Origin of the sequence: Terrabacter ginsenosidimutans (assembly GCF_039539425.1) — a bacterium.
In the GTDB taxonomy this organism is placed as follows: domain Bacteria; phylum Actinomycetota; class Actinomycetes; order Actinomycetales; family Dermatophilaceae; genus Terrabacter; species Terrabacter ginsenosidimutans.
Window position 1 is genome coordinate 1,150,709 of sequence record NZ_BAABDC010000001.1, and the last position, 113,342, is coordinate 1,264,050.

Here is a 113,342-nt window from a genome sequence, read left to right on the forward strand (position 1 = left end):
TCGCGCTGGTACGGCAGCGCGACCTTCAACGGCAAGAAGGACGGCGTGGGGGTCCTGCTCGACCTCAGTGCCCCCACGGCCGTCAAGGAGGTCGAGCTCGTCCTCGGCGCCAAGCAGGACGTCACCGTCTACGCCACCGACTCCGGCTCGACCGACTCGCTCGCCGGCGCCCAGGAGATCGGTTCCAAGAAGGGTGCCGACGGCACCGTCGTCATCAAGGCCAAGGGCCAGCTCAAGCCGGCCAGCAAGATCATCGTCTTCGTCACCAAGGCAGCGCCTGCCGAGGCCGCGAACCACAACCGCGCGCAGATCAGCGAAGTGACGGTGCGCTGACCGTGAGCCCGGGGGATGCCGCTCCGGTCGCCGATCTCAGCGACCGGGAGCTGCTGGCACTGCACGTCGACGGTGACGACCATGCCTTCGCCGAGCTCTTCCGACGCCACAAGGACCGGATGTGGGCCGTGGCGCTGCGCACCGTCCGCGACCCGGAGCTGGCTGCCGACTGCGTCCAGGACGGCTTCATCGCCGCGTTCCGCCGGGCCGACTCCTTCCGCGGCGAGGCCGCCGTCACGACCTGGCTGCACCGCATCGTCGTCAACGCGTGCCTCGACCGGCTGCGCCGACGCAAGCCGACTGCTGAGCTGCCCGAGTACGAGCTCGCCGACCGGCACGACCACCACGCCTCGACCGAGGTGCGCCTCGACATCCGTGAGGCCCTCGCCAGGCTCCCGGAGGGCCAGCGTGCGGCGCTCGTCCTCGTCGACATGCACGCGGTGCCCGTCGCCGAGGCGGCCGTGATCCTGGGCGTCGCCGAGGGCACCATCAAGTCCCGCTGCGCGCGCGGTCGTGCAGCCCTGGCCGAGCATCTCGGCCTGACGCCCGGGGTCCGCCCCGTCGAACGGGGCTGACCAACCCTCCACGCTCCCCGACGCGGCCCCGACGATCCGCGCGAGCGGAGCCACGGCCATCCGGACCGCGGTGGGTACGTGGACGGCACCGGCGGCCTCTGCGCGGCCGGACGGGCCGCACGGGACTCCCACCGAACAATGGTTGAATCCGGTGGAACCCGACGGCCACAGGGGGCCGTCGAATCCTCGGCGACCGGCATACCCCTGCCCTGCCCGTACGACCACTGCACTCTGCCCGAAGGACCACATCGGTGGACGAGTCCGCGAACCGCCCTGAGCACGACCGACCCCTCGACGTCCCCGGCCGGCCCGACCCCTCCCACGAGATCGAGGACGACGCTCCCGAGCCCCACCTCGACGCTGACGTCGAGGCCCGGGTGCGGGCGCTGCTCGCCGACGCGCCCGACCCCGGACCGATGCCTGACGCCGTCGCCGAGCGCATCGACCGGGCCCTGCGCGACGTCGCCCGGCTGCGCGTCGACCCCGGCCCGCTCTCCACGGCCCGTTCCGGTGCGGACGGCGGCACCGCTGGTACGGAAGGCGCGGAAGGCACGGCAGGCACGGGCGGCGGTGCGGTCCTGATGATGCCGTCGCGCGCCGAACGACCCAAGCCGATCTACATCGTCGCAGCGGTCGCCGCGGCGGCTGTCGTCGTCGCCGTGGGGGCCTCGGCCCTGCACGTCACCAAGCGGCCGAACGGCGCGGCTGCCGTCGGCGACACGTACGGCTCGGGCGCAGCGTCGCCGTCGCCGTCGCCCACCCCGACCGGTCTGCACATCCAGCTCAGCACGACGGCCTACTCCGCCGGCTCTCTCGCCGCGCAGGCGCGGGCCCTGCTCGACCACCCGGGCCAGCCCATCCGCGACCTCGCTGCCGAGTCTCCGGGCATCGGTCCCATCGCGACCCCCATCGGCCTCGAGGCGTGCCTCGAGGAGATCGGGGCCATCGACGGGGCCAACCCCGCCCCCGAGGCGGTGTCGGCCGACCTGGCGACCTTCGACGGGCGCCCTGCGGTCGTCGTCGTCGTGACCCGCTCCGGCGCGAGCACCGCCTGGGCGGTCGAACGCAGCTGCACCACCGGTGCCCCCGGGCTGCTCAAGGCCGCCACGCCCGTCCCGTAGCGCCGCTGGGGCCGGCCGTGCGCTCCCGGGCGTGGGAACAACGACCACCTAGGATCGGTTGAGGCCTATGCGGCTCGCGGTTCGCGCAGCTCCGGCACCTGCCGGTGCTCGAGAGGGACGCGCGGCCGCGACACGAGAAGCGTCACAAGGAGCAGCCCCCATGTCCCGTCCGGACACCGTCCGCAACGTCATCATCATCGGCTCCGGCCCGGCCGGCTACACCGCGGCCGTCTACGCCGCGCGCGCGAACCTCGCCCCGCTCGTCTTCGAGGGCGCCGTCACCGCCGGTGGTGCCCTGATGAACACCACCGAGGTCGAGAACTTCCCCGGCTTCAAGGACGGCATCATGGGCCCCGACCTCATGGACGGCATGCGCGCCCAGGCCGAGCGCTTCGGCGCCGAGCTCGTCACCGACGACGTCACGGCCGTCGACCTGACCGGCGAGGTCAAGACCGTCACCGACGGTGAGGGCACCGTCCACCGCGCCCGCTCCGTCATCCTCGCGATGGGCTCGGCCTACCGCGAGCTCGGCCTGCCCCGCGAGAAGGAGCTGTCGGGCCACGGTGTGTCGTGGTGCGCGACCTGTGACGGGTTCTTCTTCCGCGACCAGGACATCGCCGTCGTCGGCGGCGGTGACTCCGCCATCGAGGAGGCCACCTTCCTGACGAAGTTCGCCCGGAGCGTGACGATCATCCACCGTCGCGACGCCCTCCGGGCCAGCAAGATCATGGCCGACCGCGCCCACGGCAACGACAAGATCCGCTTCGCCTGGAACTCCGAGGTCGCCGAGATCCACGGCGAAGGGAAGCTGTCCGGGGTGACGCTGCGCGACACCGTGACGGGCGAGACGCGCGAGCTCGCGATCACCGGCCTGTTCGTCGCCATCGGCCACGACCCGCGCAACGAGCTCATCACCGGAGTCGTCGACACCGACGACGCCGGCTACGTCCTCGTCGACGGCCGCTCGACCCGCACCAACGTGCCCGGCGTCTTCGCCTCTGGCGACCTCGTCGACCACACCTACCGTCAGGCCATCACGGCCGCCGGCTCCGGCTGCGCCGCGGCCCTCGACGCCGAGCACTACCTCGCCGCGCTCGAGGACACCTCGTCCCCCGCCGAGGCCGCTGCCGAGGCCGCCGTCATCGACGAGACCGACTCGGGCGAGATCCCCGACCCGCGCGCCACCGTCGGCGCCGACGCCTAGCCTCGAGCCAGACCCTCCGCCGCACCCAGCCAGATCCCGCCGCACCCGCCGCACTTCCGCCGCACTAGACAAGGAGCCTCCATGGCACTGAAGAACACGACCGACGCCACCTTCGCCGACGACGTCCTCATGAGCGACAAGCCCGTGCTCGTCGACTTCTGGGCGACGTGGTGCGGCCCGTGCCGCAAGGTCGCCCCGATCCTCGAGGAGATCAACGAGCAGTACGGCGACAAGATCGAGGTCGTCAAGCTCGACACCGACGCCAACGTCGACACGGCCGCCCGCTACGGCGTGGTCTCCATCCCGACGCTCAACGTCTACGTCAAGGGCGAGGTCGTCAAGACCATCGTCGGCGCGCACCCGAAGCCCAAGCTGCTCCGTGAGCTCGAGGAGTACATCAGCTGACCAGCGCCGTCTGGTCGTTGCGCACGTTGGGGTGGTCCACCGTCACGGTGCCACCCCTTCGGCGTACTACGCTGCTCACGGCGCCCGACCACTCCCGACAGACGCACAGCCCACCGCGACCCGTACGGAGCTCTCCGAGGAAGGAGCCGAGATGACCCCCCAGCAGTCAGTCGTGCTCCGGCGCGGCGACTCCGGCCCCGCCGTGGCCGCCGTGTGTGAGCGCCTCGTGCTGTCCGGCGACCTGCCCGGTGGCTCCGGACACAGCGACCGCTTCGGCGATCCCGTCTACGACGAGCGGGTCGAGCAGGCCGTCAAGTCCTTCCAGCAGCGTCGCGGCCTCATCGTCGACGGCGTCGTCGGACGCTCCACGTATGCCGTCCTCGACGGTGCCCGCTGGGCCCTCGGCGACCGCGTGCTGCGCTACGTCCCCGAGCACTTCGTCGAGGGTGACGACGTCGTGGCCCTGCAGGGCCGCCTCGCCGAGCTCGGCTTCACGCCCGGCAAGGTCGACGGTCTCCACGGGCCGAGCACCGACTCGGCCGTGCGGGCCTTCCAGGCCGCGGTCGGGCTCGTGCCGGACGGCACGGTCGGGCCCGAGACGATGCGTGCCTTCGCCGGCCTGCGGCGCTCCGTCAGCGGCGGCTCGGCCAACGCGCTGCGTGAGCGCGAGCAGATCCGTCGGAGCGGCTACAACCTGAGCGGCCGCACCATCGTCCTCGATCCGGGCCACGGCGGTGGCGACTCGGGGGCCCACGGCCACCGAGGGCTCGTCGAGGCACGGCTCGCCCTCGACCTGGCGCGTCGCATCGAGGGACGCCTGTCCGCCCACGGGGTCAGCGTCGTCTTCACCCGCACCGAGGGCACCGACGGTGGCACCGACGAGGAGCGTGCGGCATTCGCCAACTCGCTCGAGGCCGACCTCGTGCTCTCGCTGCACACCGACCACTCCGAGTCCGGCTCGGCCCACGGCGCCTCGACCTACTTCTACGGTCACCCCGACAGCCCCGCGCACGGCGACTGGTCGGTCATCGGGGAGAGCTTCGCCGACCTGCTGCTGCGTGAGGTCGTCGCCCGCACCCGGCTGACCGACTGCCGGTCGCATGCACGCACCTGGCCGCTGCTGCGTCGCACGCGCATGCCGGCGGTGCGACTCGACTTCGGCTACCTCAGCCACGAGGGGGACGCCGCGTCCCTCGCGAACGCGCAGGTCCTCGACCACGTCGCCGAGGCCGTCGTCGTCGCGCTCCAGCGGGTCTACCTCGGCGAGGCCGACACCTCACGCACCGGCGTGCTCCGGCTCGACGACCTCCGTCGTCACCTGGAGACGATGCGAGCCCAGCACGTGTCCGCCGACCGCACGGTGGGCTGAGCCCGCGCCCGACCCACCGAAGGCCGACGCCGTGTGGGTCGGGCTCGGTCACTCGCGATCGGCGACGTGGGCGTGGCTGTGACCGTTGGGGTGCGTCTCGGGCACGGGCCGCGCCCCCGGCACCCAGGTCAGGGCGCGCGCCAGGGCCGCCGCGGCCTCGTCGCGCAGCGTCACCACGGTCCGCAGGTCGATCCGGAGCCGCGGGTATGCCGGGTGGTCCCGTTCCACCCTGAAGCCGACCTTCTCGAGGAAGGCCACGTCGAGCACGCAGGAGTGCCGAGACACGGCCAGGGGGCGCGCTGCCACCGCCTCGAGCGAGCGCACCCGGTGGTGCAGGGCGTCCTTGGCCGCAGCCTGCACCAACGCCTTGCGCAGTCCGCGGTCGGCGTGCGCAGGATCGGTCACCGCCGTGACGAGCATCAACGTCGAGGGGTCGGACGGGGACGTCGGGAACGCTGCGAGCCGTGGCACGTGCCGCGCCGGCGCGAGGAGGACGTGGCCGGCGGGCACGCCGTCCACGTAGGCGACGTGTCCCGGGGGACCCCAGTCCGCCGACACCGTCTCGACCCAGTCCGCGAGCTGCGCGACGGGCTCACGGGGGTCCGCGTGGCCGTTGCGCGGCACCGTCTGCCAGAACGTGCACGGCGAGCACGCGCCCACCAGGTCCGCCACCCGGTCCGGCGTCAGGGGGCGCAGCTCACGCATCGTGCCTGCTCGCAACCCTCATGCCCCCATTCTGACCTGACGCCCGCCCGGAACACCATGACCCCGGTCGCCGGCGGTGCCGGACGCGGCCTGGACCGCGCGATCGGACTCGGCGCGAGGGCGCCCCGTGGCAACACGGCATACCGAATTAGGGTGGGCGCATGAGCGAGCCGGGAACGTACGTCGAGAAGAGCTTCAAGCGCGACACGAACTACATCACCACCCGCATCACCGCTGACGGCCGCGACGGCTTCCCTGTGGAGTCCGGCCGTTACCGGCTCGTCGTCGCGCGGGCCTGCCCGTGGGCCAACCGCGCCATCATCGTGCGCCGGCTGCTGGGCCTCGAGGACGCCCTGTCGATGGGCATCTGCGGTCCCACGCACGACAAGCGCAGCTGGACGTTCGACCTCGACCCGGGCGGGCTCGACCCGGTGCTGCAGATCCCCCGCATCCAGGATGCCTACTTCAGGCGCGATCCCGAATACCCCCGTGGCATAACGGTTCCCGCGATCGTCGACGTGCCCACCGGTGCCGTCGTCACCAACGACTTCAAGCAGATCACCGTCGACCTCGAGACGCAGTGGCGTGAGTTCCACCGTGAGGGTGCACCCGACCTCTACCCGGCGGCCCTCGCCGACGAGATCGAGGCGGTCAGCGAGCCGATCTACCGTTACGTCAACAACGGTGTCTACCGCTGCGGCTTCGCGGGCACCCAGGACGCCTACGACAAGGCGTACCGCCGGCTCTGGGAGAACCTCGACCTGCTCGAGGAGCGCCTGTCGACCCGCCGCTACCTCGTCGGCGACCACATCACCGAGGCCGACGTGCGCCTCTTCACGACGCTGGTGCGTTTCGACCCCGTCTACCACGGTCACTTCAAGTGCAACCGCAGCAAGCTCATCGAGATGCCGGCGCTGTGGGGCTATGCGCGTGACCTCTTCCAGACGCCCGGCTTCGGCGACACGGTCGACTTCACCCACATCAAGCGGCACTACTACGTCGTGCACACGGACGTGAACCCCACGGGCGTCGTGCCGCTCGGGCCCGCCCTCGAGAACTGGGCGACACCGCACGGGCGCGAGTCGCTCGGCGGCTCACCGTTCGGTGACGGCACTCCTCCGGGACCGCCGCGTGAGGTCGTCCCGCCCGATCACAACCCGGTGCTCGCCCTCCTGGACGCCTGACGCGCGAGATCACGTATGCCGCCGGGTTCCCTTGTGGCGCAAGGGAACCCGACGCGGACGGCTGAGTCAGGAACGGTAGAAGTCGGCAAGGGCCGGCGCGAGCACGTGTGCCGGCACCTGGTGGAACTCACCGTCGAGCTCGGTGGCACGCCCGTCCGGCAGCGCCTCGGCGAGGACTGCGGCCGAGTCGTGCAGCCACGGCATCGCGGTCCCGCTACTGCAGACCGTCAGGAACGGCACGGTGACGCGGCTCAGGGTCTCGGTGGGCAGGCCCTGGTCATCGCCACCGAGGCAGAGACCGTCGTACTTGACGGTGTAGGTCATCGCGAGCATCGGCTCCCAGCTCGGGGTCCCCCTCATGCCCTCGACCATCTCGTCCGGCATGCCGACGACCACGTTGTTGAAGTAGCGCAGGATGCCCTCCCGGTCCCCTGCCTCCTCGAAGCGCTCGAGGGTACCGATGTAGTCATCGGGCGCCGGCGGCCACGCCGCGGTCCGGTACGGGACCTCCAGGGCCGAGCCCTTGGTGACGGGGGCACCGGCGGCGATCGCCTCGACCACGAGCGCACCCCCGGACGAGATGCCGAAAACGTAAGCGGGAGAGTCCTTTTCGCCTGCTGCGCTGATGATCGCCGTGAGGTCCTCGACCTCTCGCGAGACGGCGTAGGGCTGGGTGTCGCCGCTGTCCCCGCGCCCCCGGCGGTCGTACGTCACGCCGGTCAGGCCCTGCTCCCCCAGCGCCTGCGCGAGGTCGCGGAAGGCGCCGCGGTCGCAGAAGGCTCCCCCGACCACCACCGCGACTGGTCCTGTGCCATAGGCCTCGTAGGCGATCGTCGTGCCATCCGCCGACGTGGCCTTCTCGATCTGGCTCATCTCTGACTCCCTGGTGTGTGCGACCCGCCTCTCGGGTCCTCATTCCTGCGTCGAACGGCGAGGACGCACCTCGACAGTTCGAATCTCGAAAGGTCTGTCGTCGTCATCGGCGCCTCACTGGCGTTTGCGTGAGAAGACCTCGCGCTGCTCCTCGTCGGGGACCGTCGCCATGAACTCCATGACGGCATCCGAGAGCGCAGGCCAGGTCTCGTGCTGTTCCAGGGGCACGACGCTGCCGACGACCTGGTCCGCGTGGACCTCGATGAGGTTCCACGACTGGGGACCGTCGACTCCCATGAGCAGCTCCCGTGGGGCGCCGAGGTCGTCGACGTAGCTGACCCCACCGGCGACGAAGACCGGGACGGCACCGATCGTGCCGAAGCTCGTGACGTGGAGGTGGCCGCTGAGAACGGCGCGGACGTCGCTGCCGTCCAGCACGTCGCGCAGCCGGTCGACGGCGTCGAAGTCGAGCAGCTGCATCACCGGAGACCGGTAGGTGATGGGGGCGTGGTGGATGACGAGAATCGTCCCGCGCTCGGAAGGCTGCGCGAGTTCCGTTGCGAGCCAAGCGTATTGGTCATCCGAGAACCCGCCGTGGTGGTAGCCGGGCACCGCGGAGTCCATGGCGATGAGGCGCAGCCCACCGACATCCGTGACGGTGTCCTGCGGGGCATCCGTGTCTGCCCCGTAGAGGGTCCGGGCCATCGGCAGGCGCTCGTCGTGGTTGCCACCTGTGAGCACGAGCGCGCAGCCCAGCCGTTCGACGACCGGCTCGACGATCTCCTTCAGCAGGGCGTAGGCGGCGGGATCGCCGCTGTCCGCGAGGTCGCCCGAGATGACGAGGGCGTCGATCCGCTCCCCCGAGCCCTCCACCCGAGCGAGGGCCTTGCGCAGCTGTGCCTCCGTGTCGATGCGGCCGGCCAGCAGGCCTCCTCCTGCGATGAGGTGGGGGTCGGACAGGTGGGCGATGACGTGGCTCGGCGCCGGCCGTGATCCGCTGAGGGTCATGGCGCCAGCCTAGGCGGGACAGCCCGGGCTCCGGGGCTCGAGATGCCGACCGGGTCCTCGGGTGCGACGCTGGACCCGGAGGTCCCATGCCCCTTCCCGAAGCGGTTGCGCAGCTGAACAAGAAGTACGTCAACAAGGCGCTGGTCCACCTGGCCGGCCACGGATGGTTCGTCGAGCTCGAACACGTCGGCCGCAGGTCCGGGCGCACGTTCAGGGTCCCGATCATGGCGTTCGACGGCGGTGAGGTCGTGACGGTGGCCCTGACGTACGGGCCACGCGTCGACTGGCTCGCCAACCTGCGGGCCGCCGCCGGCGGCCGGATGCACCTGCGCGACGAGCTCCTGGTCCTCGGCGCGCCGGCATCCCTGACTGAGGCCGACGGCCGCGCGCGCATGCCGCAGCCGCCGCGCGCCCTGCTTCCCCTCCTGGGCTGTCACGACTACGTCGAGATCCCGGTGCTTTCCCGCCAGCCGTTCAGCGGCTGGTGAGTCTGACGCTGACGGACCGGGGCGCAGGCTCGGATCAGCGCCTCACCTGGCAGTTGGGGCACCAGTAGAGCCGTCGACCGGCGATCTCCTTCTCCTGCAACGTGTTCAAGCACCTGGGACAAGGTTGACCGGTCCGCTTGTAGACGAGGAAGCGCCGCTCGAACGTGTCGCCGAGCCGTTCGCCGGTGAGTCGGCGGGCGATGACGCGTGCACGTCCCGACCGCGTCGCACGCACGGCATCCTCGACCTGGTCCGGCATGGTGATGATCTGGGAGAAGGTGCGTCCGAGCGGCATCAGGAGCACGAGGTCGTCCCAGATCTCCTGCCAGACCTGCTCGGACAGGTCGACGCCGCGGGTGAGGGGGTCGACGGCGAGGCGGTGCAGCACCTCACAGCGATAGACGTTGCCGACGCCGGCCACCACGGACTGGTCCATGAGCAGCTCCGCCACCGTGCGCCTGCTCCGGTGGACCCGTTCCCAGCCGGCGTCGGGTCGTTGTCGCCGCCGCAGCGGATCCGGACCCAGCGTGGAGACGATCTCACGTCTGCGGGCGGCGTCGACGAGGGTGCAGATCATCGGTCCCCGCAGATCAGCGACGTGCTCGGGGCCGACGAGGCGCAGCCGAACGGCTCCCACGGCCGGAGGCAGCACGCCGTCGACGAGATGTTTCACGGGAAACATGCCGATCAGGCCGAGGTGAACGTGCAGGGTGGCGTCACCGATGTCGACGAAGAGATGCTTCCCCCACGCCTGTGCGCTCTCGAGCACCCGCCCGTCCAGTCGCTCCGCATCCGCAGCGAAACGCCCTTGCGGGCTGGTCGCGGTGACCGTGTGCCCACGGAACGCCCGCTCGAGGCGGTCTGCCAACGCGTGGATCGTGTGCCCCTCGGGCATCGTCGTGCTCGCTCGTCAGTCCCGGGTCGGAGCCGGCACGCCCATCAGGCCGAGAATGCGCCGCAGGTCCTCGACCGACGCGAACTCGACGGTGATCTTGCCCTTGCGCTGACCCAGGGCGATGGCCACACGCGTCTCCAGGTGGTCCGACAGACCCGAGGTGAAGTCGTCGAGCTGCGGGTGACGGCCACCCGCGCGGGGGCGCCGTGCCCGGGGAGCGTCGTTGCCCTCCCCCAGCGCCACGAGCTCCTCGACGTTGCGCACCGACAGTCCCTCGGCGACGATCCGCTGGGCCATCCGCTCCATGGCAGCACCGTCCGCCATGCCGAGGAGTGCCCGTGCGTGTCCGGCGCTCAGGACTCCCGCGGCCAGGCGGCGCTGCACCAGCGGGGGCAGCTTGAGCAGGCGCAGCGTGTTGGAGATCTGCGGCCGGGAGCGACCGATTCGAGTGGCGAGCTGGTCGTGCGAGCAGCCGAAGTCGTCGAGGAGCTGCTGGTAGGCCGCGGCCTCCTCCAGCGGGTTGAGCTGGCTGCGGTGGAGGTTCTCCAGGAGGGCATCGCGCAGCAGGTCGTCGTCGCTCGTCTCCTTGATGATCGCCGGGATGACCCCGAGCTCAGCAGCCTGGGACGCGCGCCAGCGACGCTCACCCATGATGAGCTCGAACGTGCGACCGTCCGCCTCCGCGAGCTGGTCGGCCGGGATGCGACGGACGACGATGGGCTGCAGCACACCGATCTCGCGGATCGAGTGGACGAGCTCGGCCATGTCGTCCTCGTCGAAGACCGTGCGAGGCTGCTTGGGGTTCGGACGAATGGAGTCGATGTCGAGCTCGGCGAACTCAGCACCCGGCACGACCGCGAGACCACTCCCGGCGCGAGGCTCTGCCGGCGCGGCGGTCTCCGGTGTCTCGCTTGCCGCACCTGCGGCGACTGGCACGCCCGCTTCGTCCGTGGCGGCCTGGGTGGGCACCGAACTGTCTACGTCGGCCGCCGAGCCGGTGTCGCCGTCCTTGGCCTCGGGCGAGGGGGCCTCGGGCCGCTTCTGCTCGGTGAAGAAGACGTCGACGGGTCGACCGGCACCCCCGCTGGGTGCGCTCGGGATCAGCGCTCCGAGGCCTCGACCCAGTGCGCGTCGCTTCTCCGCCATCCGACAACCCTTCAACGTCCGTGACGCGTCCATCGCGCCCTGCGTCAGTCTAGGTGCACGCGGCACCCACCTCTCGTACCGCCGGCCCGTGTCCGGCGGTGTCACTGGTCGGCGGAACTCCGTGTCACGACTCGTGTTTCACGTGGAACGCGACACGAGAGAGCCGCAATTGGTCGCCCCACCACTCGTGTTTCACGTGGAACGCCTCGCGGACGAGGCGCCGCCTTCTATCCACGTGCTCGTGTGTTTCACGTGGAACGTGGAACCACCGGGGTTTCACGTGAAACAGGGCCGCCACCACCGGTGACGACCCTGTTCATGGTCTTCGCGAGCCTTGACGAATCTGTGAGGTCAGGTGCGTCCCGCGGCGCCGCGGTCTGCGATCTCCCCCGCCGCCTCGAGATAGGCGAGAGCGCCACTGCTCGCGGGGTCGTACGTCATGACGGTCTCGCCGAAGCTCGGCGCCTCCGAGACACGGACGGACCGAGGCACCGTCGTCCGGAGCACCTCTTCCGGGAAGTGCTCTCGCACCTCGTCTGCGACCTGAGCGGAGAGTCGGGTGCGACCGTCGTACATCGTGAGCAGGATCGTCGAAACGTGAAGCGTGGGGTTGAGGTGCCGCTTGACGAGGTCGATGTTCTTGAGCAGCTGCGACAGACCCTCGAGGGCGTAGTACTCGCACTGGATCGGAATGAAGACCTCGCTCGCAGCGACCATGGCGTTGACGGTGAGCAGACCCAGGCTCGGGGGGCAGTCGATGAGGATGTAGTCGAACTCGTGCCCGGTCTCCGCCGCTGCCGCGATCGCCTTCTGCAGGCGCGACTCGCGCGCCACGAGCGACACGAGCTCGATCTCCGCACCGGCGAGGTCGATGGTGGCGGGAGCGCAGAACAGCTTCTCGATGGTGGTGCACGGCTGTACGACGTCGAGCAGGGGCGTGCCGTCGACGAGGACGTCATAGATCGACGGCACCTCGGCATGGTGGTCGATGCCCAAGGCCGTGCTGGCGTTGCCCTGGGGGTCCAGGTCGATGACGAGGATGGTCAGCCCGGACTGGGCCAGCGCCGCGGCCACGTTCACCGTGGTGGTCGTCTTGCCGACGCCGCCCTTCTGGTTGGCGACGGTGAGCACCCGCTGCGAGACCGGCTTCGGGAACTGGCGCCCTGTCAGCTGGATGCGACGCCTGGCGTTGTCGGCCAGCTCCCTCGCCAACGGGGTGTCGGTGCCAGGGGTGGGAAGGGCTGCTGCCAGAGCCTCACGATCGGCGTGGTCCGCCTTCAGCCGGCTCAGCGCTTCGTCGTCATCCACAAGGTTGTCCCCAGGCCGTGAAAGGGCTGATTCCTGCTCAGTCGGGCGGTGTTCTGCACCGTCGTCCACCGCGTTGTCCACAGGCACTGCAGCGACAGCGGGCGGATCCTGGAGGGACTCGGCCGCGGGCGTCGCCGGCTCGCTCGACGGTGCCGAACCGCTGGCATCCGTCCCAAACTCGCCGGTCCCGCTGCTGCCGTGATCGCCGTGATCGCCATCATCGGTGTCGTTGTCGCTGTCGTCGACGTTGCTTCTGTCGCCGTCGATCACCGTGACACCGGCCTCGTCATCGCCGTCATCGACGTCGTCGACGTCGGTCCCGAGTGACGAGGGGACCTCGTCGACAGCGAGCGGCTCGGCCGTCGAGGCACCGAGGCCGATCTCTGCGGCACGCTGCGGGTCACTCTCTGGGTCGCTCGCTGTGTCGCTGTCGGCATCCGTCTCACGGTCAGCATCAGCCAGGCCGTCGGGCTCGCCGTCAGGCTCACCCATGGGCCCACGCTCGACGGGAGTCGACGGGTGCACCGCGTCCGAGGACGGCGGGCCCGGTACGTCACCCGACCGCGTCTCGATGTCGGCGCCCGCTACCGCCTGCACCCGTGCTGACTCGGCGGAGTCCCCCTCTGGCGTGCTCACGCCCTGGACCGCGGGGGTTTCACGTGAAACGCCCAACATGCGCGCCAGCCAGCCGAGTCGCCGGTGCTCCGGCCCGGGGTCCGGTTCGCTCGGCCAGCCCAGGTTGGTCGACATCGTCACAGGGAGAGCACCTCCGGGGTTGAGGAACGACTCGCGGAGGGGTCCGCAGGAGTGGTCCGTCGAAATGGTCTGGACACGATCATGGCTGATGACGCGGTCGGTCGCCGACTCCCGGCCCGGAGCGTCGCGATGCTCGTGGCCGATCGGCCCGCCGACGCGCCGAACCGGCGCTCGAGGGTTGCCGGGAACGGAACCGACGCCGGTCCACGACCTCGCCGATCGTGCACCGGAGGACCACGGTGGGCTCGTCGAGCACAGACACGCCGAACTCGGCCACTCCGGCATCGACGACACCGAGTCGCGCCAGGGCGGTGCGGCTCTCGTCGAGCTCGGTGGCGGCACGACTCCCCTTCAAGGCCAGCAGGCTGCCACCGGCTTCGAGCAGAGGCAGGGTCCACTCGGCGAGCTGGACGATGCGCGACACCGCGCGAGCCGTGACCCAGGGTGCATGGAGCTGGTCCCACATCGCCTCCGCGCGAGCCGTGTGAACCGTGACATTCGTGAGCCCGAGCTGCGCCACCGTGCCGGTCAGCCATCCCGTACGCCTGGCCAGGGGCTCGACGAGCTCGAGATGGAGGTCCGGCCGGGCGATGGCGAGGGCAAGGCCCGGCAGGCCGGCGCCGGATCCGACGTCGATGACCTGTTGCGGCTGCTCACCGCGCGGGATCGCCTCCTGCACCACGGCGCAGTTGAGGACGTGCCGGTCCCAGAGGCGAGGCGTCTCGCGCGGACCGATGAGACCGTGACTGATCCCGGTGTCGGCCAGGATCGCCACGAACTGCTCGGCGAGCGCGAGTCGGTCTCCGAAGACGTCCGCAGCCACCGGTGGTGTTGCCGGAGGCTCTGTGGCGTCGAGAGCATCGTGGGTCACGCGCTCTCACTCCTCGGGTGGTGCGACTGGCGATGGTGGGTGTGGAGGCCTCTGGAGGCAGCCCGTTTCACGTGAAACGGGCCTCCGTCATTCCGGCAGGATGACGACGTGACGGTGCGGGTCCACGCCCTCCGACTCGGAGACGAGACCGGCGGCCGCGACCTCGTCGTGGACGACCTTGCGCTCGAAGGCCGTCATGGGCTCAAGGGCCTGCTTGGTCCCGGACTCCCGGACCTCCGTGATGGCCACCTGCGCCAGCTCGACGAGTGCGGACCGGCGCTGGGCACGGTGGCCGGCGACGTCGAGCATGAGACGGCTGCGCTCGCCGGTCTCCGCCTGGACGGCGAGACGGGTCAGCTCCTGGAGAGCCTCCAGCACCTTGCCGTCGGTGCCCACGAGACGGCGCGGGACCCGGCCCTCGTCGGAGTCGACGATGGCGATGGCGGCCCGGTCGCCGTCGACGTCGACGTCGATGTCGCCGTCGAGGTCCGCGATGTCGAGGAGCGTCTCGAGGAAGTCCGCCGCCACCTCGCCCTCACGCTCGAGCTGGCGGACGCGCGACTTCTTGTCGCCCTTCTCCGCCTTCTGGGGCTCGTCGGTCGCGTCGGTCGTCGCTGCGACGACCTCGGTCTCGATCGTGTCGGTGCTGTCGGTGCCGGCTGTGTCGTCGCCGGCCTCGGTGGCCTCGGTGGCCTCGCTGGCCTCCGCAGCCTCCGTCGGCTGAGCCTGCTCCTCCACGTCCGGGGAGGTCGGGGTCTCACGGTCGGTGGCCTGGGTGTCGCTCATGGATACTCCTTCATTCACCCGGGCGCTGTGGAGAACTGACGTTTCCGCAGTTCAGAGGCCCGTAGCAGTGTGGACAAGTCTGTGGACGAACCTCAGCGCCGGTTCTTGGTCGGCTGGGTCTTGGCGCGCTTCTTGCCCTTCGGCTGCTGGCGCTGGCCCGCCTTGGGGGCGTCGTCGGGGACCACGTCGCCGGTCTCGAGGCCGGGCACCGTCAGCTCCTGCATGTCCTTGCCCTTGCGCTTCAGCCGCTCGCGGCGAGCGTGCTCGGCCTCGGACCCGGGAGCCGGCATGTTGCGGATGACGTAGAACTGCTGGCCCATGGTCCACAGGTTCGTCGTCAGCCAGTAGATCAGGACGCCGATCGGGAAGTTGATGCCGGAGATCGCGAAGAAGATCGGCATCAGGTAGAGCAGGACCTTCTGCTGCTTCGCGAACGGGTTGTCCAACGCAGCCGCCGGCATGTTCTTTCGCATCAGCTGGTACTGCGTCGTGAAGGTCGTGGCCGACATCAGGACGATGAGGACGGCCGTGAGGATCTTGACGTTGAGGCTGGCGCCGGGCGTCAGGAACGAGTCCGACAGCTTGGCTCCGAAGATCGTCGAGCTCTCGATCTGGGCCGCCACCTCGCGGGTGATCGGGCCGATCGCGTCGTGGCCGGGGACGCCCTCGGCCTGGGCCTTGAGGTTGTTGAGCAGCTGGAAGAGCGCGAAGAAGAAGGGGCTCTGGATGAGGATGGGCAGACAGCTGCTGAACGGGTTGGTCCCGGTGCGCCGGTAGAGATCCATGATCTCGGCCTGCTGCGCCTTCTGGGACTCCGGGTCGCGCTTGCCCTTGTACTTCTTCTGGATCTTCTGCATCTCCGGCTGGATGAGCTGCATCCGGCGGGAGGAGTGGATCTGGCGGACGAAGAGCGGGATGAGCAGGAGGCGCACGACGACCGTGAGGCCGACGATCGACAGCGCCCAGGCCCAGCCGGCCAGGTCACCGTTGAGGCCGATCTTGTCGAAGAGCCAGTGCCAGCCGTACATGACCCAGGCTTCACCGAGCTTGATCGGATAGAGCAGGGTGTTGAAGAAGTCGATCACGTGTTTCCTCTGTGGTCTGGTGGGCCGGCCGGTCCAGCTCGGGTTCGAGGTGTTGGGCCACTCACCACTGATCGGCAACCATATGCCGGTTGGTCAGGTCGTGGGTTCGCGGTGCTTGACTGCGTGCTGGTCGTGCTCGTCCGCCCCTGGTTCGGCCGGGCGGAAGTCCTCGGGGCGCACGTCGTTGCGCGTGGCCCACGTCTTCGGAACGGGGTCGACCCCGCCCGGGTTCCACGGGTTGCAGCGGCCGAGCCGGCGAAGTGCGAGCCAGCCCCCGCGCACTGGACCGAACCGGGTGAGCGCGGTGACGGCATACGCCGAGCAGCTCGGGTAGAAGCGGCAGCTCGGCGGGGAGAGCGGCGAGATGAACCGCTGGTACACCCGAACGGCGAGCAGGAGCGGCGAGGCGAGCACCCGGTTCAGCGTGACGCTCATCGTCGGCACGCCTTGTCGAGCTGACGGGCGACGGCGAGGTCGAGCTCGTCCCAGGTGGCAGCGGCAGCGGCGGGGTTGGCCCGCACGACGACGTCGAGGCCTGCCGGTATGCCGGTCAGCCGGGTCGCGATGCTGGCGCGCAGCCGACGCTTGGTCCGGTTGCGCACCACGGCGTTGCCGACGGCCTTGGACACAACAAAACCGACGCGCGGCGGAAGATCCGCACGCGCATCGGTCCGGTTGGCATGCACGACGATGAGTCGCCCGCCTGCTCTGCTGGCGCCGGGCCCGCGTACTGCCGAGGTGAAGTCCGTCCGCTCACGCAGTCGGTGACGTGCCGGCAGCACGCCGCGGCCTCCGGCGGCTCAGGCCGAGAGCTCGGCGCGGCCCTTGCGACGGCGGCCGGCGAGGATGGCACGGCCGGCGCGGGTCCGCATGCGCAGGCGGAAGCCGTGCGTCTTGGCGCGGCGACGGTTGTTCGGCTGGAAGGTGCGCTTGCTCACGAGGTTCTCCGTAGGTTGCAGGGGCCCGTCCGACGTCACGACGACGTCGGCCCGGCTCCCGTTGTGGGGCTGTCGGTGGCCGATGCGACCGCAATCGGCAAGCCCGTGGAGTGCCGAGATGGTCCGGTTGGACGGGCTCGGGGGCCATGGGCATGCGAAAGAGGTCGCAGACACGCTCGGTCAACGATACGGGAGCCGCGGAACGAGGGTCAAACCGGCGATGCCCCGCCACTCGGCACGGCCAAAACCCACGATCCTTGGAGGTCACGGGACAAATGCAAGGCGACACGCCGCCTAGCCGAAGATCTGTTGGCGGCTCAATTGTCTTCCGCGCCTCCGCGCCTGTAGTTTTCGTGGTTCACGATCCTCGCCACTCCATGCACAGGCTGTGGACAAACGTGTGGACAACAGGGCATCGTTCACCAGGACACGGCCGAGCCGGGACGGTCGACCGAGCATGGTCGAGCTCCCGCTCGAGCCGAGACCAAGGCGACACAGAGCCGGCAATCACAACCGGTGCAACAGCATTGACTTCAGGGGCAGGTGGGATCAGGTGGCCGAGACAGGCGTCGATTACGCGCAGATCTGGCAGCAGACGCTCGGCACCCTCGACTCGGTGGGACTGTCCAACCAGGAGCGCGCGTTCGTCCGGCTGTGCCGCCTCGTCGGCGTGCTCGACCAGACCGCGCTGGTCCGGGCACCCAACACCTTCACCAAGGACTTCCTCGAGCAACGGGTCCGCGAGCAGATCCACGAGGCGCTGGCGAGCCAGCTCGGCCACCCGGTCCAGCTCGCCGTGTCGGTCGACGAGAGCCTCGAGACCGACCTGGGCATGATCAGCGACGAGCCGAGCGGCCAGGCCGCGGTGCACGGCGGCTCGATGCACGGAGCGCCTGCCCACGGCGGAGCCGGCCACAACGCCCAGCACAACGGTCAGCACAACGGCTCCACCGGTTACGGCGCGGGCGCCCACAACCCGCTGCGCGACCTCGCCGAGAGCGCGCCCGCGCTGAACGGCGCCGACCTCGACGAGCCACGCCAGCCGGCCTACCCCGGCGGTCAGACCCGGATGGAGCTCGGCCCCGACCCGCTGAGCGGCGGGGAGAGCGGGCCGCTGCGACTGCAGCAGCGCCCCGAGCCCAGCTCGCCCGGCGACACGCGCCTCAACCCCAAGTACACGTTCGACACCTTCGTCATCGGCGCGAGCAACCGCTTCGCCCACGCGGCGGCGGTCGCGGTCGCCGAGGCGCCGGCCAAGGCGTACAACCCGCTCTTCGTCTACGGCGAGTCCGGGCTGGGCAAGACGCACCTGCTCCACGCGATCGGGCACTACGCCCGCACGATGTTCCCCAACGTGCGCGTGCGCTACGTGAACTCCGAGGAGTTCACCAACGACTTCATCAACAGCATCCGTGACGACAAGGCGAGCGCGTTCCAGAACCGCTACCGCAGCGTCGACGTGCTGCTCATCGACGACATCCAGTTCCTCCAGGGCAAGCTGCAGACCCAGGAGGAGTTCTTCCACACCTTCAACACGCTGCACAACGCGAACAAGCAGATCGTCATCACCAGCGACCTGCCGCCGCGTGAGCTGTCCGGGTTCGAGGACCGGATGCGCACGCGCTTCGAGTCGGGTCTGCTCACCGACGTCCAGCCGCCCGACCTCGAGACCCGCATCGCGATCCTGCGCAAGAAGGCGATCCAGGACCGGATGTCGGTGCCGGACGACGTGCTCGAGTACATCGCGACGAACTTCAGCACCAACATCCGCGAGCTCGAGGGCGCCCTGATCCGCGTCACGGCGTTCAGCAACCTCAACCGCCAGGCCGTCGACCTGCCGCTCGCCGTCATCGTGCTCAAGGACGTGCTCCCCAACGAGACGCCCAACCAGGTCACGGCGGCGACGATCATGGCGGTCACCGCTGCCTACTACGCCGTGACGCTCGAGGACCTCTGCGGCTCGAGCCGCTCGCGCCAGCTCGTAACAGCCCGCCAGATCGCGATGTACCTCTGCCGCGAGATGACCGACCTGTCGCTGCCGAAGATCGGCCAGCACTTCGGCGGCCGTGACCACACGACGGTCATGCACGCGGACCGCAAGATCCGTGAGCTCATGGGTGAGCGCCGCGCCATCTACAACCAGGTCACCGAGCTGACCAACCGGATCCGCCAGCAGTCTCACTGACGCGGGCAGACCCGACCCGATGGCGTATGCCGTGGGGCCGGGTCTGCGTCACGCCGCCGTGTCCGCGTGGGCGTGACTCGCCTCGCGGCGGGCGGCGACGGTCGCCGTGAGGGCCTCCTCCCACGGAGTGGGCGCGAGCCCGAACGTGCGCTGGGTGAGGTCCGAGTCGAGCACGAACGGCCGCTCGAACTGGTGACGGGTCTCGCGGACCTCGCGCATGAAGGGGACGACGAGTCCGGCCGCCGTGCCGAGCGGCCTCGGCAGCACTCGGACCCGGCGTGCCTTGACGCCCGCGAGACGGGCGACGTCGGCGGCGGCCTCGTCGAAGGTGCGGGCGGCCGCCGTCGGGACGTGCCAGGCGCGGCCCCAGCCGTCGTCTCCGCTGGCGACCCGGGCAGCGAGGCGACCGACGTCGGGGACATAGGTCCACGAGTGCGGTGCGTCGGCTCGACCGACGGGCACGAACGGCGGGCGTCCGGCGAGGAGCGCGTCGATGACGATGTCGTTGAGGTAGCTGGTGCGCGGCGTCGTTCCGGGTCCGAAGTAGTCGCTGGAGCGCAGCTCGGTGACGCGCAGGTGCCCGGCCTCGTGGCGGGCGAGGGCCTCGCGCCACATGTCGGCACGGATGCGGCCCTTGTGGCCGGCCGGTCGCATCGGGTCGTCCTCGTGCATGGGCGCCTGGACCTCGCCGTAGCCGTAGAGGTTGCCGATGATGACGAGACCGGCTCCCGTGGACTCGGCGGCGGCGAGCGTGGCCGCGGCGACCGGGGGCCAGTCGGTGTCCCACGTCAGGTAGCTCGGCGGGTTGACGGCGTTGACGATGCTCGCGGCGCCGCGGGCCAGGGTGCTCACGGCGGAGGTGTCCGCGGCATCGACGGACACGACCTCGACGGCGTCGGGGTCCGTTGCCTGCCAGGGTCGCTCGGTGACGCGCCCCGACCGCGAGGCGAGGGTGACGGTGTGGCCGAGCGCGACGAGCTCGGCGGTGGTGGCGCGCCCGACGCCGCCGGCGCCGAGGACGAGGTGGTGGCTCATGGTTGCTCCTGGTTGATCGCGGTTGAGTGTGAGCACTGCTCACATTTCAAGGATGCCCGGGCAGCGCCCACAAATCAAGAGCACTGCTCACTTTTTATGTGAAGCTGTGGCAGGCTCGGTCCATGGAGACCACGTCCCGCCCCGGGCCAGTGCCGGAGCCGTTGGGCAAGCGCGCCGTCAAGCGCCTCGCCGTCGAGGCCGACATCCTCCGGGTGGCCCGCGCGCACCTGGCCACCGACGGGGCGGCGGCCCTCAGCCTGCGCGCGGTCGCACGCGACCTCGGGATGGTCTCGTCGGGCATCTACCGCTATGTCGACAGCCGCGACGAGCTGCTGACCCGGCTCATCGTCGACTCCTACTGGTCGCTCGCCGGCGCGGTGCGTGCTGCGCACGACGTCGTCCCCACCGACGACCTCGACGGGAGATGGGATGCCCTCGGACGGGCGCTCCGAGCGTGGGCGATCCAGCGTCCGCACGACTTCGCGCTCATCTACGGATCACCGGTGCCCGACTACGAAGCGCCGGCCGAACGCACCGAGGAGGCGGGGACGGCCGTGCTCGCCCTGCTCGTCACCCTCCTCGAGGACGTGCGCCGCGCAGGTCGCCTCGCCGACCAGGACCGCCTCGGAGTGATCCCCTGGCGCGCGGAGGCCGGCGTCGGGGGGCTGCTGGAGTCCTCGATGTTCGCCTCGACCCACCTCGACGCCGTCACCCTGACCCAGGGGATCGCGGCCTGGACCCTGCTGCTGGGGGCCGTCACGAGCGAGGTCTTCGCCCAGCTGGGCCCCTTGCCGGACGGTGAGGCGCTCTTCGACTGCCTCCTCGCCGTGTCGCGGCGCTGCGTCATCCGGGCCCCCGGTGGCTAGCCACCGGGAGTCGTACGGTCCCTCCAGACGTCGCCAACGGGCATACGTCCACATTCATCCACAGGGTTATCCACACCTGTGTGCACAGCGTGACCGCGCCGTGACCTGGCCTCGGAGAGCGCCCTTCGCCATGACGAGCCCAAGGTTTTCCACCATCTGTGGACAACTCTGTGGAAGTAGAACATCTCTCCATGCGCAGGTGACTAGTCAGGAACCGAGGCAAAGCGGACATATGCCGACGGCTCTTCCACACGCGGCTGTGGAAACGTGTGGACGACGGTCCCGAACCTGCGGACAACCGCCCCAGAGCCTGTGAGGACGATGTGCACGACCGCGACGCGTCCACAGGAGCCCGTCGCCGCGACGTCGCCCACCCCACACCCCGTACACAGCCCCATCGGCGGCCTGACCAGCCTCGACGCGGGTTGTCCACAGCATCCACAGCACCTATGACTATGACGAGATCCCAGTCAAGGAGGGAAGCCCCGACAACGAGGGTCTCTCCCACGCCCGACGGCCGCGGTGGCGCACTCCGGAAAACCCGGGTGAATCGGTCGGGACCGCCATTCGGGGAGTGTTGTGGTGCCAGTCACCCGCAGGCACTAGTGTCTGAGCCCCAATGACCTACCCCGTCGAAGTGAGTGCACCGTGAAGTTTCGGGTTGAGCGAGACGTCCTGGCCGAGGCCGTGACCTGGGTGGCCCGCGGGCTCCCGGCCCGCCCGCCGGTACCCGTGCTCGCGGGCGTGCTCATCGACGCGAACGAGGACGGCACGCTGACCCTGTCGGCCTTCGACTACGAGGTCTCCGCACGCATCACCGTGCCGGCCGACGTCGCCGAGGCCGGTCAGGTCCTCGTCCTGGGCCGGCTGCTCGCCGACATCTCGCGCAACCTGCCCAACAAGCCGATCGACGTGAGCACCGACGGCACGAAGGTCAACGTGGCGTGCGGCTCCTCGCGCTTCGCGCTCCGGGAGATGCCGGTGGCCGACTACCCGACGCTGCCCGCCTCGCCCGAGACGAGCGGCACCATCGCCGGCGACGTCTTCACCCAGGCGGTCGCGCAGGTGTCGATCGCCGCCGACAAGGGCGACACCCTGCCCATCCTCACCGGCGTACGCATGGAGATCGACGGCGACAAGGTGACCCTCCTCGCCACCGACCGCTACCGCCTCGCGATGCGCGAGCTGACGTGGAGCCCGTCGGTCACCGACGCGAGCCACGTCGCCCTCATCCCCGCCCGACAGCTCTCCGACACGGCGCGTGCGCTCGGTGCGTCCGGCTCCGTGGAGCTCGCGCTCGGTCAGGGCGGCGACGGGCTGATCGGCTTCGAGGCAGGCCAGCGGCGCGCGACGACGCGCCTGCTCGACGGTGAGTACCCCAAGGTCACCTCGATCTTCCCGACCTCGGTCGACACCGAGGCCGTCATCGAGACCGCTGCGCTCGAGGAGGCCGTCAAGCGCGTGGCCCTCGTCGCCGAGCGCAACACCCCCGTCCTGCTGAAGTTCACCGACGGCCAGGTGGCCATCGAGGCCGGCACCGGTGACGACGCCCAGGCCTCCGAAGCCGTCGAGGCCACGCTCAACGGTCCCGAGATCCAGATCGCGTTCAACCCGCAGTTCCTGCTCGACGGCCTGCACGCGGTCGGCACCGCCTGGAGCCGGCTGTCCTTCACGCAGCCGAGCCGGCCGGCGGTCCTGACCGGCCAGGCCGAGGCGGACTCCGAGCCCGACACCAGCTACCGCTACGTGCTGATGCCGGTCCGTTTCGCCAGTTGAGCACCACTGCACGTTCACCCGGCACGTCCAGCCGGCACGTCCAGCCGGCACGTCCAGCCGGCACGTCCAGCCGGCACGTCCAGCCGGCACGTCCAGCCGGCACGTCACGGGCGCACACCCACCCGGCCGGTCGGCTCGGTCCATCGGGTCTGGACGGACCCGATGCCGGGTAGGCGTAGCCTCGAAGCGCTCCACCCGATCCACCCCGCACGCTCCCCCGCAGAAAGGCTCGCGACATGCAGCTCGGTCTCATCGGTCTCGGCAAGATGGGCGGCAACATGCGCGAGCGGTTGCGTCGCGCGGGCCACGAGGTCATCGGCTTCGACCGCAACCCGGACGTCGCCGACGTGGGATCGCTGTCCGACCTGGTCAAGGCCCTCGAGGCGCCCCGCGTCGTGTGGGTCATGGTGCCTGCGGGCGATCCCACCCGCGAGACGGTGGCTGCGCTCGGTGACCTGCTCGAGCCGGGCGACCTCGTCATCGACGGCGGCAACTCCCGCTTCACCGACGACTTCGAGAACGCGAAGCTGCTCGGCGAGAAGCAGGTCGGCTACGTCGACTGCGGCGTCAGCGGCGGGATCTGGGGCATCGACAACGGCTATGGCCTGATGTGCGGCGGCGACGACAAGTGGGTCGAGCGGGCCATGCCGATCTTCGACTCGCTGCGCCCCGAGGGCCCCCGCGAGGAGGGCTTCGTGCACGCCGGCGAGGCCGGCGCCGGGCACTACACGAAGATGGTGCACAACGGCATCGAGTACGGCCTGATGGCCGCCTACGCCGAGGGCTACGAGCTGCTCGAGAAGAAGGACATCGTCAAGGACGTCCCCGGCGCCTTCAAGGCGTGGAGCCGCGGCACGGTCGTGCGCTCCTGGCTGCTCGACCTCATGGTCAAGGCTCTCGAGGACAACCCGCACCTCGACGACGTGTCGGACTACACCAACGACTCCGGCGAGGGCCGGTGGACGGTCGAGGAGGCCATCGCGCTCGGCGTGCCGATGCCGGTCATCTCCGCGTCGCTCTTCGCCCGCTTCGCCTCGCGTCAGCAGAGCTCGCCGACGATGCAGGCCGTCGCCGCCCTGCGTGGCCAGTTCGGTGGCCACCAGGTGATGTCGATCGCCGAGGGCGAGGAGCTGCGTCGCAAGACCGGCGCCGAGGGCTCGACCCACCCGGCCCCTGCCCCCGAGCAGCCGGGCTCGGCGGCCGGCGACGCGGCGAACGCGGGACCCTCGTCGGGCACCGGCTCCACCTCCTGACGTCCGTGGCACGGCCGGGAGCCTTGCGCGGCCAGGCACCTGGCCCTGCCACCTTCGAGAACCAGCACTCCTGACGTGTACGTCCGCCACCTGACCCTCAAGGACTTCCGGAGCTATCCGAGCGCCGAGCTCGCGTTGACGCCGGGTGTCACCACGCTCGTCGGGCTGAACGGCCAGGGCAAGACCAACCTCGTGGAGGCGGTCGGCTACCTGGCGACGCTGGGGTCGCACCGGGTGGCGACGGACCAGCCCCTCGTGCGGTTCGGGGCGGCGCAGGCGATCGTGCGCGGAGCCATCATGCGCGACGACCGCGAGACGATGGTCGAGCTCGAGATCACGCCGGGGCGCGCCAACCGGGCACGCCTCGGGCGCGCCCCCGTCTCGCGGCCGCGAGACGTGCTCGGCACGGTGCGCACGGTGCTCTTCGCCCCTGAGGACCTCGCGCTCGTCAAGGGAGACCCGTCCGAGCGGCGCCGCTTCCTCGACGACCTGCTCGTCCAGCGCCAGCCGCGGTGGTCGGGGGTGCGCTCGGACTACGACAAGATCCTCAAGCAGCGCAACGCCCTGCTGAAGTCGGCGGCGCCGGTGCTGCGCAAGGGGTCCCGCCGCCCGCCGCGTCCGCCCCGCGACGGGGACCTGCCGCTCGACGAGGCGCGCGAGTCGGCGTTGCACACCCTCGACGTGTGGAACGACCACCTGGCCACGGTCGGGGCGCAGTTGCTCTATGCCCGTCTGCGCCTCCTGCGGGACCTCGCGCCGGACCTGTCCGAGTGCTACGACGCGGTGAGCGCGGCGTCGTCCAACGCCCGGGCCATCTACAAGAGCTCGCTCCACGAGGACCTCGCCAAGCGCCTGGCCGGCGGTGACGTGCCCGAGGTCGAGGAGCTGCGGTCGGGGATGCTCGAGACGTTGGAACAGGTGCGGTCCAACGAGATCGAGCGCGGCATCTCACTCGTCGGGCCGCACCGCGACGACCTCGTGCTCTCGCTCGGCGAGCTGCCCGCCAAGGGCTACGCCAGCCACGGCGAGTCGTGGAGCTTCGCGCTGGGACTCAAGCTCGCGGCATACCGCCTCCTGCGTCGCGACCTCGGCGACGACCCGGTGCTCGTGCTCGATGACGTCTTCGCCGAGCTGGACTCGGGGCGCCGCGAGCGGCTGGCGGCGCTCGTCGCCGACTGCGAGCAGGTGCTCATCACGGCGGCCGTCGGGGCGGACGTGCCCGAGGTGCTCCGCCGGAGCGGGACGACGTATGCCGTGGAGCTCGGCCAGGTGCACGCCGCGTCCTCACCCGTCGTCGAGGACGGCGCCGATGAGTGACGAGACCCCCGACTCCCCCGCCTCACCCCAGTCGCTGCCCGAGGACGTCCCCGAGCCGACCGACGAGGACACCCGGATCGCGGACGCGGCTGCCTCGGCCCTCGCCCGGGCCCGCGCCGGCGCGGCCGAGAAGGGACTGCGCCCGGGGATGAAGCCGAAGAAGCGCCGCCGGCCGATCGGCCAGGCCGCGGTGCTGTCCGGTTCGGCTCGGGACGGCCGCGACCCCGCGCTGCTCGGCGACCAGCTCGACCGGCTGCTGCTCGACCGCGGGTGGAAGGTCGACGTCGCGGTCGGTTCGGTGATGGGTCGCTGGCCCGAGATCGTCGGCCCGGACATCGCCGCCCACGTCGAGCCGATGACCTTCGTCGACGGCATCCTTACGGTGCGGGCCGACTCGACGGCATGGGCCACCCAGATGCGGCTGCTTGCGTCGTCGCTGCTGGCCCGCATCGACGAGGAGATCGGCGCGGGTGCGGTCAGCGAGCTCAGGGTCGTCGGCCCCAGCGCCCCGTCGTGGAACCGCGGCATGAGGCGCTCGCCCGACTCGCGAGGGCCCCGGGACACCTACGGCTGAGGCGCGGGTCCCTCAGATGCCGGAGAGCCCGATGACGACCACGGTCGCCGCGAGCAGCACCGTGGCGCCGATGACGATCCACCCGAGGAGCAGCGGGAGGCGCCGCGACCTCCCGGTGGAGGCGTCCACGTCGTCCCCAGCGTCGTCCCCAGCGTCGTCCACGGCGTCGGCCCCCACGCTCGCAAGGACGCGATCGTCGGGGACCGTGAGTGGAGGCGCGCCGGGTGCGGGCAGCGGAGTGGTCGCGGGCGCGGCCGGCCTCAAGGCGTCGGCGATCGACGCGAGCACGCGGGCGACAACGGGGGGAAGTGGGGCGCCGCCGGGGCCGGTCACGACGGTGCGCCGGGTGAGCGACCCGGCCGCCCGGGACAGGTCGAGGGAGTCGAGCCGCCCGTCGGGGCCGGGGTCGACGCCCGCGGCGAGCAGCTGGGCGCGTACCTCCTCGGGCAGCGCGTCCCACGAGTCGTACTCGTGTCCCCCGACGTTGATCCTGATCACGGTGCGAACTGTACGACTGCTCGGAGGGCGGGTGTCGGTGTTCCGTCGCAGACTGATCCCATGACCTCGACGCACACCTCGGCCGCCGGCTCGATCGCGCAGGACCTCATCGCTCAGGGCCTGGTCTCGCACTGCACGATCGTCCCGCCCTACATCCTCGAGGCGCTGGCGACCAGTGGCGAGCCGCGCGTGGCGAGGCACGCCCGCGAGTCGCTGCGCCACGACGAGCAGCTCCGGGCAGCTCGGCGCACGCCGACCGCGCGCCCGACCGGCCGCCGCGCCCCGCGCGGGGAGGACGCCGCCGGCGCGCACGGCACCGGGCCGCACCGCACGATCTTCGACGCCAAGGGCACGCAGGACACGCCCGGCACCCAGGTGCGCGCCGAGGGCGGCGGGCCCACCGGCGATGTCGCGGTCAACGAGGCCTACGACGGACTGGGCGCGACCTGGGACCTGTGGTCGACGGCCTACTCCCGCGACTCGCTCGACGGCAAGGGGATGCCGCTGCTCGCGACCGTGCACTACGGCCGCAACTACGACAACGCCTTCTGGGACGGCTCGCAGATGGTGTTCGGTGACGGTGACGGCGTCATCTTCGAGCGGTTCACCAAGAGCGTCGACGTCATCGGCCACGAGCTTGCGCACGGCGTCACCGAGCACACCGCCGGCCTGCTCTACCAGGGGCAGTCAGGCGCGCTCAACGAGTCGGTCTCCGACGTGTTCGGCGTCCTCGTCAAGCAGAAGGCCCTCGGGCAGAGCGCTGCCGAGGCCGACTGGCTCGTCGGGGCCGACCTGCTCAACGCTTCGGTCAAGGGGCGGGCGCTGCGCGACATGCGCAACCCCGGCACCGCGTACGACGACCCGCGGCTCGGCACCGACCCGCAGCCGGCGGACATGGACCACTACGTCGACACCAAGGACGACAACGGCGGCGTGCACATCAACTCCGGGATCCCCAACCGAGCCTTCGTGCTCGCGGCCGAGGCGATCGGCGGCAATGCCTGGGAGGGCGCGGGCGCGGTCTGGTATGCCGTCCTGTCGGGTGACGGGATCAGGGCGGACTGCGACTTCGCGACCTTCGCGGGCCTGACGGTCGCCGCGGCCGGCAGTGCCCACGGCGACGGCTCGCCCCAGCAGGAGGCGGTCCGCTCGGCCTGGGAGCAGGTCGGGGTGCTCACGGCGGGCGTGCGGCCCCCGAGCGGGGGCTCGGGTGGCACGGCTCCGTCGCCGGCACCGGGTCAGGGAGGCGGGGCGCCGAGCGCTGACGCCCAGGTGCTGCTGCGCCGCACCGGAGGGTTCGCCGGGCAGGTGCGCGAGCGGCGGATGGCCCTGGGTGAGCTGTCCGAGCGCGACGCCAAGGACTGGCAGCACCTGCTCGCGGCGCCCACCCTGGAGCGCATCGCCGCCTCGACCGAGCGCACCCACCCCGACGCGTTCGTCTACTCCGTCGTGTGCGACGAGACGGGTTGTGACGTGACGCTGCAGGAGCCGCACCTGCCCGAGGCGATCCACTCCCTCTTCGAGCGCACGCTGGCCCAAGACGACTGACCCCCTGGCCCGAGCCCTCTCGAGTGAGGCTCAGTTGTCGGAGAGGACGTAGGGGTCCTCCCCCTCGGGGATGTCAACGGTCCGTGGGCTGCCGGGTGCGACGACTTCACAGGTGCCCTCGAGCGTGCACCGCTGGAGGTCCCGGAGGCCTGTCGGTGAGCCGACCTGCACCACGAGTTTCGAGTCGTCACCCATCCGGAACGACACGGGCGAGCCTTCGCCGCTCACACTCCCGGCGCCGCCCTCGAGCACGATCGACCCGTCGCTGGAGCGAACCACGACGAGTCCCCCGTACCGGAACGTCCCGTCCGGGTTCAGCTGCGACTGGTTGACGCCGTCGACGTATCCCGTGGCCAGCAGGTAGAGGCCGTTGGAGGAGAAGCCACGCGGCAGGAGCGGGCCGCAGAGCCTCCATCGGGCCCGTAGCGTGAGCAGATCCCTGAGTTCCAGACAGCTGGTCCGCGGCTCGGCACCGGGCGTGAGGACAGCTGCCGTCTCCGTCGCCGGGTCGACGACCGAGAGACGGAACGGCAGCCGACGCGTTTGCCCGGTCGACACGTCCCATGCCACCGAGCCGTCGAGGTCGCCGCGGTTGGCATACACGGTCGTGTTGACCACCCCAACCGTCTCGTAGCCGATGCCGCCGCTGCCCGAGCAGCCGCACGTCTTCACGTCGAGGGAGGCCACCGGAGCACCGAGATTGTCGTACGTGCGCAGGCTGCCGCGGGCGTCGGACGCGGCAATGAGCAGGCCGGATGCCGACACGCGCGTCGTTCCGGTGATCTCGGTGAGCGGCTGCCCCTGGCCGTCGAGGACGGTGGAGACGAGGGTGTCCGCGTCGGTGACGAGCCAGCCGTCGTTGGACAGGCGCGCCAGCATGCCCCAGCGGCCCTGAGCCCCGACACGGATCGTGCGCGACCTGTCGTGGATGACGTCGCCCACCAGGTAGGGCACCCCGGTCGTGCCGGTCGGCTCGCCGGTGGTGAAACGGAGGGTCACCGGAGCGGGGGCCCCGTCGGCCGTGAGCGTCGGCAGGGTGGTCGGTGTCGGTGCGCTGCTGCCAGTGCCGGTGGGGGTGGTCGTCGACTGGGAGGGCCCGACGGGCAGGGGCCGGACGTCCGTGGGGCGCAGGGCGCCCCAGCCCACCGGCACGGCGACGGCAAGCACGAGGCCGGCCGTGAGGGCAGCGACCCCCAGCTCACGGCGCCTGTTGGCACGGTCGCGGGAGATGGCCCGCTCCGCGAGGTCGGCCACGACGCGTACGCCCTCGGTGTGCTCACCGAGCGCCTGCTTGAGCCGCTGGTCGATGTCGCTCATGCCGTGGCCTCGCTCATCCTCGTGCGCAGCGCGGAGATCGCGCGGCTCGTGTGGCTCTTGACGGTGCCGACCGAGCAGCCGAGCACCTCGGCGGTCTGCGCCTCGGAGAGGTCCTCGTAGTAGCGCAGCACGACGGCCGCCCGCTGCTGCCTGGGCAGGCCCTGGACGTGACGCCAGAGGTCGATCGAGGCGGTGGGGTCCAGGCCCGCGACGCCGGGCGGGTCGAGCACCTCGAGCACGTGGCTGCTCGGTGACTCATGACGTCGGAGCAGGCCCCGCCAGCGGGAGTTGTTCTCGTTGACCATGATCCGGCGGACGTAGGCGTCGGGCAGCTCGGCCGCACGGACGCGGTCCCAGTGCCGGTAGACCTTGGCCAGTGCGTTCTGCAGCAGGTCCTCGGCGGCGTCGCGGTCGCCGGTGAGCAGGTACGCGAGGCGGGCGAGCGACTGCTCACGCGCCCTGACGTATGCCGTGAAGTCGGCTCTCCGCTCGGCGTCGTCCATGCGATGTCCCCTGTTCGGTCCCTGTCCCGACTGGTGCCGGCACCCATCCAGACCACGCCGCCGCCGAGAAGGTTGCCAGCGGGCGCTCCTCTCGTGCGGGCCGCGTCGGTGCGGCTGCCGAACCGGGGGGAAGTCTTTACCGATGCTTTCCGGACGCGGGGGTCGTGTGCGTGGTTGCCTGTGTCGTTGGCCACCACTCCTGCGAAAGGTTCGACATGCGTCGCACGCCTCTCATCGCCACTGCCTCGGTCGTCGCCGCGGTCGGCGCGCTCCTGTCGACGGCCGCCACCGGCTCCGTCGCCGCGCCCCTCCCCACCTCGGGTGCGGCAGCCGGTGCCTCGGTCCCTGCCGACCTCACCCTCGTGCAGGTGCGCCGGAGCCTGCTCGGCTCGCACAGCTGGTACGCCCAGACCTACCGCGGCACCCCCGTGCTCGGCGGCTGGTACGCCGTGCATTCCACGGGCGCGACCGCGTCGGTCGAGGACGGCCGGCGCACGGTCACCGGGCTCGCCTCCGTCGCACCGGGCGTCACCCGCTCGAGCGCTGCCACCGCCGCGAAGGGTCACGGCAACGCCCGGAGCAGCCGGCTCGTCGTCGTTCCCGGCGCTGCCGGCGCCTCGGCGACGCTCGCCTGGGAGGTCAGCACCGACCAGGACAAGCAGGTCCTCGTCGACGCCCGCAGCGGCCGGGTCACGAAGGTCATCGACGAGCGCCGGCTCTCGAGCGGATCGGGCAAGGTCTTCGACCCCAACCCCGTCGTCGCGCTGCAGAACGAGTCGCTCAAGGACGGCAACAACGCCGACACCGCGGTGCCGGCCGCGGCCTACAAGACGGTCACGCTGGCCAACCTCGACGGCTCGGGCTACCTCAAGGGCAGCTGGGCCAACGTCACGAACAGCAGGAAGGGCAAGAACGCGGCTGCCTTCTCGTCGGCGCTCTCCTTCGCGTACACCCGCAGCGACACCCGCTTCGAGCAGGTCAACAGCTACTACGCCGTCGACCGGGTGCAGACCTACATCCAGAGCCTCGGCTTCGCCGACGTCAACCACGAGTCGCAGGACCTCAGCGTCAACACGACGACGCAGGACAACTCCTGGTACACCCCGAGCCAGGACACGATCACGATCGGCACGGGCGGCGTCGACGACGGCGAGGACCAGGAGGTCGTGTGGCACGAGTACGGCCACGCGGTCCAGGACGACCAGGTGCCCGGCTTCGGCAGCGGCTCGGACGCGGGCGCCATCGGCGAGGGCTTCGGCGACTACCTCGCCGGCACGATGTCGCAGGCGAACTCGGCCGACACCGCCACCACCCCGTGGGCGTGCGTCATGGACTGGGACTCGACGTCCTACACCTCGACGACGCCGCACTGCATCCGCCGGCTCGACACCACGAAGACCGTCGCCAACCGCACCGGTGAGGTGCACGACGACGGCGAGATCTGGAGCCACGCGCTCTGGGACGTCAACAAGGCCTTCGGCCGGGACAAGGCGACCCGGATCATCCTCGAGGCGCAGTTCTCCTACGCCCCGTCGACGACGTGGGCGGCCGCCGCACAGAAGACGGTCGACACCGCTGCCGCGCTCTACGGCGCGACCGATGCCGCCACGGTGAAGGCGGCCTTCCAGGCCCGCGGCATCCTCTGACCGCGCTCCGCTGCACGGGGCGAAGGCCCATCGAGGTCGTATGCCGGGAGGCCGGGTTCCGCTGGGACCCGGCCTCACGGCATACCCCTGCGCCCACACCGGTCGGCCGCAGCTGGCGCTGTGGACGACGGTGGTCGTGGGCGTCCGGAGGCGGGAGAATGGGTGGCGACGCCGGTCCCGCGGACGCGGCAGGCGTTCCGGCGAGTGAAGGCGCCTGAAAGGCGCTGGGGCCCCCTCACGTGATCCTCCCCTCGGATCGAGGGGTGAACGGGCCGGAAAGTGGCCGTTTCGCGCGTCTGAGGGCACGGTTTCCAGCGTCGGACCGTTAGACTGGGGAGGTTGCGGCTCGACGTCCACGTCGGGCCGCCCGCATGAGGTCTGACCACCGAGGAGAGACGTGTCCGACGCCGAAGAGCCGATCACCCCCAGCACCGCCCCCAGTTCCACCGGATCCGACTCCGTGGCATCACCCGACACGACGACTCGCGCGACTCCTGCTCCGCCCGCCACCCCGGCCGCTCCCGCGGTCCCCGCCGACGTCCGTCCCAACGGCGTCGACTACGACGCGAGCGCGATCACCGTCCTCGAGGGTCTCGAGGCCGTGCGCAAGCGCCCTGGCATGTACATCGGCTCGACCGGCCCGCGTGGTCTGCACCACCTCGTCTACGAGATCGTCGACAACGCGGTGGACGAGTCGCTCGCCGGCTACGCCGACACCATCGACGTCACCCTCCTCGCCGACGGGGGCGTGCGCGTCAAGGACAACGGCCGCGGCATCCCGACGGACATCCACCCCGTCGAGAAGATCAGCGCCGTCGAGCTGGTCCTCACGCAGCTGCACGCCGGTGGCAAGTTCGGTGGCGGCGGCTACAAGGTCTCCGGCGGCCTGCACGGCGTCGGCAGCTCCGTCGTCAACGCCCTGTCGACCCGCCTCAAGGCCGCGGTCCGCCAGAAGGGCCACGTCTTCCGGATGAGCTTCACCGACGGCGTGCCCGACGGTCCGCTGGAGAAGCAGGAGGCCACCGACGAGACCGGTACGACGATCACCTTCTGGCCCAACGCCGACATCTTCGAGACCGTCGACTACGACTTCGAGACGATCCGTGCTCGCATGCAGCAGATGGCCTTCCTCAACAAGGGCCTGACGATCAACCTCGTCGACGAGCGGGTCGAGCGCCCGGAGGTGAGCGCCGACGACGTCGACCTCGACGACCTCGACGACGAGATCACCGAGGTCGAGCAGGACGACGAGGACGACTCGGTCCCAGCGTCGGACGGGACGACCGACGCTTCCGGCCAGGCGTCGAAGAAGACGGTCACGGCCAAGAAGGTCAGCTACCGCTACGACAACGGTCTCGTCGACTACGTCAACCACATCAACGGCAGCAAGCGCAGTGACCCGGTGCACCCCGAGGTCATCTCGATCGAGGTCGAGGACGCCGATCGTTCGCTCAGCCTCGAGCTCGCGATGCAGTGGACCAACGGTTACAGCGAGTCGGTCCACACCTACGCCAACGCGATCAACACACACGAGGGCGGCACCCACGAGGAGGGCTTCCGCGCGGCGATGACCAAGCTCATCAACGACTTCGCGCGGCGGCAGAACCTGCTCAAGGAGAAGGACGAGAACCTCACGGGCGACGACGTGCGCGAGGGCCTCACCGCCGTCATCTCGGTCAAGCTCGCCGAGCCGCAGTTCGAGGGCCAGACCAAGACCAAGCTCGGCAACTCCGAGGTCAAGGGCTTCGTCCAGCGCGCCATGACCGACGAGTTCGGCCACTGGCTCGGTGCCCACCCCAACGAGGGCAAGGACATCGTGCGCAAGTCGGTCCAGGCCGCAGCCGCCCGCATGGCCGCCCGCAAGGCCCGTGAGGCAACGCGCCGCAAGGGCCTGCTCGAGTCGGGCGGGCTGCCGGGCAAGCTCAAGGACTGCCAGAGCAAGGACCCGCGCATCTCCGAGGTCTTCATCGTCGAGGGCGACAGCGCCGGTGGCTCGGCCACGCAGGCGCGCAACCCGCACACCCAGGCGATCCTCCCGATCCGCGGCAAGATCCTCAACGTCGAGAAGGCGCGCATCGACAAGATCCTCGCCAACAACGAGGTCCAGGCGCTCATCTCGGCGTTCGGCACCGGCATCGGTGAGGACTTCGACATCGACAAGGCTCGCTACCACAAGATCGTGCTGATGGCCGATGCCGACGTCGACGGCATGCACATCCGCACGCTTCTGCTGACGCTGCTCTTCCGCTTCATGCGCCCACTCATCGAGGCCGGCTACGTCTACCTCGCCCAGCCGCCGCTCTACCGGCTGCGCTGGAGCAACGCGCCGCACCAGTTCGCCTACAGCGACCGGGAGCGCGACGGCCTCCAGCAGATCGGCGAGGGCAACGGCTGGCGCCTGCCCAAGGACAACCCGGTCCAGCGCTACAAGGGTCTCGGCGAGATGAACTACGCCGAGCTGGGCGAGACGACGATGGACGTCAAGACGCGCACCCTGCTGCAGGTGACGCTCGAGGACGCCGCGAAGTCCGACGAGGTCTTCGCCGTCCTCATGGGCGAGGACGTCGAGTCACGGCGTTCCTTCATCCAGAAGAACGCGCGCGACGTGCGCTTCCTCGACATCTGACTGTTGGCGTATGCCGTCTGGCGCGTTCCACGTGAAACGTCACCACCCGGCATACCTCCTCTACTGCCTGAATCTGACTGAGAGACAAAGGGATCTGACGTGAGCGACGACCTGCCTCCCAACGACGGAGACGACGTCAACGAGACGCCCGACGAGACGACCGAGACCGGCGACGAAGTCGTCGACACGGCGCACGAGCAGGGCACAGCACCGATCGAGCGCGACGACGACGAGACCGACCGGGTCGAGGCCGTCGACCTCAACAACGAGATGCAGCGCAGCTACATCGAGTACGCCATGTCGGTCATCGTGTCCCGCGCGCTGCCCGACGTGCGCGACGGCCTCAAGCCGGTGCACCGTCGCATCGTCTACGCGATGTACGACGGCGGGTACCGCCCCGACCGTGGCTTCAACAAGTGCGCGCGCGTCGTCGGCGACGTCATGGGTCACTACCACCCGCATGGCGACTCGGCGATCTACGACGCCCTCGTGCGCCTGGTGCAGGACTGGTCGTTGCGCTACCCGCTCGTCGACGGCCAGGGCAACTTCGGCTCACGCGGCAACGACGGCGCGGCCGCCCCGCGATACACCGAGTGCCGGATGGCCCAGATCGCCATGGAGATGGTGCGGGACATCGAGCAGGACACCGTCGACTTCGTCCCGAACTACGACGGCAAGACGCTCCAGCCCTCCGTGCTGCCGAGCCGCTTCCCCAACCTGCTCGTCAACGGCTCGGCGGGCATCGCGGTCGGCATGGCGACGCAGATCCCGCCGCACAACCTGCGCGAGGTCGCGGCCGGCGCCGAGTACTACCTCAAGCACCCCGAGATCGGCCGCGAGGAGCTGCTCGAGCACCTGCTGACGATCATCAAGGGCCCGGACTTCCCGACCGGCGCGCTCATCATGGGCCACCGCGGCATCGAGGACGCCTATCGCACCGGCCGCGGCTCGATCATCATGCGGGCCGTCGTCAACGTCGAGGAAGTCGGCAACCGCCAGGCCCTTGTCGTCACCGAGCTGCCCTACCAGGTCAACCCCGACATGCTCGCGATGAAGATCGCCGACCTCGTCAAGGACGGCAAGATCTCGGGCATCGCCGACATCAACGACGAGACCTCTGGCCGCACCGGCCAGCGCCTCGTCATCACGCTCAAGCGTGACGCCGTCGCCAAGGTCGTGCTCAACAACCTCTACAAGCACACGCAGCTGCAGACCACGTTCGGCGCCAACATGCTCGCGCTCGTCGACGAGGTGCCGCGTACGTTGCCGCTCGATGGCTTCATCCGACACTGGGTCGACCACCAGATCGAGGTCATCGTCCGGCGCACGAAGTTCCGCCTGCGCAAGGCCGAGGCCGACATCCACCTGTTGCGCGGCTACCTCAAGGCCCTCGACATGCTCGACGAGGTCATCGCCCTCATCCGGGCGTCGCGCACCGTCGAGATCGCCCGCGACGGCCTGATCGACCTGCTCGGCATCGACGAGCTGCAGGCCGCCGCGATCCTCAACATGCAGCTGCGGCGCCTCGCCGCGCTCGAGCGCGAGAAGATCCAGCAGGACCACGACGCCCTGCAGGAGATGATCGACGAGTACCGCGCCATCCTCGACTCGCCGCAGCGCCAGCGCGACATCGTCTCGGAAGAGCTGCAGGCGATCGTCGACAAGTACGGCGACGAGCGCCGCACCGAGATCTTCCCGTTCGACGGCGACATGTCGATGGAGGACCTCATCCCCGAGGAGGACGTCGTCGTCACGATCACGCGCGGCGGCTACGCCAAGCGCACGCGGGTGGACCAGTACCGCTCGCAGAAGCGCGGCGGCAAGGGTGTCCGCGGTGCATCCCTGCGCGGCGAGGACGTCGTCGAGCACTTCTTCACGACGACGACCCACCACTGGCTGCTCTTCTTCACCAACCTCGGCCGCGTCTACCGCGCCAAGGCCTACGAGCTGCCCGAGGGCTCGCGCGACAGCAAGGGTCAGCACGTGGCCAACCTGCTCGCCTTCCAGCCCGGCGAGCAGATCGCTCAGGTGCTCGCCGTCCGCGACTATGCCAAGGCCGACTACCTCGTCCTCGCCACCCGCGGGGGCCTGGTCAAGAAGACCCGCCTCGCCGACTACGACTCGAACCGCTCCGGTGGCCTCATCGCGGTCAACCTCCGTGAGGGCGACGAGCTCGTCGGCGCGGGCCTCGCCTCGAACCGCGACGACCTGCTTCTCGTCTCGCGCAAGGGCCAGTCGGTGCGCTTCACCGCCACCGACGAGGCGCTGCGCCCGATGGGCCGCTCGACCTCGGGTGTCACCGGCATGAAGTTCCGCGACGCCGACGACCTGCTCGCGATGTCGGTCGTCGAGGAGGGCGAGAGCCCCGACGTCTTCGTCGTCTTCGAGAACGGCCTCGCCAAGCGGACTCCCGTCTCGGAGTACCGCCTCCAGGGGCGCGGCGGCCTCGGCATCAAGGTGGCCAAGCTCAGCGAGAAGGGCGGCGACCTCGTCGGCGCCCTGACCGTCATCGACACCGACGAGGTCATGGTGGTCATGGAGAAGGGCAAGATCGTGCGCTCGCGGGTCGACGAGGTGCGCCACACCGGCCGTTCGTCGCAGGGCGTGAAGTTCGCGACGCCGGACAAGGGCGACTCGATCGTGGCCGTGGCCCGCAACGCCGAGTCGGCCATCGCGGTAGAGGAGATCGAGGAGGGCGAGCCCGTCGACCAGCCGTCCGGCACGGGAGCGCCGGCTACGGTTCCCGGCCCCGATGGCGTACCGTCGGACCAGACGTCGGGTGACGAGGCGAGCTCGTCGGATGCCGACAACGGAGGTGACGAATGAGCGCGACCAGCCCTGAGGGCTCCGTGAGCAGGACCGGCACGTCCCCCCGGACAGGCAACGGGTCGGGCTCGGACAGCAGCGGCCAGAACGGCTCCTACTACGCCTCGAACGGCGCAGGCGGCAGCACGTCCGGTGCCTCGGGGGCGTCGAGTGCCGACCAGGGCACCGCGCTCTCGCGGGGAGCGGTCACCAACCGCACCGCCCCCACCCAGCGCGTCGGCGCGGGCACGACCACCCAGTCGGGTCAGACGGGCCAAGCCGCCGCGGCGACGGGTGCACGCACCACGACCGCACCACGCAAGCACAAGGGCCCGCGCCGGGTCCGCCTCGCGGTGGCGCGCGTCGACCCGTGGTCGGTCATGAAGATGAGCTTCCTGCTCTCGGTCGCGCTCGGCATCGCCGGCGTCATCCTCACCGCCGTGCTGTGGATGATCCTGTCGACGATGAACGTCTTCACCGACATCGAGGGCGTGCTGCAGTCGCTGCAGACGACGACGTCCGACCCGTTCTCCATCAAGGACTACGTCGGCTTCGGCCGGGTCGTGTCCCTCTCGATCGTCATCGGCGTCATCGACGTCATCCTCATGACGGCCATCGCGACGGTCATGGCCTTCCTCTACAACATCTGCTCGGCGCTCGTCGGCGGCGTGCAGCTGACCCTCACCGACGACTGAGGCTCGACACCGGCCGGGCCCGCAGACTCGGCCACACGGCATACGCAAAGCGGCCCCCACCCCCACAGGCGGGGGCCGTTTTGTAGGTTCGCGAGGGCATCGGGTAACGTTTCCCCTCGCGTCCAGTGCTCACCCCTGACGGGGTGGAACCGGTAGCGCGTAGGTGACGATGGGCCTATAGCTCAGACGGTTAGAGCGCTTCCCTGATAAGGAAGAGGTCGGAGGTTCAAGTCCTCCTAGGCCCACCATCACCGCCACCACGGAGAGGATCCATCGCATGCTGAAGCGTCTCGCCCTCATCGGTGGCGCCGTCGCCGGCATCGTCCTTCTGCGCAAGAAGGCGAAGCAGCAGCAGGCCGAGCAGGATCTGTGGACCCAGGCCACCGACGACGTGCACGCACCCGTGTCGACGCCGGTCCCGGCTCCCGCTCCGGCAGCGGACGACGAGGGCCCCACCTCGGTCTGAGGCCGCTCTCCCCCACCCGGGGCCATGGCGCAATTGGTAGCGCACCTGCTTTGCAAGCAGGGGGTTAGGGGTTCGAGTCCCCTTGGCTCCACCAGCAACGACCTCGTCCGTCAGGACGGGGTCGTCCTGCTTTCAGGGCGAAGGTGTCTGGGGGCCTGCACCTCGTGGGCGGGGTTGCCGCCGTAGCGGCTGCCGGCCGGCACCTCCGAGCCCTTCATGAGGAACGAGTCGGCCTCGAGGTGGGCGCCGTCGGAGATGGTCACCCCGTAGTGGACGAACGCCCCCACCCCCAACGTGACACCGGCCCCGACGCGGACGCCCTCGAGCTTGAAGGCGCCGTCCTCCATCGAGTGGCACTGGATGATGCTGCCCGGGTTGAACGTGCAGCCGTCACCGATCGACACGATGGTCTTCTCCGGGATCGCGAGCCCGTCGTCGAAGACCCGCCGCCCCAGGCGAACCCCCAGCACGCGCCAGACCAGTGGGCGGAAGGGCGTGCCGCTGAGCGAGGGAGGCGGCGCCCCGAGGAACTTCCAGTAGCGTTCGTGCCGCCAGAACCGGCGGTCGTAGATGGAGCAGAAGCGCGGCACGAGTCGACGGAACCCCAGGGCGGTCCACTCCCACAGGATGCCGAGCAGGATGCGCAGCACGCCGTAGCCGAGCAGGGCGGCGAGCAGGACGGCAGCGCTTCCGCTGCCGAGCGCGGGCGCGGCGAAGGAGGCGAAGAGCAGTCCGCACAGGAGGAGGAACCAGCGACTCAGCATGAACAGCGCGATGGTGACTCCGTTGTGCACGTTCTTGCCGTGCAACCTCTCGAGGAACGCCGCGTGGTCCCGCTGGTCGTCGAACACGGCATCCCGCTCGACAGACCGGGGGATCTCGAACGGCGGCGAGCCGAGCAGCCCGACGTTCTCACGCACCGGACCGTCGATCGGCACCATGGTCTTGGTGCCGAAGAGGACGTTCTCACCCGTTCGGCCGGCCGCGGGGTAGGCGACCCCGTTGCCGAAGAAGTTGCGGGGCCCGATCGTGACGGGAGAGATCCGGAACGACGAGCTCGAGTAGTCGGCGTCGACGATCGACAGGCCGTCCGACACCATCGTGCCCGACCCCACCGTGACGGCGAACGGTGTGTCGTGCTTCAGGGCGACCCCGAAGTTGGAGCCCGTCTGCACGAGGCCCGGCTGGCGGTAGCCGAGGACCCGCAGGTAGTGGACGATCAGCGAGCTGTCGCCGGTCAGGTTGAAGAACGTCTTGAGGTTCGTCAGCCGCGTGATCATGCGGTGCAGGCCGTAGTGGAAGCCGTAGAGCGGGTAGATCCGATCCGGCTTGATGAGCCGGTTGAGGAGCCGAGGGACGATCAGCACGGCCAGCAGACCTGTGAGCAGCCCACCGAGATACAGCACGAGGGACACCAGGACCGCGTCACGGTAGAACGTGGGGTTGCCGTGGTCGAGATGCCCGCTCTGGAGATAGGTGGGCAGGAGCGAGGCCAGCAGTGCGATGCCGACCGGAGCGATGATGACGAGACGGTTGAGCAGCACGAGGATGCTGTAGGTGACGCGGCGACGCCGGCCGCAGGCGATCTCGGGCACGGCACGGTAGTCCGCCCCGGCCGGACGCGCGGGCGACCCGTGCCAGACGCTCCCGGCAGGCACCGCCTGGCCTGTCTGCAGCGAGGAGGCGTGGCCCAGCTGGGCGCCGTCCCCCATCGAGGTGCCGATGTCGAGCACCGACATCTCCCCCAGGAGCACGCCTGAGCCGAGCGTCACGGGCCCGGTCTGGATGCGACCGTCGAACGCGCGGTAGCACGCGAAACGGGTGTCCTTGCGGATGGCGGTGCCGGAGCCGATGGTCAGCAGGTCCGTGCACACCGGCACGCTCGTGGCGAAGATCGACACACCGGACCCGATCCGGGCCCCCAACGCCTTCAGGTAGAGGACATAGAGGGGCGTGCCGACGAACAGCCGCAGCGGGTTGGTGTTGACGAGCGAACGCACCAGCCAGAAGCGCAGGTAGGCCACGCTCCACACCGGGAACTCCGTCTCCTTCCACCGCCCGACGAGCACCCACTTCAACAGGATGGGCGCGGTGCTGAGCAGCGTGAACGTCCCCAGCCCGAAGACGACCGAGCGCTCCCAGATCTGCACGAATCCCTCTGCGGCAACAGCCCAGCGATAGCCCACCAGGGTCAGGCAGAGCATGAGGTAGGAGTAGCCGAGGAAGGTCAGCACCTGGAACAGGCCGCACAGCGCCAGCCGGGCGGCGCTCGCCGGTCGCCGGCTCGTCTCCCTCCGGGTCGCGGGGAGGGGCAGCGCGGCCCAGGCCTCGCTGTCCGGGCTCGGACGGTCCTGCGTCACCGTCTCTGCCAGCCCACGGATCGTCGGATGCTGGTACATCTGCTGCATCGCCAGCGGCGGCAGGTCGGTGTCCGTCCGGACCCGCGCCGAGAACTGCGCCAGGAGAAGGGAATTGGCTCCGAGGTCGTCGAAGAAGTGTGCGGTGGCGGAGACCTGCGGCACGCCGAGGACGGTCTCGAGCGCCTGCGCGAGCGCGCGTTCGGTGTCGGTGCGGGGTGGGGAGTGCTCCGCCGACTCGCCCGCGCTGAGCCGGTGGGTCGGCGCGGGGAGGCGCTTGCGGTCGGCCTTGTCGCTCGGCAGCATCGGGATGGCGTCGAGGCGCTCGTAGTAGGAGGGGACCATGTATGCCGGCAGCTGCAGTTTCAGCTGCTCGTGCACGGTGCGGTCGGTGACGTCCACGGCTCCCGGCCGCAGGGTGTAGTAGGCCACGAGCTCCTTGGACGTCCCGCCCGGGGGCTGGTGGACGTCGACGACGGCCTGGGCGACGCCGGGGATCTCCAGCACGACCGACTCGATCTCGGTCAGCTCGATGCGGTAGCCCCTGATCTTGACCTGGGTGTCGATGCGCCCGGCGTACTCGATGAGCCCGTCCGAGGTGAACCGCCCCAGGTCGCCGGTGCGGTAGATCCGGCCTCCCGGGTTGTGGTCTATGCCCAGGAAGTCGGGGATGAAGGCGGCGGCGGTCTGCTCCGGCCGGTTGACGTACTCCTTGGCGAGACCGATGCCCGCGATGCCGATCTCGCCGAGCTCTCCCACGGGCAGGGTCCGAGCCTCCTCGGGGTGGAGGATGACGGCGGCATACGTCGGGAGCGGGACCCCGAGCGTGACGGGCTTGTCGGGGTGCACCACGTCCCAGCTCGCTGTGACCGTGGCCTCGGTCGGGCCGTAGACGTTGAGGAAGCGCAGTCCGGGACGGTGCCAGCGGCTGACCAGGTCCTTCTGGCACGCCTCACCCGAGACGAGGAGGAAGCGCAGGTCGGTCAGCTCGGGGTCGAGCGTCGCCAGGAGGGTGGGGACGCAGCAGAGGGCGCTGACCCGGTGGCGTTCGAGGTAGTCGGCGAGCTCCATGCCGAGCAGGCTGGTCCTGGCAGGCTTGGGCACGAGGGTCGCGCCGGCCGCCCAGGGGACCCACATCTCCTCGACCGAGAAGTCGAACGCCGTCGTCATGCCCTGGTAGACCCGGTCGTCCGGCTGGTAGCCGTAGACCTCCGCGGCGACCCGCACGAAGTTGCAGATGCTGGAGTGCAGGACAGCCACCCCCTTGGGTCGGCCGGTGGAGCCCGAGGTGTAGATGACGTAGGCCAGGTCGTCGGGCGGGTCGGGCTGCGCCAGCCGCGAACCGTCCTGCCGGTCGATCTCCTCGCCGGCGTCGTCCAGGCGCAGGATCGGTACGGCCACCTCTGCGACCGGCTCGAGGATGTGCCCCAACGACAGCACCCACGCGATGCCCGCGTCCTCGACGATGTAGCCGATGCGGTCGGCCGGGAAGGCCGGGTCCATGGGCACGTAGGCGGCACCGAGCTTGAGGACGGCGAGGATGGACGCATAGGAGTGCAACGGGTCATCGAGCACCAGGCCGACCCGGTGACCGGCGGCGACGCCCCGGTCCCGAAGGTGTCGGGCCAGCCGGTTCGCCCGCTGGTCCAGCTCGAGGTAGGTCAGCTGCACGGTTCCGTCGTCGACGGCGAGGTGACCCGGCTCGATCCGGCTCAGGAGATCGCACTGCTGCTCGAAGACGTGCTCCAGCCGATCGCCCGGGCGCCAGCGGGAGCGCTGGTCCGTCGCGGCGAGGACGGGTCCCGGACGCAGCTTCGCGTCCGGCGTCGCTCCGGCGGTAGCTGTCGGGCGAGGGAGCGTCACGAGTGAATACGCCCCTTTCACGGTGAAAGACGTTTTTTGCACCCGGCCATTCGGTCCTCTCTTGGGTGCCTCCCGCCTTTTCACTATGCGCGGCGGCCAATGCGCACGTCCTGCAAATGCCGTACTTCCGATGATCATTCCTGTGCTTTTGCATTGACCTGACGTGACCTTCGGATCGGGTTGGCGTTTTAAGTGAAGCGGGGGCTTCTGAGCCGTGAATGGTGGCGTTGGTCCCGCTTTGTGCTGGCCTCTCGACGTCCGCCCGATGCCGCGTCGAGTGCAGGACCTTCACCTCCACAACATCCCGTGCGGCGGTGTGGATCACGATCCACCAGGGGGCATCGGAGCCGCCCGTACGGGTCCGTGACGGGAGCGGACATGTCCACAGCAGAGACGATGGCGCAGACGAGTGGAGACACCGGAGAGTACGGGACGGGCGACATCTTCCATCGGCAGGAGTCGCAGGTACGCAGCTACTGCAGATCGTTCGACGCCGTCCTGAACAGTGCCCGGGGGAGCATCGTCAGAGATGTTCGCGGGCGCGAGTACATCGACTTCCTCGCCGGCGCCGGGTCGCTCAACTACGGCCACAACGACCCCGACCTGAAACGGGCCCTGCTGGCCTACATCTCGGGGGACGGCATCGCGCACAGCCTGGACCTGCACACCGCGGCCAAGGGGGACTTCCTCGAGGCCCTCGCGGCTCTGGTGCTGGCCCCGCGGGACCTCGAGTACCGCGTGCAGTTCACCGGCCCCACCGGCACGAACGCCGTGGAGGCTGCCCTCAAGCTGGCCCGCAAGGTCACCGGCCGCCGCAACGTCATCGCGTTCACCCACGGCTTCCACGGGGTGTCGCTCGGCGCGCTGGCGGCCACCGCCAACGGCCACCACCGCATGGCGTCCACCACCTCGCTCCCGGACGTGACGCGCATGCCGTACGACGGCTGCTTCGGGGACGACATCGACACGGCCGACCTGCTCGAGCAGTTGCTCGACGACCCGTCCAGCGGTATCGACCCGCCCGCCGCCGTCCTGCTCGAGACGGTCCAGGGGGAAGGAGGCCTGAACGTGGCCTCACCTCGCTGGTTGCGCAGGATCGCCGCCATCGCCAAGCGGCACGGTGCGCTGCTCATCGTCGACGACATCCAGGCGGGATGCGGGCGTACCGGCACCTTCTTCAGCTTCGAGCCCGCGCAGATCGTGCCGGACCTCATCACGATGTCCAAGTCGCTGTCCGGCCTCGGGCTGCCCCTGGCGGTGCTGCTCATCCGACCCGACCTCGACGTCTGGGAGCCGGGCGAGCACAACGGGACCTTCCGTGGCAACAACCACGCCTTCGTGACGGCCCGGGCGGCCCTCGAGAAGTTCTGGGCGGACGACCTGCTCAGCCAGACCGTCGCCGCGCACAGCAGGCGCGTGACCCGTGAGCTCCGGCGGATGTCGGCCTACGTGCCGGGCTCCCGGCTCAAGGGCCGCGGCATGATGCAGGGACTCGACGTGCTCAGCGGCGAGGCGGCGACCGAGATCAGGCGGCAGTGCCTGGCCGACGGTCTCATCATCGAGTCGTCCGGAGCGCACGACGAGGTGCTCAAGGTGTTCGCCCCCCTGACCACCCCTGATGACGTGCTGGCCCAAGGGCTGGGCATCCTCTTCGACGCGGTCGTCGCCTCGTCGTACATGACGGAGGACTTCCCGGCCCCGTCGCAGGGGGTGAAGGCCGCCAATGGGTGAATTCCCTGGACACCTCGTCATTCACGACAGCGCACGTCGGGGGATTCTCGCAAATGACAGAACAGACGTTTCCGATTTATCGTCAATAACGACGAATATCAAGACGGGCTGTTTCAGTGAAGTTCTAGCGGCATTCGCCACGGGGCGCTCCTGACACATGTCTCGCACATGGCAAAGGCCCGGTTCGAGACGAGTCGTTGCGGTGTGCTGCAACCTCCGTCTCGAACCGGGCCCGACCGGGGCGGGTCCCGACTCAGCCGGGCGCGGCCGGCAGGTGAATCGTCACGTGCCGGTCCTCGCCCTCCGCCAGGGTGACCAGGGTGGCGCCGGACTCGGTGGACGCCGAGTCGTACCACGCCTGCTGGCCGGTCTCGGAGTTCTCCAGGTGGATGCGGAACTGCCCGGCCGGGAGGACGACACCATCGAAGGTGTTGCGGCCGTAGACGTCGAAGTCGCCCATGTGTCGTCCTGTCGCGCTCTCGACGAAGCCGATCCATCCGCCGGCGGCGGGTGAACCGTCAGCATTCACCAGCTCGCCGGAGAGGGTGCTGGCCGGTGCGAGCTGGGCCGAGAAGGTCGCCGTCCGGCCCGGCTTGATCGTCAGCGCCGTGGCACCTTCGTAGGTCGTCGAGTTGCCCGACCACTCCGGCGCCCAGGCGTCACCGGAGGCGGCGGAGACGACAGGACGGTAGGTGCCGGCCGCGATCGGGCCGAGTGTGTAGCGACCGTCCGCGTCGGTCGTGGCGCAGTCGAAGCACTCGCCGCTGCGATCCATGAGCAGCCCTCGCGGGTTGACGGTCGCGCCCTCGACGGGGTTGCCGAACGGGTCGGTGATCCGGCCCGTGATCGTCACGGGCGGGTCGATCTTGACGTTGCGGATCGTCCTCGTCGCGCCGGTCTTGACCGTGACGAGGTCGGCGGTCGCCTGCGACGTCGCCTTGAACGCCCAGACATCGCCCGACGGGTAGGGGCCCTGGCCCATCCCCAGGTGCACGGCATACGACCCGGCCGGCAGGCCCGCGATCGTCCACCGACCCGACGCGTCGCTGCACGTCGCGACCTGGCCCTCGACCCGGTCACCGGCGTGCCCCACGTACGCGTCGGGGCAGGCGCCCTCCAGGGGCGTGCCGAGCTTTGCGTCGACGGCGAGACCGGTGATGGTCGAGCCCGCGGCGAGGGCTGCGTCGACGACCGTGGGCCGGCCGCGGGTGACGGTGAACGTGTCGGCGTCGGCCAGGGTGGCGTGGCCGTCGTAGTACTCCTGGACGAAGCGGCCCTCCAGGTCGGAGATGCGCGCCGTGAACGTGCCGCCGCCCTCCCACAGGTCGGCCTCGTAGTGCCCCGACGCGTCGGTGCACGCCTGGCCGACCGTCTCGGGCCAGTCGACGACGGGCATCCGGATGACGTCGACGCAGGCGCCGGCGACGGGGGCGCCGGTCGCGGCGCTCGTGACGCTGCCCTGAACCCGGGCAGCGGCGAGCAGCTGGTCGGAGGCATCGACCGTCTGGCCCTCGCCGACCGAGAAGACCGTCGCCTCCTCCCGAGTCGAGGCGCCGACGGCCCACTGGCTCACCGGGCCGGACGAGAGCTGGACGCGGTAGTCGCCGGGCCTGACGAGCGAGCGCCACGTTCCGTCGGGCTCGATCGAGGCGTACGTGCTGGGCGACCCGTCGTCGGGCTCGATGTCGACGTAGCCGTTGTCGACCGGCTGGCCGTCCGTCCCGCGCAGCGTCCCGGTGAGGGTGGCACCGGTCGCGAGGGCGACGTCGACGGTGGCCGGAGTGACGTACTCGCGTGCCGCGGAGAAGTCCGACGCGTCCTGGGCCCACTCGCCCAGGTGGACACCGTCGTAGGAGGTGAGCTCGAGCTTGTAGGCGACGCCCTCGGGCAGACCGTAGATGGCCCACCGGCCGCGGGTCGTGTCCTGCGAGTCGCTGCAGGCCGAGGCGGCGTAGTCGTAGGTCTCGGCGAGGTAGGCCGTGACGCACCCGTCGACGGGGTCCCCGGTCGAGGCGTCGGTGATGGTGCCCTGGAGCGAGACCGGCTCCTCGATGGTGAGGACGTCGTCGACGACGCTCTCCTGGCTGGTCGACGCCGTGAAGGTCGCAGCCGAGCCGCGGTCGGCCGCCCCGGTCGCCCACTGGTGGAACGGGGCACTGCTGAACTCGACCTGGTAGTCCCCCGGTGCCACGACTGCGGACCACGTGCCGTCGGAGACGTAGGCGTTGGCCGTGGGCGCTGCTGCGTCGACGGGCCAGAGCGCGACGTCGACCGCGTCGGCGGGCGACCCGTCGGCGCGCGTCAGGTGGCCGCTGACGACGGCGCCCCGCGCGACCCGGCTGGTGAGGGAGGCGGGGGCGGTCACCGCTGCGGCGGAGTCGAAGTCCGGCGCGTCGGGTGCCCATCCGGGCAGGTGGAGACCGTCGGTCGGCTGGATCTCCACCTTGTAGGTGCCGCCGGCCTCGGTGTTGGTCGTCGTCCACGTGCCGGTGTCGTCGGTGCATGCCTGGTCGACCCAGCCGTAGCCCGTGTCGTAGACGTTGACGCAGGCCGGGACGGCGCTCCCGTCGACAGCATCGACGACGGTGCCGGTGAGAGCTGCGGGCTCGGCGCTTGCTGGTGCGGCGACGACCGAGGTGGCGAGCAGCCCCCCGGCCAGTGCGACGCCCACGCGCTGCAGTGCTGAACGCATGTGAGTCTTTCTGTGAGTCCCCTGTGCCCTGGCTGCTACCGGGGCGAGCAGAAAACAGCAGCACGAACCGACACGAGTGGGACATCGGGAGGCGCGATCTGGAGGACTCCACCGACGGCGTGCGTGCGTCCAGGGCTGGGTCGAGCGCAGGTCCGGACCAGGGACCGGCCACGAGCAGGCGAGTCGGCGAAGCTGCACAGCCGATCCACGGAAACTTCCTCTGGCGAAACGGTCGCTCTGGTGCCATGCTCGTTGGAGCACCACGGCCGCATCCTCATCGGTGGCCGATTCCACGGGTGCACTGCGTGGAAGGAACCGAACTGACGCGCTTGATGTGATGCAATCTTCATCGAGCCCCTCGCGCAACCAGCCAGACAGGGTCTAGACTGGTGGAAGCGAAGGGTTGGGCACGCACGAACCGCGCCCAGCCCTTCTGCATGTGCTGGCTCGCGCTGTCCCCCTGTCGGTGCGAGCCAGCTCAAGCAGAGAAGGACCCGGATGCCCATGGCATCCGGGTCCTTCTCTGTGTGCGGACCTCGTGTCTGGCGGCGAGGCTCAGCTCGTGCTGTCGCCGTTCTCCTCGGCGAGCTTGGCCTTGGCCGAGCCGCGCGGGGAGGACTTCTTCGAGGCGCCGTTGATGGTGCCGCCCTCGACCGCCTCGGACGTGATCGCGTCCGAGTCCGGTGCCGCGTCGACCGCCGTGACCTCGCCCGCGGACGGGGCGGAGGTGTCGTCGGTCGGGAGGACGTCGGTCGCGTCGTCCACGGCCTCGCCGGAGCGGTCCTTCGCGTCGGCGATCGCGGACTGGCCCTTGGAGGCGAGGTCGCCTGCCTTGTCCTTGGCCGCGTCGGCGAGCTCGGAGCCCTTCTCCTTGGCCTTGGTCGCAGCGTCGGCGACAGCCTCCTTGGCGTGGCCGACCGTCTCGGCAGCCTTGTCCTTGAACGTCGCCGGCTCGGAGCCGACGGCCCCGCCTGCGGCCGCGCGGGAGTCGAGCGGCGTGGCCCACGGGTCGTCGGCCTGCTTCTGCTTGCGGAAGGCGGCCACCGCGGCGACCCCTGCGGCCGTCAGGCCGATGGCGATGAGCCACTTGCCCTTGCCGCCGCGCTTCTTGGCGACCGCGTCGCCCTTGAGCACCGCGTAGGCGTCGTGGGCGCGGTGCCCACCGAAGGCAGCCGTCTCCTTGGCCTGCGCGGCCGCCTGCTCGAGGTGCGGCTGGGCCGCCTCGCGAGCCTGCTCGGCTCCGGCGGCGAGGGCGGCTGCGGCGGTCGCGATGGCGGCGCCGACCTTGGGCAGCACGGTGTCGACGAGCGTCGACTGCGCGGCCTCCACCTTCGGCTTGGCGCGGTCAGCGGCCTCGTGCAGCGCATCACCCGCGGCGTCCTTGGCTGTTGCCGCCGCGTCGTAGAAGCGCTCACGCGCGGCGTCGGCCGCGTCCTGGATAGCCGGGGTGGCGGCCGCCTTCGCGGCATACGCCCGGTCCTTGGCGATCGCGGCAGCGTCGCCGGCGGAGTCGGCGGCGCTCTCACGCAGCGATCCGAGGCGGTCACTGGCGGCGGAGCCGAGATCGGTTGCCGTGGAGCGGGCCTGGTCTACGGCAGCCTCCGTGCGGGACTGCTTGGTTCGGAACATACGTCCTCCTAGGTCCTGTCGTCCTTACCCATCCTGCCAACATCGGCCACGCGCCGCACGAGCACCCGTCGAGAGTGCCCGAAGCCACATCTCGTGTGGATGGCGTATGCCGCGTGGATCGTTCGTTCAGCTCGTGGCCTCGTGCGGCGGCTGGGTCCCCTGCGGGCTCCGCGGCGCCGCGTCGGCGTCCTCGGGGCTCGGGGCGTCGTGATGCCCGGCGTGTCCGCCGGGGGCCGTCGGCGGGTGGTCCAGCCCGAGCACGGTGTCCTCCAGCGTCGTGTCGATGAGCGCCTCGCGCATCGGGACCGGCACGTCGCCGGCGGCCGCGTCGAAACCGCTCTCGTGCACAGGGGCCGGCGGGTCGATCGGCGCCGGCGCGTCGAGGGGGCTCGCCGACACGGGAGCCGGCGGCTCGGGGTCGACGGGGAACGGGTCGCCGCCGGTCACGTCTGTCGCCCCCGCGGCAGCGGCGGCACCCGTGGCGGTCGTGGGGCCGGACGTGTGGCCCTCGGCGACCTTGTCGACGCCTCGGTCGACGTGGTGCTTGACCTTGGCCACCTTGTCGGCGTACTTGCCCTCGGTCTTCTCGTCGATCTTCGTGGTGGCGGTCTCGACGTAGCCGTCGATCTTCTCGCGATTCTGGGCGGCGTAGTCGCCCGCCTTCTCCCGGGCCTGCTTCGCGGCCTGGGCGGCGGTCTCCTGCAGCTGCCTCGCCTTGGTCTCGAGATCGAGCTCCTCGGCCTTCTTCTTCAGCTTGTCCATGAACGACATCGGCACTCCGTCCTGTACCGGCGCACGGCCGGCTGCTCATCGGGTCACGTCCCCAACTGCTGTGGGGATGATCCTTCTCCTAGGCCAACGGTGGGTCCACCCCCGGCGTTCCGCATCTGCTCGTGCATACCCGGCCGGACGGCATACGTGCTCGGTCGTGCGAGGATTGGGCCCATGAAGGCAACCCTGCACACGAACCACGGTGACATCGTCATCGACCTCTTCGAGCACCAGGCACCGAAGACGGTGGAGAACTTCGTCGGTCTCGCCAAGGGCGAGAAGGAGTACAAGGACGACGCCGGGCGCACCAACCCGACCCCGTTCTACGACGGCCTGATCTTCCACCGCATCATCCCGAACTTCATGATCCAGGGCGGCTGCCCGATCGGTCAGGGCTTCGGTGGACCGGGCTACGCGTTCGACGACGAGATCAGCCCCGACAAGGACTTCACCAAGCCCTACATCCTCGCCATGGCCAACGCCGGCAAGCGCATGGGCAAGGGCACCAACGGCTCGCAGTTCTTCATCACGACGGCCGCGACCACGTGGCTGCAGGGCAAGCACACGATCTTCGGTGAGGTCGCCGACCAGGCCTCGCGCGACGTCGTCGACAAGATCGGTGCGGTCCCGACGGGCGCCAACGACAAGCCCCTCGAGGACGTCGTCATCAACTCGGTCACCGTCGAGGACTGACGCTCCGGCTCCACCGCTTCACAGGACCATCGCTTCACCGCACCACCGCACCACCGCCCACGGACGTGACCGGCAGGGGGAACCCCGTTGTCTGACAAACCGCCCAGCGGCCAGCCCGGCCAGCCCCCGCTCGAGCCGGGGGTCCCGCAGCCCGCTGCCGGTCCGTCCGTGTGCCCGCGCCACCCCGACCGCGAGGCCTACGTCCGCTGCCAGCGCTGCGGGCGTCCGGCGTGCCCCGAGTGCCAGCGGCCCGCCGCGGTCGGCATCCAGTGCGTCGACTGCGTCCGCGACGCCGCCCGGACCACCCCCAGCGCGCACACCGTCTTCGGTGGCCGCGCGACCGACGGCACGCCTGTCGTCACCTACACGATCATCGCGGTCTGCGCCGTCGTCTACTTGCTCCAGCGGGCCGACCCGTCGATCACGGACGAGTTCGCCTTCGTGCCAAAGCGCGGCTGGACCGAGCCGTACCGGTTCGTCACCGCGGCCTTCCTCCACTCGCCGGCGATCATCTTCCACATCCTGCTCAACATGTTCGCCCTGTGGAGCCTCGGCCAGTACCTCGAGCCGATGCTCGGTCGGGCGCGCTTTGCCGCCCTTTACCTCATAAGCGGCATTGGCGGACAGGTCGGCGTCGTCCTGCTGGCGGCCACTCCCTCGACCATCGAGGTGCTGACCCACCAACCGTTGGCTTGGAACAACGGTGTTGTCGGCGCATCTGGAGCCATCTTCGGCCTTTTCGGGGCCCTGCTCGTGCTCAATCGGCACCTCGGGCGGTCCTCCGCCGCGATGTACGCGATGATCGCCATCAACGCGGCCTTCGGCTTCCTCTACCCGGGCATCTCGTGGCAGGCCCACCTCGGCGGCTTCGTCACCGGCGTCATCTGCGCCGGCGCCATCGTGGTGTTCCGGCGGCAGGGGGTGCGCCACCTCGTGTGGGCCGCGTTCGGCGCCGTGCTCGTGCTCCTCGTCGTCGTCACGGTGGCCAAGTACCTCACCGTGCCCGAGAACATCCGCGACCTGACCATCTTCGGCTGAGGGCCCCGTGCACCTGGTCTGCATCACCGGGCCACCTGCCGTCGGCAAGATGACGGTCGGCCGGGCGGTGTGCGACCTGACCGGGTTCCGGCTCTTCCACAACCACATGTCGATCGAGCCGCTGCTCGGGGTCTACGACTTCGGCACCCCCTCCTTTCGACGGATCAACGCGATGATCCGGCGTGAGGTCATCGCCGAGTCCGTCGTCGCGGACCTGCCCGGGCTCGTGTTCACCTTCGCCATCGACCTCGACCAACCCGGCGACCTCGAGCAGCTGCACGAGCTCATCGAGCCCGTCGAAGCGGCCGGCGCGCCCGTCGACCTCGTCGAGCTGCACGCAGCGCAGGAGGTGCGCCTCGCGCGCGAGGGCGGTGCGGACCGGATGGACCACAAGCGCAGCAAGCGCGACATCGACTGGGCCCGCTCACACACGCTCGACCTCGAGTCGCGCGCCCGCTTCAACACCGACCCGGCACGCGACGGTGAGCGGCTGCTGCCGGGGCACCGCCACCTCCGACTCGACAACGAGCACGGCGACGCCCGGGCGACGGCGGAGCGGATCGTCACCGAGCTGGCCCTGCCGCGACGCTGAGCGTCAGCCCCACCCACAGGTCGTGGAGGAGTTGTCCACCGGCTGTGGACAACCCTGTGGATGTAGTTACACACGTGTCATTCATCCCCAGCTGGGGACAACTTTGTGGATAACCTCGCGGCTGCGCGCTGGAGGTTGTGCACGGCCGTCATCCACAGCTGTGGACCGAAAAGCACGACGCCGGCCGTCCACAGGTGTGGACAGCCGGCGTCGAGGCGGTTGTGGGCAGAGCGAGCGGTCAGCGCCACCGCATCGTCATGATGAACCCACCCATGAGCAGGACGAACCCCACTCCGAGGTTCCAGACCCCGATGGAGCCGATGGGGTACTTGTACTCGGTCACGTAGTAGACGACGATCCACAGCAGCCCGAGGACGAGCAGCGTGATGAAGACGGGCGCCCACCAGGTGGGGTTGGGCTCGGCGGCCTTGCTCGTGCGGGGCGGGGTGTATGCCGCCGCCTTGTGGTCGCGGCCTTTGGACTCGGGCACTGCGTTCTCCTTGCTCTGAGTTGAGGCAAGGGTAACCAATGACACGCCCGGCGTCCCCGCCCGCGTGGACGCTCGCCCCACCACCGGTCGGTCCACAGGCCGTGACGAGGCACAATGGAGGCGGCGCGGACGGTCCGCGCGAGCGAGGTCACCCGTGAAGCAGGACGCCGAACCGCCCGAGGCGACGGAGCCCCCCGAGCCTTCGGAGCCATCCCAGCCTGAGCAGGCGAAGGTCGAGGACGCCGTCGAGGCCGCTCCCGCGTCGAGTCGATCGCGGCGCCGGCTCACCTGGGGCCTGCTCGTGCCCGTCGTCATGGGCGCCGCGGGCCTGATGTTCGCGATGAGCTTCCAGGCCGCGCAGGGCCGCGACCTCCGGGCCGACCGGGACCTGCCGCAGCTGATCATGGAGGGCGACGCGCGCGTGGCCGAGAAGGCCAGCGCCCTCGACGGGCTGCAGAAGGAGGTCGAGGCCCTCACCCGGACGAACGCCCCGACCGACGACCACCTCTCGAGCCTGACCCGGGCCGCCGACGAGCTCGCCGCCCCGGCCGCGACGACCAAGGTCCGTGGCGCCGCGCTCGAGGTCACCCTCGACGACGCGAAGCGCACCGCCGACTCCCTGCCCGACGGCTTCACGGCCGACGACATCGTCGTGCACCAGCAGGACGTCCAGGGCGTCGTCAACGCCCTGTGGGCCTCGGGCGCCGAGGCGATGATGATCCAGGACCAGCGGGTCATCTCCACCAGCGCCGTCCGCTGCGTCGGCAACACCCTGATCCTGCAGGGTCGGGTCTACGCCCCGCCCTACCGCATCACCGCCATCGGTGACATCGACCGGATGGAGCGCGGCCTCGACGCCGACCCGTCCGTCACCATCTACAAGCAGTACGTCGACGCCGTCGGCCTCGGCTACGGGCTGCACACCATCGGCTCGATCGAGTTCCCCGCCTACTCGGGCTCCGTCGACTTCCAGTACGCCTCACCGATCCGCTGAGCGCGCCACCCACTCCCACAGAGGCCCGCATGACCCGCATCCTCGTCGTCGACAACTACGACAGCTTCGTCTACACGATCGTCGGCTACCTCGAACAGCTCGGTGCCGACTGCACCGTCGTGCGCAACGACGCCGTCGAGGCGTCCGATGCCGGCGCCTACGACGGGGTGCTCGTCTCGCCGGGACCCGGCACCCCCGACCAGGCCGGCGTCTCGATGGAGATCATCCGCGAGTGCGCCCGCCTCGCCAAGCCGATGTTCGGCGTGTGCCTGGGGCACCAGGCGCTGGGCGCCGTGGTGGGCGCCACCGTGGGACGGGCGCCCGAGCTGCTCCACGGCAAGACCTCGCTCGTGCACCACGACGGGACAGGCGTCCTCGAGGGCCTGCCCAGCCCCTTCACCGCGACGCGCTACCACTCCCTCACCATCGACCCGGAGACGCTGCCGGCCGAGCTGGTCGCCACCGGGCACACCGACTCGGGCCTGGTCATGGCGGTGCGTCACCGCGACCTGCCGCTGCACGGCGTCCAGTTCCACCCGGAGAGCGTCCTCACCGAGGGCGGACACCGGATGCTCGCGAACTTCCTCGCCCTGTGCGGCGACGCGCAGGCCGTGGAGCGCTCGGTCGGGCTCAGCCCCCTCGTGACCGCAGCCGTCTGACCCACCCGGCGACACGGCATACGAAAGGGCCCTCCCGCTCGGAAGGGCCCTTTCGTATGCCGTGTGCGTGACCTAGGGGGTCGGCGTCGCGGTCCCCGTGTCGGTCGTCGCCGGCGGGGTCGTCGGTGTCGGCGTGATCGTGACCGTCGACGGGGTCGGGGTGGGCGTGCGGGCCACCTTGACCGTGATCGGGGTGCCGAGCTTGACGACGTCACCCGCCCGGTCGACCGAGAGCACCTCGTCGGGGTTCTTGTCGGAGTCGACGGTCTCCTTGCGCGGCTCGAGGCCGGCCTTCTGGAGGGCCACCGCAGCCAGGGCCCAGTCCTGCCCGACGAGGTTGTCGGGCACCTTGACGTTGCCGGTGGCGTAGAAGATCTTGATCTTCGAGCCCTTGGCGACGACGGCCTGCGCCGCCGGATCCGTCTTCGTCACCTTGTTCTTGTCCTGGTCCGGGGTGTTCTCCTCCTGGAAGCCGGACACGACGAAGCCCTGCTTCTCGAGCTCGGCCCGCGCCGCGTCCTTGTCGAAGCCGGTGACGTCGGGGACGGTGAGGTTCTCGGGACCGGTCGACACGACGTACTTGACGATCGACTGCTCGGCGATCCTCGTGCCCGACTTCGGGTCCTGGCTGATCACCTCGCCCTCGCTGACCGAGGTGCTCGCCGCGGTCGACTTCTCGCCCCGCAGGTTGTTGGTGGCCAGGGTCCGGGCGGCGACGTCCTCCTTCATCCCCTCGATGGTGGGCACCGAGACCAGGGTGACCGACGGCGTCTGGTTGCCGAACCACGTCACGGCGCCCCAGCCGACGAGAGCCAGCACGGCAATGACGAGCCCGGTGATGAGAACCGCCTTGCCCTTGCTGCCGTTCCGGTCGTCGCCGTCGCCCTCGTCGTGGCCGACGGCGGGCAGGCCGGCAGTGTTGTCGTAGCGCTCGCGGCCCGCGGCGACAGGCGCCTGCACGGCGGTCGGGGTTCCTGCGACGGCATACGCCTGCGGGAGGGTCTGCGTGGCCGCGGCGCCGACGGCGGCCGCCGTGCCGAGCGCGGCCGCACTGATCTGGCGGCCGAGCCGGACGTTCTCGAGGTCGGCCCGGAAGGCCGTGGCGTTCTGGTAGCGCGCCTCGCGGTCCTTGGCGAGGGCGTGCAGGGTGACGGCGTCGAGGTCGCCGCCGACCGCGTCGTTGAAGACGCTCGGCGGCTGCGGCAGCTCGCCGACGTGCTGGTAGGCGATGGCGACGGGCGAGTCGCCCGTGAACGGCGGACGCCCGGCGAGCAGCTCGAACAGCAGGCAGCCGGTCGAGTAGAGGTCGGAGCGCTCGTCGACCGTCTGGCCCTGGGCCTGCTCCGGAGAGAGGTACTGCGCCGTGCCCACGACCGACTGGGTCTGGGTCATGGTGGCCGCGGTGTCGGCGATGGCACGCGCGATGCCGAAGTCCATCACCTTGACGTGCCCGCTGCTCGTGATCATGACGTTGGCCGGCTTGATGTCACGGTGGACGATGCCCATCCGGTGGCTGTAGGCGAGGGCGTCGAGGATGCCCTCCGTCACGCGGATCGCCTCGGCCGGATCGAACTGCTCGTGCTCGGTCAGCTGCTGGCGCAGGGTCTCGCCGTCGACGTACTCCATGACGATGTAGGGCAGCGTCGTTCGGGTGCCGTTGGGTCCCTCGACGGCGCTGTCGTCCTCGCCGGAGTCGAAGATGGCGACGATCGCCGGGTGGTTGAGGCCCGCTGCGGACTGTGCCTCACGACGGAAGCGCATGAGGAAGTTCGCGTCCCGTGCGAGGTCCGAGCGCAGCATCTTGATGGCGACCTGGCGCCCGAGACGGGTGTCGTGGCCGAGGTGCACGTCGGCCATGCCGCCACGGCCGATCAGCTCGCCGACCTCGTAGCGTCCGCCGAGGACACGGGGTGCGGTGCTCACGTCGTTGGCCTCTGCTCGTTCGGGTGCTGGGTCATCCTGGTCCGCTCGTCGTGCGCCTGCGTCGCGCTGGTCGGGCTGGTCGGGCTGGTCGAGCCGGTCGGTCATGTCACTTCGCCTTGCCCTTCCCCTTGCCCTTGCCGGGGTGGGCGGGGGGCTGCTTGGAGGTCGTGGCGGTCTTCGTCGTCGCGGCGGTGCGGGTGGCCGTCTGCTTCGGGGCGGTCGTGGTCGGTCGGGAGGTGCTCGGGGTGGCGCTGGGCGTGGCGCTCGGCATGTTGGCCGCGGGCGCGGTCGAGGACGGTTGCTGCGCCGCGGGGCTGGTGGCCGGCCCTCGCACCACCCCACCGATGGCGAACGCGCCCCACACGACGAGGGCTGCGGCCGGCGCGGCCAGCCACGCCAGCCGGCGCCGGTCGGTGCCGCGCCCGGAGGGCGGCCGCATCGGAGACAGCGTCAGAGGAAGTGCACGGGTCGCGGACGGCGATGCCTCCCCGGGCGAGATGACGGCAGTCCTCTCGGGGCTGCTCGACACGGTGCTCACGAGGGTGCCGCCGGCCGATGGCAGCTCGGTGGTGACCGGCAGCGGCGTGACGCCCGGGAGTGAGCCCAGCGGCACCCCGGCCGCCTCCGCGACGGTGCGGGCGTCCGCCGGCCGGTCCGAGGCCGACTTGGCCAGGCAGGCGTCGACGACCTCGCGCAGGTCGAGGGGCACCGTGCCGGGCAGCTCGGGGGGCGGGTCGTTGACCTGGGCGATCGCCGTCGCGACTGGCGTGCCCATGTCGAACGGCTTGCGGCCGGTGATCATCTCGTGCGCCACGACCCCGAGGGAGTAGAGGTCGCTCGAGGCGGTGGCCGGCTCGCCGAGCGCCTGCTCCGGACTGATGTAGTCCGGCGTGCCGAGCACCTCCCCGGTGAGGGTGTGCCCCGACCCGTCACCGAGCCGGGCGATACCGAAGTCGGTGAGCTTCGCCTGGCCCTCGGGCGTCACGATGATGTTGGCCGGCTTGACGTCACGGTGCACGACGCCGGCCCGGTGGGCCGCCGACAGCGCCAGGGCCGCCTGGCCGAGCACCGAGCGCACCTCGTCGGTGGGCATGCCGCCGTCGCTGTCGCGGATGATGTCGCCCAGGGTGCGCCCCGGCACGAGCTCCATGACGAGGTAGGCCGTGCCGTCCTCCTCGCCGTAGTCGAAGACCGTTGCGATGTTGGGGTGGTGCAGCGACGCACTGCCGCGGGCCTCGTCACGGAAGCGCTCGATGAACGAGTCGTCGTCCGTTGCCTGCGGGCGCATGATCTTGAGGGCGACGGGACGCTGGAGCACGTCGTCGGTGGCCTCCCACACGTCGCCCATGCCGCCCGAGGCGATGGCTGCGCCGAGCGTGTAGCGACCCCCGAGGGTCGCGCCGGTCTCGAGGGTCATCGGCTCAGCACCGCCTCCATGACGGCGCGGGCGATCGGCGCCGCGACACGGCCTCCGCCGATCTCGCTGCCCGTCACGCCACCGTCCTCGACGACGACGGCCACGGCCACCTTGGGGTTGACGGCGGGCGCGAACGAGATGAACCACGCGTGTGGGGGCTTGCCGGGGTCGTGCTGCGCCGTGCCGGTCTTGCCCGCGACGTCGACGCCGGGGATCCGGGCGCGGGCGCCGCTGCCGTTGTCGACGACGGAGACCATCATCTTGGTCAGCGTGCTGGCCGTCTGCTCCGAGACGGCCTGCGACAGCTCGACCGGGTCGGGGGCCGACTCGATGATGTCGAGGTTGGCGCTGCGCACCGACTGGATGAGGTAGGGCGTCATGACGCTGCCCTTGTTGCCGATGCCCGCCGCGACCATCGCCATCTGCAACGGCGTCGCGCGCACGTCGTACTGGCCGATCGCGGCCTGGGCGGCCTGGGGGGCGTTGAGGTCGGCCGGGACCGAGCTCACCGAGACGCGCATGGGGATCTGGAGGGCGTCGCCGAAGCCGAACTTCGCGGCCTGCGCCCGCAGCTTCTCGCCACCGAGGTCGAGGCCGAGCGAGCCGAACGTGGTGTTGCACGAGATCTCGAGCGCGTGGATGAGCGTGGTCTCGTTGTTGGGTCCGCAGGCGCGGCCGTCCTCGTTGGGCAGGTTGGTGCTCGTCAGCGGCAGGTCGAGCGAGGCCGGGCCGGGGACGGTGGAGTTCTCGTCGCTGACGACGCCGTTCTCGAGGGCGGCCGCGGCCGTGACCACCTTGAAGGTCGACCCGGGCGGGTAGACGCCGTTGATGGTGCGGTTGAGGTAGGCCTTGTCCTTGTCGTTGGACAGGACCTGCCACGCCTTGGACGCCTTGTTGAGGTCGTGGCTGGAGAGTGGGTTGGGGTCGTAGCTCGGGTGGCTGACCATGGCGAGGATCGCGCCGGTCTTCGGGTCGAGGGCCACGACGGCGCCCTTGCTGTCGCCGAGCGCCTTGTCGGCGGCGGCCTGCGCCTTGGGGTCGATCGTCAGCTCGATCGTCGCGCCGGAGGTCTTGCGGCCGGTGATGAGGTCGGTGACGCGCCGGACGAAGAGGGTGTCGGCGTCGCCGGAGAGCAGGTCGTCGGCAGCGTGCTCGAGACCGTAGGGCGCCCCGACGGCGTAGGAGTAGAAGCCGGTCATCTGGGCGTAGAGCTTGTCCTGGGGGTAGGTGCGCAGGAAGCGGTACTGGTCCTCGACCGACACGGACTTCGCGATGGCCTGGCCACCGACGATGATCGACCCGCGCTCGCGGGCGTAGTTGTCGAGCAGGGTGCGCTTGTTGCTCGCCATCGCGTTCAGCGACTTGGCCTGCGTGACCTGCACGATCGTCGCGGCGACCAGCAGTGTGATGAACAGCGCCGCGATGAGGACCGAGAGGCGGCGGATCGGGGTGTTCACGGGAGCCTCACCACCTGGGTCACCTCGGCCGGCGAGGGGTCGTCGGCGGCGACGCCCACGGGGATCTCGGGCATCGGCCGACGGGCCTGGTCGGAGATCCGGAGCAGCAGCGCCATGATGACCCAGTTCGCGAGCAGGGACGAGCCACCGAGCGACATGAAGGGCGTCGTGAGGCCGGTCAGCGGGATGACCCGCGTGACGCCGCCGATGACGATGAAGAGCTGGAAGGCGACCGAGAACGACAGGCCGATCGCGAGCAGCTTGCCGAAGCCGTCACGCACGCCGAGGGCGGTCCTGATGCCGCGCTCGCAGAAGATGAGGTAGAGCACGATGATCGCGACGGACCCGAAGAGGCCGAGCTCCTCGCCGAGGCTCGGGAAGATGAAGTCGCTCTCGGCGAACGACGTCAGGTAGGGCCGCCCGGCCCCGAGGCCGGTGCCCGTGAGACCTCCGGAGGCCATGCCCCACAGGCCGTTGGCCAGCTGGTTGGACCGCTCGAGGTTGTCTTGCGAGAACGGGTCGAGCCAGAGGTCGACGCGCTTCTGGAAGTGCGTGAACGCCGACAGTGCGAAGGCCACGGCCACCCCGAAGAGCAGCAGGCCGATGGCGATCCACGACGTGCGCTCGGTCGCGACGTAGAGCATCGCGACGAAGAGGCCGAAGAAGAGCAGCGCCGAGCCGAGGTCCTTCTGGAAGACGAGGACGAGCAGCGCCAGCACCCAGGCCACGAGGATCGGGCCGAGGTCTCGCCCGCGCGGGAAGGTGAAGCCGAGGACCTTCTTGCCCGCGAGCGAGAGCACGTCGCGGGTCTGGACGAGGTAGCCGGCGAAGAAGATCGCGAGGGCGATCTTGGCGAACTCGCCGGGCTGGAAGTTGAGCGGTCCGACGGAGATCCAGATCTGCGAGCCGTTGATGTTGCGACCGATGCCCGGGACGAGCGGTAGCACCAGGAGCACGAAGCCGACGGCCATCGTCACGAAGGTGTAGCGGCGCAGCAGGCGGTGGTCGCGCAGCGCGATCAGCACGGCGATCGCCAGGACGACGGCCAGGGTGGTCCAGATGAGCTGGCGGTAGGCGTCGCCGTCGGCGCCGAGCTTGCCCCGCGCGAGGTCGAGCCGGTGGATCATCACCAGGCCCAGCCCGTTGAGCACGGTGGTGATGGGCAGCAGCACGGGGTCGGCGTAGGCCGCCTTCCAGCGCAGCACGAGGTGCACCGCGAGCACGAGGACCGTGAAGCCGCCCGCGACGGGGACGATGTTGGCCGGCACCGTGCCGTTGCGGTTGAGGTCGGTGGTGACCCATGCCAGCAGCACGATGGCGATGGCGAAGACCAGCAGCAGCAGCTCGGCGCCGCGGCGGGTGCGTGGGGTGAGGGGCTCGACGGTCGTCGTCATGCGACCGCCCCTGCGTGCCGGTCGGGCCCGAGCGCGGCGCTCGCTGTCGGCGTCGACGTGCTCGCCCGCGGCGTCGGCGACGTGGGGGCCGGCGAGGTGGGCGACGTCGGCCCGGTCGTCGGCGGGGTGGTCGGGAGGGGCGTCGGGGCCGGGCTCGTGCCGCACGGCGTGCCGGTCGAGGCGAGGTGCTGGCAGCGCAGGGCCTCGCCGCGCAGGGCGGAGACCTTGACCTGGGCGTCGGCGAGGTCACGGGCGGGGATCGTGTTGCCGACCGAGGCCTGGACGTCGGTCGGCAGGTCGGAGACGAGCACGTCGGACGGGGACTCCACGTGGGAGAGCCGGATCGGGCCGAGGTCCTGCGAGACCCCGCGGAAGATGGCGACGTGCCCGGCGTCGGCCGCGACGTAGAACTGCTTCTGCGACCACGCCCACGCGGCATACCCGCCGCCACCGAGCAGCGCGGTGACGACGAGGATGCCGATGGTGCGCAGCAGGATCTTCGACCGGCGCGACCGGGTGCGGTCCTCGGCGAGCTCGAGCGCGTCGTCGTCGGGCTCGGCGCGGCCGGTCGCCTCGCGCGAGAGGGCAGCGGCCTTCTCGGCGGGACTCGTCGGGATCGCGCGGGTGCGGCCCCGCATGCGCTTGCCGGCAGCGCCGACGACCTGCGGCACGGTGGTGGGCAGGTCGTCGCCGTCTGCGTCGACGACCTCGGCGACGATGACGGTCACGTTGTCGCGGGTGCTCGCCTTGAGGGCGATCTCGATGCAGCGGTCGGCGGCCTCGGCGGGGGTGCGCGCCTCGCGGAGGATCTCCTCGATGACGTCGGCTCCGACGAAGTCGGACAGGCCGTCGGAGCACAGCAGGAAGCGGTCGCCGATCTTCGCCTCGCGCAGCGAGGTGTCGGGCTCGTCGTCGGGCTGGCCGGTCATGACCCGAGTGACGACGGAGCGCTGCGGGTGGTGGCCGGCGTCCTCCTTGGAGATGCGGCCCTCGTCGATGAGCTGCTGGACGAAGGAGTGGTCCTTCGTGATCTGCGAGAACGTGTCGCCGCGCAGCATGAACGCCCGGGAGTCGCCGATGTGCGCCATGGCGAGCTTGTTGCCGGTGCGCAGCATGACGATCGTCGTGCTGCCCATGCCGGCGAGCTCGGAGTTCTCCCGCATGGCCTTGGTCAGCTTGGCGTTCGCGGAGTGCAGCGCCTCCTCGAGGAGCGGGATCGCCTGGTCGGCGGTGACGTCCTCCTCGTCGAGCGGCGCGAGCTCTCCGACGATCATCGAGCTCGCGACGTCACCCGCGGCGTGACCACCCATCCCGTCGGCGAGGACGAGCAGGTTGGGCCCGGCATACCCCGAGTCCTCGTTGCGGGACTTCGGTCCCAGGCCGAGGTCGGAGCGCGCGGCATAGCGCAAGGCGATGGCCATCCGGTCAGCCTCGCAGTTCGAGGACGGTCTTGCCGATCCTCAGGGTGGTGCCGACCTCGACCGGTCGCGAGCCGGTCAGGCGGTCGCGACCGATGAAGGTGCCGTTGGTGGACTGTAGGTCCTCGACGGCCCAGCCGTCGCGGCCCGAGGGGTCGGGATAGATCCGGCAGTGCCGGCCCGAGGCGTAGTCGTCGTCGAGGACGAGCGCGCACTCGGGGTTGCGGCCGATGAGGATGCCGCCGCTGCGCAGCGGCAGCGAGGTGCCGGCGAGGGGGCCCTCGGTGACCACGAGGGTCGTCGGGGTGCCCTTGCCGCGGCCCTTGCGTCCGGGGACCCCGCGCCCGGGGGCCGGGGACGGGGCAGCGGCGCCCGCGGCACCGCCCGCTCCGGCGGCCACGGGCGCCGGGGTGCGCGGCGCGCTGCGCTGGCGGTCCTGCTTCTGGGCCTCCTTGAGCGCCTTGCGCTTGCCGCGCCGGCTCACGGCCGTGCCGTAGATGTCGGTGCGCAGCACTCCGACGACGCTGAAGATGAAGATCCACAGCAGCGCCAGCAGACCCAGCCGCAGCAGGGTCAGGGTGAGTTCACTCATGCGTCACCACATGTCGTCGCCGGAAGGACGTGCGTGGGGTTCATCGGGCTCACCGGCGCCCCACGCGGAACGTGGCCGACGTGCGGCCGATGGTCAGGCGGTCGCCGTCCTGCAGCCGCTGGCTCGAGACCCGGTCACCGTTGACGAACGTGCCGTTGGTGGAGTTGAGGTCGCGGATCGAGGTGACGAGGTGCGGGCCGTCCGTCGTGACCCGGATCTCGCTGTGTCGGCGCGAGACCCCCGGGTCGTCGATCACGATGTCGGCGGTCTCGTCGCGGCCGAGCGTCGTGATGCTGCCCAGCAGGGGGTAACGGTCGCCGGCGATGTCGAGCCACGGGCGGGCCGAGGGGTTCGAGCGCGGGGCGGGGCGGTGGACCGGGGCCTCGTCGACGGCCGTGCCCGTGCTCGCCTGGGGCCGTGGTGCGGCCGGTGCCTGCTCGCGGGCGGCGGGCTCGCGCCCGGCCTGCTTCGCGGTGGCGGGACGCACGCGGAAGACGCCGGTCTCGAGGCCTTCGCCCTCGACGAGCTGGACCTCCAGCGGACCGCCCGGCTGGTAGCCCTGCGAGTCGGCGTGCTCCTGCGCCGCGGCGACGAGGTCGTCGGAGAGGTCCTCCTCGTAGTCGCCGAGCCGGTCGTAGTCGGTCTGGCTGAGCTCGATCGTGTAGAGGTTGGGGACCATCGCGCGTCCGTGGCCGAGCAGGGCGGCGCGGTCGTCCATGGCGCGGCGGATCGCCGAGGCGATCTCGACGGGCTGCACTTCCGACTTGAACGCCTTGGCGAAGGCGCCGTGGACAGCCTTGGCGAGACCGTGCTCGACACGGTTGATGATTCCCACGCCGTCGCCTCCTCCGTGTTGAGCGCTCATGCTGGGCGCTTCATCGTAACCGGGTCACCCCCCGCAGCCCCCAACCGACAGTCGGTGGGGGGCTGCCCAAAACGCCCGTTTCGCCCCCAGGGGAGGTGGTCAGCGGGTTTGATGTGTGGCGCAGTCGTGGGACGATCACACGGATCCCGCGGCGGGTTTCCGCACATGGTCCCGCACATGGTCCCGCCGCGTCAGGCCAGCAAGGAGTGCTCGATGAGCAAGGACGAGACCGGTAGCACCGAGAGCCAGGGCATCCCCGGCTACTCGGCCAACAACAGCATCCCGGGTGGCTTCGCTCTTCCCATCCCCACTGCGGGCGCCGGCGCGAGCGAGCCCGAGCAGCCCCCGGCCGACCCGTGGAGCTCCACGTGGGACGACACCTCGTGGCAGACGGGCGAGACCGGCGAGACCGCCACCTATGACCTGTCCGAGCTCAACGGGCACGACCTCAACGGCGCCGACCACGGCTCGGCCGCCTCCGGCTCGACGAGTGCCTCGACCAACACGTGGACCGACTGGGAGCCCTCCGACCCGGGCACCGCCGACTGGTCGGCGACCACCGACGACGCCCCGGCGCAGTCCTACGCCGAGCCGACGTACACCGAGCCGTCCTATGCCGAGCAGCCCTACTCCGGCTGGACGCCCGCCGGCTCCACCGCGGACGAGCACTCGTCGGGCAGTGCCGCCGGCACGCCGTCCTCGGTGACGACCGACCACACCGCTGCACAGCAGGCGTATGCCGCCCGGCCGGCCGTCGACCCCGACGTGGCCGCCGCGGCCGCCGAGGGGGGCTACGAGCCCGAGACGTACGACCTGACCCCCGCGCCGCGCCCCGGCAACTCCGACCGCCCGAGCGCCGAGGACCTCATCAGCGCCCGCTCCAAGGGTGAGCGCCAGAAGACCAAGGCCAACTCCGGCCTGCGCAAGGCCTTCGGCATGGGCCCCAGCGTCAAGGAGATGCTCGAGCGCGACCGCATCGACCGCATCGCCCGACCCCTGGGCGGCCGCAAGACGATCATGGTCATCAACACCAAGGGCGGTGGCGGCAAGACGCTCGTGACGCTCATGCTCGCCAGCTACCTCGGCCGCTACCGGTCGGGGTCCGTCCTCGCGTGGGACAACAACGAGACCGAGGGCACGCTCGGCATGCGCGCGCCGTCGCAGAGCCACCACCGCACGGTCGTCGACCTGCTCGGGGCGCTCCCGACGATCGCGGGGGACCCCAACGCCGGCACGTCCGAGCTCGAGCACTGGGTGCGTGAGCAGCGGGGCCTCAGCTTCGACGTGCTCGCCTCGGCCGACGACGACGAGGCCATGCGCATCATCGGCGAGCAGGAGTTCGAGGACCTGCACACGCAGCTCTCGCGCTTCTACCGGATGATCGTCGTCGACACGGGCAACAACCGCCTGTCGCCGAACTGGCTCGCGGCCGCCGCCCGCGCCGACATGCTCGTCTTCGCGACCTCGCTCAAGGACGACACGTCGGTCGTGGCTGCCAAGAACCTCGACGCGCTCGTCGCGATGGGCCGCGGCGACCTCGTGCGCAACGCGGTCTGCGTCATCTCGCACACGTCGGCCAAGGGCAACGACATCGGTGCCGGCGTGCACACGCGCGAGCACTTCGAGCAGTGGGTGCGCGCGGTGGTCGACATCCCCTACGACCCGATGCTCGCCCCGGGCCTGCACCTCGACCCGCTCAAGATCAGCCGCAAGACGCACGAGTCGTGCATGGAGATGGCTGCCGTCGTCGTCGACGGTCTCTGATTCCCGGACCACAGGACGGCCCGGCCCGAGGGGGTGTGCCGCAGCCATGGCCCTCATCGCGCTGACCGGCGCCTCCGGTCGCATCGCCACGGCGTTGCGTCCGCGCCTGCGGGCAGCCGGCCACCGGCTCGTGCTGTGCGACGCTCCCGGCGTGGCGGTGCCTGACGTCGACCCGGCGACCGAACGTGCGGTCGAGAGCGACCTGCGGGACGTCGACGCCCAGGCCGAGGCCTTCGCCGGGGCCGACCTCGTGGTCCACCTCGGCGCCTTCTCCGACGAGCGTCCGTGGCCCGAGATCCTGGCCGTCAACATCGACGGCACCCGCGCCGTGTGCGAGGCGGCGCGTCTGGCCGGTGTCGGCCGGCTGCTGCTCGCGAGCTCGGTGCACGCGGCCGGCTACGTGCCGGTGGACGCGCCGCTCGTGCGCGACGGTATGCCACTCCCGGCGCCCGACACGTACTACGGCGTGAGCAAGGCGGCGCTCGAGGCGCTCGGGGGGTTGTATGCCGGCCGCTTCGCGATGACGGTCGTCAGCGCCCGCATCATGACCTTCGACGACCGGCCGGGCGGGCCGCGCTCGCTGCAGTCGTGGCTCTCCGGCGACGACATGGCGCGCCTCGTGCTCGCCACCCTGACGACGAGGGCGACCGGGCACCACGTGGTGTGGGGCGTGTCGCGCAACACCCGCCGGGTCGTCGACCTCGCGCCGGGACTGGCCATCGGCTTCGACCCGCAGGACGACGCGGAGGCGCACGCCTCGGACGCCGAGCGCCGTGGACCCAGCCGCCCACCCGGGCTGCTCGGCGGCGGCTTCGCCGATGCGGCATACGTCCTCGGTGAACCGCACGGCGGCACCCGGACCGGCTCCTGAGGGGAGCCCGCGCGTCACGTCAGCCGTCGTCGGTGGCGAAGCGGTGGTAGGCCTCGGTCGCGGCCTGCAGGTAGCGGTGGATCGCCTCCCGCTCCCCCTCGGTGAACTCCTCGGTCAGGGCGTCGAGCCGGTCGAGCAGGCCGCGCAGCTGCCCGCGCACCTCGGTCGCGGCCGACTCGGTGGGCACGAGGCGGACCCGGCGCCGGTCGCCGGTGTCGCGCTCGCGCAGCAGGTGGCCGGCGGCCTCGAGCCGGTCGACGACGTCGGTCATGGCGGCAGGCGTGATGCCGAGCCTGGAGCTCAGCTCGCGCGGGCCCAGACGACCGTCCGACGCGGCGATGTGGCTCATCGCGGACAGGTCGGTCGGGTGCATCCGCATCCGCCGGGCCAGGGCCCCGGACGCCTCGGCGGACGCGGCGCCGAGCGCCCTCAGCGCCCAGGTCTCGGGCTGGTGCACCCGTCTCGGGGTGCCCTGCGGGGGTGGGATTGCCATGGGCCGATGATACTGCTTCCATATGTTTAGAAGATCTAAACATATGGAGGGGACATGACGCAGGAGGCGGCCGCGGCCCGCGGCGGAGACCGGCGACGGTGGCTGGGCCTCGTCGCGATCAGCATCGCGGTGGCGCTGATCATCGTCGACTCGACGATCGTCAACGTCGCCGTGCCCTACATCGTCGACGACCTCGGGCTGAGCTCGTCGCAGGTGCAGTGGGTGCAGGAGTCCTACACGCTCGTCTTCGCAGCCACCCTGCTCATCTGGGGCACCGTCGCCGACCGCATCGGGCGACGCCGCATGCTCCTGATCGGCGTCGTCGTGTTCGTCGCGGCCTCGGTGCTCGCCGCCGTCTCCGGCTCGGGCGAAGCGCTCATCGGCGCCCGCATCATCCAGGGCTTCGGCGGCGCGATGATCCTGCCGACGACCCTCTCGCTCATCAACGCCGGCTTCACCGGTCGCGAGCGCGGCATCGCCTTCGCCGTCTGGGGCTCGACGATCGGCGGGATGGTCGCCGTCGGTCCGCTCCTCGGCGGCTGGCTCACGACCTCGTTCTCGTGGCGCTGGGCCTTCGGGATCAACCTGCCCATCGGGCTGCTCATCGTCGCGGGCGTCCTGCTCTTCGTCGACGAGTCCCGGTCGCCCCGCCGCGAGCGCGTCGACGTCGTGGGGGCGCTGCTGTCGGCCGTCACCTTCGCCACCCTGGCGTTCGGGCTCATCGAGGGCCGCACCTACGGCTGGTGGACGATCACGAAACCCTTCCAGCTCGGCCCGTGGACGTGGTCGAGCGGCCTGTCCCCCGTCGCCGTCGCCTTCGCCGTGACCCTCCTGGCCGGGACGGTCTTCGTCGTGCGGACGCTGCGTCGCACCGCGGCCGGCCGACCGACCCTCTTCCGCTTCGACCTCTTCGGCATCCGGTCGTTCCGCAACGGGAACATCGCCGCGATGATCGTCAGCCTCGGCGAGTTCGGCATCGTGCTGTCCCTGCCGCTCTGGCTGCAGAACGTGCTCGGCTACACCGCCTTCCAGACGGGCGTGGTCCTGCTGGCGCTCGCCATCGGCTCGTTCACGGCCAGTGGCCTCGTCACGGTGCTCAGCGCGCGCCTCACGGCCGCCGCGATCGTCCGGATCGGCATCGTCGCCGAGATCCTCGGCATCGCCGGCCTCGGGCTCGTCATCGGCCCGTCGACGTCGTGGGCCGCCATCGCGCCGTGCCTCTTCGTCTACGGCTTCGGCGTCGGGCTCGCGACGGCGCAGCTGACCGGCGTCGTCCTCGTCGACGTGCCGGTAGAGCGCAGCGGCGAGGGCTCCGGCCTGCAGTCGACGGCGCGCCAGGTCGGCTCGGCCCTCGGCATCGCGATCCTCGGCACCGTCCTGTTCACCACCGCCGGCGCCCGCCTCGACGCGGGACTGACCGACCTCGGCGTGCCCGAGAGCGCACGCGCCGGCATCGTCAATGCCGTCGTCGAGAGTGCGGGCGGCGCCATCCCTGCCCTCGCCGAGGACCCCCGCACCGCGGCGGCCGCACCGGTCGCCGAGCAGGCCTTCTCGGACGCGACGAGGTATGCGGCGTTCACCGCCGCCGGCTTCCTCGTCCTCGGCCTGCTCGCCACGTTGTCGCTCGGCGACCCGCGCCAGGGCCGGCAGGGGGGCCGACACCGCGAGGGGTATGCCGGCAGCCGTGGTGCGTCGGACGGCCGACCGGAGCCGGTGCCTGAGGACGTCCCCGAGGCGGACGCGCCCGTGGTCCCGTAGCGCGCCACCCGGCATACGCCGTCGGTGGACCGCACGTGCGGCGCTCGCGACCGGCCATGAAGTGCGCGATGGTGCTGCATCCGGTGGGGTGATCACCCCACCGGATGCAGCACCATCCGACGCATCATCCGCCCGGTGCTGGCCTCAGGGCGCGCCCGGTTTGGCGATAGCGGGGCTGATACAGCACACTGTCTGCTTGTCACGCGCGAGTGGCGGAATGGCAGACGCGCTGGCTTCAGGTGCCAGTGTCCGAAAGGGCGTGGGGGTTCAAATCCCCCCTCGCGCACAGAATGTGGGGAAGTTTCCCCGAACGGGAGCGGCGGCCCTGGTCTTCGGACCGGGGCCGCCGCTTCTGCGTTCCCAGACAGCTTCCATCCCGTTGGTCTGGCCCCGTTCGGCTGGCGTCGGCGGCCGGCAGCAGTGCGGCACCTGCGGGCGCGACCCGATGCCAACATGGCGGGCCCTTCGGCCCTACCCGCACTTGCCGGCACGGTGCGACGGTGACGAGACGCCGAGGCATCCGTCTCATGAAGTCCAACGGAGGACGCTATGACAATCCGACTCGACCGGACCGGACTGGTGGCAGGGCACAGGAACCCGGAAGCCGCCACCTGGGCTGCAGAGATGTCCACGTACTTGACCGAGAAACTGGGCATGTCCACCACATGGGGCGTGGAGGTCGGCGGTCCTGTGGGGACGATGCACTGGTACACCGACTTCGCCGACATGGCGGAGCTCGAGGCTGGTCTGGGGAAGTCGATGACTGACGCCGGTTACATCGAGCTCATCGCGAGGGCCGCGGACCTGTTCATCGAGGGACGCACCGAGGACTCGATCATCTACATCATGTGAAGTTCACCTTCGCGCCACGTCGAGTCGCTCCCCGATGGGTGGGCCAGAATCCCCCTCGCGCACGCGATGACGAAGGGCCCCGGTTCATGGAACCGGGGCCCTTCCGCGTGGAGCGACCGTCGACGCCATGCCGCGGGGAAGGAACGCCCCGGCGACGAGGCCGACGAGCCCGATGGCGGCCAGCGTGACCAGCGCCGCCGCCTCGGCGCTCTCGGTGAGGCCCGCGACGAGGATGGTGCCCGCGATGGCCGTACCCAGTGAGGAGCCGAGGTTGGAGACGCTGCGGGACAGTCCCGAGATCTCGCCCTGCCGTTCGTCGCCGAAGCTGGACTGCACGACGTTGACCGAGGGCGTCAGCATCCCGCCTAGCCCGAACCCGACCAGGAAGAGTCCCGGCGCGAACGCCCAGGGACTCGACGAGCGGCCGACCATCGCCAGCAGCACGCCGACGCCGCAGATGGTGATGACGAAGCCGAGCATGATCAGGGTCCGCTGAGCACGCCGTTTCGCGAAGCGTTCCGCCCCCAGGGACGACAGGAGCAGCCCGAGGGTGGCCGCCGTGAAGATGATGCCGGTCTGGATCGCGTCATAGCCGCGCACCGTCTGGAGGTACGCCGCGACCACGAACGAGATGCCGAGCAGCATCAGCCACTGGATGTTCTGGGTCACGAGGCCGAGGTTGGACGTGCGGCTGTGGAACAGGCTGATGGACAGCAGCGGTTCTCCGCCGGAGCGCGCCTTGGCCCGGATCCACAGGAAGAACGAGAGCAGCACCACGGCGCCGGCCACGAGCAGGGCCAGCATCAGCCAGCCGCTGTTGTCGGCTGCCAGGATGCCGAGCACGACGAGGACCAGGCCGAGCGCCGACAGGACCGCTCCCGTCGTGTCGAAGTGCTTCGTGGGGTCCGGCGGCAGCGGGTCGGCGATGCGGCGGGCCAGAAGCACGATCACGGCGATCACCAGGGCCTGGAAGACGAACGCGGCTCGCCAGCTGATGGCCGAGGTGATGAGGCCGCCGATCAGGGGCCCTGCTGCGGCGCCGACCCCTCCCATCGCGCTGATCGCGCCGAAGGCGCGGGCGCGGGAGGCGACCTGGGTGAAGAGCAGCGTCGTGAGGATGTAGACGGGCGGGATCAGCAGTGCCGTGCCGATGCCCTCGAGGATGGAGTTGCCGATGATGAGGACTCCGAGGCCGGGGGACACCGCGCTCAGCAACGCGCCGACCCCGTACACGGTGAGACCGACCATGAAGCAGCGCTGGCGGCCGTAGCGGTCGGTGAGCTTGCCCCCGGGGATCATCAGCGCCGCCATCACGAGCAGGAAGAGGGTGATCGCGACCTGGACGCCCTGGACCGTCGTGTCGAGGTCCTTGCTGATGTCGTTGATCATCACGTTCATGTTCGAGCCGGCGAAGCTGCAGATGAACTGTGCGAGAGCAAGAGGGACCAGCACCCTTCGCAGGGTGCTCGCGTGCTGTGCGGACACGTCACTCTCGGCCACGAGGCACCCGCTTTCGGTCCGAGTCGGTACGTCGCCCATCGGGGCACGTCGCCCACCGGGCGTGACCTCGAGGGTGCCGCCGGCGCGGGCCGGGGCACATCATCCCCCGGGGATGATGCCCGCTCGTTCGCGAGACCGGCAGCCTGACGTTCAGGCGTCCGCCGCCCAGGGAGCGCATCCGCCTGGAGCTCCCCCGGAAAGGTTCTCGAGCATGTCCGACTACCCCCTCATCGCCGACCACGGGCTCATCGGTGACCTCCAGACCTGCGCACTGGTGGCGACGGACGGCTCGATCGACTGGTTCTGCGCCCCGCGTTTCGACTCCCCGAGCGTCTTCGGGGCCCTGCTCGACCACGAGCGGGGAGGCCACTTCAGGGTCCGACCGACGGCCGAGACGTTCACCGGCAAGCAGCTCTACTTCCCCGACACGGCGGTCCTGGTCACGCGCTTCATGACCCAGGCGGGCGTGGGCGAGGTGACCGACTTCATGCCCGTCGCGGGGGCGGTCGCGACCGATCGGCACCGGATCGTGCGGATGGTTCGGTGTGTGCGCGGGGAGATGACGTTCGCCGTCGACATCGCTCCCCGGTTCGACTACGGCCGTGAGCCGCACGAGACACACCTGACGGAGGCCGGTGCCGTCTTCGAGGGAGAGCGGACGGCGATGGCGGTCAGTCTCATCCTCGAGCCCGAGGAGCAGCGGCTCGCCCACCCGCAGGTCGACGCCCACGGCGACGTCCACGCCGAGCTCACCCTTCGGGCAGGCCAGATGAGAGGGGTGGTGGTCGAGACGGGACCCGCCCGTCCGGCACACCCGGTGCCCGTCGCGGAGGCGTGGCGGCTCTTCGACGAGACGGTCGACTTCTGGGAGACCTGGCTGGGTCAGTCGACGTACGCGGGGCGGTGGCGCGAGGCGCTGAACCGTTCGGCGATCACCCTCAAGCTGATGACGTACGCGCCGACCGGAGGCATCGTCGCAGCGCCCACGATGGGGCTGCCCGAGCAGATCGGTGGAGAGCGGAACTGGGACTACCGCTACACGTGGATCCGGGACGCCTCCTTCTCGATCTACTCCCTGCTCGGGATGGGGTTCACGACCGAGGCAGCCGCCCTGGGGCGCTGGCTCAAGGACCGCGTCGACGAGCAGGTGGGGGGAAACGGAACCGGGCCGTTGAACATCATGTACCGCGTCGACGGGTCCAGTGACCTCAGCGAGGAGGTCCTGCCGCACTGGGAGGGATATCGCGGCTCGACCCCGGTCCGCGTCGGCAACGCAGCAGCGGACCAGCTCCAGCTCGACATCTACGGCGAGGCGATCGACAGCATCTACTTCGCCGACCAGCGGGGCATCACCACCGGCCACCAAGGGTGGCAGCGGCTCTGCGACCTGCTCAACTGGGTCACGGACAACTGGGACCAGCCCGAGGAGGGCATCTGGGAGACCCGCGGAGGAAGGCAGGCCTTCACCTACGGCAGGCTCATGAACTGGGTCGCGCTCGATCGCGGGATCCGGCTGGCGACCAAGCACGGACGCCCGGCCCCGCTCGAGCGGTGGCGCGCGGAGCGAGACGCGATCTACAACCAGATCATGGAGCGTGGCTGGAGCCCGACGCGCAAGGCGTTCCGGCAGCACTACGACACCGACGTCCTCGACGCCGCCCTCCTGCGCATGTCCACCGTCGGCTTCATCACCCCCACCGACCCGATGTGGATCTCCACCCTGGAGGCGATGGACGCCGAGCTGGTCACCGACAGCCTCGTCTACCGGTACGACCCCGAGGCCTCGCCAGACGGGCTCCGAGGCTCCGAGGGCACCTTCTCGCTCTGCACGTTCTCCTACGTCGCGTCACTGGCCCGGGCGGGCCAGCTGAGCAAGGCTCGAGAGACGTTCGAGAAGATGCTGACGTATGCCAACCACGTCGGCCTGTACTCCGAGGAGATCGCGCTGACGGGCGAGCAGATCGGCAACTTCCCGCAGGCCTTCACCCACCTGGCCCTCATCGACGCCGCGATCATCCTCGACCGGCAGCTCGACCAGAACCGGCCCGTCACCTCCACACGATCGCTGCGAAACCCACCGTCCGACACCGCACGATCTGAGAGGAAGTGACCCGTGACCACGAAGAGCGAGTTCACCGACGAGGAATGGCTGCGCATCATGCGCGCCCCGATGGTCGCCGGGCTGGCGATCTCCCTGGCCGACCCGGGCGGTCCGATCGAGGCCGCCAAGGAGTCCATGCAGACGGTCAAGAGCGCCACCAACCCGCCCACCCGCGAGCAGCTGCTGGCCGAGGTGGCCCTGGAGATCCAGGCGTCCGTCCAGGAACGGCACAACCCCCTCAAGGGCTACCGGCCGGCGGCCGGTGCACCGCCCGGCGAGCAGGTGCTCGAGGAGCTGCGGGGCGTTCAGGAGATCGTCGCGGCGAAGGCCACCGCCGAGGAGGCCGCGGCGTTCGCACGATGGTTGGTCGCCGCGGCCCAGGCGGCCGCCGACGCCGCCAAGGAGGGCGGTTTCCTCGGATTCGGCGCGCAGCAGGTCAGCGATCGCGAGCGGGTGATGGTGGACCGGGTGCGCGAGACCGTCGGCGCGTGATCGCCACCGACCGGCCCCCTCGCCGTCCGGGCATCAGCGTCTGGGCATCAGCGACCTGGCATCACGGTCCGGGCATCACGGTCCGGGCATCAGCGACCTAGCATCACGGTCCGGGCATCAGCGACCTGGTAGCGCCACCTACCTGTCAGTGCAGGGCGACCTTCATGGCTGCGACCAGCATCCCGATCCCTGCACCCACCGCGGCGCTCGCGACGCATCCCCGCCTGCTGAGGCCGCTGCGCACGCCGGCGAGATAGCTGTAGCCGCTCAGCAGGCCGATGGTGGCGATGAGCGCTGTCCAGGCTGCCGTGCGCAGTGACGCGCCTGCCAGCTCGGCGAGGAGCAGGATGAGGATCGGCAGGAGAGAGGCGCCCGCTATGGGCCACGTCTCCAGCAGGGCCGCGCGCAGAGCGACCCGTGGGTGGAGACCATGCTTGACCGAGGCACCCAGGGTGCTGGCGTGCAGGTGGGCGAGCCAGTAGACGAGCACGGTGCCGAAGATGGCGATGCTCAGCTGGGCGCTCGAGTCGAGGTGCCCGGCGCCGTAGGCGATGGCGGCCGCACAGACCACCGTGCCCGTGAAGACCCCCTCGCCACCACTGATGAGGCCGAACGGGTCGGCCTTGCGTCGAGCATCCGCAGCCTCGTCGTCCGGGCCGTCATCGCCCGCGCCGCCCGTCTCCCCGTCGTGCACATGAACCACCCCGATGGGTTGGTGGGATGGCGGAGGGTCCCCGCGACCCAGGGGCCCCGCCGCGTCAGGAGCGGGACGGGATCTCCCTGCCGTGGGCGGCGACGGCATAGATGACGAGGATGTCGACGACGATGATCGTCAGGGCCCAGAGCGGGAACGCCGGGATGAACGCGAAGTTCACGATCGCGCTGAGTCCGGCCACCATGATCGCCAGCACCCGCGCCCACATGGCGCCGGTGAACAGTCCGAAACCGGCCACCAGGGCGACCACACCGACGATCAGGTGCACCCACCCCCAGACCGTGTAGTCGACGTGGACCACCAGGCCGCTGGAGCTCACCAGGTAGTAGCTCTTGTTGAACAGGGCCACGAGCCCGGCGATCCCCTGGAAGCAGCCGAGCAGGATCATCATCGTCGACGAGAAGATCACCCAGCCGCTCCATGGGTCGGGCAGCCCGGGGGCTCCGTGCCCGTCGTGTTGCGGTGCTCCGGTCGTTCGTGCCGCCGGCGCCTGTCTGCGCACATCACTCATGGTGTCTCCTCCGATCACACCAGCTGTCGTGTTCCTCCACGCTTGCGACCGGCACCGGCGGCGTCATCACTCGGCGAGAGTGATCCTGCAGCCCGCCCGTCGATCCCCACGCAGATGCGTGGCAACCCGGGTCGGTCACCCCCCGAGCAGAGGCCCGGTCGAGGGGGGTTCCCTTCGCCCCGAAGAGGGCGAATCGCCTGTTCGAGGCGCCGTGGGGAGGGGTATGTAGGCGGGAGCCGTGCGACCGGGGGCGGTTCAGCAGAGACCAGAACCGTGGATTCTCAATGTCCACGGCCTCCCGTACCATGACCGCTGACGAAGGCCCCTTGAGATGTCAACTGACGCGCACCTTCAGTCCGAAAGCCGTAGGTGCCCCTGACATGAACCGACTGCAGGAAGGGTTCGTGCTCGGCGAGCGCTACCACCTGGACCACCGCATCGCCTCCGGCGGGATGGCGGACGTCTGGGCCGGCACCGACTCGGTGCTCCAGCGCGAGGTCGCCGTCAAGGTCATGCGTCCCGACGCCGACCACGAGCGCCTGTTCGCGCTCCGCTTCCGCGACGAGGCCGTGCACTCCGCGGCCCTGATGCACACCAACATCGCCACGGTCTTCGACTACGGCGAGGACCAGGGCCTCGCCTTCCTCGTCATGGAGCTCGTCTCCGGCGAGCCGCTCTCGGCGGTCCTCCGGAAGCGTGGACCGCTCCCGGCGAGCGAGGTCCGTTCGATCATGGGGCAGGCCGCCCTCGCGCTCGGCGTGGCCCACGAGGCCAGAGTCGTGCACCGTGACATCAAGCCGGCCAACATCATGGTTCGCGAGGACGGCCTCGTGAAGCTCACCGACTTCGGCATCGCGCGGGCCCTCGACGCCTCGGGTCACACGCAGCACGGCGAGATGCTCGGCACCCCGAACTACATCAGCCCCGAGCAGGCGCTCGGCCACGCGGCGACGGGCGCGAGCGACCTCTACGCCCTCGGCGTCGTCGGTCACGAGATGCTCGTCGGGCAACGCCCCTTCGATCGGGGCACGCCCATCGCGACGGCGCTCAGCCACGTCAACGAGCCGCCGCCACCGCTGCCCGACGACATCCCGGAGGACCTGCGAGACCTCATCGCCGAGTGCCTCGAGAAGGACCCCGAGAAGCGACCGCTCAACGCCGCTGCCGTCGCGGTGCGGCTCGGTCTCGGCGACCAGGAGCTGCGCGGCCTGGCGCTCGGCCTCGCGACCGCCATCAACGGCTCACCGGCCGAGATGCTCGACGACATCGAGGAGCTCCACGGTGAGGTCCGCGACGTCTCGTCGACGGGTTCGCGACGCGCGGTCGACCCCGAAGAGCTCGGTGCGACACAGGCGATGCCGTCCGCGGTCCCGGACTGAGCCAGCCGTGACGCAGTCAGGGTTCGACAGCGTCCCTGTCGCCGCGCCCGATCCGACCTAGTCTGGACGTATGGCGATCCTGCCGCTCTTCCCGCTCGGCACCGTGCTCATGCCCGGTGGGAGGTTGCCGTTGCAGATCTTCGAGCCGCGCTACGTCCAGCTCCTCAGGGACCTGCTCGACGGCCAGGACGAGCGCTCGCCGGTCTTCGGGGTCGTCGCGATCCGTGAGGGTTTCGAGGTGGGGGACGACGGTGTCCGTGCCCTGCACCCGGTGGGGTGCGGCGCGTTGCTGACGCAGGCGGCCGCCCTCGAGGGCGAGCGTTTCCTCGTGGTCTCGGAGGGCACCGACCGCTTCCGCCTCGATGCCATCGACGAGTCGGCCGGCACGCCCTACACGACGGCTCGCATCACCTGGCTGACCGAGCCCGACGGGGACCCCACGACCGTCGTCGATCTCGCTGCCCGGCTGCGTTCCGAGCTGGGCGCGTTCGCCGCCGCCACCGGGTCCGAGCCCGAGATCCCCGTCGACGACCGCCTGCTGGCGTATGCCGTGCCGGAGACCGTGAGCCTGGACGTGGCCGATCGCCAGCGCCTCCTGGCCAGCAGCGACACCGAGTCCCGCCTGCGCCTGGCTCTCCAGCTCGTCCGGCGCGAGCGAGAGTTCGCGGACGCTCTCGGCGCGGTGGGCAGCGCCCCGCTGCCGCCCTTCAGCCCCAACTGACCTCGCTGGGTCAGGCCCGGACGCCGGCACGACCAGCCCGACGGCACGCCTTTGTGATCTCCCCTGCACGCCGTCGGGCCGTGCCATGGTCGGCACGCGCCAACCGCAGCATCCCTCGAGGGTTGTGTCGGGAGACTCCCCCAATCCGTCACCCGATGGACGCTTACCCAGCCGGCGGCGATCCGGTCACCGTTCGCGCCCCTGAGCCGCCGTCGGGTCGCCGGACGACCCGGCATACGACCGCTGGCCGTCAGCGCAGGGTGTGCACGACCTCGGCGCCGACCACCCACGTCGCCAGCGCGCACACGACGACGAACGAGAGGTTCCACAGCGCGCGGGGCAGCGGCGTCAGCGAGGCGAGGACGCCCGGGTCGCTGCCGCGGCTGCGGTCGCGGAGCACCGCGGACAGGTGGCGCCACGCCCCGACGAGCAGCACGACCCCGAGACCGATGAGCACCTGCGTCTGCAAAGCGTCGTCCCGCCACCACCACAGTGCTGCCGAGCCGGCGATAGCGACGACCATGACAACGACCGTCAGCGCGGACCGGACCCGGACCAGGGCGAAGAGCAGCACGGCCAGTCCGGCCGTGATCAGCGGGGCCGCCCAGCCGCGCCCGGCCGCCCACACCATGGCGGCGCCGAGCAGGGCCGGCATCGGGTAGCCCGACCACGTCGAGGCGACGCGGCCGGGGCCGCGCACCGGGCCGCGGGTCACGGCATGGCCCGACATGTCGCCGCGCAGCACGAACCCGGTGAACTGGCGCCCGACGAGGACGCCGACGACGGCGTGGCCGAGCTCGTGCACGAGGGTGACGGCGAGGCGGACGACCCGCCAGAGCGGTTCGACGGCGACGAGGACGAGGGCGACGCCCAGGACGATCAGCAGGCGGGGCGCCGTCAGCGCGACGTCGCCGGTCGCCGGGACGACCCGGTCGCGTACCGCCTCGAACCACTCCACGGTCGCTGAACCTAGCGGACCTCCTTGTGGGCGCTGCACGTGACGGGTGCAGGCCGGGTACGTCACAGCTGGTCCCGCAGGAGGCGATGGCCTCGATGCGACAGGACGGGCGGTTCACGGCACCATGCAGGACATGCGTCAGGGGTTCCTCGTTCGCGTACCCGGCCGGCACCGGGCAGTGGGACCAGCCGGGTCGTTCTGGTCACGTGCGGGCCTTCCGCTCCGCCAGGGCGCAGCGGTCCTGGCCCTGGTCGCCGTGGCGGTCTCCGTCTGGCTGTGGGAGGTCAGGCCCTTCGACTCGAGGCACGGGCTCGGGGTCGACGCCCCGTCCGCGGGCATCGGTGCGGCTCACGCCCCTCTCGGCGCGCCCCCGTCGATGCCGGGCGGACACGGTGGCTACACGTTCATGCGGATGCAGGGCAACGGCGCCGACCCGGTTGCCTACGACCCGTGCCGCCCGATCCACTTCACGACGAGCACGGTCGGGCTGCCACCCGGCGGTGACGCCCTCGTGCGTGAGGCGGTCGCGACGATGTCGCAGGCCAGCGGGCTTCAGTTCGTCGACGACGGGCTGACCGACGAGCCGCCGGTGCCCGAGCGCGACCCCTACCAGCCGGACCGCTACGGCGACCGGTGGGCGCCGGTCTACATCGCCTTCGCGACTCCGGGTCAGATCCCGCGGCTCGCGGGCAGCACCGTCGGGCTCGGTGGCAGCACCCCGCGCGCGGCCGACGACGGGGTCCTCGTCTACGTCACCGGGTCGGTCTGGCTCGACGCCGCCGCGATGGACGACCTGCTCGCCGCGGGCCGCCGGGACTCCGCCCGGGCCGTGGTCGAGCACGAGATCGGGCACGTGCTCGGCCTCGACCACGTGTCCGACGCGACGCAGCTGATGTCCGAGACGGGCGGCACGGGTGCCGGTCCCTCCGACGGCGACCGGCGCGGGCTGGCGGTCCTCGGCCGCGGGGTGTGCCGCCCCGACCTGTGACCGCAGGCGGCCGTCGGTGCCCGCCGGACGCATACGCCGTCGGGCCTGACGCGGTCAGCCCAGCAGGGCTCTCGGGTGACGCGCGGTGAGCACCTCGAGCAGGAGCCGGTGCAGCGGCACGTCCACCCCCGACTCGCCGGCGAGACGCACGACGGCGCCCGTCCACGCGTCGAGCTCCGACGGCCTGTCCTCGAGCAGGTCCCGCTGCAAGGTGGTCGTCCCGTCGGCGGGCTGGTCGTCGACGTAGGCCAGCGTGCCCGCGACGACGCGATCAGGCAGGCGTATGCCGCGTGCCCGGGCCAGTGCCTCCACCTCGCGCATCGCGTCCTCGAGCAGGGCACGGCGGGGCGGCTGCGTGCGCAGCTCGCCGATCGTGGCGTCGAGGGCCGCGCCCAGGCTGCCGAACGGCACGACGAAGAGCATCTTCGACCACAGCTCGGCCCAGATGTCCTCGGGCACCGGGGACGCGGCGCCGGAGCCGACGATCGCCTCGCGCAACCGGGTGACCCGCTCGGAGGGCGCCCCCGGCGTGGCGGACCACTCGTCGACGGTGAGGGACCCGGGGCCACCCGCGTGGGTGATGCAGCCAGGCCCGTCGATGTGGACGAAGAGCTTGGCGATGCCAGGGAGCACGGCACCGCGCCCGACGGCGGCGGCGACCTGGTGGGGTGCCTCGACGCCGTTCTGCGTCGTGACGACCGCCGTGCCGGGGCCGACGAGGGTCGGCAGCGCCGCCAGCACCGGCGGCAGCTGCCACGTCTTGACGGCGAGCAGCACGACGTCGACCGGGCCGATCGAGGCGATGTCGTCGGTGGCCTGCGCCGGCTGCACGGTGAAGTCGCCGGCGACACTCGTGACGGCGAGACCGCGGTCGCGGATCGCCTCGAGGTGCGCGCCCCGCGCCAGGAAGGTGACGTCGTGGCCCGCCATTGCGAGCCGCCCGCCGAAGTAGCCGCCGACTCCGCCCGTTCCGAGCACCGCGATCCGCATGACCGTGCCTCCTCGTCGGGTCCGGCGACCGGACCCCTCGACACCATCATCGCGCTGGGGCCGCTGCACAGGTAGCGTCGGTGAGCATCGTCTCGTCCTGAGGCAATGGCGGCTGCAGGAGGCTTCATGGAGCTCACCACCACGGTCAACGACGAGGCGCGGGTCGTCGAGGTCGACGGCACCGAGTCGGCGGTCGACGTCGTGCGTGACGGTCTCGGCCTGACCGGCACGAAGCTCGTCTGCGGCAGTGGCGTCTGCGGCGCCTGCACGATGCTCGTGGACGGCGAGCCGGTGCTCGGCTGCCTGACGCCGGTGACGCGGCTGCGAGACGCGGCCGTCACGACCGTCGAGGGGATCGCGGACGGGGACGAGCTCCATCCCGTGCAGCGCGCCTTCGCGCACCACGATGCGCTCCAGTGTGGCTACTGCACGCCGGGATTCGTCGTCGACGCCGTCGCCTTCCACGACCGGTGGCGCGCCGACCACGGCACCACGGAGCCCGGTCGTCAGGCCATCGCCGAGGCGCTCGCCGGCCACCTGTGCCGGTGCGGCTCCTACGAGGGCGTCTATCGCGCGGTGGCGGCCGCGTGCCGTGGCGAGCACGACGTCGACGGGGGCACCGTCGAGCGGGTCGAGCGGGTCGAGGCGCCGGCCAAAGTGACGGGCGCCGCGGTCTACACGACCGACGTCGCGCTGCCCGGGATGCTGCACGCCGTCATCCGCCGGTCCGACCTGGCGGCGGGGGTCGTCGGGCCGATCAGCTTCCCCCATGCCGTCCTCGGCATCGAGGTGCTGGACGAGGACCGGCGGGTGCGCTGGGCCGGCCAGCCGATCGCCGTCGTCGCCGCCGAGTCCCTGGCCGAGGCCCGCCGCGAAGCGCGCGAGCTGACCGTGCCGTTCACGGCGCAGCGGTTCGTCCTCGACCCCGCCAAGGCCGTCCGCCCGGGTGCCCCGCTCGTCTACGCGACCCGGGCCGACCGCAAGGAGGCGCCGACCGCCGGCGAGGGCAGCGCCATGCCGGCGCCGTGGGACGGCAACAGCCACGGCCCGTCGCGCGCCCCGTTCCTCGGCACCGTCGCCAAACGGCGCATCCGCGCGGCCCGGTCCGAGGGGCGACGGGGCCTCGTCGACCTCGAGTTCCACACGGCGGCGCAGCTGCACACCGCCTTCGAGCCGCATGCCTGCGTCGCCGACTGGAGCGACCCGCAGTACCTCCGGGTGTGGCTCAGCACGCAGGGCGTCGGGGCGATGCGCCTCGAGATCGCCGACCACTTCGACCTCGACCCGACCCACGTCGAGGTCGTCGCCGAGCACGTCGGTGGCGGGTTCGGCGCGAAGCTCGGCCTGACGACGGAGGCCATCGGCGCGATCGAGCTCAGCCGCCTCAGCCGCCGTCCGGTGCGACTCGTCCTCGACCGGCACGAGGAGCTGACCGGCACCGGCAACCGTCCCGGGAGCCGCTCGCGCGTCTCCCTGCTCGTCGACGACGACACGCAGGCGATCCGGGCGCTCACCGTCGACACCGACAGCCACGCCGGCATCGCCGTCGGCAACAGCGTCGCGGCGCTCGCGATGCTCGTCTACGACCGCACCCCGCGCCTGGCCCGTGACGTCGACGTCGTCACCAACGCCCCGCCCGGCGCGCCGTTCCGCGGCCCGGGCGGACCGACGATCGCGTGGGCCCTCGAGCAGACCGTCGACGAGGCCGCCCACCGTTTCGGCCGGGACCCGATCGACCTGCGCGCGCAGTGGGACGGCAACCCGAAGCGCCAGGCGCTCTACCGCTGGGCGTCGGCGCTGCCCACGTGGCAGGGTCGCCCGGCGACCGGGAGCCAGACCGGGCGCTACCGCCGCGGCGTCGGGGTCGCGGCCGCCAACTGGATGTACTTCGTCGACCCCGACTGCGAGGTGATCGTCCGCGTCGAGGCCGGGCGCCTCGTCGTCTCGACCGCCGTCCAGGACATGGGGACCGGCAGCCGCACCGTCCTGGCGCGCGCCGTCGCCGGTGTCTTCGGGGTCGACCCGACCGCGGTGGACGTCCGTCTCGGGCGTGCGCACAGCGGCGCGACCCACGGACCGGCCTCCGGTGGCAGCCGCACGACGGTGTCGCTGTGGTCGACGGCGGTCGAGGCGGCCACGAGCCTGCGCGCCCGCATCGGCATCGACCTCGGCGGCGCCCCCGACGGCGCGTCCGCCAGCGCGAAACGGGGCGGCGACCGCGGCCTGCGCGCCGTCCCCGTCACCATGGGCGGCATCCAGGTCGGCCGGGGCTTCTCGGCGGCCGTGCACGTCAGCGAGGTCGAGGTCGACACCCGCACCGGCAGGACCCGCGTGCTCCGCGTCCACGGCGGCATCGCCGTCGGCCGCATCCACGCCCCGGTCCTCGCCCGGAGCCAGTGCGAGGGCTCGGTGATCCAGGGCATCGGGCTCGCGCTCTACGAGAACCAGGTGCTCGACCCGCACACCGGCCTCACCCTGACCGCCAACCTCGAGGACTACCGCATCCCCCAGCTCGGCGACACCCCCGAGATCGACATCCACTTCCACGAGGAGGGCTGGGACCGCGTGCCCGGCGGCGGGGTCGGCCTCGGCGAGGTCGCGACGATCAGCCCCGCCGCGTCGGTCGGCAACGCCATCTTCAACGCGACCGGCTGGCGACCGCTCACCCTGCCGGTGCGGCCCGACCGCGTCCTCGAGGGCCTGCGCACGGAGGTGGCCCGATGAGCGTCACGATCCTCACGGCATACGACGAAAGGCCTGAAGGGACAGGCGATATCGTCTACCGCGCAGGTGGCACCGACCTTCAGGAACGGCTGCGCACGACGGGCGCCACGCCGCACGTGCTCGACCTCACCGGCATCCCCGGCTTCGCGAGCGTCGAGCGCACCGACACCGGCACGACCCTCGGCGCCGGTGTCACCGTCGCCACCGTGGCGCGGGACCTGGCCGAGGACTACCCGGCGCTCGCCCTGACCGCGGCCGGCCTCGCGACGCCGCAGGTGCGGACCGCAGCGACGATCGGCGGCAACCTGCTCCAGCGCACCCGCTGCTGGTACTTCCGCCACCCGCACACGTCGTGCTTCAAGTCCGGCGGTGACACCTGCCCCGCACGCGACGGCCGCCACCTCTACGGCAACGTCTTCGACACGGCGCCGTGCGTCCACCCGCACCCGTCGTCCCTCGCGATGGCGCTGCTGACGTATGCCGCGACGATCGACACGACGCACCGTGACGGTCTCGCAGTGGGTGACGTCCTCGGCGACGGGTCCGACCCGAGCCGCGACCACCTGCTCGCCGACGACGAGGTGCTGAAGCGGGTCGTCCTGCCGCCGCCGGTCGCGGGCGAGCGGGCAGCGTACTTCCGCTCGATCAGCCGGTTCGAGGCGGAGTGGCCGCTCGTCGAGGCCGTCTGCCGGGTCGTGCGCGACGGCGACGGCCGCGTCACGGAGTGTGGGGTGGCGATCGGCGGTATCGCGCCGACTCCCCTGCGGCTCAGTGCGGTCGAGGCCCTGATCACGGGAACGCAGCTCGACGACGACGCGATCACCGCGGCCGCGGCCGCCGCGACGGAGGGCGCCAGCCCGCTGCCGGAGACGGGCTACAAGGTGCAGCTCGTCGCGGCCACGGTCCGCGAGGTCCTCGAGCGCGTGCGGTCGTGAGGGCGCTCGTCCTGTCGGACACGCACGCGCCGCGGCACTGGAAGGCCTGCCCACCGGCGTTGCTGCCCCACCTCGACGCGGCCGACGTCATCCTGCACGCCGGCGACGTCTGCACGCCCGACGTGCTCGACCTGCTGGCCGGCTTCGCGCCGGTGCACGTGGTGATGGGCAACAACGACGTGCCCGAGGTCGCGGACTGGGGTGCGCCCGAGACGCTGGAGATCGAGCTCGAGGGGGTGCGCGTCGGGATGATCCACGACAGCGGGCCCAAGCAGGGCCGGACGGCCAGGATGCGGCGACGGTTCCCGACGGCCGACCTCGTCGTCTTCGGGCACTCGCACATCGCGCTCGACGAGACCGGCGACGGGCTCCGCATCCTCAACCCCGGGTCGCCCACCGACCGCCGGCGTCAGCCGTCCGGCACCGTCGCGACGCTCGACCTGCGCGACGGCGCGGTCGTCGGTGCCCGGATCGAGCCCCTGCCGACCTGAGCGCACGCCTGCGTCGATCAGCGACTCAGCGACCCCCGAAGGTCTCCAGCAGGATCTGGCGCTCGCCGTCCGTGAGGTTGGTGGCGACGAGCTTGCTGTGCATCCCGCGGAAACGTTCGCCGACCCGGTCGAGGTCGCCCTCCTCGGTGACGACGAAGAGCGCCGACGTCCCCGGGGTCACCTCGGTGCGGATGGTCTCCAGCTGCTCCCTGGTGATCCCGGCGTCCTCCGTCATCTTGCTGATGGCTGCGATGGCCCCACCGACGACGCCGCCCACCACGGGCACGAAGAAGAGCGCGCCGACGAGCACTCCCCACAACGCGCCCCAGCCCGTGGCACGCCACTTCTCGTCGTTGGTGTGGCTCGTGCTCGGATGCGAGTCCCCCGCCGGCCAGGTGACGACCGCGTGGTCGACGACCTTGAGGAACCCCTCCCTCTGGCAGTCCTCGAGGATGGACTCGGCGTGGTCGGCGCCGCCGAGGTCATCGAACTTCCAAACCGTGAAGGCAGCCATGTCGTGCTCCTTTGGGCGGCGCCGCTGGCCCGTCGGCCACCGGGCGGTGGTTGCGAGTGGTCCCGCCGGGCCGCGCGTGCCTCTCAGACGCGACGGTCCGACGAGTCCCACCCTGCCGTCCGCGGCTGCCGTGGTCCTCCCTCTCTCGGAGTGAGGTGTGGCCGGTCACCAGCCCCAGGAACCCGGGATGCCCTTGAAGGGACCGACGACACGGTCGGTCACCCATCCGCCGTAGAAGCCGCCCTCCTGCGCCCGCACCCGCTCGCCGTCGACGTAGCAGGCGTCCACGAGCCCGGGCATGACGGCGACGTGACCGGCCAGGACGGCATACGTCGGCACGGGCTCGGGGTAGGTCCACGCGGCGCGAGCGGCGCGGCGCCCCCCGCCGAGGAGGTCGAAGTAGGCGGCCCGGCCCTTCCACTCGCAGACCGTGCTGCCCTCGACGGGCAGGAGGGCACCGTCGACGAACGCGTCGAGTGGCAGGTAGTAGGTCGGTGGGTGGCTCGTCTCGAGGACGCGGAGCGAGGAGCGCGTGCGGGCCACGACCTCTCCGCCGAGGTGGACCTCGACGAGCTCGCTGCTCGGGTCGACGGCCGGCGGGCGGGGGTAGTCCCACACCGACTCCTGGCCGGGTCCCGGGGACAGCGGCACCGGGCGGCTCATCGCCGCGCCCCGCAGATCTCCTCGAGGCCGGTCGCGAGACGGTCGATGTCGTCGGCGTTCGTGTAGGGCGCGAGGCCCATCCGCAGGCCGCCGGTCGCGCCGAGCCCGAGGTGGTGACTGCACTCCCACGCGTAGAAGTTGCCGGCGGGCGCGTTGACGCCGCGCTCGGCGAGGGCCGCGCGCAGGTCCTGCGGGTCGTGTCCTTCGACGGTGACGAGCAGCGTCGGGGTGCGCCGTCTGGCGTTGCTGTATGCCGTGAGCCCGGGGATCGCACGCAGCCGCTCCTCCAGCGCGGCGAGGAGGGTGTCCTCGTGCTCCTCGAGCGCCGCGAAGGACGTCACGAGCCGGGCGCGGCGCGAGAGCGAGGGGTCGGTGAGGGCGAGGTCGGCGAGGAAGTCGACGGCGGCCGTCGTGCCGGCGAGCAGCTCGTAGGGCAGCGTGCCGAGCTCGAAGCGCTCGGGCACGGCGTCGGACGACGGGAGCAGCTTGGCCGGGTGCAGCGTCTCGAGCAGCTCGGGGGCTGCGGCGAGCACGCCCAGGTGCGGGCCGAGGAACTTGTAGGGCGAGCAGACCCAGAAGTCGGCGCCGGTCGCCGGCACGTCGGTGAGCACGTGCGCGGTGGCGTGCACGCCGTCGACCCAGAGCAGCGCCCCGACGGCGTGGGCGATCTCGGCGATGGCCGGCAGGTCGGGCCGCGTGCCGATCAGGTTCGACGCGGCCGTCACGGCGACGAGCCGGGTGCGGTCCGTGACGACGGCCCCGACGGCCTCCGGGGGCAGCTCGCCCGTGGCGGGGTCGAAGTCGGCCCAGCGGACGGTGGCGCCGACAGTCTCGGCGGCGAGCACCCAGGGGCGGATGTTGGCGTCGTGGTCGAGGCGGCTGACGACGACCTCGTCATCCGGGCCCCAGCCCGAGGAGAGCGTGCGGGCCAGGTGGAAGGTCAGCTCGGTCGCGGACCGGCCGAAGACGATGCCGCCGGGGTCGACCGCGAGGAGGTCACCCATCGCAGCGCGGGCCTCGACGACGATGCGGTCGGCCCGGCGCTCGGCGGGCGTCACGGTGCCGCGGTTGGAGATGGCCGAGGTGAGGGTCTCGACGACTGCCGTCGCGACGGTGTCGGGCACCTGCGAACCCCCCGGACCGTCGAAGTGCGCGGCGCCCTCGCGCAGGGCCGGGAAGTGCCAGCGGATCCGGTCGACGTCGTACGCGGAGGGTGCCATGGCTCCATCTTCGCGGAGGGGCGACGACATCGTTCGTTCGGCACCCGCGAGCCGCGGAATCGCCCTACCGTCGACAGGAGAGGGGTGGTCGCACGTCGCTACCCGTCTGCCGCGTGAGGGGGAACCATGACCCGTCCTCTCCTGCTCGTCGTCGACCACGACCTGGACGCGCTCGCGAGATCCGAGGCCGAGCTGGCCCGGCGCTTCGGCGTCGACTTCCGGGTGCGCGGTGAGTCCGAGAGTGCCGTCGCCCTGCAGCAGCTCGAGCTCGCCGCCGATCGCCACGATCCCGTCGCGCTCGTCCTGGCCGACCCGTGGCTGCCCGGGATCGGGGGCGCCGAGCTGCTGCGCTCTGTGCGGACCCTGCACCCGGACGCCGCGCGTGCGCTGCTCGTGCCGTGGGGCGCCTGGGCGGACGGGCGCACCGCGGAGGCGATCCTGCGGGGCATGTCGCTCGGTGACATCGACTACTACGTCCTCCAGCCGTGGACCTCACCGGACGAGCTCTTCTGTCGCACCGTCTCGGAGTTCGTCCAGGCCTGGTCGCGGACGGTCGCGAACCGACGGCGGGAGGTGGTCGTCGTCGGTGCGGCTCGCGACCCGCGCGGACACGCCGTTCGGACTCTGCTGACCCGCAACGGGATTCCGCACGCCTACCTCGACCGCGGCTCCGACGAGGCAGAGGACCTGCTCCGGTCGATCGGGGCCCCGCGTCCTGCCGACGCCGACGGCCCCCTCGTGGTGTGGTTCGCGGCGCTGGGCGGGCGCGTCCTGCTCGACCCGACCGACGTGGAGATCTGCCAGGCCTGGGGCATCGGGACCGACTTCACCGTGCCGGGGGGCGGGGACGAGGTGCGCGACGTGGACCTGCTCGTCGTCGGTGCCGGACCAGCCGGTCTGGCGGCCGCGGTCTACGGCTCGTCCGAGGGTCTGTCCGTGCTCTGCGTCGAGGAGCACTCGCTCGGCGGCCAGGCCGGGACGAGCTCGCTCATCCGCAACTACCTCGGCTTCTCGCGAGGGGTCTCCGGCGCCGAGCTGGCCCAGCGCGGCTTCCAGCAGGCGTGGGTCTTCGGTGCCCGGTTCGTCCTGACCCGTCGCGTCACCGCGATCGAGCGCACGGACGGGCTCCCGTGGTTCGTGGCCACGGTCTCCGACGTCGGTGACGTGCGGGCGCGGGCCGTGCTCCTGGCGACCGGCGTGGCCTACCGGCGCCTCGGCGTGCCGTCGCTCGAGGCGCTGAGCGGGTCAGGCGTCTACTACGGCGCGAACGTCTCCGAGGCCCACGGGCTCACGGGGGCGCACACGGTCATCGTCGGCGGCGGCAACTCGGCGGGCCAGGCGGCGCTCCACCTGCAGCGGTATGCCGCGGACGTGACCGTCGTCATCCGCACTCCGGACCTCTCCGCGACGATGTCGCGCTACCTCATCGACGAGATCGAGGCCTCGCCGGCGATCACCGTCGTCCCGAACGCCGACGTCGTCGACGGGAGCGGCGACGGATGGCTGTCCGAGGTCGTCGTCGCTGACCGCACGACCGGCGAGCGCCGGTCCCTCCCGGCAGACGGCCTCTTCGTCATGATCGGCGCGCAGCCACACACGGCATGGCTGCCGGACGACGTCGTCCGCGACCCGTGGGGCTTCGTCGTGACGGGCGCCGACCTGAGGGAGACGGGTGCCTGGCACCTGCAGCGTCCGCCGTGCGCCCACGAGACGTCGGTACCGGGGCTGTTCGCCGTGGGCGACGTCCGAGCAGGGTCGGTGAAACGGGTCGCGTCGGCGGTCGGTGAGGGGTCGGTCGTCGTCTCGGAGGTCCACCAGTACCTCGGCCTGCTCGAGGCCGTCCGCCGGTCGGAGAGCTCCGGGAGCTCCGGACCGTCGTGACCGAGCATGCGCGCGCCTCGGGGCCGACGGAACTCCCGTCACCCGGGGGGACGGCGCGCGCCGGGGCCGGTCGCCGCGTCGCCGTCGGTGCCGCCGCGCTGGCGCTGCCGCTCCTGGGGCTCGTGGCGCTCCGGCTCTCCGCGGGCCTCGACGTGCAGTGGCAGCACGACCGGACCCACTTCTGGATCGTCCTGGGCGCGGCGCTCGTCAGCGCCGTCACCGCCTACGGCACGGGTGCTGCCGCCGGGCGACGCGGCGACGTGCGGGTCATGTACGTCTCGATCGCCTTCCTCTCCGCGGCGGGCTTCCTGGGCCTGCACGCGCTGGCGACGCCGCACATGATCCTCGACACCGCCTCGGCCGGGTTCAACAGCTCCACGCCGGTCGGCATCGCGGTGGGCTCGCTCTTCGCCGTCGCGTCGACCCGCGAGGTCCCGTCGGGTCGGGCGGCGGTGGAGATGCGCCGCGCCCGCCGCTGGCGGGTGGCCCTCCTGGCCCTCATGGCCGTCTGGGGCCTCGCCTCGCTGCTGCGGCTGCCACCGTTCGACGCCGGATCCGGTCCCGAGCGGGGCTCCTGGCCGATACTGGCGGCCACCGCGCTCGCCGTCGTGCTCTTCGCCGTGTCGGCGCTGACCTACGCGCGGCTGTGGTGGCGACGTGGTGGGCTCCTGCCCGCGGCCATGGCTTCGGCCATGGTGCTGCTCGCCGAGGCGATGGTTGCCGTGACCGTCGCCCCGAACTGGCACCTGTCGTGGTGGGAGTGGCACCTGCTCCTGCTCGCGGCCTTCGTCCTCGTCGCCTGGGGCGCGCAACAGTCCTGGCACGAGGAGCGGTGGGCCGCCCTCTACACCGCCGACACCCTGGCCGGGCGGCGCGAGATGTCGATCCTGTTCGCCGACCTCAAGGGCTTCACGACCTTCTCCGAGGCGCACGACCCGGCCGAGGTGACCCAGATGCTCAACGCGTACTTCACCGTCGCCATCCCGGCCGTGGTCGCGCGGCACGGCGGCACGATCGACCGCCTGATCGGCGACGCCATCATGGCGACCTTCAACCGTCTCGGCGACCAGCCCGACCATGCCCGGCGAGCCGCGGAAGCCGGGCTGGCCCTGCAGGCCGAGACCGCCCGGATCGCCGAGGCGCACCCCGACTGGCCCCGCTTCCGAGTGGGCATCAACAGCGGCGAGGTCGTCGTCAGCGTGCTCGGCAGCGAGGGCGGCCGCACCCACACCGTCATCGGCGACACCGTCAACGTCGCCTCACGCATCGAGGGCCAGGCGCCGGTCGGAGGCGTCGCGGTCACCGCCGACACCCTGGCGCTGCTCCCCGGCGCGACCACGGAGCCGCTCGGGGCGCTCGAGCTCAAGGGCAAGGCCGAGCCCGTCGAGGCGTTCGTGCTGTTGTCGCTGGGGTGACCGCGTGCGCCACATGGCCCACGCGGTCACCCCAGAGCCCATCACTTCGTGACCGCGCCGTCCTCGAAGAGCCGCGGGACGCGGTGGTTCGCGAGGAAGCGGTCGTCCGGGTCGTAGGCCGACCGGATCCCCTTGAGCTGCAGCCACGCCGACTCGCTGTAGCCCGTCCGGGCGTCCACCTCGTTCTCGGCGAAGTTGAGGTAGCTGCGGCCCGTCGACCACGGCTCGAGCGAGCGCGTGAACTGGTGGGCGTCGAGCTGGCCCTGCATCGCCATCTCGGGGGTCGCCGCGATCGCGACGCCGAAGGCTGCGTATGCCGCGTCGATCGTCGCGAGGGCGCCGTGGCCCTCGGGGGCCCGGCCGAGTGCACCACCCAGCTGCCGCAGCTCGGCCGCGAGCAGGGAGGAGGTCGACCCGGGTCCGACCTGCTCGAGGATCGTGTCGATCGTGGCGTCGCCGAGCTCTCCGAGTAGGGTCCCGTCCGAGACGGCCGGGGCCGGCCCTTCCGGGTCCATGTGCAGGCGGGTCAGCGACCGGGCCGGCACGCGGTCGAAGGTGTCGATCTCCGGCCCGAGGCCCCGCAGCAGGCCGAGGATCGAGCGGGCCTCCGCGTCGCAGCCGAGCACCGCCCCGTCGATGACGACGAGCGACCGGCCGCGCAACGGCTCGGGGATCTCCGGCATCGGCGGGAGGTTGAGGAAGCGGAACGAGGTCGTGACGGCGTCGGGTGCCTCCGGCGCCCAGTCGGCCCAGCGGCGCAGCACGCGCTCGGCGTGGTCGCGGTCCCAGACGAGCATGCCGGCATACGCCGTCTCGATCGGGTAGAGGCGGAACTCGAGGGCCGTGACGACACCGAAGTTGCCGCCACCACCGCGCAGCGCCCAGAAGAGCTCGATGTTCTGCGTCGCGTCGGCGCGCACGTGCTCGCCGTCGGCCGTGACGAGCTCGACGGCGGTGAGGCTGTTGGAGGCGAGCCCGAGCTGTCGGGCGTACCAGCCGATGCCGCCGCCGAGGCTGTACCCGGCGATGCCGACGTCGGGTGAGCTGCCGTGCAGCGCCGCGAGCCGGTGGTCGGCGGCGGGCTCGGTCGCGTCGATCCAGAGCGCGCCGCCCTCGACGCGGGCGATGCGACGGGTCGGGTCGATCGTGACGCCGCGCATCCGCTCGGTGCGCAGGAGGACGACGTCCCCGAGGTCGTGCGCCACGAGCGGTCCGGCGTTGTGCCCGGTGCTCTGCGGCGCGACCCGCAGGCCGGCGGCCGCGGCGGCGCGGACGACGTCCTGGACGTCGGACACGCTGCGGGGCAGGGCGACGGCGGCGGGGCGCTGGTCGAGCGCGACGTTCCACGGCATGCGTGCCGCGTCGTAGCCGGGGTCGCCGGGGAGGTGGACCGCACCGTCGCAGAGTCCGGCAAGGCTCGTGGCCTGTCGGGCGGTGGGGGTGAGGTTGAGGGTCATGCGGTTCTCCTGGATGGTGATCGGTCGGTTCGGTGGTTGGTCGGCCCCTCGTGTCTCGTGGTGGGCGCGGCTGTTCAGTGCCTTGGGACGCTGCCCAGATACATGGAGCGCGAAAGATCCGCTTCGTCCGGGAAGGCCTGCGGGGCAGGCGCTTTCGCCCATTTGTCCATGGCTGGGGTGCTCGCTTCCCTGCGACCGGGCGGCGCGGGGTGCATGCTGGGCTGATGGACGACGTGACGACCGACACCGCGCGGGACCTGCTGCTCGACGGCTTCGGCCGCATCCGTGACGGCGTGCCGGAGGTCGTCGACGGCCTCTCCGTCGAGGAGCTGTTGTGGCGGCCGGACGCCGACGCGAATCACATCGCCTGGCTCGTCTGGCACCTGGCCCGCCAGCAGGACGAGCAGGTGGCGCACCTGGTCGGTGAGCAGTCCGCGTGGTTCGCCGACGGCTGGGTCGACCGTTTCGGGCTGCCCTACCCTCCCGACGCGCACGGGTGGAGCATGAGCTCCAAGGACGTCGGCAGGTTCACCGTCGTCGACCCGGGCCTGTTCGGCGACTACCAGGCGGCCGTCCACGACCGCACGGCCTCGCTGGTCCAGAGTCTCGACGCGGACGCCTACGCGCGGGTCGTCGACACGCGCTGGGACCCGCCGGTGACGGTCGCGGTCCGGGTCGTGTCGGTGCTCGACGACGCGATGAAGCACCTCGGCCAGGCGGAGTACGTCCGGGGTCTCGTCGTGAGACGCCGCTGACCGATGGGGCCGGTGTTGCCTGCGTGGTGAACGTGGTCACGGCGCCGCCGAAGCATAGGTGCTGCACAGGAAGACCTGCGAAAATGGAGGCAATGAGCATCCCAGTCCTGAGTCCTGCTGCCACCGCCGTCGAGTCGTCACCCGGCGGCGTCGTCGTGACAACGAAGGACCCCGACGCGGCTCACGACCACGTGCGCCGTCACCGCCTCGCCCTCATCGCGCGAGGTCGACGGGCGCGGCTCGCCGCCACGGTGGCCGTCGTCTTCGCGCTGGTCGGCCTCAACGTCGCAAACCACCTCCTCGGGTGGGACACGATGTGGCTCGGCCCGGTCGGCGCGGTCACCCTGCTGGCCTTCGCGCGGTGGCAGGGCCTCACCTGGCACCAGCTGGGCCTCGCCCGCCACACCCACGCGCGCGGCATGCGCTGGGGCCTCGGCGTCATCGCCGTCGTCGGTCTCGTCTACCTCGTCGGCATCCTGCTTCCCTCGACGCGGACCGCCTTCCTCGACGTGCGCTACCACCTGCCCCCGGCCGGCGCGCTGCTCACGGCGTTCGTCATGATCCCTGTCGGCACGATCCTGCTCGAGGAGGTCGCCTTCCGCTCCGTGCTGTGGGGCTTCCTCTCCCGGCACGCCCGGATGTGGCAGGTCCTCGTCGGCTCGTCCCTCCTCTTCGGCCTCTGGCACGTCTTCCCGGCCATGGCCTCGGCGACGGGCAACGCGGCCATCGGGTCCGCGGTCGCCGGGCTCGGTCCGTTCGCCAAGATCGCCGTCGTCGGCGGCACGGTGCTCTTCACCGCCCTCGGTGGCGTCCTCGCCGGGGAGCTGCGCCGCCGCAGCGGCAGCCTGTTCGCGAGCGTCGGCATGCACTGGGCGACCAATGCGCTCGGCGTGCTCTTCGGCGTTCTCGCCTGGCGGCTCGCCGCCTGAGCTGCTCCTTCCGGGCCTGTCCGGCGGGCCCTTCGCGGCTATCGGTCCGTGGCCGGTCCGGGCTCCTCGACGACATCCCCCTTGACGTCCTCGACGACGTCCTGGACGACCTCGTTGCGCCGGAGCAGCCACGGCATGAAGGGCGGGTCGAACCGGTCCCACCGCGGCGCGCCCACCGGCGACAGCCCGGCCTCCCGGATCGCCCGGTCCAGCGCTGCCCGATGCTCCTCGAACGAGGCCTCGGTCCACCGGCCGCGGTAGCGCCGAGCCGCGCCGAGCGTCGCAGGGCGCTCACGCAGCTGCACGTCGGGGCTCGTCGGGACGGGCGCGTCCGCGAGTGACAACGACGAGGGCAGGACGAACGCCACGGCATACTCCCCCTCGCTGGTCCGGGTCTGCTCCACGGGCTCCGTCATCGGGATCGTCGCCGAGTCGCGCTGGGTGACGGGCGCCGTCATGGCGACCCGGCTCGACGAGTGGTTCTGCCCGCTGATGTAGCCGAAGAGGGTGCGGAAGGCCGCGTTGCCCGCGTCCTCGAAACCCGTTCGCACGACGACCTCGGCCACGACGTGCGGGGCATAGCGCCGCAGCTCGAACTCCGGATAGCGCCGCACCACCTCGTAGGCCTGCTTCTCGGTCACGTCGTCAACGCTACGCGCGGCCTCGGTCGCCGGCTGCGACACTGGCGCGCATGGACGGCTTCACGATCCGCCCGGCGCAGCCGGAGGACCACGAGCGGCTCGGTGACCTGACCGCGGCGGCCTACCTCGACGACGGCCTGCTCGACTTCGGCGCGGAGGATCCCTACCTCGAGGTGCTCCGCGACGTCGCCCGCCGAGCCGAGCACGCGGAGGTGCTCGTCGCCGCCGACGCGTCGGGCACGGTGCTCGGCGGCGTCGCGTTCGTCGCCGGGCCGGGGCCGTTCGCGGACGTGGCGCGGGAGGGCGAGGCCGAGTTCCGCACGCTGGCCGTCGCGCCGGACGGCCGCGGTCGCGGGGTCGGCACCGCCCTCGTGCGGGAGTGCATCGACCGCGCCCGGGCCCTCGGCCGCCAGCGCGTCGTCCTGTCGACCCAGCCGATGATGCACGCCGCGCACCGCGTCTACGAGCGGTTCGGCTTCCGGCGCGCCCCCGAGCGCGACTGGTCACCGATCGACACCCTGACGCTGCTCGTCTACGAGCTCGACCTCACCGCCGACCCGGCGCGCGACTGAGCGTCGGCGTCGGCGCGCCCGATGAGGTCGCGCACCGCGGCCACGATCGTCGGGTCGAGATCGACGTGCGACTCGAGCAGGGCGAGCAGGGTGGCCGCCGCGTGCGCGTTGCGCTCGTAGCCGGGCACGAGGTCGGCCAGTGGCAGCACGTCGGGCCCGAAGCGCCGCTCCGCGCCACGGTCGATGACGAAGACGTCCTGTCGGGCTCCCTGGCCGAGCCCGAGGTGGCCGAGGATCGTGATCCAGCGGTCCACGGCATACCCCTGGATGAAACGGGTCGCGGTGAGCCGCTCGCCGCGCAGGTCGCGGTGCAGCCCGACGTAGAGGTTGGTGATGGCCTCGCCGATCTGGTGCTCGATCGAGTCCGGCTGTGGCGCAGGCACCTTCGGTATCTCGAGTCCGGCAGGAGCGTCGGCGCGGCTCCAGTGCAGGCGGCCCGGCGGGTAGCCCGCGGTGTCCATCTCGGCGAGCGAGAACACGGCGTACTCCGCGAAGAGGTCACCCTCGAGCAGCGCCTTGCGCCCGGCGTCGCTGTTCTCGAACGACCACACGACAGGGTGCGCCGCCTCGAGCCAGTCGATGTCGGCCAGGTAGCGGTCACGGGTCTCGGCATCGTCGACGACGACGAAGAAGTCCGCGTCGGAGTGCTCGTCGAGGCGGTGCAGGTCGCGGCCGACCGAGCCGAGACCGAGCAGCGCGACGGCGTCCCCGCGACGGTCGAGCTCGGCGCCGAGGCGGTCGAGGAAGGCGAGCAGGCGCTCGGGGACGGTGGGCTGGGACGGTGCGGACGGCATACGTCGTCTCCTTCGAGGAAGGTCGACGTGTCATCCCGCCCAGCCGGCTGCCGTCGGGGTCGCGACAGACGCAGGGTATGCCGTGTCGCCCGTTCGCGGAAGAGCTTTGTCGGGTGCCCGGTCGGCCGCCGTCACGCGTCACTGCCTCGGACCCAGAGCCTTCGGTGGGTGTGTCGGCGCCGCGCTCGTGGCAGGGTGGAGGGGTGCCCGTGACCATCGAGGACGTGCGGCGTGTCGCCGAGCAGCTGCCTCGCTCCTATGAGGTGCTCGTCCGTGACCGCGTGAAGTTCCGTGTCGGCAAGATCGTGTGGCTCGCCTTCTCCGCGGACGAGACGCAGATGGGGTTCGCCTTCCCCAAGGAGGAGCGCGACGTGCTCGTCGCGAGCGAGCCCGACGTCTTCCTCATGCCGCGCCGGTCCGACCTGCGCTTCAACTGGGTCGAGGTGCGGCTCGACGCGCTCGACGAGTTCCGCATGCGCGAGATCGTCGTCGACGCCTGGCGGCTCGTCGTGCCGAAGACCGTCGCGCTCGCCCACAGCGCCGACGGCTGACCGGACCGGCGCCTCGCAAGGCGCGTCCCGGAGGGTCAGGTGGTGATGCGGAACGCGCGTGAGGGTCGGGGGCCGGTCTCGGAGGCGCCACGCTCGATGCAGAACTCGTTGCCCTCGGGGTCGGCCATCGTCACCCAGCCCGAGCCCTCGGGCGTGCGGTGGTCGCCGACGACGGTGGCGCCGAGGGTGAGCGCGCGCTCGACCCACTCGTCGCGGGTTCCCTCGTCGGGGGCGAGGTCGAGGTGCTGGCGGTTCTTGGCCGACTTGCCCTCGGGGACGGGGATGAAGAGCAGCCCGAGTCCGGAGCTCGGGAACGACGACGCGACGACGACCTCGGGGTCGTCGTCGTAGTAGACGTTCCAGCCGAGCAGCTCGGACCAGAAGGTGCCGAGGGCCCGGGCGTCGGCGCAGTCGAAGGTCACGTTGTGGATGTGCAGGCTCATGCCGCCAAGCATCCCGCGCTCGTCGCCTCGTTAGGTTGTCGGCATGACGACGTTGCGGTGGGCGGTGGCACAGAGCCGGATGGCCGAGGACCCCGGCGACGCCGAGGCCGTTCGCGCAGCCGGCGTCGAGATCCGGGCCCTCATGCGGGACGCCGCCGCGGGAGGCGCCCGTCTGGTGCAGTTCCCCGAGGGCGCGATCGTCTACCCCAGCAAGCACGTCATGTCCTCGGCGGGCCCGCGGACGGTGTCGGACGCGGACTGGGCCCGGGCCGACTGGGACCTCCTGCGCGAGGAGGCCGAGTCGGTCGCGCGCCTCGCCGCGGAGCTGGGCATCTGGGTGGCGTTCGGGTCGATCCATCCCCTGACGCCGCCGCACCGCCCGCACAACAGCTTCTACGTCGTGTCCGACCGTGGTGAGCTCGTCGGCCGCTACGACAAGCGGTTCCTGTCCAACACCGAGCTGACGTGGATGTACTCCCCCGGGTCGGAGCCCTTCGTCTTCGAGGTGGACGGCGTCCGGTTCGGGGTGGCGCTCTGCATCGAGGCCAACTTCCCGCACCTCTTCGAGGAGTACGAGCGGCTCGACGTGCACGCAGTGCTGCTCTCGGTCATGGTCGACGATGCGATGCGTGCCGAGATCGGCCGGTCGTATGCGGCGCTCTTCGGCTACTGGGTCGGCTACTCCGTGCCGGCGCAGTACGGCTCCACGGTGCCGTCCGGCATCGCGGCGCCCGGCGGTCGGTGGGTGGCCCGCTGCCCCGGCGAGGACCGGCCGGCCCTCGCGTTCGCCGACCTCGACCTGGCAGCACCCGACGAGGACGTCAGGATCGCCGTAGACCTCGCGCGCCCGTGGCGGCGCAGCGCGAAGGACGGACTCCACGACGCGCTCCAGGTCGGGGACGACCCGCGCAGCCGGGACATGCACGCCTTCTGAGGCAGCGGTCCGGGGGCAGGGCGTGAAGATCCTGTGAAGGTCCGGCTTCCGGCGCGACGGTGACGCCACCACCTCGGCGGACGGGGCTAGGTTCGGGCGCTCGGGCGCGAAACAGGCGACACAGGGGGTTTGCGTGGACACGGCGACAGCCATCGCACGACGGGTGGGCATCGCCTTGTTCGCGGGCACCCTGGCGCTCGTCGTGTCCTCCTTCGCGTGGCCCGCGGTGCTCGTCCTGGGCGACCGGGTGACGAGCGCAGGTGACGCCGCCGTCGCGCTGCTGGGCTGCGGTCTCCTCGTCGGGCTCCTCTCCCGGGTGCTGGCCGTCGTCGACCGTCGACGAGGACGGGGTCGGTCCGTTCCCGACGCCGAGGGCGCACGGCGTGCCCGTTCGGGCCGCCGATTGGCCGTGGTGCTGCTCGTCGTGGGAGCCGGGGCGGGCGCTGCCTTCTCGTGGGCTCTCGACAGTGGCTCGACCTCCGCCGTGCTCGCCCCGGCCAGTGCGAACGGGTGCCGGGTCGTGGTGAAGGAGCACTCGTTCCTCATGGGCGGCAGCGGCTCCGTCTTCGTCCTGCCTGCTGGCGCCGTCGTGGCCCGTCGTGTCAGCCGGTACAGCACGGACGACGGGTATCGACCGGTCGAGGCAGGGTCGTTCGCCCTCTCCTGGGCGGGCGAGCGGGGACACCTCGAGGTGTCCGGTTCCGGGTTCGATCCCGTCTGGCCGAGGAGCCACGAGGTGGTCTGTCGCGGCGGTTGAACCACGACCGGTACGACGCATGCCGAGGTCATCGGAGCGGCACAGCCGTCCCACAGTGGGGCGCCCGACGGTGGAGTCATCCCCACCGAAGGAGCCCCGATGAGCACCGTCCCCCGCGCCCTGCGCCGAGCCCGACTCTGGACCGCCGGCCTGATGACCGCCTCGACCGTCCTCGTCGGCGCCATCGGCATCCACCTCGCCGACGCCCGGACCACCACGGCCCAGACGTCGTCCACCTCGAGCGACTCGACGTCCAACGCGTGGAACGCGACGTCGAGCTCGTCCGGGTCGGACGACAGCAGCTCGTCGGACGACTCGGCCTCGAGCTCCGGGTTCAGCGCGGTGGCCCCCGTGAGCGGGAGCAACGCACAGGCACAGACGAGCTCTGGCGGTTCGTGATGGACACCCTGAGCAACGCCGTGGCCGACGCCGTCGCGACCGGCACGTTCCGGGCCATCGGCACGACGAACTCCGTCCTCGTGACCCGGCCCGACGTGCTGGCCGACGCCCTCGACCTCGCCCAGAGGCACCTGCGCGAGGTCGACCGCGCCGTGAGCCGCTTCCGGACCGACTCGGAGGTGAGTCTCCTTGCGGCGAGAGCCCGCCGGGCACCTGCCGAGGCGTTCGTGTCACCGACCTTCGCGGCATACCTCCAGGCGGCGCTGCGCGTCGCGCGGCTCACCGGGGGCCTCGTCGACCCGACCGTCGGGTCGGCGCTCGTCGCCGAGGGCTACGACGGCGACCTCGACCTCGTGCGCAGCCGCCACGGCTTCCACCAGGTCCGCGTCGCCGGTGTGCCGCACTGGCACACGGTCCACCTCAACGTCTCCGCGCGACGCGTCTCGGTCGCCCCCGGCACGCTGCTCGACCTCGGCGCCTCCGCGAAGGCGTACGCCGCCGACTGCATCGCCGCACTGCTCGCCGAGTCGCTGCCGGGCGGGTTCGCCGTCAACCTCGGCGGCGACGTCGCCGTGTCCGGTGACCTCCCCGAGCACGGCTGGGCCATCGGTGTCGAGGACGCGTCGGGCGCGACCCGGCAGGTCGTCACGAGCACCGGCCAGGCGATCGCCACGTCCTCGACGCAGCTGCGTGTCTGGGACACCGACGACGGACCGCGACACCACATCGTCGACCCGCGCACCGGACACACCGCCCCTGCCGTCTGGTCACAGGTCTCGTGCGCCGCCGCGACGTGCCTCGAGGCCAACGCCGCCTCGACAGCTGCCATCGTGCTCGGTGCCGATGCGCCGGACTGGCTTGTCCGACAGGGAGTTCCGGCGCGTCTCGAGACCTGCGACGGCCGGGTGCTGACGACGCCGGGGTGGCCCGACGAGACACGCAGGGCCGCCTGATGAACGAGCTGCTCTGGTACGTCTCGCGCGCCACCGGCGTCGTCAGCATCGTGCTGCTCACCGTCGTCGTCGTGCTCGGCCTCGTCACGTCCGGCCGGCGCCCCACGGGCGACTCCGCGACGGTCGTCATGGCGCTGCACCGCTGGCTGTCGCTCGGCACGAGCGTCTTCCTCCTCGCGCACATCGCGACGGCGATCGCCGAGACGTACGTGTCGATCGACCTCGTCTCGGCGGTCCTGCCCTTCACGTCGGGCTACGAGGCGCTGTGGGTCGGCCTCGGGACCCTCGCCTTCGACGTGCTGCTCGCCGTCGTCGTCACCTCGCTCCTGCGCCACCGCCTCGCCGAGCGCACCTGGCGCCGGGTGCACCTGCTCTCGCACGCCCTCTGGCCGATGGCGATCATCCACGGCCTCGCGCTCGGCACGAGCGGCGAGCTGCTCCTGCGCGGCACGACGATCGCGTGCGCCGTCGTCGGCGTCGGGGCCATCGCCTGGCGCTACTCCACCACCCATCACGACGAAGAGCGACGCATCGCCGTCGCAGCCCAGGAGTGGTCATGAGCATCGTCCCCCTGCTCGCCGAGGCGGGCCTCACGGGCCGCGGCGGCGCCGCCTTCAGCACCGCGACGAAGGTCGCGGCCGCCCACGCCCACGCCGCCCAGCTCGTCGTCAACGCCTGCGACGGCGAGCTCGGTGCCACGAAGGACGCCTGGGTCGTGGCCAACCGCCTCGGCGAGCTCATCGACGGCGCCACCGAGATCGCCGACGGCGCGCGGGTCACGTATGCCGCCCACCGCGGGTCCGAGACCGCGCACCTGCTGCGCTCGGCGGGCCTGCGCCTGCTCGCGGTGCCGCCGCGCTACGTCTCGTCGGAGGAGTCGGCGATCATCTCGCTCGCCCAGGGCGGCCTCGCCCGGCCGATGACGAAACGGCAGCCGTTCGTCCGCGGTGGCCGGGACTCCGAGGGTCGCCGGATCAGCCCGACCGTCGTGCTCAACGCCGAGACCGTCTGGCGCGCGGCGCAGGTCTCACGACACGGCGCGTCGTGGTTCCGGTCGTTCGGCACGCCCGACCAGCCGGGCCCCCGGCTCGTCTCCGTCAGCACGCCGTCGGTGCGGGGGGTCGTCGTCGAGACCGCCGCCGGAGCGCGTGTCACCGACCTGCTCGACCTCGCCGGAGGACTGCCCGACGACTCCGCCGCCGTCCTCGTCGGGGGACTCGGCGGCAGCTTCGTCCGCGCCGCCGACGTGCCAGGGCTGCTGTGGTCCGACGCCGACCTCTCGCGCGTCGGCGCCCGCACCGGACCCGGAGTGATCGAGGCCCTCGACCCGCGCGACTGCCCCCTCGGCTTCGTCGACCGCTGCCTCACGTGGGCTGCGGGCGAGTCCGCCGGCCAGTGCGGCCCGTGCATGTTCGGACTGCCCGCCCTCGCCGCCGACTGGCGGGCGCTGGTCACGGGAGGCGACGACACGGCATACGCCCGCGTGTCCTCCCGGGCGGGGCTCCTGCCGGGCCGTGGCGCGTGCCGGTTCCCCGACGGCGTGGCCGGCTTCGCCCGGTCGGCGCTGCACGTCTTCGCCGACCATCTCGAGCAGCACCGCGCCGGGCGCTGCGCCGCCGCCGAGCTCCGCTCCACCCCGAGGAGGACCGATGTCCACGCCTGGTGACCGCTCCGGCGCCCACTCCAGCGGCCGCTCGACCGGCCCCTCGACGGACCGCGCCGAGGACCACACGCGGCGACGGCTCGGACTCGCCCACGAGCCCCGCGTCGCCGTCGACCGCGTCGTGGGTGAGGACGGACGCGAGCTCGCCGACACGGCCGTGCGACTGTGCCCGGCGCGGGCGCTCTACCTGCGCTGACTCGCCGCTGACCCGTGCTCCCCGCGCGGTGTCGACCGGCTGGTGGCAGGCTGGGCACACGAGGATCCACAGCCTGTCCGAATGTGATTGATCGGGTGTTCAACCGTGCACGATTGCTCATAGACTGCGCACCGTGATGCGCGAAGCAGTGGTCGGGATCGACGTCGGCGGCACCCGGATCAAGTCGGCCCTCGTGACTCCCGACGGCCAGGTGCTCGCCGAGACGGTCCGCACCACCCCCGACCGGGTCGGTGACCAGCTCGGTGAGGTGGCCGCCAAGGAGGTCGTCGAGCTGACGGCCCGGTCCGGTGAGGCCATCGACCTGCTCGCCGTCGGCGTCGCGGTGCCCGGCCTCGTCGACGAGGTCGCGGGCATCGGCGTCTGGTCGGCCAACCTCGGATGGCGCGACCTCGACCTCCGCGGCGGCGTCGCGGCCCACGTCGACGTCCCCGTGGCCGTCGGACACGACGTGCGCTCCGGCCTGCTCGCCGAGCACCGTCTCGGCGCAGCGCGCGACGTCGACAACGTGCTCTTCGTGCCTCTCGGCACCGGCCTGGCCAGCGCGATCCTGTGCCGTGGGCAGCTCGTCACGGGGTCGCTGTGGACCGGCGAGATCGGCCACATCGTCGTCGTGCCCGACGGCCCGCTCTGCGGGTGCGGGCAGCGAGGATGCCTCGAGGCCCTGTCGAGCGCCGGGGCGATCGGACGCCGCTGGTCCGAGGCGACCGGACTCGTCGGCGACGCCGAGGAGGTCGCCCGCCGCGCCGAGGCCGGCGAGGCCGAGGCCGGCCGCATCTGGCAGGAGGCCATCGACGCGCTCGCGATCATGGTCGCGCCCGTCGTGGCCGCCGCCGGCACTGAGCTCGTCCTCATCGGCGGGGGCCTCGTCCACGCCGGTGACATCCTGCTCGGGCCGCTGCGCACCGCGCTCCAGGCACGTCTCGGCGGCCGTGACGACGTCGTCGTCGAGGCCGCCGCCCTCGGCTCGCGCGCCGGCTCGCTCGGCGCCGCGACCATCGCGCTGGACCTCGTCGGTCGATGATCGTCACCGTCACCCCGAACCCCGCGCTCGACATCACGTATGCCGTCCCGCGCGTCGCGCTCGGCGAGTCCCACCGCGTCGCCTCGGTGAGCGAGCGCGCCGGAGGCAAGGGCCTCAACGTCGCAGCGGTGCTCACGTCGATGGGGCACCCGACCGTCGCCGTCGCCCCGGCCGGCGAGATGGACGTCGACCTCTTCCGGTCCGACCTCGCCGCGCGGCGGGTGCCGCACCGCCTGGTCCCCTCGCCGTGCCCGACCCGCCGGTCCGTGGCCGTCGTCGAGGCCAGCGGCCGGGCGACGCTGTTCAACGAGCCGGGCATCGGCCAGTCGCAGCGGGTCTGGGACCGGGTCGTCGACGAGGTGACGTCCCTGGCACCACAGGCCTCGGTGCTGACGGTGTCGGGCAGCTTCCCGCCCGGTACGGACGCCGAGCTGGTCCGGCGGCTGACGAGGCTGGCGCACGAGTCCGGCCTGCGCGTCGTCCTCGACGTCAGCGGCATCCACCTCTCGCGCGCGCTCGGTCTCGGTCCCGACCTCGTCAAGCCCAACCGGGTCGAGGCGGCGCAGACGCTGACCGGCCTCGGGCGTGGTGAGGTGCCGTCGGTGCCGGGCGCGGCCCGCGCGCTGGTCGCGGCGGGCGCCCGGGCCGCGATCGTCAGCGACGGCACCAACGGTCTCGTCCTCGCGCACGAGGACGTCCTGCTGCGAGCCCACCTGCCGCGTCCGCTCTCGGGCAACCCGACCGGGGCCGGCGATGCCCTGACGGCGGCGCTCGCTGCCGACCTGGACGGCATCCCCGACCTGCCGAAGGGCGTCGAGGCGTGGGCCGCCGTGCTGCGCCGCGGCGTCGCGTGGTCGGCGGCGGCGGTGCTGCAGCCGGTGGCCGGGTCCGTCGATGCCGCCGACGTCGACCGCCTCTTCCCGTCCGTCGAGATCGAGGAGATCCGTCCGTGACCCGCTCCGCCCTGACGCCCGTGCTCGCCGAGGCGTCAGCCGCCGGTCGTGCCGTCGCGGCCTTCAACGTCATCCAGCTCGAGCACGCCGAGGCCTATGCCGCCGCGGCCGAGCGGGTGGGCCTGCCTGTCGTCATGCAGATCTCGGAGAACTGCGTGCGCTATCACGGGTCGCTCGCGCCGCTCGCGGCCGCGACCCTCGCCATCGCCGACGCCTGCAGCCAACCGGTCGTCGTGCACCTCGACCACGCCGAGGACGTCGCGCTCGTCGAGGAGGCGGTCCGGCTCGGCCTGACGTCGGTGATGTTCGACGGATCGACCCTGCCCGATGACGAGAACCGTTCGGAGACAAGGCGCGTCGTCGAGCTGTGCCGGAGCGCCGGGGTCTCGGTCGAGGCCGAGCTCGGCGAGGTCGGTGGCAAGGACGGCGTCCACGCTCCCGGTGTGCGCACCGACCCGGCCGATGCGGCGCGCTTCGTCGCCGACACGGGCGTCGATGCCCTCGCCGTCGCGGTCGGGAGCAGCCACGCGATGACGGACCGTACGGCAGAGCTCGACACGGATCTCATTGCGGCACTGCGGGACTCGGTCCCGGTGCCGCTCGTGCTGCACGGCTCGTCAGGGGTGCCCGACGCGGGTCTCGTCGCCGCAGTGCGGGCCGGCATGACGAAGGTCAACATCGCGACCCACCTCAACCAGGTGTTCACGCGGGCCATGATCGAGCGCCTCGAGCAGTCGACGACCGTCGACACGAGGAAGTACCTCGGCGCCGCCCGCGACGCCGTCACCGACGAGGCCGCCCGCCTGCTGCGCCTACTCGCCCACCCCTAACCGTCGAAAGGCCACGTCTGGCCCCTCGCGAACCGTCGAGAGGCCACGTCTTGCCCCTCGCCAACCGTCGAGAGGCCACGTTGTGCCCGGCCATTCATGGCCTTTCGACGGTTGGGGGTGGGCCGTTCGTGGCCTTTCGACGGTCGGGGGTGGGCCAGACGTGGCCTTTCGACGGTCAGGTGAGGACGATGCTTCTCGTCAGGTTGCGGGGGGCGTCGGGGTCGAGGCCTGCGGCGTCGGCCTTGCCGAGGCACAGCCGGTGCAGGCGCACGAGGTCGGCGAGCGGATCGATGTCGCGGTGCTCGAAGTGCGCGCCGGTCGCCTCGACCTGCTCGCGCAGCCCCTCCGGCACCTCACCGAACGCCCACACGGCGCGCCCCGGTGCGGCGATGCTGATCGGGCCGTGGCGATACTCCATGGCCGGGTAGGACTCGGACCAGAACTGCGCCGACTCGCGCAGCTTGAGGGCCGCCTCGTTGGCGATGCCGTTGGTCCACCCGCGGCCGAGGAAGGTCACCTGCTCCGCACCGAGCAGGGGGCCGTATGCCGTGTCGGCGTCCTCGGCGAGCACCGCGCGGGCCTGCGCGGCCGCCGCCGTGAGGTCCTCGCCGAGCGAGGCCCGAAGCAGCGCCAGGGTGGTCGTGGCGAACCGCGTCTGCACGACGCTCTGCTCGTCGACGTCGTCGAGCAGCACTGTGGCATCGGATCGCTCGGCCACGGGGGTGCCGGCCGTCGCGACGAAGGAGACGTGCGGCGTGCCCGCGGCGCGCAGCTCCTCGACGACGGCCATGACCTCGGTCGTCGTGCCGGAGCGGGAGATCAGCACCACGCGGTCGTAGCCGCGGGCGAGGTGGTGCTCGGAGGCGGCATACGCGTCGGTGGTGCCCTGCCCGAGCTCCTCGCGGCGGGCGGCATACGCCTGGCCCATGAACCACGACGTGCCGCACCCGATCGTCGCGACCCGCTCCCCGGGCCGCGGAAGGTGTCCGGCGACCTCGCCGAGGCGGCCGGTGACGCGCTCCCAGTCCTCGGGCTGCGTGGCGATCTCCTGGGCGAGGTGGGTGGACTGCGACATGGGCTCTCCCGGCAGGTGGACGTGGGCGACGGTCGCGCGACACGCGATGCGTGTGTCTGCGCGAAAGCAACCCTAAACGCGCAGAGATGCACATGTCCATTGCTCGAAGTGCGCGGTATCGTCAGCCTCGTGACCGAAGTGATCGATCCCGCCCGCAACCGCGCCAGTCGCTGGTCGGTCATGCTCGACCGCCTCGCGACGACGGGGCGCCTCGGGGTCGGTGAGGCGGCCGAGCTGCTGAACGTCAGCGAGGCCACGATCCGCCGCGACTTCTCCGAGCTCGCCAAGCGCCAGCTCGTCGCGCGCAACCACGGCGGCGTCGTCGCGACGTCCGTCGCCTACGAGCTGCCCTACCGCTACCGCAGCAGCATGGCCGACGACGACCGGACCCGCGTCGCCGAGGCGGCCGCCGCCCTCGTCGAGCCCGGTCAGGTCATCGGCCTCAACGGCGGCACGACGACGACGGCCACCTCGCGGGCCATCACGGCGCGCGAGGACCTCGCCGCCGACGGCGAGATCACCATCGTCACCAACGCGCTCAACATCGCGACCGAGGCGGTGCTCCGTCCGCACGTCCAGTGCGTCTCGCTCGGCGGTGTCGCCCGACCGGAGTCCTACGAGGTCACCGGTCCGCTCGCGACCCTCGTGCTCCAGCAGCTCTGGCTCGACGTCGCCATCGTCGGCGTCAACGCCCTCAGTGCGCGCGAGGGCGCCACGTGCCGGCACGAGGAGGAGGCCGCGATCATCCGCACCATGATCGAGCGCTCGCAACAGGTCATCTGCGTGGCCACCGGTGAGAAGCTCGGTCTGCGCACGTTCGCCTCGATCTGTCCCGCCGAGCGCATCGACCATCTCGTCACTACCGTGGGCGCAGACCGCGACGAGGTGGAGGCGCTCCGCGCGGCGGGCGTCCAGGTCCACGAGGTCTGACGCGCGCACCAACTTTGCGTGATTGTGATCGGATCACCGAAGTTTCGGTCATCATTGCTCTTGCGGAGGTCCAGACGCCGCTCTAGGTTGGGCGTCACCGTGGCCGGGTGGGCGTGTGAACACGCCCCCAGCACTCCCGGCACCGAACCAAGGAGAGACATGACGTCGACGAAGAAGTCTGTGGTCGTCGCGGGCCTGGCCATCGCAGGCCTCGCCCTCGGCGCGTGCGGCGGGGGCACAGGGGCCGGCACGAGCGCAGGCGCCAGCGGGGGCAGTGGCCAGGAGGTCAAGACGATCAAGATCGTCGCGGCCGAGTACTCCAAGGACCACACGAAGGCGTTCTGGGACGCCTTCGCCAAGACGTACCACGACAAGACCGGCTACACCCTCGAGGTCCAGGTCGTCAGCTGGGACAACATCGACCAGCAGTCCTCGACGATGATCCAGAACAACCAGGCGCCGGACATCCTCAACCTCAACGCCTACGCCAGCTACGCCAAGGACGGCCTGCTCTACGACTCGGACGCCGTGCTGCCGGCCGCCGCCAAGAGCGACATCCTCGACACGTTCGTCAAGTACGGCACCTACCAGGGCAAGTTCTACGGCTTCCCCGACCTCAGCTCGGCGCGCGCCTTCTTCTACAACAAGACGCTCTTCAAGCAGGCCGGCATCGCCAACCCGCCGAAAACGTGGGCCGAGCTCGAGGACGACGCGAAGAAGATCACCGCGCTCGGCAACGGCAACATCGGCTACGCCCTCCCCCTCGGCCCCGAGGAGTCGCAGGGCGAGTTCTCCATGTGGCTGTTCAACAACGGCGGTGACTGGAAGACCGACGGCAAGTGGGTCATCAACTCCGACAAGAACGTCGAGACGCTGAGCTTCCTCAAGAAGCTCTCTGACGAGAAGGTCACGCAGAACAACCCGGCCCGCACGAACCGCGCCGACGCCTTCGACCTGTTCAAGTCCGGCAAGGCCGGCATGGTCATCGGCTTCAGCCCGCTCGCCGGCGCCCTCGACGAGGACAAGAAGGTCGACTACGGCGTCGCCCCCTTCCCGTCCAACGACGGCACGGAGAGCAAGACCTTCGGCGTCACCGACTACCTCATGGCCTTCAAGAAGCCGGGCAACGAGAAGGCAGTCAAGGCTTTCTACGACCTTTACTACCAGCCCGACCAGGTCAACACCTTCATCAAGGCCGAGGGCTTCCTGCCGGTCACGAAGACGGGCGTCGAGCAGTTCCAGAGCGACCCGAAGCTCAAGGTCTACCTCGACACGCTGCCCAACGCGAAGCTGACGCCGACCGACGACCCGACGTGGGACAAGGTCAAGCTCGCCGTCCAGCAGAACCTCGGCGGCGCCATGAACGGCTCCCCCAAGGCCACCCTCGACGGTCTGCAGAAGACCGCCGAGAACGGCGGCTGAGGCATACGCCCCCGATGACCGAGAGCTCCACGGTGACCCCCGACCCCGCCACCTCGGCGGGGTCGGGGCAACCCCGTTCCCGTATGCCGTCACGCGCGGGCCGTCGTCGCCGCGCCGGTCGCATCGGCCAGGTCCACCCCCTCGTGGCCCTGCTGTGGCTCGCGCCGGCGCTCGCCCTCATCCTCGGGGTCGTGCTCTACCCGGCGATCAAGCTCTTCGACGCCTCGCGCGGTGAGTACTCCATCACCGGGCTGCGCAAGGGCGACGCCGGCTGGAGCAACTACGCCAAGGTGCTCGACCACCCGGACCTCGGCACGGTCCTGCGCAACACCGTCGTGTGGGTCGTCGCGGTCGTGGCCGTCACGATCGTGCTCAGCCTCGCGCTGGCGCAGTTCCTCAGCAAGAGCTTCCCGGGCCGGCGCTTCGTGCGCTGGGCGGTCATCATCCCGTGGGCCGCCTCGCTCGTCATCACGAGCCAGCTGTTCGTCCTGCTCTACGACTACAACTACGGGATCATCAACCACGTCCTGCAGGGGCTCGGGCTCATCGACCAGCCGATCGACTTCCTCGGCAACGACAGCTGGACGATGTTCTCGATGGTCGTCGTCGGCGTCTTCGTCTCGCTGCCGTTCACGATCTTCGTCTTCATCGCCGGCCTCGGCGCGATCCCCGACGACGTCATGGAGGCGGCGACGGTCGACGGCGCGAGCCCGTGGCAGCGCTACTGGAACATCACGCTCCCGCTGATGCGCCCGGCGCTGATGATCGCGACGGTGCTCAACGTCATCTACGTCTTCAACAGCTTCCCGATCATCTACACCCTCAACGACCGCAACCCGGGCTACCTGCACGACACGACGATCACGTTCATGTACAAGCTGGCGTTCAAGAGCCAGGAGAAGGACGTGGGCATGTCGGCGGCGGCGGGCATCTTCAACGTCGTGCTGATCCTCGTCGTCGTGGGGATCTACCTCAAGATCATCAACTGGCGCGAGGAGACGAGCCGATGAGCACGACCACGGCTGCCGCCCCGGTGCGCCCGGATGCTCCTGAGCCGCAAGCCGGCCCGACCCACACGACCGACCCTCGTCGCCGCAAGCGCACCCTCATGGCGATCGGCGGCGCGCTCGTCGCGCTCGTCTTCGTCGCGCCCTACCTCGTCATGGTGCTCGACTCGCTGCGCACGAGCACCGACGTCAAGAGCACGCCGCCGACCTTCCTGCCGAAGGTCTGGCAGTGGGACACCTACGCCCAGATCCTCGGCGACGAACGCTTCCTCAACTGGCTCAAGACCTCGCTCATCATCGCGGCCGGCTCGACGGTCATCGTCATCCTCGTCGCGATCCCGGCGGCGTTCATGACGGCCCGGCACCGCTTCCCGGGCCGCGGGGCGTTCCTGCTGCTCGTGCTCGTCACGCAGATGTTCGCGCCGACCTCGCTCGTCGTGGGCCTCTACCGGCAGTTCTTCGAGCTCAACATGATCAACACCTACGGCGCGCTGATCCTCACCAACGCGGCCTTCAACCTCGCCTTCGCGATCTGGATCCTGCACGGCTTCTTCTCCTCGATCCCGCTCGAGGTCGAGGAGGCCGCCGCGCTCGACGGTGCGAGCCGTCTGCAGATCCTCCGTCGGGTCATGCTGCCGCTGACCCTGCCGGGCCTCGTCACGGCGACGATCTTCACCTTCATCGCCGCGTGGAACGAGTACGTCGTGGCCCTGACGCTGATGATCGACGACGACAAGAAGCCGCTGACGGTCGGCATGCGCGCCTACATCACCGGCTACGAGCAGCACTGGGACCAGCTCTTCGCGGCCTCGGTCATCGCTGTCGTGCCGGTCGTCATCCTCTTCGCCGTCATCGAGAAGCACCTCGTCGGCGGCCTCACCGCCGGCTCGGTCAAGTAGCCCGCTGCCGCTCGGCTGGTTCAGAACCAGTCGGGCGGCGGCGGCACGGCGATGCCGACGACCGTCCCGAGCCGCACGACCGGCCCGTTCACGGCGCCGGCGGCGATCCGCGCGCACTCGGAGGCACGGCACCAGCGCGGGACCTCCCCCGACGCGTCGCGGACCATCATCCGCAGGATGCCCGCCATCGTCGACCCGGCCAGGGTCGTGCGCGCGTGCGGGTCCTGGTAGACGACCACCTCGGGACGTGACCCCTCGGGCAGCGCGGCCGTGGACGTGGCGACGATGCCGGCATACTCCAGCCGGGTCTGCTGGTGGGCGCCCACGTCGGCCCGCCAGGTCAGCACGCCGACGACCGCGAGGACCCCGAGCACGCCGATCCCGATGCGGGACAGCACCCCCGGGTCGCGCAGCAGCAGCGCGGCCGGGAGCACGAGGGCGAGCCAGAGCCAGAGCTCGCCGCGCGCGCTCGTGACGACGCCGGTGACGAGCGTCTGGGCCGCTCCCAGGGCGGCCACCACGGCGAGTCCGGCGCAGAGCCGCGCAACCAACGGACGCGTGACCGGGCTGAGGAGGCCGGCGACGACGGCCACGGCGCCGGCGACCGTCGCCGCCGGCGCCTCCAGCAGCAGCGCGGCGACGGCGCGGACGGCGCGGCCGGTGTTGACCCGCAGGGTGTCGAGGTCGTGCAGTGGGTTCGGGTGCCGCCAGCTCGCGATCTCGAGGCCGAAGTGCCCGAAGGCGAACCAGTTCAGGGTGTAGATGACGGCGACGCCGACGGCCCAGCTCGCGACGAAGCCGACCGACAGCAGCGCCAGCCGGCGCCAGTCGACCATGCCGAGGTGCACCACCGCGACGACGAAGAGCACTCCGGCGACCGGCGGATAGCTGAGCAGCGAGAGCACGGTGCCGGCGAGGAGCCAGACGGCGAGCCGCAGTCGGCCCCTTGCCGCCCACGGCAGGCTCCAGACGCCCGCCGCCGCCACGATGGCCGACGAGATCAGGGTGCCGGGCCAGTAGAGCAGCCGCACCCAGACGACCGACGAGAAGAGTGCGAGGCCCAGCAGCGCCTGCACGGCCCAGTGGCTGCGCCGGTCGGCCTGCCAGAGCAGCCGCCACAGTCCTGCGACGAAGAGCGCGTATGCCGCGACGTACGTCCCCGAGGCCCACGCGGGAGTCATGTGTTGGCCGACCGTGAGCCACCAGAGGTAGTTGAGCCAGCGGCCCTCACGCAGGTTCTTGGCGAAGTTGTCGAGGGTCGCGGGCGTGTCGACGGGCAGGACGTAGGGCCAGTCGTCATAGCGCAGGAGAGGCGAAAACGCTTGTGTCACAGCCTCGGTCATGACGAGAGCCGCGAGCAGCACAGCGACTATGACGACCCACCGCGGCGGGTGCCACCCGCGCCGGCCCACGAGGGTCGAGCGGTCGGTGGTGCGCTGGACGGTCGTCATCTGGGCTCGCTCACAAGGGAAAGGCGGCGCCCTTCGACGATACGCAGATGCCAGCCGCGGCTGGACAGTTCGTGCGAATCCGGGTCAGTACTCGCCCTTGACGACGAAGTAGGAGCCGCGGATCGTGCCGGCGAGCTTCGACTTCTGCCGCGCGAACTTGAAGCTCGCGAGCTCGTCGGGGACGTCCATCCCGTCGCAGAGCTTGAACCCGACGGCGCGCTTGCCTCCTTCGGCGAGCGTGTAGAGCACGTTGACCGACAGGCCGGACTCGTAGAAGACGTAGGCCCAGCGGATGCCGTCGACCTCGAACTCCGTCGCCTCGAGCGCCGGCGACGCGATGACGATGCCGCGCTCCTCGTCGAGGATGTGGCTCACGTAGTTGACGACGTCCGCGGCCACGTCGGCCGGCTCGGTGCTGAACGTGTGGGCGTACTTGTTCTTGAAGTAGCGGGCCTCGTTGGCGCGCAGGCCGGCCAGCGCCTCGGCGTGCGGCGACGACTCGAGACCGACCGTGGAGACCTCCGTGAAGTCGACGTCGTAGGCCATGACCACCTCCAGCTCGCGGGACTCTTGCCGCAAGGCTAGCCGCGGGCCGCTCGGGTCGGGGCGCGTCGGGGGCGCTCAGACCCAGCCGGGCGGGGGCGGGATGATGATGGCGATGACGTGGCTGAAGCCTCCCGGCCTGTCGAGCCGGACGATCGGACCGGACGCCGCGAGCTGGGACAGGTCGATGCACTCCTGACCGCGACACATGCGGGGCAGGATGCCGCCGGTCTGCTGGCGCACCGCCATGACCATGGTGCTCGCGATGAGCCGCCCGTCGCGGCTGTTCCTGAGGGCGGGGTCCTGCCACATGACTATCGGCGCCATGGTGGTGCTCGGCGCGTGGGCGGTCGCCCGCTCGGCGATGGCGGCGAACTGCATCCGGGTGGCCTGGTGGGCGCCGATGTCGGCCCGCCACGAGAGCACGCCGGCGACCGCGAGGACGGCGAGCAGGGCTGTGGCGAAGTGCTCGACGTTCGGACGGCGTATGCCGGGTGCGTCCTCGGGCGCGGATGGGTCCTCGTCGTTGCGGTGGCGTTCGAGGAGGAGCAGGGCAACGGGCAGCACGGCGAAGAGCCACGTCCACAGCTGGCCGCGCGCCTCGGTGACGATGCCGGTGGCGAGGGTCTGCGCGGCGTCGAGACCGCAGGCGACGGCGAGGGCGACGAGCAGCCGCTGCAGCCGGGGGCGCACCGCGCGGTCCCGCCAGCCGAGGACGATGGCGACGACACCCACGGCGGCGACCCACCACTGCGTCGCCCACATCGCGCCCGTGGCGGAGAGCCAGCGCCCGGCGTTGGTCGTGAAGGCGTAGAGGGACGTGAGCGGGTTGGACTGGCGCCAGGCCGGGAAGTCGAGCCCGAAGTGCCCGTTGAGGACGAGGTTCAGGGTGTAGCTGATGCCGACCCCGACGACGAACGCGGCGATCCACGCCGCGATGACACCGAGCACCCGGCGCCACGGCGCGTCTCGGAGGTGCACGACGGCGACGACGAGCAGCACCACCCCGACCGGCGGATAGGTCATGACGGCTGCCGACTCCGCGACGAGGAGCCACAGCCCGAGCCGCACCCGCGAGCGAGCGGCCCACGGCAGCAACCAGATCGCGGCCGCGCCGACGAGGACCGACGGCGTCAGCGCGCCCGGCCAGTAGACGAGCTGCACCCACACGCAGGAGGCGAAGAGCGCGACGCCGAGGAGGACGTCCGCGACGGGACGGGGGCGGATGCCTGAGAGGTGCAGCACCCGCCAGACGCCGGCGACCAGCGCGACGTAGCCAACGGCATACGTGATCGCTGCGGTCGTGGGCGTGCCGTGCTGGCCGACGACCTGCCACCAGAGGGTGTTGAGCCAGCGGCCCTCGCTGGAGTTGTAGTACGACGGCGGGAGGACGCCCTTCGTGCCGTCGGGGAGCAGGAAGGGCCAGTCGTCCTGGCGGATGAACGGGGTGACGGCCTGGGCAAGCCCGCGGGTCACGAGGAACGCGACCGCGAGGGTCACGGGGACGAGGTAGCGGCGGGGCGGCGCTGAAGGCAGCAGCCGCGCACGCGTGGGGGCGTGTGTCTGGGTCTGCGTCGTCATGGTCGTGTCGCTCTCGGAGGTGGGAACCACAGGGCCGGATGCGCGACCCTACTCACCTTTGATACCCGGCCGACCTGAAGACCGCATCCCAGCCCGACGGGTGGAAAGCGGGCTGCGTGCGGCGTCAGTCCGTTGTGTCGGGTTGCCACTTCTCGAAGGTCGGGTGCCCGGCGGGCGTCCAGACGATCTCGAAAGCAGTGTCGCTCGGTTCCACGGCGTCGTAGTCAAACCCGCCCGCGTAGGACGCGACCCAGCCGGTCTTCTCCTTCTTGGGGATGGCCTTCTGGAAGTAGTCAATCCCGTGCTCCGCGATGAAGCTCTCCATCGTGGATGGGGACTCTGCGAGGGCTATCTCCTTGTTCGTGACGACTTCCAGCAAGAACTTGTCAGTGGCCTGGTCGCGCGCGATGTCGGCGACGATCAGCTTGACCTGGTCCTTGTAGGCGGCCGTCGAGCGGTTGAGCTTGCCCGTGTAGATCCAGTACTGGTCCAGCTTGGCCACGGTCTGCTCTTTGTCGCGCGCGACGATCTCGTACTTCGGCCCGCGGTAGGTGTAGGCCTCGGCTTCAGGCGTGGTCGATGTCGCAGTCTGGCTCGGCTCCTCCGATCGCGTTTCGCTCGCCGACGCCACCACCTTGGTCGGAGATGCGCTCGGTACGGAACTGCCACTGCCACCGCGGACCCCGACGGCGACGCCTGCGATCACCATGACTAGGACCAAGCTCCCACACACTGCCATGGCGCGCTTCTGGGTCTGCGGCTCCAGGCGGCGGAACGCCGCGTAGCTCTGAAGGGCGAACGCCTTGAGGTAGGTGCCAGCCGTCTTCGGCTTGGGGCGGCGGAAGGTCAGCTCCGTCCACAACAGCCCGGGGTTCTGGTCGACGAGCTCCCAGCCGTCCTTCTCCCACTTCGCGATGTTGCTCGCTTCGGTGCCCCTGATCGCCCGCACCTCGTTGTGCTCGTACTGCACTTCCTCAGCCACCCGGCTCCCCGCCCCTATCGACTTGTCACTCACGGATACATCGTGAGGAGAGTAGTGGCGCGGCGCCCATGCTCGGTCAACAGGGTGCACTCACGAGGAGAGGCCGGATTGCGTCTGTCGAGTGAAGTCTTCGCTTCGTCGCGATGGACGGCTCCTCGGGCCTCGTCCGCAGATGACCGTCGGCGGATGAACCATCTGTTGCGTGCCTGAAATGTGCCAATCGCACCCGTTGCACCGACCTGACCGGTACGGTGACGCCGGCGCGGACAAGGGCTCCAGCCGGAGGAGAGTGTCTCGTGTCGGGTTCGTTGGTGCTGGGTCGCGTCCTGAGGTCGACCGTGGTGGCCTCGCTCCTGTCGGTCAGTGTGTTCGCGGCGCAGCCGGCGCTGGCGCTGGACGTCGACCCGGCGGTCTCGGCGGGTCGGCAGCTGCCGCTGTTGCCGCAGGCCGCTCCGTACCAGCCGTTCCTCGATGCCGGCGCTCCCGGCTACGTGGCCTACGACCTGCACCAGGTCGACGAGTACGAGACGTCGTCGCAGCTCACGATCCGGCGGACGTCCGACGGATCTGCCGTGCGCACCGTGACGTGGACCGGCACGCCCAGCCCGCAGCTGTCGCCCGGTGGGCTGGTCTCGGTGAGCCCGATCTCCGCAGACCCCAGCCGCCGCGTCGTCGTCAGCGACATCGAGACCGGCGCGACCACGTGGACGGTGGATGTGCCGTCGGACGAGGACCTGGTCGGGGCCGGAGCGACGTGGGTGCTGAGCGCCCAAGGCCCCGCCGACGCTCGCCAGGCAGTGCTGCGCCGACCCGGCCATGACCCGTTGGCTCTCTCGGGCGTCGTCATGTCCAACGGCCGCATCGACACAGCGGCCAACGCCAGCACCCTCGTCATCCACAACCAGAACCTCG

The 113,342-nt window shown here is 71.1% G+C and carries 106 protein-coding genes and 3 tRNA genes (2 of these 109 running past the window's edge); 63 read left to right on the top strand and 46 right to left on the bottom strand.

All coding sequences use genetic code 11. The annotated features are described in order from the left end of the window. The 6 genes from ABD831_RS05325 to ABD831_RS05350 form a co-directional block, all read left to right on the top strand. Positions 1-333 carry the 3' portion of a protein kinase family protein gene (locus ABD831_RS05325; protein ID WP_344942591.1) on the top strand. The gene continues 1,632 nt to the left of window position 1, outside the view, so 333 of the gene's 1,965 nt are visible here — the last part of the coding sequence; its start codon lies off the left edge, out of view; it ends in the stop codon at positions 331-333. Positions 334-335: 2 nt separating this feature from the next. Continuing rightward, positions 336-908 (top strand): RNA polymerase sigma factor SigM, encoded by a 573-nt coding sequence (sigM, locus tag ABD831_RS05330; RefSeq protein ID WP_344942594.1) that lies wholly within the window; start codon positions 336-338, stop codon positions 906-908. 251 nt (positions 909-1,159) lie between these two features. Beyond that, on the top strand, positions 1,160-2,029 hold the full coding sequence (locus ABD831_RS05335; protein WP_344942597.1) for a hypothetical protein: 870 nt from the start codon (positions 1,160-1,162) through the stop codon (positions 2,027-2,029). A 160-nt stretch (positions 2,030-2,189) separates the two neighbouring features. Continuing rightward, complete coding sequence (gene trxB / locus ABD831_RS05340) at positions 2,190-3,233, top strand: thioredoxin-disulfide reductase (RefSeq protein ID WP_344942600.1); 1,044 nt, start codon at positions 2,190-2,192, stop codon at positions 3,231-3,233. A gap of 81 nt (positions 3,234-3,314) precedes the next feature. Beyond that, positions 3,315-3,638, top strand: coding sequence for a thioredoxin (trxA, locus tag ABD831_RS05345; protein ID WP_344942603.1), 324 nt, complete (start codon positions 3,315-3,317; stop codon positions 3,636-3,638). A gap of 151 nt (positions 3,639-3,789) precedes the next feature. Continuing rightward, positions 3,790-5,007: an N-acetylmuramoyl-L-alanine amidase gene (locus ABD831_RS05350; RefSeq protein ID WP_344942605.1), complete on the top strand. Its 1,218-nt coding sequence runs from the start codon at positions 3,790-3,792 to the stop codon at positions 5,005-5,007. 48 nt (positions 5,008-5,055) lie between these two features. Here ABD831_RS05350 and ABD831_RS05355 read toward each other — a convergent pair whose 3' ends face one another. Beyond that, positions 5,056-5,712 carry a GNAT family N-acetyltransferase gene (locus ABD831_RS05355; protein ID WP_344942608.1) on the bottom strand — a complete coding sequence of 219 codons (657 nt, stop codon included), beginning with the start codon at positions 5,710-5,712 and terminating at the stop codon, positions 5,056-5,058. 161 nt (positions 5,713-5,873) lie between these two features. On the opposite strand from ABD831_RS05355, the gene ABD831_RS05360 reads away from it, so the two are divergent. Next, positions 5,874-6,896, top strand: coding sequence for a glutathione S-transferase family protein (locus ABD831_RS05360; RefSeq protein ID WP_344942611.1), 1,023 nt, complete (start codon positions 5,874-5,876; stop codon positions 6,894-6,896). A gap of 66 nt (positions 6,897-6,962) precedes the next feature. Here the strand turns inward: ABD831_RS05360 and ABD831_RS05365 are convergent, their stop codons facing one another. Continuing rightward, complete coding sequence (locus tag ABD831_RS05365) at positions 6,963-7,769, bottom strand: alpha/beta fold hydrolase (RefSeq protein ID WP_344942614.1); 807 nt, start codon at positions 7,767-7,769, stop codon at positions 6,963-6,965. A gap of 114 nt (positions 7,770-7,883) precedes the next feature. Then, positions 7,884-8,777: a metallophosphoesterase family protein gene (locus ABD831_RS05370; protein ID WP_344942617.1), complete on the bottom strand. Its 894-nt coding sequence runs from the start codon at positions 8,775-8,777 to the stop codon at positions 7,884-7,886. Positions 8,778-8,863: 86 nt separating this feature from the next. On the opposite strand from ABD831_RS05370, the gene ABD831_RS05375 reads away from it, so the two are divergent. Next, positions 8,864-9,265, top strand: a complete 402-nt coding sequence (locus tag ABD831_RS05375; RefSeq protein WP_344942620.1) for a PNPOx family protein — start codon at positions 8,864-8,866, stop codon at positions 9,263-9,265. Positions 9,266-9,299: 34 nt separating this feature from the next. Here the strand turns inward: ABD831_RS05375 and ABD831_RS05380 are convergent, their stop codons facing one another. From ABD831_RS05380 to ABD831_RS05390, 3 genes are all read right to left on the bottom strand, one after another. Then, positions 9,300-10,160, bottom strand: coding sequence for an Fpg/Nei family DNA glycosylase (locus ABD831_RS05380; protein WP_344942622.1), 861 nt, complete (start codon positions 10,158-10,160; stop codon positions 9,300-9,302). Positions 10,161-10,175: 15 nt separating this feature from the next. Next, positions 10,176-11,306, bottom strand: coding sequence for a ParB/RepB/Spo0J family partition protein (locus tag ABD831_RS05385; protein WP_344942625.1), 1,131 nt, complete (start codon positions 11,304-11,306; stop codon positions 10,176-10,178). 351 nt (positions 11,307-11,657) lie between these two features. Next, entirely contained in the window at positions 11,658-12,614 is a 957-nt protein-coding gene (locus tag ABD831_RS05390; RefSeq protein WP_425582779.1) for a ParA family protein, read from the bottom strand. 198 nt (positions 12,615-12,812) lie between these two features. Here ABD831_RS05390 and ABD831_RS05395 point away from each other — a divergent pair, with 198 nt between their 5' ends. Next, positions 12,813-12,941 (top strand): hypothetical protein, encoded by a 129-nt coding sequence (locus ABD831_RS05395; RefSeq protein WP_344942628.1) that lies wholly within the window; start codon positions 12,813-12,815, stop codon positions 12,939-12,941. A 508-nt stretch (positions 12,942-13,449) separates the two neighbouring features. Here ABD831_RS05395 and rsmG read toward each other — a convergent pair. The 6 genes from rsmG to rpmH form a co-directional block, all read right to left on the bottom strand. Continuing rightward, a complete protein-coding gene (gene rsmG / locus ABD831_RS05400; RefSeq protein ID WP_344942630.1) occupies positions 13,450-14,241 on the bottom strand; it encodes a 16S rRNA (guanine(527)-N(7))-methyltransferase RsmG in 792 nt (263 codons plus the stop codon). 87 nt (positions 14,242-14,328) lie between these two features. Then, a complete protein-coding gene (locus ABD831_RS05405; protein ID WP_344942633.1) occupies positions 14,329-15,027 on the bottom strand; it encodes a Jag family protein in 699 nt (232 codons plus the stop codon). A 92-nt stretch (positions 15,028-15,119) separates the two neighbouring features. Next, positions 15,120-16,112: a membrane protein insertase YidC gene (yidC, locus tag ABD831_RS05410; RefSeq protein ID WP_142175396.1), complete on the bottom strand. Its 993-nt coding sequence runs from the start codon at positions 16,110-16,112 to the stop codon at positions 15,120-15,122. Positions 16,113-16,205: 93 nt separating this feature from the next. Beyond that, positions 16,206-16,547: a membrane protein insertion efficiency factor YidD gene (gene yidD / locus ABD831_RS05415; protein ID WP_344942637.1), complete on the bottom strand. Its 342-nt coding sequence runs from the start codon at positions 16,545-16,547 to the stop codon at positions 16,206-16,208. Continuing rightward, on the bottom strand, positions 16,544-16,894 hold the full coding sequence (rnpA, locus tag ABD831_RS05420) for a ribonuclease P protein component (RefSeq protein WP_344942640.1): 351 nt from the start codon (positions 16,892-16,894) through the stop codon (positions 16,544-16,546). Before rnpA ends, yidD begins: the two co-directional genes overlap by 4 nt. 18 nt (positions 16,895-16,912) lie before the next feature. Further along, positions 16,913-17,050: a 50S ribosomal protein L34 gene (gene rpmH, locus ABD831_RS05425; RefSeq protein ID WP_028051105.1), complete on the bottom strand. Its 138-nt coding sequence runs from the start codon at positions 17,048-17,050 to the stop codon at positions 16,913-16,915. 553 nt (positions 17,051-17,603) lie between these two features. Between rpmH and dnaA the strand changes: the two genes are divergently transcribed. After that, positions 17,604-19,235, top strand: a complete 1,632-nt coding sequence (gene dnaA, locus ABD831_RS05430) for a chromosomal replication initiator protein DnaA (protein ID WP_344942644.1) — start codon at positions 17,604-17,606, stop codon at positions 19,233-19,235. Between the two features lie 48 nt (positions 19,236-19,283). Here dnaA and ABD831_RS05435 read toward each other — a convergent pair whose 3' ends face one another. Further along, complete coding sequence (locus tag ABD831_RS05435; RefSeq protein ID WP_344942647.1) at positions 19,284-20,270, bottom strand: NAD-dependent epimerase/dehydratase family protein; 987 nt, start codon at positions 20,268-20,270, stop codon at positions 19,284-19,286. Positions 20,271-20,392: 122 nt separating this feature from the next. Here ABD831_RS05435 and ABD831_RS05440 point away from each other — a divergent pair, with 122 nt between their 5' ends. The 5 genes from ABD831_RS05440 (at position 20,393) to ABD831_RS05460 (ending at position 26,056) form a co-directional block, all read left to right on the top strand. Further along, complete coding sequence (locus tag ABD831_RS05440) at positions 20,393-21,136, top strand: TetR/AcrR family transcriptional regulator (protein ID WP_344942650.1); 744 nt, start codon at positions 20,393-20,395, stop codon at positions 21,134-21,136. A 648-nt stretch (positions 21,137-21,784) separates the two neighbouring features. Next, positions 21,785-22,912 carry a DNA polymerase III subunit beta gene (dnaN, locus tag ABD831_RS05445; RefSeq protein WP_142175383.1) on the top strand — a complete coding sequence of 376 codons (1,128 nt, stop codon included), beginning with the start codon at positions 21,785-21,787 and terminating at the stop codon, positions 22,910-22,912. Positions 22,913-23,148: 236 nt separating this feature from the next. Continuing rightward, entirely contained in the window at positions 23,149-24,165 is a 1,017-nt protein-coding gene (gnd, locus tag ABD831_RS05450) for a phosphogluconate dehydrogenase (NAD(+)-dependent, decarboxylating) (RefSeq protein ID WP_425582780.1), read from the top strand. Positions 24,166-24,240: 75 nt separating this feature from the next. Further along, positions 24,241-25,482, top strand: a complete 1,242-nt coding sequence (gene recF / locus ABD831_RS05455; RefSeq protein ID WP_344942653.1) for a DNA replication/repair protein RecF — start codon at positions 24,241-24,243, stop codon at positions 25,480-25,482. Then, complete coding sequence (locus tag ABD831_RS05460; RefSeq protein WP_344942656.1) at positions 25,475-26,056, top strand: DciA family protein; 582 nt, start codon at positions 25,475-25,477, stop codon at positions 26,054-26,056. The genes recF and ABD831_RS05460 overlap by 8 nt, the downstream gene beginning before the upstream one ends. Positions 26,057-26,068: 12 nt before the next feature. On the opposite strand, the gene ABD831_RS05465 is transcribed toward ABD831_RS05460, so the two are convergent. Beyond that, a complete protein-coding gene (locus ABD831_RS05465; RefSeq protein WP_344942660.1) occupies positions 26,069-26,554 on the bottom strand; it encodes a hypothetical protein in 486 nt (161 codons plus the stop codon). A gap of 60 nt (positions 26,555-26,614) precedes the next feature. Between ABD831_RS05465 and ABD831_RS05470 the strand changes: the two genes are divergently transcribed. Beyond that, entirely contained in the window at positions 26,615-28,102 is a 1,488-nt protein-coding gene (locus tag ABD831_RS05470; RefSeq protein WP_344942662.1) for a protealysin inhibitor emfourin, read from the top strand. A 30-nt stretch (positions 28,103-28,132) separates the two neighbouring features. Here the strand turns inward: ABD831_RS05470 and ABD831_RS05475 are convergent, their stop codons facing one another. Together ABD831_RS05475 and ABD831_RS05480 are read right to left on the bottom strand one after the other, a co-directional pair. Continuing rightward, complete coding sequence (locus tag ABD831_RS05475) at positions 28,133-29,419, bottom strand: hypothetical protein (protein WP_344942666.1); 1,287 nt, start codon at positions 29,417-29,419, stop codon at positions 28,133-28,135. Continuing rightward, positions 29,416-29,922: a SigE family RNA polymerase sigma factor gene (locus tag ABD831_RS05480; protein ID WP_344942668.1), complete on the bottom strand. Its 507-nt coding sequence runs from the start codon at positions 29,920-29,922 to the stop codon at positions 29,416-29,418. The genes ABD831_RS05475 and ABD831_RS05480 overlap by 4 nt, the downstream gene beginning before the upstream one ends. A 215-nt stretch (positions 29,923-30,137) precedes the next feature. Between ABD831_RS05480 and ABD831_RS05485 the strand changes: the two genes are divergently transcribed. From ABD831_RS05485 to ABD831_RS05515, 7 genes are all read left to right on the top strand, one after another. Further along, positions 30,138-31,568: a M36 family metallopeptidase gene (locus tag ABD831_RS05485; RefSeq protein ID WP_344942671.1), complete on the top strand. Its 1,431-nt coding sequence runs from the start codon at positions 30,138-30,140 to the stop codon at positions 31,566-31,568. A gap of 397 nt (positions 31,569-31,965) precedes the next feature. Next, entirely contained in the window at positions 31,966-34,194 is a 2,229-nt protein-coding gene (gene gyrB, locus ABD831_RS05490) for a DNA topoisomerase (ATP-hydrolyzing) subunit B (protein WP_344942674.1), read from the top strand. Between the two features lie 99 nt (positions 34,195-34,293). After that, a complete protein-coding gene (gyrA, locus tag ABD831_RS05495; protein WP_344942677.1) occupies positions 34,294-37,020 on the top strand; it encodes a DNA gyrase subunit A in 2,727 nt (908 codons plus the stop codon). Continuing rightward, a complete protein-coding gene (locus ABD831_RS05500; protein ID WP_344942681.1) occupies positions 37,017-37,694 on the top strand; it encodes a DUF3566 domain-containing protein in 678 nt (225 codons plus the stop codon). The genes gyrA and ABD831_RS05500 overlap by 4 nt, the downstream gene beginning before the upstream one ends. Before the next feature lie 171 nt (positions 37,695-37,865). Next, positions 37,866-37,942, top strand: a tRNA-Ile gene (locus ABD831_RS05505). Positions 37,943-37,971: 29 nt separating this feature from the next. Then, a complete protein-coding gene (locus tag ABD831_RS05510; RefSeq protein WP_344942683.1) occupies positions 37,972-38,160 on the top strand; it encodes a DLW-39 family protein in 189 nt (62 codons plus the stop codon). 18 nt (positions 38,161-38,178) lie between these two features. Next, positions 38,179-38,254 (top strand) — tRNA-Ala (locus tag ABD831_RS05515). A gap of 16 nt (positions 38,255-38,270) precedes the next feature. On the opposite strand, the gene ABD831_RS05520 is transcribed toward ABD831_RS05515, so the two are convergent. Beyond that, positions 38,271-42,380, bottom strand: a complete 4,110-nt coding sequence (locus ABD831_RS05520; protein ID WP_344942686.1) for a Pls/PosA family non-ribosomal peptide synthetase — start codon at positions 42,378-42,380, stop codon at positions 38,271-38,273. A 378-nt stretch (positions 42,381-42,758) separates the two neighbouring features. Here ABD831_RS05520 and ectB point away from each other — a divergent pair, with 378 nt between their 5' ends. Continuing rightward, positions 42,759-44,111, top strand: a complete 1,353-nt coding sequence (ectB, locus tag ABD831_RS05525) for a diaminobutyrate--2-oxoglutarate transaminase (protein WP_344942689.1) — start codon at positions 42,759-42,761, stop codon at positions 44,109-44,111. Between the two features lie 253 nt (positions 44,112-44,364). On the opposite strand, the gene ABD831_RS05530 is transcribed toward ectB, so the two are convergent. The 3 genes from ABD831_RS05530 to ABD831_RS05540 all read right to left on the bottom strand — a co-directional run bounded on the left by ABD831_RS05530 (position 44,365) and on the right by ABD831_RS05540 (position 49,203). Further along, positions 44,365-46,803, bottom strand: a complete 2,439-nt coding sequence (locus tag ABD831_RS05530) for an MSCRAMM family protein (RefSeq protein WP_344942691.1) — start codon at positions 46,801-46,803, stop codon at positions 44,365-44,367. A 555-nt stretch (positions 46,804-47,358) separates the two neighbouring features. Next, the gene (locus tag ABD831_RS05535) at positions 47,359-48,432 is read right to left on the bottom strand and encodes a hypothetical protein (protein WP_344942695.1); all 1,074 of its coding nucleotides are present in this window, start codon (positions 48,430-48,432) and stop codon (positions 47,359-47,361) included. Positions 48,433-48,558: 126 nt separating this feature from the next. After that, positions 48,559-49,203: an antitoxin gene (locus tag ABD831_RS05540; RefSeq protein WP_344942698.1), complete on the bottom strand. Its 645-nt coding sequence runs from the start codon at positions 49,201-49,203 to the stop codon at positions 48,559-48,561. Positions 49,204-49,377: 174 nt separating this feature from the next. Between ABD831_RS05540 and ABD831_RS05545 the strand changes: the two genes are divergently transcribed. The 3 genes from ABD831_RS05545 (at position 49,378) to ABD831_RS05555 (ending at position 51,526) form a co-directional block, all read left to right on the top strand. Further along, positions 49,378-49,896 carry a peptidylprolyl isomerase gene (locus tag ABD831_RS05545; RefSeq protein WP_142175353.1) on the top strand — a complete coding sequence of 173 codons (519 nt, stop codon included), beginning with the start codon at positions 49,378-49,380 and terminating at the stop codon, positions 49,894-49,896. An 87-nt stretch (positions 49,897-49,983) separates the two neighbouring features. Next, positions 49,984-50,934: a rhomboid family intramembrane serine protease gene (locus tag ABD831_RS05550; protein WP_344942702.1), complete on the top strand. Its 951-nt coding sequence runs from the start codon at positions 49,984-49,986 to the stop codon at positions 50,932-50,934. Positions 50,935-50,941: 7 nt separating this feature from the next. Further along, positions 50,942-51,526: a DEAD/DEAH box helicase family protein gene (locus ABD831_RS05555; RefSeq protein WP_344942705.1), complete on the top strand. Its 585-nt coding sequence runs from the start codon at positions 50,942-50,944 to the stop codon at positions 51,524-51,526. A gap of 238 nt (positions 51,527-51,764) precedes the next feature. Here the strand turns inward: ABD831_RS05555 and ABD831_RS05560 are convergent, their stop codons facing one another. Continuing rightward, the gene (locus ABD831_RS05560) at positions 51,765-52,016 is read right to left on the bottom strand and encodes a cell division protein CrgA (RefSeq protein ID WP_020141592.1); all 252 of its coding nucleotides are present in this window, start codon (positions 52,014-52,016) and stop codon (positions 51,765-51,767) included. Positions 52,017-52,170: 154 nt separating this feature from the next. Here ABD831_RS05560 and ABD831_RS05565 point away from each other — a divergent pair, with 154 nt between their 5' ends. Then, a complete protein-coding gene (locus ABD831_RS05565) occupies positions 52,171-53,010 on the top strand; it encodes a DUF881 domain-containing protein (RefSeq protein WP_344942709.1) in 840 nt (279 codons plus the stop codon). Positions 53,011-53,039: 29 nt separating this feature from the next. After that, on the top strand, positions 53,040-53,669 hold the full coding sequence (locus ABD831_RS05570; RefSeq protein WP_344942711.1) for an aminodeoxychorismate/anthranilate synthase component II: 630 nt from the start codon (positions 53,040-53,042) through the stop codon (positions 53,667-53,669). 72 nt (positions 53,670-53,741) lie between these two features. On the opposite strand, the gene pknB is transcribed toward ABD831_RS05570, so the two are convergent. The 7 genes from pknB to ABD831_RS05605 are packed head-to-tail and all read right to left on the bottom strand — an operon-like array spanning position 53,742 to position 62,705. Continuing rightward, a complete protein-coding gene (pknB, locus tag ABD831_RS05575) occupies positions 53,742-55,697 on the bottom strand; it encodes a Stk1 family PASTA domain-containing Ser/Thr kinase (RefSeq protein WP_344942714.1) in 1,956 nt (651 codons plus the stop codon). Between the two features lies 1 nt (position 55,698). After that, positions 55,699-57,009, bottom strand: a complete 1,311-nt coding sequence (locus ABD831_RS05580; protein ID WP_344942717.1) for a serine/threonine-protein kinase — start codon at positions 57,007-57,009, stop codon at positions 55,699-55,701. Continuing rightward, positions 57,006-58,466, bottom strand: coding sequence for a peptidoglycan D,D-transpeptidase FtsI family protein (locus tag ABD831_RS05585; RefSeq protein WP_344942719.1), 1,461 nt, complete (start codon positions 58,464-58,466; stop codon positions 57,006-57,008). The genes ABD831_RS05580 and ABD831_RS05585 overlap by 4 nt, the downstream gene beginning before the upstream one ends. Further along, the gene (locus ABD831_RS05590) at positions 58,463-59,860 is read right to left on the bottom strand and encodes an FtsW/RodA/SpoVE family cell cycle protein (protein ID WP_344942721.1); all 1,398 of its coding nucleotides are present in this window, start codon (positions 59,858-59,860) and stop codon (positions 58,463-58,465) included. Before ABD831_RS05590 ends, ABD831_RS05585 begins: the two co-directional genes overlap by 4 nt. Next, a complete protein-coding gene (locus ABD831_RS05595) occupies positions 59,857-61,281 on the bottom strand; it encodes a PP2C family protein-serine/threonine phosphatase (protein ID WP_344942723.1) in 1,425 nt (474 codons plus the stop codon). Before ABD831_RS05595 ends, ABD831_RS05590 begins: the two co-directional genes overlap by 4 nt. A 4-nt stretch (positions 61,282-61,285) precedes the next feature. Continuing rightward, entirely contained in the window at positions 61,286-61,870 is a 585-nt protein-coding gene (locus ABD831_RS05600) for an FHA domain-containing protein FhaB/FipA (RefSeq protein WP_344942729.1), read from the bottom strand. A gap of 49 nt (positions 61,871-61,919) precedes the next feature. After that, on the bottom strand, positions 61,920-62,705 hold the full coding sequence (locus tag ABD831_RS05605; RefSeq protein WP_142175331.1) for an FhaA domain-containing protein: 786 nt from the start codon (positions 62,703-62,705) through the stop codon (positions 61,920-61,922). A gap of 243 nt (positions 62,706-62,948) precedes the next feature. On the opposite strand from ABD831_RS05605, the gene ABD831_RS05610 reads away from it, so the two are divergent. Beyond that, positions 62,949-64,499: a MinD/ParA family ATP-binding protein gene (locus ABD831_RS05610; RefSeq protein ID WP_344942733.1), complete on the top strand. Its 1,551-nt coding sequence runs from the start codon at positions 62,949-62,951 to the stop codon at positions 64,497-64,499. 46 nt (positions 64,500-64,545) lie between these two features. Continuing rightward, positions 64,546-65,370, top strand: coding sequence for an NAD-dependent epimerase/dehydratase family protein (locus tag ABD831_RS05615; protein ID WP_344942736.1), 825 nt, complete (start codon positions 64,546-64,548; stop codon positions 65,368-65,370). A gap of 19 nt (positions 65,371-65,389) precedes the next feature. On the opposite strand, the gene ABD831_RS05620 is transcribed toward ABD831_RS05615, so the two are convergent. Continuing rightward, a complete protein-coding gene (locus tag ABD831_RS05620; RefSeq protein ID WP_344942739.1) occupies positions 65,390-65,863 on the bottom strand; it encodes a MarR family winged helix-turn-helix transcriptional regulator in 474 nt (157 codons plus the stop codon). Between the two features lie 54 nt (positions 65,864-65,917). Here ABD831_RS05620 and ABD831_RS05625 point away from each other — a divergent pair, with 54 nt between their 5' ends. The 3 genes from ABD831_RS05625 to ABD831_RS05635 all read left to right on the top strand — a co-directional run bounded on the left by ABD831_RS05625 (position 65,918) and on the right by ABD831_RS05635 (position 68,473). Continuing rightward, positions 65,918-67,621, top strand: a complete 1,704-nt coding sequence (locus ABD831_RS05625; protein ID WP_344942742.1) for a DHA2 family efflux MFS transporter permease subunit — start codon at positions 65,918-65,920, stop codon at positions 67,619-67,621. Positions 67,622-67,824: 203 nt separating this feature from the next. Further along, a tRNA-Leu gene (locus ABD831_RS05630) sits at positions 67,825-67,907 on the top strand. A gap of 368 nt (positions 67,908-68,275) precedes the next feature. Continuing rightward, positions 68,276-68,473 (top strand): hypothetical protein, encoded by a 198-nt coding sequence (locus ABD831_RS05635; protein ID WP_344942745.1) that lies wholly within the window; start codon positions 68,276-68,278, stop codon positions 68,471-68,473. An 84-nt stretch (positions 68,474-68,557) separates the two neighbouring features. On the opposite strand, the gene ABD831_RS05640 is transcribed toward ABD831_RS05635, so the two are convergent. After that, complete coding sequence (locus tag ABD831_RS05640; protein ID WP_344942748.1) at positions 68,558-69,925, bottom strand: MFS transporter; 1,368 nt, start codon at positions 69,923-69,925, stop codon at positions 68,558-68,560. 259 nt (positions 69,926-70,184) lie between these two features. On the opposite strand from ABD831_RS05640, the gene ABD831_RS05645 reads away from it, so the two are divergent. Together ABD831_RS05645 and ABD831_RS05650 are read left to right on the top strand one after the other, a co-directional pair. After that, the gene (locus ABD831_RS05645) at positions 70,185-72,083 is read left to right on the top strand and encodes a glycoside hydrolase family 15 protein (protein ID WP_344942751.1); all 1,899 of its coding nucleotides are present in this window, start codon (positions 70,185-70,187) and stop codon (positions 72,081-72,083) included. Between the two features lie 3 nt (positions 72,084-72,086). Continuing rightward, a complete protein-coding gene (locus ABD831_RS05650; RefSeq protein WP_344942754.1) occupies positions 72,087-72,566 on the top strand; it encodes a hypothetical protein in 480 nt (159 codons plus the stop codon). Positions 72,567-72,711: 145 nt separating this feature from the next. Here ABD831_RS05650 and ABD831_RS05655 read toward each other — a convergent pair whose 3' ends face one another. Further along, entirely contained in the window at positions 72,712-73,260 is a 549-nt protein-coding gene (locus tag ABD831_RS05655) for a hypothetical protein (protein WP_344942757.1), read from the bottom strand. A gap of 64 nt (positions 73,261-73,324) precedes the next feature. After that, positions 73,325-73,792 (bottom strand): DUF7144 family membrane protein, encoded by a 468-nt coding sequence (locus ABD831_RS05660; RefSeq protein WP_344942760.1) that lies wholly within the window; start codon positions 73,790-73,792, stop codon positions 73,325-73,327. A 380-nt stretch (positions 73,793-74,172) separates the two neighbouring features. On the opposite strand from ABD831_RS05660, the gene ABD831_RS05665 reads away from it, so the two are divergent. Both ABD831_RS05665 and ABD831_RS05670 read left to right on the top strand, forming a co-directional pair. Further along, the gene (locus ABD831_RS05665) at positions 74,173-75,171 is read left to right on the top strand and encodes a serine/threonine-protein kinase (protein WP_344942763.1); all 999 of its coding nucleotides are present in this window, start codon (positions 74,173-74,175) and stop codon (positions 75,169-75,171) included. Between the two features lie 70 nt (positions 75,172-75,241). Further along, a complete protein-coding gene (locus tag ABD831_RS05670; RefSeq protein WP_344942768.1) occupies positions 75,242-75,892 on the top strand; it encodes an LON peptidase substrate-binding domain-containing protein in 651 nt (216 codons plus the stop codon). A 250-nt stretch (positions 75,893-76,142) separates the two neighbouring features. Here the strand turns inward: ABD831_RS05670 and ABD831_RS05675 are convergent, their stop codons facing one another. Then, complete coding sequence (locus ABD831_RS05675; protein WP_344942771.1) at positions 76,143-76,850, bottom strand: M50 family metallopeptidase; 708 nt, start codon at positions 76,848-76,850, stop codon at positions 76,143-76,145. Positions 76,851-76,983: 133 nt separating this feature from the next. Here ABD831_RS05675 and ABD831_RS05680 point away from each other — a divergent pair, with 133 nt between their 5' ends. Then, positions 76,984-77,838, top strand: a complete 855-nt coding sequence (locus tag ABD831_RS05680) for a matrixin family metalloprotease (protein WP_344942773.1) — start codon at positions 76,984-76,986, stop codon at positions 77,836-77,838. Between the two features lie 54 nt (positions 77,839-77,892). Here the strand turns inward: ABD831_RS05680 and ABD831_RS05685 are convergent, their stop codons facing one another. Further along, the gene (locus ABD831_RS05685) at positions 77,893-78,828 is read right to left on the bottom strand and encodes a 2-dehydropantoate 2-reductase (RefSeq protein ID WP_344942776.1); all 936 of its coding nucleotides are present in this window, start codon (positions 78,826-78,828) and stop codon (positions 77,893-77,895) included. A gap of 126 nt (positions 78,829-78,954) precedes the next feature. Here ABD831_RS05685 and ABD831_RS05690 point away from each other — a divergent pair, with 126 nt between their 5' ends. The 3 genes from ABD831_RS05690 to ABD831_RS05700 are packed head-to-tail and all read left to right on the top strand — an operon-like array spanning position 78,955 to position 82,978. Then, positions 78,955-81,552 (top strand): molybdopterin-dependent oxidoreductase, encoded by a 2,598-nt coding sequence (locus ABD831_RS05690; protein WP_344942779.1) that lies wholly within the window; start codon positions 78,955-78,957, stop codon positions 81,550-81,552. After that, complete coding sequence (locus tag ABD831_RS05695; RefSeq protein WP_344942783.1) at positions 81,549-82,487, top strand: FAD binding domain-containing protein; 939 nt, start codon at positions 81,549-81,551, stop codon at positions 82,485-82,487. The genes ABD831_RS05690 and ABD831_RS05695 overlap by 4 nt, the downstream gene beginning before the upstream one ends. Further along, on the top strand, positions 82,484-82,978 hold the full coding sequence (locus tag ABD831_RS05700) for a metallophosphoesterase family protein (RefSeq protein WP_344942786.1): 495 nt from the start codon (positions 82,484-82,486) through the stop codon (positions 82,976-82,978). Before ABD831_RS05695 ends, ABD831_RS05700 begins: the two co-directional genes overlap by 4 nt. A gap of 25 nt (positions 82,979-83,003) precedes the next feature. Here ABD831_RS05700 and ABD831_RS05705 read toward each other — a convergent pair whose 3' ends face one another. The 3 genes from ABD831_RS05705 to ABD831_RS05715 all read right to left on the bottom strand — a co-directional run bounded on the left by ABD831_RS05705 (position 83,004) and on the right by ABD831_RS05715 (position 85,375). Continuing rightward, positions 83,004-83,492: a DUF1269 domain-containing protein gene (locus tag ABD831_RS05705; protein ID WP_344942789.1), complete on the bottom strand. Its 489-nt coding sequence runs from the start codon at positions 83,490-83,492 to the stop codon at positions 83,004-83,006. A 165-nt stretch (positions 83,493-83,657) separates the two neighbouring features. After that, positions 83,658-84,155, bottom strand: coding sequence for a DUF427 domain-containing protein (locus ABD831_RS05710; RefSeq protein ID WP_344942791.1), 498 nt, complete (start codon positions 84,153-84,155; stop codon positions 83,658-83,660). After that, positions 84,152-85,375: a cysteine desulfurase-like protein gene (locus tag ABD831_RS05715; RefSeq protein WP_344942795.1), complete on the bottom strand. Its 1,224-nt coding sequence runs from the start codon at positions 85,373-85,375 to the stop codon at positions 84,152-84,154. Before ABD831_RS05715 ends, ABD831_RS05710 begins: the two co-directional genes overlap by 4 nt. A 126-nt stretch (positions 85,376-85,501) precedes the next feature. Between ABD831_RS05715 and ABD831_RS05720 the strand changes: the two genes are divergently transcribed. Together ABD831_RS05720 and ABD831_RS05725 are read left to right on the top strand one after the other, a co-directional pair. Next, positions 85,502-87,256, top strand: coding sequence for an NAD(P)/FAD-dependent oxidoreductase (locus tag ABD831_RS05720; RefSeq protein ID WP_344942798.1), 1,755 nt, complete (start codon positions 85,502-85,504; stop codon positions 87,254-87,256). Then, entirely contained in the window at positions 87,253-88,671 is a 1,419-nt protein-coding gene (locus ABD831_RS05725; protein ID WP_344942801.1) for an adenylate/guanylate cyclase domain-containing protein, read from the top strand. The genes ABD831_RS05720 and ABD831_RS05725 overlap by 4 nt, the downstream gene beginning before the upstream one ends. A gap of 41 nt (positions 88,672-88,712) precedes the next feature. Here the strand turns inward: ABD831_RS05725 and ABD831_RS05730 are convergent, their stop codons facing one another. Further along, complete coding sequence (locus tag ABD831_RS05730; protein WP_344942805.1) at positions 88,713-90,128, bottom strand: FAD-binding oxidoreductase; 1,416 nt, start codon at positions 90,126-90,128, stop codon at positions 88,713-88,715. Positions 90,129-90,352: 224 nt separating this feature from the next. Between ABD831_RS05730 and ABD831_RS05735 the strand changes: the two genes are divergently transcribed. Next, complete coding sequence (locus ABD831_RS05735; RefSeq protein WP_344942808.1) at positions 90,353-90,883, top strand: mycothiol transferase; 531 nt, start codon at positions 90,353-90,355, stop codon at positions 90,881-90,883. A 92-nt stretch (positions 90,884-90,975) separates the two neighbouring features. Beyond that, positions 90,976-91,812: a CPBP family intramembrane glutamic endopeptidase gene (locus ABD831_RS05740; RefSeq protein WP_344942811.1), complete on the top strand. Its 837-nt coding sequence runs from the start codon at positions 90,976-90,978 to the stop codon at positions 91,810-91,812. 38 nt (positions 91,813-91,850) lie between these two features. Here ABD831_RS05740 and ABD831_RS05745 read toward each other — a convergent pair whose 3' ends face one another. After that, a complete protein-coding gene (locus ABD831_RS05745) occupies positions 91,851-92,453 on the bottom strand; it encodes an SOUL family heme-binding protein (RefSeq protein WP_344942814.1) in 603 nt (200 codons plus the stop codon). Between the two features lie 50 nt (positions 92,454-92,503). Here ABD831_RS05745 and ABD831_RS05750 point away from each other — a divergent pair, with 50 nt between their 5' ends. Further along, complete coding sequence (locus ABD831_RS05750) at positions 92,504-93,025, top strand: GNAT family N-acetyltransferase (protein WP_344942817.1); 522 nt, start codon at positions 92,504-92,506, stop codon at positions 93,023-93,025. Here the strand turns inward: ABD831_RS05750 and ABD831_RS05755 are convergent. After that, complete coding sequence (locus ABD831_RS05755; protein WP_344942820.1) at positions 92,986-93,819, bottom strand: hypothetical protein; 834 nt, start codon at positions 93,817-93,819, stop codon at positions 92,986-92,988. The two genes, ABD831_RS05750 and ABD831_RS05755, sit on opposite strands and share 40 nt — an antisense overlap. A 209-nt stretch (positions 93,820-94,028) precedes the next feature. On the opposite strand from ABD831_RS05755, the gene ABD831_RS05760 reads away from it, so the two are divergent. Then, on the top strand, positions 94,029-94,370 hold the full coding sequence (locus ABD831_RS05760) for an MmcQ/YjbR family DNA-binding protein (protein WP_344942823.1): 342 nt from the start codon (positions 94,029-94,031) through the stop codon (positions 94,368-94,370). Positions 94,371-94,405: 35 nt separating this feature from the next. On the opposite strand, the gene ABD831_RS05765 is transcribed toward ABD831_RS05760, so the two are convergent. Then, entirely contained in the window at positions 94,406-94,813 is a 408-nt protein-coding gene (locus ABD831_RS05765) for a VOC family protein (protein WP_344942825.1), read from the bottom strand. A 43-nt stretch (positions 94,814-94,856) separates the two neighbouring features. On the opposite strand from ABD831_RS05765, the gene ABD831_RS05770 reads away from it, so the two are divergent. The 10 genes from ABD831_RS05770 to ABD831_RS05815 all read left to right on the top strand — a co-directional run bounded on the left by ABD831_RS05770 (position 94,857) and on the right by ABD831_RS05815 (position 102,540). Beyond that, entirely contained in the window at positions 94,857-95,747 is an 891-nt protein-coding gene (locus tag ABD831_RS05770) for a carbon-nitrogen hydrolase family protein (protein ID WP_344942829.1), read from the top strand. 133 nt (positions 95,748-95,880) lie between these two features. Next, complete coding sequence (locus ABD831_RS05775) at positions 95,881-96,504, top strand: hypothetical protein (protein WP_344942831.1); 624 nt, start codon at positions 95,881-95,883, stop codon at positions 96,502-96,504. A 99-nt stretch (positions 96,505-96,603) separates the two neighbouring features. After that, the gene (locus ABD831_RS05780) at positions 96,604-96,903 is read left to right on the top strand and encodes a hypothetical protein (protein WP_344942834.1); all 300 of its coding nucleotides are present in this window, start codon (positions 96,604-96,606) and stop codon (positions 96,901-96,903) included. Next, positions 96,903-97,856 (top strand): FAD:protein FMN transferase, encoded by a 954-nt coding sequence (locus ABD831_RS05785; RefSeq protein ID WP_344942836.1) that lies wholly within the window; start codon positions 96,903-96,905, stop codon positions 97,854-97,856. The genes ABD831_RS05780 and ABD831_RS05785 overlap by 1 nt, the downstream gene beginning before the upstream one ends. Further along, positions 97,856-98,416 carry a ferric reductase-like transmembrane domain-containing protein gene (locus ABD831_RS05790; RefSeq protein WP_344942838.1) on the top strand — a complete coding sequence of 187 codons (561 nt, stop codon included), beginning with the start codon at positions 97,856-97,858 and terminating at the stop codon, positions 98,414-98,416. Before ABD831_RS05785 ends, ABD831_RS05790 begins: the two co-directional genes overlap by 1 nt. Then, positions 98,413-99,522: an NADH-ubiquinone oxidoreductase-F iron-sulfur binding region domain-containing protein gene (locus ABD831_RS05795; RefSeq protein ID WP_344942841.1), complete on the top strand. Its 1,110-nt coding sequence runs from the start codon at positions 98,413-98,415 to the stop codon at positions 99,520-99,522. The genes ABD831_RS05790 and ABD831_RS05795 overlap by 4 nt, the downstream gene beginning before the upstream one ends. Continuing rightward, positions 99,506-99,715: a hypothetical protein gene (locus tag ABD831_RS05800; protein ID WP_344942843.1), complete on the top strand. Its 210-nt coding sequence runs from the start codon at positions 99,506-99,508 to the stop codon at positions 99,713-99,715. The genes ABD831_RS05795 and ABD831_RS05800 overlap by 17 nt, the downstream gene beginning before the upstream one ends. A 136-nt stretch (positions 99,716-99,851) precedes the next feature. Further along, positions 99,852-100,757: an ROK family protein gene (locus ABD831_RS05805; protein ID WP_344943035.1), complete on the top strand. Its 906-nt coding sequence runs from the start codon at positions 99,852-99,854 to the stop codon at positions 100,755-100,757. Continuing rightward, positions 100,754-101,710: a 1-phosphofructokinase family hexose kinase gene (locus tag ABD831_RS05810; RefSeq protein WP_344942845.1), complete on the top strand. Its 957-nt coding sequence runs from the start codon at positions 100,754-100,756 to the stop codon at positions 101,708-101,710. Before ABD831_RS05805 ends, ABD831_RS05810 begins: the two co-directional genes overlap by 4 nt. Continuing rightward, positions 101,707-102,540, top strand: a complete 834-nt coding sequence (locus tag ABD831_RS05815) for a class II fructose-bisphosphate aldolase (RefSeq protein WP_344942848.1) — start codon at positions 101,707-101,709, stop codon at positions 102,538-102,540. The genes ABD831_RS05810 and ABD831_RS05815 overlap by 4 nt, the downstream gene beginning before the upstream one ends. 175 nt (positions 102,541-102,715) lie before the next feature. On the opposite strand, the gene ABD831_RS05820 is transcribed toward ABD831_RS05815, so the two are convergent. Next, positions 102,716-103,615 (bottom strand): SIS domain-containing protein, encoded by a 900-nt coding sequence (locus ABD831_RS05820; RefSeq protein ID WP_344942851.1) that lies wholly within the window; start codon positions 103,613-103,615, stop codon positions 102,716-102,718. 129 nt (positions 103,616-103,744) lie between these two features. Here ABD831_RS05820 and ABD831_RS05825 point away from each other — a divergent pair, with 129 nt between their 5' ends. The 4 genes from ABD831_RS05825 to ABD831_RS05840 all read left to right on the top strand — a co-directional run bounded on the left by ABD831_RS05825 (position 103,745) and on the right by ABD831_RS05840 (position 107,873). Further along, positions 103,745-104,545, top strand: a complete 801-nt coding sequence (locus ABD831_RS05825; protein WP_344942853.1) for a DeoR/GlpR family DNA-binding transcription regulator — start codon at positions 103,745-103,747, stop codon at positions 104,543-104,545. Positions 104,546-104,704: 159 nt separating this feature from the next. After that, positions 104,705-105,967, top strand: coding sequence for an extracellular solute-binding protein (locus ABD831_RS05830; RefSeq protein WP_344942856.1), 1,263 nt, complete (start codon positions 104,705-104,707; stop codon positions 105,965-105,967). Positions 105,968-105,981: 14 nt separating this feature from the next. Then, positions 105,982-106,977 (top strand): carbohydrate ABC transporter permease, encoded by a 996-nt coding sequence (locus ABD831_RS05835; protein WP_344942860.1) that lies wholly within the window; start codon positions 105,982-105,984, stop codon positions 106,975-106,977. After that, a complete protein-coding gene (locus ABD831_RS05840; RefSeq protein ID WP_344942863.1) occupies positions 106,974-107,873 on the top strand; it encodes a carbohydrate ABC transporter permease in 900 nt (299 codons plus the stop codon). Before ABD831_RS05835 ends, ABD831_RS05840 begins: the two co-directional genes overlap by 4 nt. A gap of 20 nt (positions 107,874-107,893) precedes the next feature. Here ABD831_RS05840 and ABD831_RS05845 read toward each other — a convergent pair whose 3' ends face one another. The 4 genes from ABD831_RS05845 to ABD831_RS05860 all read right to left on the bottom strand — a co-directional run bounded on the left by ABD831_RS05845 (position 107,894) and on the right by ABD831_RS05860 (position 112,463). Beyond that, on the bottom strand, positions 107,894-109,324 hold the full coding sequence (locus ABD831_RS05845) for a hypothetical protein (protein ID WP_344942866.1): 1,431 nt from the start codon (positions 109,322-109,324) through the stop codon (positions 107,894-107,896). A gap of 84 nt (positions 109,325-109,408) precedes the next feature. Next, on the bottom strand, positions 109,409-109,870 hold the full coding sequence (locus ABD831_RS05850; RefSeq protein ID WP_344942869.1) for a phage tail protein: 462 nt from the start codon (positions 109,868-109,870) through the stop codon (positions 109,409-109,411). A gap of 75 nt (positions 109,871-109,945) precedes the next feature. Next, on the bottom strand, positions 109,946-111,448 hold the full coding sequence (locus ABD831_RS05855) for a hypothetical protein (protein ID WP_344942872.1): 1,503 nt from the start codon (positions 111,446-111,448) through the stop codon (positions 109,946-109,948). A gap of 124 nt (positions 111,449-111,572) precedes the next feature. Beyond that, complete coding sequence (locus ABD831_RS05860; RefSeq protein ID WP_344942875.1) at positions 111,573-112,463, bottom strand: hypothetical protein; 891 nt, start codon at positions 112,461-112,463, stop codon at positions 111,573-111,575. A gap of 263 nt (positions 112,464-112,726) precedes the next feature. Between ABD831_RS05860 and ABD831_RS05865 the strand changes: the two genes are divergently transcribed. After that, positions 112,727-113,342 carry the 5' portion of a hypothetical protein gene (locus ABD831_RS05865; RefSeq protein ID WP_344942878.1) on the top strand. The gene runs 2,648 nt beyond the window's last position, so the window shows 616 of its 3,264 coding nt (coding positions 1-616); it begins with the start codon at positions 112,727-112,729; its stop codon lies off the right edge, out of view.

Bases quoted from the DNA above. Each gene is read 5' to 3' on its own strand.
- trxB (WP_344942600.1), top strand. From the start codon at position 2,190: ATGTCCCGTCCGGACACCGTCCGCAACGTCATCATCATCGGCTCCGGC.
- trxA (WP_344942603.1), top strand. From the start codon at position 3,315: ATGGCACTGAAGAACACGACCGACGCCACCTTCGCCGACGACGTCCTC.
- ABD831_RS05350 (WP_344942605.1), top strand. From the start codon at position 3,790: ATGACCCCCCAGCAGTCAGTCGTGCTCCGGCGCGGCGACTCCGGCCCC.
- ABD831_RS05355 (WP_344942608.1), bottom strand. From the start codon at position 5,712: ATGCGTGAGCTGCGCCCCCTGACGCCGGACCGGGTGGCGGACCTGGTG.
- ABD831_RS05360 (WP_344942611.1), top strand. From the start codon at position 5,874: ATGAGCGAGCCGGGAACGTACGTCGAGAAGAGCTTCAAGCGCGACACG.
- ABD831_RS05365 (WP_344942614.1), bottom strand. From the start codon at position 7,769: ATGAGCCAGATCGAGAAGGCCACGTCGGCGGATGGCACGACGATCGCC.
- ABD831_RS05370 (WP_344942617.1), bottom strand. From the start codon at position 8,777: ATGACCCTCAGCGGATCACGGCCGGCGCCGAGCCACGTCATCGCCCAC.
- ABD831_RS05375 (WP_344942620.1), top strand. From the start codon at position 8,864: ATGCCCCTTCCCGAAGCGGTTGCGCAGCTGAACAAGAAGTACGTCAAC.
- ABD831_RS05380 (WP_344942622.1), bottom strand. From the start codon at position 10,160: ATGCCCGAGGGGCACACGATCCACGCGTTGGCAGACCGCCTCGAGCGG.
- ABD831_RS05385 (WP_344942625.1), bottom strand. From the start codon at position 11,306: ATGGCGGAGAAGCGACGCGCACTGGGTCGAGGCCTCGGAGCGCTGATC.
- ABD831_RS05405 (WP_344942633.1), bottom strand. From the start codon at position 15,027: ATGAGCGACACCCAGGCCACCGACCGTGAGACCCCGACCTCCCCGGAC.
- yidD (WP_344942637.1), bottom strand. From the start codon at position 16,547: ATGAGCGTCACGCTGAACCGGGTGCTCGCCTCGCCGCTCCTGCTCGCC.
- ABD831_RS05435 (WP_344942647.1), bottom strand. From the start codon at position 20,270: ATGAGCCACCACCTCGTCCTCGGCGCCGGCGGCGTCGGGCGCGCCACC.
- ABD831_RS05440 (WP_344942650.1), top strand. From the start codon at position 20,393: ATGGAGACCACGTCCCGCCCCGGGCCAGTGCCGGAGCCGTTGGGCAAG.
- gnd (WP_425582780.1), top strand. From the start codon at position 23,149: ATGCAGCTCGGTCTCATCGGTCTCGGCAAGATGGGCGGCAACATGCGC.
- ABD831_RS05460 (WP_344942656.1), top strand. From the start codon at position 25,475: ATGAGTGACGAGACCCCCGACTCCCCCGCCTCACCCCAGTCGCTGCCC.
- ABD831_RS05470 (WP_344942662.1), top strand. From the start codon at position 26,615: ATGACCTCGACGCACACCTCGGCCGCCGGCTCGATCGCGCAGGACCTC.
- ABD831_RS05475 (WP_344942666.1), bottom strand. From the start codon at position 29,419: ATGAGCGACATCGACCAGCGGCTCAAGCAGGCGCTCGGTGAGCACACC.
- ABD831_RS05480 (WP_344942668.1), bottom strand. From the start codon at position 29,922: ATGGACGACGCCGAGCGGAGAGCCGACTTCACGGCATACGTCAGGGCG.
- ABD831_RS05485 (WP_344942671.1), top strand. From the start codon at position 30,138: ATGCGTCGCACGCCTCTCATCGCCACTGCCTCGGTCGTCGCCGCGGTC.
- ABD831_RS05500 (WP_344942681.1), top strand. From the start codon at position 37,017: ATGAGCGCGACCAGCCCTGAGGGCTCCGTGAGCAGGACCGGCACGTCC.
- ABD831_RS05510 (WP_344942683.1), top strand. From the start codon at position 37,972: ATGCTGAAGCGTCTCGCCCTCATCGGTGGCGCCGTCGCCGGCATCGTC.
- ectB (WP_344942689.1), top strand. From the start codon at position 42,759: ATGTCCACAGCAGAGACGATGGCGCAGACGAGTGGAGACACCGGAGAG.
- ABD831_RS05530 (WP_344942691.1), bottom strand. From the start codon at position 46,803: ATGCGTTCAGCACTGCAGCGCGTGGGCGTCGCACTGGCCGGGGGGCTG.
- ABD831_RS05535 (WP_344942695.1), bottom strand. From the start codon at position 48,432: ATGTTCCGAACCAAGCAGTCCCGCACGGAGGCTGCCGTAGACCAGGCC.
- ABD831_RS05540 (WP_344942698.1), bottom strand. From the start codon at position 49,203: ATGTCGTTCATGGACAAGCTGAAGAAGAAGGCCGAGGAGCTCGATCTC.
- ABD831_RS05545 (WP_142175353.1), top strand. From the start codon at position 49,378: ATGAAGGCAACCCTGCACACGAACCACGGTGACATCGTCATCGACCTC.
- ABD831_RS05570 (WP_344942711.1), top strand. From the start codon at position 53,040: ATGACCCGCATCCTCGTCGTCGACAACTACGACAGCTTCGTCTACACG.
- pknB (WP_344942714.1), bottom strand. From the start codon at position 55,697: ATGACCGACCGGCTCGACCAGCCCGACCAGCCCGACCAGCGCGACGCA.
- ABD831_RS05580 (WP_344942717.1), bottom strand. From the start codon at position 57,009: ATGACCCTCGAGACCGGCGCGACCCTCGGGGGTCGCTACACGCTCGGC.
- ABD831_RS05590 (WP_344942721.1), bottom strand. From the start codon at position 59,860: ATGACGACGACCGTCGAGCCCCTCACCCCACGCACCCGCCGCGGCGCC.
- ABD831_RS05595 (WP_344942723.1), bottom strand. From the start codon at position 61,281: ATGGCCATCGCCTTGCGCTATGCCGCGCGCTCCGACCTCGGCCTGGGA.
- ABD831_RS05600 (WP_344942729.1), bottom strand. From the start codon at position 61,870: ATGAGTGAACTCACCCTGACCCTGCTGCGGCTGGGTCTGCTGGCGCTG.
- ABD831_RS05610 (WP_344942733.1), top strand. From the start codon at position 62,949: ATGAGCAAGGACGAGACCGGTAGCACCGAGAGCCAGGGCATCCCCGGC.
- ABD831_RS05615 (WP_344942736.1), top strand. From the start codon at position 64,546: ATGGCCCTCATCGCGCTGACCGGCGCCTCCGGTCGCATCGCCACGGCG.
- ABD831_RS05620 (WP_344942739.1), bottom strand. From the start codon at position 65,863: ATGGCAATCCCACCCCCGCAGGGCACCCCGAGACGGGTGCACCAGCCC.
- ABD831_RS05625 (WP_344942742.1), top strand. From the start codon at position 65,918: ATGACGCAGGAGGCGGCCGCGGCCCGCGGCGGAGACCGGCGACGGTGG.
- ABD831_RS05635 (WP_344942745.1), top strand. From the start codon at position 68,276: ATGTCCACCACATGGGGCGTGGAGGTCGGCGGTCCTGTGGGGACGATG.
- ABD831_RS05645 (WP_344942751.1), top strand. From the start codon at position 70,185: ATGTCCGACTACCCCCTCATCGCCGACCACGGGCTCATCGGTGACCTC.
- ABD831_RS05660 (WP_344942760.1), bottom strand. From the start codon at position 73,792: ATGAGTGATGTGCGCAGACAGGCGCCGGCGGCACGAACGACCGGAGCA.
- ABD831_RS05665 (WP_344942763.1), top strand. From the start codon at position 74,173: ATGAACCGACTGCAGGAAGGGTTCGTGCTCGGCGAGCGCTACCACCTG.
- ABD831_RS05670 (WP_344942768.1), top strand. From the start codon at position 75,242: ATGGCGATCCTGCCGCTCTTCCCGCTCGGCACCGTGCTCATGCCCGGT.
- ABD831_RS05680 (WP_344942773.1), top strand. From the start codon at position 76,984: ATGCGTCAGGGGTTCCTCGTTCGCGTACCCGGCCGGCACCGGGCAGTG.
- ABD831_RS05685 (WP_344942776.1), bottom strand. From the start codon at position 78,828: ATGCGGATCGCGGTGCTCGGAACGGGCGGAGTCGGCGGCTACTTCGGC.
- ABD831_RS05690 (WP_344942779.1), top strand. From the start codon at position 78,955: ATGGAGCTCACCACCACGGTCAACGACGAGGCGCGGGTCGTCGAGGTC.
- ABD831_RS05695 (WP_344942783.1), top strand. From the start codon at position 81,549: ATGAGCGTCACGATCCTCACGGCATACGACGAAAGGCCTGAAGGGACA.
- ABD831_RS05705 (WP_344942789.1), bottom strand. From the start codon at position 83,492: ATGGCTGCCTTCACGGTTTGGAAGTTCGATGACCTCGGCGGCGCCGAC.
- ABD831_RS05710 (WP_344942791.1), bottom strand. From the start codon at position 84,155: ATGAGCCGCCCGGTGCCGCTGTCCCCGGGACCCGGCCAGGAGTCGGTG.
- ABD831_RS05715 (WP_344942795.1), bottom strand. From the start codon at position 85,375: ATGGCACCCTCCGCGTACGACGTCGACCGGATCCGCTGGCACTTCCCG.
- ABD831_RS05720 (WP_344942798.1), top strand. From the start codon at position 85,502: ATGACCCGTCCTCTCCTGCTCGTCGTCGACCACGACCTGGACGCGCTC.
- ABD831_RS05730 (WP_344942805.1), bottom strand. From the start codon at position 90,128: ATGACCCTCAACCTCACCCCCACCGCCCGACAGGCCACGAGCCTTGCC.
- ABD831_RS05735 (WP_344942808.1), top strand. From the start codon at position 90,353: ATGGACGACGTGACGACCGACACCGCGCGGGACCTGCTGCTCGACGGC.
- ABD831_RS05740 (WP_344942811.1), top strand. From the start codon at position 90,976: ATGAGCATCCCAGTCCTGAGTCCTGCTGCCACCGCCGTCGAGTCGTCA.
- ABD831_RS05750 (WP_344942817.1), top strand. From the start codon at position 92,504: ATGGACGGCTTCACGATCCGCCCGGCGCAGCCGGAGGACCACGAGCGG.
- ABD831_RS05755 (WP_344942820.1), bottom strand. From the start codon at position 93,819: ATGCCGTCCGCACCGTCCCAGCCCACCGTCCCCGAGCGCCTGCTCGCC.
- ABD831_RS05765 (WP_344942825.1), bottom strand. From the start codon at position 94,813: ATGAGCCTGCACATCCACAACGTGACCTTCGACTGCGCCGACGCCCGG.
- ABD831_RS05770 (WP_344942829.1), top strand. From the start codon at position 94,857: ATGACGACGTTGCGGTGGGCGGTGGCACAGAGCCGGATGGCCGAGGAC.
- ABD831_RS05780 (WP_344942834.1), top strand. From the start codon at position 96,604: ATGAGCACCGTCCCCCGCGCCCTGCGCCGAGCCCGACTCTGGACCGCC.
- ABD831_RS05785 (WP_344942836.1), top strand. From the start codon at position 96,903: ATGGACACCCTGAGCAACGCCGTGGCCGACGCCGTCGCGACCGGCACG.
- ABD831_RS05790 (WP_344942838.1), top strand. From the start codon at position 97,856: ATGAACGAGCTGCTCTGGTACGTCTCGCGCGCCACCGGCGTCGTCAGC.
- ABD831_RS05795 (WP_344942841.1), top strand. From the start codon at position 98,413: ATGAGCATCGTCCCCCTGCTCGCCGAGGCGGGCCTCACGGGCCGCGGC.
- ABD831_RS05800 (WP_344942843.1), top strand. From the start codon at position 99,506: ATGTCCACGCCTGGTGACCGCTCCGGCGCCCACTCCAGCGGCCGCTCG.
- ABD831_RS05805 (WP_344943035.1), top strand. From the start codon at position 99,852: ATGCGCGAAGCAGTGGTCGGGATCGACGTCGGCGGCACCCGGATCAAG.
- ABD831_RS05810 (WP_344942845.1), top strand. From the start codon at position 100,754: ATGATCGTCACCGTCACCCCGAACCCCGCGCTCGACATCACGTATGCC.
- ABD831_RS05820 (WP_344942851.1), bottom strand. From the start codon at position 103,615: ATGTCGCAGTCCACCCACCTCGCCCAGGAGATCGCCACGCAGCCCGAG.
- ABD831_RS05830 (WP_344942856.1), top strand. From the start codon at position 104,705: ATGACGTCGACGAAGAAGTCTGTGGTCGTCGCGGGCCTGGCCATCGCA.
- ABD831_RS05835 (WP_344942860.1), top strand. From the start codon at position 105,982: ATGACCGAGAGCTCCACGGTGACCCCCGACCCCGCCACCTCGGCGGGG.
- ABD831_RS05840 (WP_344942863.1), top strand. From the start codon at position 106,974: ATGAGCACGACCACGGCTGCCGCCCCGGTGCGCCCGGATGCTCCTGAG.
- ABD831_RS05845 (WP_344942866.1), bottom strand. From the start codon at position 109,324: ATGACGACCGTCCAGCGCACCACCGACCGCTCGACCCTCGTGGGCCGG.
- ABD831_RS05850 (WP_344942869.1), bottom strand. From the start codon at position 109,870: ATGGCCTACGACGTCGACTTCACGGAGGTCTCCACGGTCGGTCTCGAG.
- ABD831_RS05855 (WP_344942872.1), bottom strand. From the start codon at position 111,448: ATGACGACGCAGACCCAGACACACGCCCCCACGCGTGCGCGGCTGCTG.